General features: G+C 71.7%; 88 protein-coding genes and 1 pseudogene. 73 read left to right on the top strand and 16 right to left on the bottom strand.

Features of this window, described 5'->3' with window-relative positions:
• Positions 1–218: 218 nt before the first annotated feature.
• The gene (gene abc-f / locus ACPXB1_RS24920; RefSeq protein ID WP_355597620.1) at positions 219–1,856 is read right to left on the bottom strand and encodes a ribosomal protection-like ABC-F family protein; all 1,638 of its coding nucleotides are present in this window, start codon (positions 1,854–1,856) and stop codon (positions 219–221) included.
• 258 nt (positions 1,857–2,114) lie between these two features.
• Between abc-f and ACPXB1_RS24915 the strand changes: the two genes are divergently transcribed.
• A complete protein-coding gene (locus tag ACPXB1_RS24915; RefSeq protein WP_355597618.1) occupies positions 2,115–2,507 on the top strand; it encodes a type II toxin-antitoxin system RelE/ParE family toxin in 393 nt (130 codons plus the stop codon).
• The gene (locus ACPXB1_RS24910) at positions 2,507–2,821 is read left to right on the top strand and encodes a transcriptional regulator (RefSeq protein WP_355597616.1); all 315 of its coding nucleotides are present in this window, start codon (positions 2,507–2,509) and stop codon (positions 2,819–2,821) included. The genes ACPXB1_RS24915 and ACPXB1_RS24910 overlap by 1 nt, the downstream gene beginning before the upstream one ends.
• 8 nt (positions 2,822–2,829) lie before the next feature.
• Here ACPXB1_RS24910 and ACPXB1_RS24905 read toward each other — a convergent pair whose 3' ends face one another.
• Together ACPXB1_RS24905 and ACPXB1_RS24900 are read right to left on the bottom strand one after the other, a co-directional pair.
• Positions 2,830–3,522 carry a response regulator gene (locus ACPXB1_RS24905; protein WP_355597614.1) on the bottom strand — a complete coding sequence of 231 codons (693 nt, stop codon included), beginning with the start codon at positions 3,520–3,522 and terminating at the stop codon, positions 2,830–2,832.
• Complete coding sequence (locus tag ACPXB1_RS24900; RefSeq protein ID WP_355632144.1) at positions 3,519–5,105, bottom strand: sensor histidine kinase; 1,587 nt, start codon at positions 5,103–5,105, stop codon at positions 3,519–3,521. The genes ACPXB1_RS24905 and ACPXB1_RS24900 overlap by 4 nt, the downstream gene beginning before the upstream one ends.
• Positions 5,106–5,186: 81 nt before the next feature.
• Between ACPXB1_RS24900 and ACPXB1_RS24895 the strand changes: the two genes are divergently transcribed.
• The 7 genes and pseudogenes from ACPXB1_RS24895 (at position 5,187) to ACPXB1_RS24865 (ending at position 15,740) form a co-directional block, all read left to right on the top strand.
• Positions 5,187–6,578: a cation:dicarboxylate symporter family transporter gene (locus ACPXB1_RS24895; protein ID WP_425735852.1), complete on the top strand. Its 1,392-nt coding sequence runs from the start codon at positions 5,187–5,189 to the stop codon at positions 6,576–6,578.
• A gap of 361 nt (positions 6,579–6,939) precedes the next feature.
• The gene (locus ACPXB1_RS24890) at positions 6,940–7,164 is read left to right on the top strand and encodes a hypothetical protein (RefSeq protein WP_425735851.1); all 225 of its coding nucleotides are present in this window, start codon (positions 6,940–6,942) and stop codon (positions 7,162–7,164) included.
• 302 nt (positions 7,165–7,466) lie between these two features.
• A complete protein-coding gene (locus ACPXB1_RS24885) occupies positions 7,467–9,692 on the top strand; it encodes a protein kinase domain-containing protein (protein ID WP_425735850.1) in 2,226 nt (741 codons plus the stop codon).
• Between the two features lie 402 nt (positions 9,693–10,094).
• Positions 10,095–11,129: pseudogene (locus ACPXB1_RS24880) on the top strand (serine/threonine-protein kinase); the annotation flags it as partial.
• Between the two features lie 15 nt (positions 11,130–11,144).
• A complete protein-coding gene (locus ACPXB1_RS24875; RefSeq protein ID WP_425735856.1) occupies positions 11,145–12,353 on the top strand; it encodes an RICIN domain-containing protein in 1,209 nt (402 codons plus the stop codon).
• Between the two features lie 118 nt (positions 12,354–12,471).
• On the top strand, positions 12,472–14,634 hold the full coding sequence (locus ACPXB1_RS24870) for an FUSC family protein (RefSeq protein ID WP_425735849.1): 2,163 nt from the start codon (positions 12,472–12,474) through the stop codon (positions 14,632–14,634).
• A gap of 68 nt (positions 14,635–14,702) precedes the next feature.
• Positions 14,703–15,740 (top strand): aminotransferase class V-fold PLP-dependent enzyme, encoded by a 1,038-nt coding sequence (locus tag ACPXB1_RS24865; RefSeq protein ID WP_425735848.1) that lies wholly within the window; start codon positions 14,703–14,705, stop codon positions 15,738–15,740.
• Positions 15,741–15,746: 6 nt separating this feature from the next.
• On the opposite strand, the gene ACPXB1_RS24860 is transcribed toward ACPXB1_RS24865, so the two are convergent.
• Entirely contained in the window at positions 15,747–16,919 is a 1,173-nt protein-coding gene (locus tag ACPXB1_RS24860) for an acyl-CoA dehydrogenase family protein (RefSeq protein WP_355597584.1), read from the bottom strand.
• Between the two features lie 99 nt (positions 16,920–17,018).
• Here ACPXB1_RS24860 and ACPXB1_RS24855 point away from each other — a divergent pair, with 99 nt between their 5' ends.
• The 3 genes from ACPXB1_RS24855 to ACPXB1_RS24845 are packed head-to-tail and all read left to right on the top strand — an operon-like array spanning position 17,019 to position 20,362.
• On the top strand, positions 17,019–17,684 hold the full coding sequence (locus tag ACPXB1_RS24855) for a TetR/AcrR family transcriptional regulator (RefSeq protein WP_355597582.1): 666 nt from the start codon (positions 17,019–17,021) through the stop codon (positions 17,682–17,684).
• A gap of 54 nt (positions 17,685–17,738) precedes the next feature.
• Positions 17,739–19,193: an aldehyde dehydrogenase family protein gene (locus ACPXB1_RS24850; RefSeq protein WP_425735847.1), complete on the top strand. Its 1,455-nt coding sequence runs from the start codon at positions 17,739–17,741 to the stop codon at positions 19,191–19,193.
• Positions 19,190–20,362 carry a zinc-binding dehydrogenase gene (locus tag ACPXB1_RS24845; RefSeq protein ID WP_355597578.1) on the top strand — a complete coding sequence of 391 codons (1,173 nt, stop codon included), beginning with the start codon at positions 19,190–19,192 and terminating at the stop codon, positions 20,360–20,362. The genes ACPXB1_RS24850 and ACPXB1_RS24845 overlap by 4 nt, the downstream gene beginning before the upstream one ends.
• Before the next feature lie 15 nt (positions 20,363–20,377).
• Here the strand turns inward: ACPXB1_RS24845 and ACPXB1_RS24840 are convergent, their stop codons facing one another.
• Positions 20,378–21,235 carry an SPFH domain-containing protein gene (locus ACPXB1_RS24840; RefSeq protein WP_425735846.1) on the bottom strand — a complete coding sequence of 286 codons (858 nt, stop codon included), beginning with the start codon at positions 21,233–21,235 and terminating at the stop codon, positions 20,378–20,380.
• Positions 21,236–21,385: 150 nt separating this feature from the next.
• Between ACPXB1_RS24840 and ACPXB1_RS24835 the strand changes: the two genes are divergently transcribed.
• The 3 genes from ACPXB1_RS24835 (at position 21,386) to ACPXB1_RS24825 (ending at position 24,579) form a co-directional block, all read left to right on the top strand.
• Positions 21,386–22,051 (top strand): transcriptional regulator, encoded by a 666-nt coding sequence (locus ACPXB1_RS24835; RefSeq protein ID WP_425735845.1) that lies wholly within the window; start codon positions 21,386–21,388, stop codon positions 22,049–22,051.
• Between the two features lie 339 nt (positions 22,052–22,390).
• Positions 22,391–23,959 carry an MFS transporter gene (locus ACPXB1_RS24830; RefSeq protein ID WP_355597572.1) on the top strand — a complete coding sequence of 523 codons (1,569 nt, stop codon included), beginning with the start codon at positions 22,391–22,393 and terminating at the stop codon, positions 23,957–23,959.
• An 11-nt stretch (positions 23,960–23,970) separates the two neighbouring features.
• Positions 23,971–24,579, top strand: a complete 609-nt coding sequence (locus ACPXB1_RS24825; RefSeq protein WP_425735844.1) for a TetR/AcrR family transcriptional regulator — start codon at positions 23,971–23,973, stop codon at positions 24,577–24,579.
• A gap of 3 nt (positions 24,580–24,582) precedes the next feature.
• On the opposite strand, the gene ACPXB1_RS24820 is transcribed toward ACPXB1_RS24825, so the two are convergent.
• Together ACPXB1_RS24820 and ACPXB1_RS24815 are read right to left on the bottom strand one after the other, a co-directional pair.
• Positions 24,583–26,499 carry a helix-turn-helix domain-containing protein gene (locus tag ACPXB1_RS24820; RefSeq protein WP_355597568.1) on the bottom strand — a complete coding sequence of 639 codons (1,917 nt, stop codon included), beginning with the start codon at positions 26,497–26,499 and terminating at the stop codon, positions 24,583–24,585.
• A 14-nt stretch (positions 26,500–26,513) separates the two neighbouring features.
• The gene (locus ACPXB1_RS24815) at positions 26,514–27,296 is read right to left on the bottom strand and encodes a 3-hydroxybutyrate dehydrogenase (protein WP_355597566.1); all 783 of its coding nucleotides are present in this window, start codon (positions 27,294–27,296) and stop codon (positions 26,514–26,516) included.
• Positions 27,297–27,576: 280 nt separating this feature from the next.
• Between ACPXB1_RS24815 and ruvC the strand changes: the two genes are divergently transcribed.
• From ruvC to ACPXB1_RS24775, 8 genes are all read left to right on the top strand, one after another.
• Positions 27,577–28,104, top strand: coding sequence for a crossover junction endodeoxyribonuclease RuvC (gene ruvC, locus ACPXB1_RS24810; RefSeq protein WP_355597564.1), 528 nt, complete (start codon positions 27,577–27,579; stop codon positions 28,102–28,104).
• Positions 28,101–28,703: a Holliday junction branch migration protein RuvA gene (gene ruvA / locus ACPXB1_RS24805; protein WP_355597562.1), complete on the top strand. Its 603-nt coding sequence runs from the start codon at positions 28,101–28,103 to the stop codon at positions 28,701–28,703. Before ruvC ends, ruvA begins: the two co-directional genes overlap by 4 nt.
• On the top strand, positions 28,700–29,767 hold the full coding sequence (gene ruvB, locus ACPXB1_RS24800; RefSeq protein ID WP_355597560.1) for a Holliday junction branch migration DNA helicase RuvB: 1,068 nt from the start codon (positions 28,700–28,702) through the stop codon (positions 29,765–29,767). The genes ruvA and ruvB overlap by 4 nt, the downstream gene beginning before the upstream one ends.
• A 139-nt stretch (positions 29,768–29,906) precedes the next feature.
• Positions 29,907–30,245 carry a preprotein translocase subunit YajC gene (gene yajC, locus ACPXB1_RS24795; protein ID WP_355597558.1) on the top strand — a complete coding sequence of 113 codons (339 nt, stop codon included), beginning with the start codon at positions 29,907–29,909 and terminating at the stop codon, positions 30,243–30,245.
• Between the two features lie 277 nt (positions 30,246–30,522).
• Positions 30,523–32,418 (top strand): protein translocase subunit SecD, encoded by a 1,896-nt coding sequence (gene secD / locus ACPXB1_RS24790; RefSeq protein WP_355597556.1) that lies wholly within the window; start codon positions 30,523–30,525, stop codon positions 32,416–32,418.
• A 1-nt stretch (position 32,419) separates the two neighbouring features.
• Positions 32,420–33,613 (top strand): protein translocase subunit SecF, encoded by a 1,194-nt coding sequence (gene secF, locus ACPXB1_RS24785; protein WP_355597554.1) that lies wholly within the window; start codon positions 32,420–32,422, stop codon positions 33,611–33,613.
• A gap of 170 nt (positions 33,614–33,783) precedes the next feature.
• Positions 33,784–34,350, top strand: a complete 567-nt coding sequence (locus tag ACPXB1_RS24780) for an adenine phosphoribosyltransferase (RefSeq protein WP_355597552.1) — start codon at positions 33,784–33,786, stop codon at positions 34,348–34,350.
• Between the two features lie 170 nt (positions 34,351–34,520).
• Positions 34,521–37,058, top strand: coding sequence for a RelA/SpoT family protein (locus ACPXB1_RS24775; protein ID WP_355597550.1), 2,538 nt, complete (start codon positions 34,521–34,523; stop codon positions 37,056–37,058).
• Positions 37,059–37,115: 57 nt separating this feature from the next.
• Here the strand turns inward: ACPXB1_RS24775 and ACPXB1_RS24770 are convergent, their stop codons facing one another.
• Positions 37,116–37,955 carry a peptidylprolyl isomerase gene (locus ACPXB1_RS24770; protein ID WP_355597548.1) on the bottom strand — a complete coding sequence of 280 codons (840 nt, stop codon included), beginning with the start codon at positions 37,953–37,955 and terminating at the stop codon, positions 37,116–37,118.
• A gap of 59 nt (positions 37,956–38,014) precedes the next feature.
• Positions 38,015–38,887: a peptidylprolyl isomerase gene (locus tag ACPXB1_RS24765; protein WP_425735843.1), complete on the bottom strand. Its 873-nt coding sequence runs from the start codon at positions 38,885–38,887 to the stop codon at positions 38,015–38,017.
• A 265-nt stretch (positions 38,888–39,152) separates the two neighbouring features.
• Here ACPXB1_RS24765 and ACPXB1_RS24760 point away from each other — a divergent pair, with 265 nt between their 5' ends.
• From ACPXB1_RS24760 to ACPXB1_RS24750, 3 genes are all read left to right on the top strand, one after another.
• Positions 39,153–39,863 carry an MBL fold metallo-hydrolase gene (locus ACPXB1_RS24760; RefSeq protein ID WP_355597544.1) on the top strand — a complete coding sequence of 237 codons (711 nt, stop codon included), beginning with the start codon at positions 39,153–39,155 and terminating at the stop codon, positions 39,861–39,863.
• Between the two features lie 72 nt (positions 39,864–39,935).
• Positions 39,936–41,264 (top strand): histidine--tRNA ligase, encoded by a 1,329-nt coding sequence (gene hisS, locus ACPXB1_RS24755; protein ID WP_355597542.1) that lies wholly within the window; start codon positions 39,936–39,938, stop codon positions 41,262–41,264.
• Positions 41,265–41,341: 77 nt separating this feature from the next.
• On the top strand, positions 41,342–42,280 hold the full coding sequence (locus tag ACPXB1_RS24750; protein ID WP_355597624.1) for an acyl-ACP desaturase: 939 nt from the start codon (positions 41,342–41,344) through the stop codon (positions 42,278–42,280).
• Between the two features lie 118 nt (positions 42,281–42,398).
• Here ACPXB1_RS24750 and ACPXB1_RS24745 read toward each other — a convergent pair whose 3' ends face one another.
• The gene (locus ACPXB1_RS24745) at positions 42,399–42,905 is read right to left on the bottom strand and encodes a PaaI family thioesterase (RefSeq protein ID WP_355597540.1); all 507 of its coding nucleotides are present in this window, start codon (positions 42,903–42,905) and stop codon (positions 42,399–42,401) included.
• Positions 42,906–42,960: 55 nt separating this feature from the next.
• On the opposite strand from ACPXB1_RS24745, the gene ACPXB1_RS24740 reads away from it, so the two are divergent.
• Together ACPXB1_RS24740 and ACPXB1_RS24735 are read left to right on the top strand one after the other, a co-directional pair.
• Complete coding sequence (locus ACPXB1_RS24740) at positions 42,961–43,437, top strand: winged helix-turn-helix transcriptional regulator (RefSeq protein ID WP_355597538.1); 477 nt, start codon at positions 42,961–42,963, stop codon at positions 43,435–43,437.
• A 368-nt stretch (positions 43,438–43,805) separates the two neighbouring features.
• Positions 43,806–44,852 (top strand): S1 family peptidase, encoded by a 1,047-nt coding sequence (locus ACPXB1_RS24735; protein ID WP_355597536.1) that lies wholly within the window; start codon positions 43,806–43,808, stop codon positions 44,850–44,852.
• Between the two features lie 67 nt (positions 44,853–44,919).
• On the opposite strand, the gene ACPXB1_RS24730 is transcribed toward ACPXB1_RS24735, so the two are convergent.
• The gene (locus ACPXB1_RS24730; RefSeq protein ID WP_355597534.1) at positions 44,920–45,543 is read right to left on the bottom strand and encodes a DUF998 domain-containing protein; all 624 of its coding nucleotides are present in this window, start codon (positions 45,541–45,543) and stop codon (positions 44,920–44,922) included.
• Between the two features lie 153 nt (positions 45,544–45,696).
• Positions 45,697–46,431: a DUF998 domain-containing protein gene (locus tag ACPXB1_RS24725; RefSeq protein ID WP_355629261.1), complete on the bottom strand. Its 735-nt coding sequence runs from the start codon at positions 46,429–46,431 to the stop codon at positions 45,697–45,699.
• 154 nt (positions 46,432–46,585) lie between these two features.
• Between ACPXB1_RS24725 and aspS the strand changes: the two genes are divergently transcribed.
• The 26 genes from aspS to ACPXB1_RS24595 all read left to right on the top strand — a co-directional run bounded on the left by aspS (position 46,586) and on the right by ACPXB1_RS24595 (position 78,096).
• The gene (aspS, locus tag ACPXB1_RS24720) at positions 46,586–48,391 is read left to right on the top strand and encodes an aspartate--tRNA ligase (RefSeq protein ID WP_355629277.1); all 1,806 of its coding nucleotides are present in this window, start codon (positions 46,586–46,588) and stop codon (positions 48,389–48,391) included.
• A 124-nt stretch (positions 48,392–48,515) separates the two neighbouring features.
• Entirely contained in the window at positions 48,516–49,328 is an 813-nt protein-coding gene (locus ACPXB1_RS24715) for a sugar nucleotide-binding protein (RefSeq protein ID WP_355629274.1), read from the top strand.
• Positions 49,329–49,412: 84 nt separating this feature from the next.
• A complete protein-coding gene (locus ACPXB1_RS24710) occupies positions 49,413–50,012 on the top strand; it encodes a winged helix-turn-helix domain-containing protein (protein WP_355629258.1) in 600 nt (199 codons plus the stop codon).
• Positions 50,013–50,064: 52 nt separating this feature from the next.
• Positions 50,065–51,363, top strand: coding sequence for an MFS transporter (locus ACPXB1_RS24705; protein ID WP_355629255.1), 1,299 nt, complete (start codon positions 50,065–50,067; stop codon positions 51,361–51,363).
• Between the two features lie 107 nt (positions 51,364–51,470).
• Positions 51,471–51,683 (top strand): hypothetical protein, encoded by a 213-nt coding sequence (locus ACPXB1_RS24700; RefSeq protein ID WP_007458297.1) that lies wholly within the window; start codon positions 51,471–51,473, stop codon positions 51,681–51,683.
• A gap of 75 nt (positions 51,684–51,758) precedes the next feature.
• Positions 51,759–53,297, top strand: a complete 1,539-nt coding sequence (locus ACPXB1_RS24695) for a replication-associated recombination protein A (RefSeq protein WP_355629253.1) — start codon at positions 51,759–51,761, stop codon at positions 53,295–53,297.
• A gap of 2,489 nt (positions 53,298–55,786) precedes the next feature.
• Positions 55,787–56,485: a hypothetical protein gene (locus tag ACPXB1_RS24690; protein WP_355629272.1), complete on the top strand. Its 699-nt coding sequence runs from the start codon at positions 55,787–55,789 to the stop codon at positions 56,483–56,485.
• Between the two features lie 159 nt (positions 56,486–56,644).
• On the top strand, positions 56,645–57,100 hold the full coding sequence (locus tag ACPXB1_RS24685; RefSeq protein ID WP_355596779.1) for a DUF948 domain-containing protein: 456 nt from the start codon (positions 56,645–56,647) through the stop codon (positions 57,098–57,100).
• 28 nt (positions 57,101–57,128) lie between these two features.
• On the top strand, positions 57,129–57,434 hold the full coding sequence (locus tag ACPXB1_RS24680) for a hypothetical protein (protein WP_355629251.1): 306 nt from the start codon (positions 57,129–57,131) through the stop codon (positions 57,432–57,434).
• Positions 57,431–60,109, top strand: a complete 2,679-nt coding sequence (gene alaS, locus ACPXB1_RS24675; protein ID WP_355596652.1) for an alanine--tRNA ligase — start codon at positions 57,431–57,433, stop codon at positions 60,107–60,109. Before ACPXB1_RS24680 ends, alaS begins: the two co-directional genes overlap by 4 nt.
• Positions 60,110–60,181: 72 nt before the next feature.
• The gene (ruvX, locus tag ACPXB1_RS24670; protein WP_355596654.1) at positions 60,182–60,640 is read left to right on the top strand and encodes a Holliday junction resolvase RuvX; all 459 of its coding nucleotides are present in this window, start codon (positions 60,182–60,184) and stop codon (positions 60,638–60,640) included.
• The gene (gene mltG / locus ACPXB1_RS24665; RefSeq protein ID WP_355596656.1) at positions 60,640–61,833 is read left to right on the top strand and encodes an endolytic transglycosylase MltG; all 1,194 of its coding nucleotides are present in this window, start codon (positions 60,640–60,642) and stop codon (positions 61,831–61,833) included. Before ruvX ends, mltG begins: the two co-directional genes overlap by 1 nt.
• Positions 61,833–62,663: a shikimate dehydrogenase gene (locus ACPXB1_RS24660; RefSeq protein WP_355596658.1), complete on the top strand. Its 831-nt coding sequence runs from the start codon at positions 61,833–61,835 to the stop codon at positions 62,661–62,663. The genes mltG and ACPXB1_RS24660 overlap by 1 nt, the downstream gene beginning before the upstream one ends.
• A 102-nt stretch (positions 62,664–62,765) precedes the next feature.
• Complete coding sequence (locus ACPXB1_RS24655; RefSeq protein ID WP_425735842.1) at positions 62,766–64,472, top strand: glycosyl hydrolase; 1,707 nt, start codon at positions 62,766–62,768, stop codon at positions 64,470–64,472.
• Between the two features lie 190 nt (positions 64,473–64,662).
• The gene (locus ACPXB1_RS24650) at positions 64,663–66,630 is read left to right on the top strand and encodes a hypothetical protein (protein WP_425735855.1); all 1,968 of its coding nucleotides are present in this window, start codon (positions 64,663–64,665) and stop codon (positions 66,628–66,630) included.
• Between the two features lie 93 nt (positions 66,631–66,723).
• Positions 66,724–67,275: an acyltransferase gene (locus ACPXB1_RS24645; RefSeq protein ID WP_425735841.1), complete on the top strand. Its 552-nt coding sequence runs from the start codon at positions 66,724–66,726 to the stop codon at positions 67,273–67,275.
• Positions 67,268–68,866, top strand: a complete 1,599-nt coding sequence (locus ACPXB1_RS24640) for a lipopolysaccharide biosynthesis protein (protein WP_355596666.1) — start codon at positions 67,268–67,270, stop codon at positions 68,864–68,866. The genes ACPXB1_RS24645 and ACPXB1_RS24640 overlap by 8 nt, the downstream gene beginning before the upstream one ends.
• Positions 68,867–68,983: 117 nt before the next feature.
• Positions 68,984–70,228, top strand: coding sequence for an O-antigen ligase family protein (locus ACPXB1_RS24635; protein ID WP_425735854.1), 1,245 nt, complete (start codon positions 68,984–68,986; stop codon positions 70,226–70,228).
• On the top strand, positions 70,225–71,820 hold the full coding sequence (locus tag ACPXB1_RS24630; RefSeq protein WP_355596670.1) for a lipopolysaccharide biosynthesis protein: 1,596 nt from the start codon (positions 70,225–70,227) through the stop codon (positions 71,818–71,820). The genes ACPXB1_RS24635 and ACPXB1_RS24630 overlap by 4 nt, the downstream gene beginning before the upstream one ends.
• Before the next feature lie 8 nt (positions 71,821–71,828).
• A complete protein-coding gene (locus ACPXB1_RS24625; protein ID WP_355596672.1) occupies positions 71,829–72,731 on the top strand; it encodes a sulfotransferase domain-containing protein in 903 nt (300 codons plus the stop codon).
• Positions 72,728–73,990, top strand: coding sequence for a hypothetical protein (locus ACPXB1_RS24620; protein WP_355596674.1), 1,263 nt, complete (start codon positions 72,728–72,730; stop codon positions 73,988–73,990). The genes ACPXB1_RS24625 and ACPXB1_RS24620 overlap by 4 nt, the downstream gene beginning before the upstream one ends.
• A 214-nt stretch (positions 73,991–74,204) precedes the next feature.
• Positions 74,205–74,684 (top strand): UDP-N-acetylglucosamine--LPS N-acetylglucosamine transferase, encoded by a 480-nt coding sequence (locus ACPXB1_RS24615; RefSeq protein ID WP_355596676.1) that lies wholly within the window; start codon positions 74,205–74,207, stop codon positions 74,682–74,684.
• Positions 74,681–75,355 carry a glycosyltransferase gene (locus ACPXB1_RS24610; protein WP_425735840.1) on the top strand — a complete coding sequence of 225 codons (675 nt, stop codon included), beginning with the start codon at positions 74,681–74,683 and terminating at the stop codon, positions 75,353–75,355. Before ACPXB1_RS24615 ends, ACPXB1_RS24610 begins: the two co-directional genes overlap by 4 nt.
• The gene (locus ACPXB1_RS24605) at positions 75,352–76,281 is read left to right on the top strand and encodes a glycosyltransferase family 2 protein (protein ID WP_355596678.1); all 930 of its coding nucleotides are present in this window, start codon (positions 75,352–75,354) and stop codon (positions 76,279–76,281) included. Before ACPXB1_RS24610 ends, ACPXB1_RS24605 begins: the two co-directional genes overlap by 4 nt.
• Before the next feature lie 133 nt (positions 76,282–76,414).
• The gene (aroC, locus tag ACPXB1_RS24600) at positions 76,415–77,593 is read left to right on the top strand and encodes a chorismate synthase (RefSeq protein ID WP_425735839.1); all 1,179 of its coding nucleotides are present in this window, start codon (positions 76,415–76,417) and stop codon (positions 77,591–77,593) included.
• Positions 77,593–78,096, top strand: coding sequence for a shikimate kinase (locus ACPXB1_RS24595; RefSeq protein ID WP_355596682.1), 504 nt, complete (start codon positions 77,593–77,595; stop codon positions 78,094–78,096). Before aroC ends, ACPXB1_RS24595 begins: the two co-directional genes overlap by 1 nt.
• 5 nt (positions 78,097–78,101) lie before the next feature.
• Here ACPXB1_RS24595 and ACPXB1_RS24590 read toward each other — a convergent pair whose 3' ends face one another.
• Both ACPXB1_RS24590 and ACPXB1_RS24585 read right to left on the bottom strand, forming a co-directional pair.
• The gene (locus ACPXB1_RS24590) at positions 78,102–78,836 is read right to left on the bottom strand and encodes an RICIN domain-containing protein (protein ID WP_425735838.1); all 735 of its coding nucleotides are present in this window, start codon (positions 78,834–78,836) and stop codon (positions 78,102–78,104) included.
• A gap of 178 nt (positions 78,837–79,014) precedes the next feature.
• A complete protein-coding gene (locus ACPXB1_RS24585) occupies positions 79,015–79,743 on the bottom strand; it encodes an alpha/beta fold hydrolase (RefSeq protein ID WP_355629228.1) in 729 nt (242 codons plus the stop codon).
• A gap of 129 nt (positions 79,744–79,872) precedes the next feature.
• Here ACPXB1_RS24585 and aroB point away from each other — a divergent pair, with 129 nt between their 5' ends.
• From aroB to nusB, 4 genes are all read left to right on the top strand, one after another.
• Complete coding sequence (aroB, locus tag ACPXB1_RS24580; protein WP_355596688.1) at positions 79,873–80,952, top strand: 3-dehydroquinate synthase; 1,080 nt, start codon at positions 79,873–79,875, stop codon at positions 80,950–80,952.
• Entirely contained in the window at positions 80,949–81,380 is a 432-nt protein-coding gene (gene aroQ, locus ACPXB1_RS24575) for a type II 3-dehydroquinate dehydratase (RefSeq protein ID WP_355596690.1), read from the top strand. Before aroB ends, aroQ begins: the two co-directional genes overlap by 4 nt.
• 425 nt (positions 81,381–81,805) lie before the next feature.
• The gene (gene efp, locus ACPXB1_RS24570; protein WP_053655444.1) at positions 81,806–82,363 is read left to right on the top strand and encodes an elongation factor P; all 558 of its coding nucleotides are present in this window, start codon (positions 81,806–81,808) and stop codon (positions 82,361–82,363) included.
• Positions 82,364–82,386: 23 nt separating this feature from the next.
• Complete coding sequence (nusB, locus tag ACPXB1_RS24565; protein WP_197281519.1) at positions 82,387–82,797, top strand: transcription antitermination factor NusB; 411 nt, start codon at positions 82,387–82,389, stop codon at positions 82,795–82,797.
• Between the two features lie 63 nt (positions 82,798–82,860).
• On the opposite strand, the gene ACPXB1_RS24560 is transcribed toward nusB, so the two are convergent.
• Positions 82,861–83,349 (bottom strand): transcriptional regulator BldD, encoded by a 489-nt coding sequence (locus ACPXB1_RS24560; protein ID WP_007458348.1) that lies wholly within the window; start codon positions 83,347–83,349, stop codon positions 82,861–82,863.
• Positions 83,350–83,636: 287 nt separating this feature from the next.
• Here ACPXB1_RS24560 and pyrR point away from each other — a divergent pair, with 287 nt between their 5' ends.
• The 15 genes from pyrR (at position 83,637) to ACPXB1_RS24485 (ending at position 101,598) form a co-directional block, all read left to right on the top strand.
• A complete protein-coding gene (gene pyrR, locus ACPXB1_RS24555) occupies positions 83,637–84,221 on the top strand; it encodes a bifunctional pyr operon transcriptional regulator/uracil phosphoribosyltransferase PyrR (RefSeq protein WP_355596692.1) in 585 nt (194 codons plus the stop codon).
• Positions 84,218–85,144: an aspartate carbamoyltransferase catalytic subunit gene (locus ACPXB1_RS24550; protein ID WP_355629222.1), complete on the top strand. Its 927-nt coding sequence runs from the start codon at positions 84,218–84,220 to the stop codon at positions 85,142–85,144. The genes pyrR and ACPXB1_RS24550 overlap by 4 nt, the downstream gene beginning before the upstream one ends.
• Positions 85,141–86,418 carry a dihydroorotase gene (locus ACPXB1_RS24545; protein ID WP_355596696.1) on the top strand — a complete coding sequence of 426 codons (1,278 nt, stop codon included), beginning with the start codon at positions 85,141–85,143 and terminating at the stop codon, positions 86,416–86,418. Before ACPXB1_RS24550 ends, ACPXB1_RS24545 begins: the two co-directional genes overlap by 4 nt.
• Complete coding sequence (carA, locus tag ACPXB1_RS24540) at positions 86,415–87,644, top strand: glutamine-hydrolyzing carbamoyl-phosphate synthase small subunit (RefSeq protein ID WP_355596698.1); 1,230 nt, start codon at positions 86,415–86,417, stop codon at positions 87,642–87,644. Before ACPXB1_RS24545 ends, carA begins: the two co-directional genes overlap by 4 nt.
• A complete protein-coding gene (gene carB / locus ACPXB1_RS24535) occupies positions 87,637–90,984 on the top strand; it encodes a carbamoyl-phosphate synthase large subunit (protein WP_355596700.1) in 3,348 nt (1,115 codons plus the stop codon). Before carA ends, carB begins: the two co-directional genes overlap by 8 nt.
• Positions 90,981–92,027, top strand: a complete 1,047-nt coding sequence (locus ACPXB1_RS24530) for a quinone-dependent dihydroorotate dehydrogenase (RefSeq protein WP_425735837.1) — start codon at positions 90,981–90,983, stop codon at positions 92,025–92,027. Before carB ends, ACPXB1_RS24530 begins: the two co-directional genes overlap by 4 nt.
• A gap of 295 nt (positions 92,028–92,322) precedes the next feature.
• On the top strand, positions 92,323–93,597 hold the full coding sequence (locus tag ACPXB1_RS24525; RefSeq protein WP_355596704.1) for an adenosylmethionine--8-amino-7-oxononanoate transaminase: 1,275 nt from the start codon (positions 92,323–92,325) through the stop codon (positions 93,595–93,597).
• Positions 93,598–93,670: 73 nt separating this feature from the next.
• A complete protein-coding gene (gene pyrF, locus ACPXB1_RS24520) occupies positions 93,671–94,507 on the top strand; it encodes an orotidine-5'-phosphate decarboxylase (protein ID WP_355596706.1) in 837 nt (278 codons plus the stop codon).
• Between the two features lie 178 nt (positions 94,508–94,685).
• Entirely contained in the window at positions 94,686–95,003 is a 318-nt protein-coding gene (gene mihF, locus ACPXB1_RS24515; protein WP_007458370.1) for an integration host factor, actinobacterial type, read from the top strand.
• A 25-nt stretch (positions 95,004–95,028) separates the two neighbouring features.
• Positions 95,029–95,562, top strand: a complete 534-nt coding sequence (locus tag ACPXB1_RS24510; RefSeq protein ID WP_355596708.1) for a guanylate kinase — start codon at positions 95,029–95,031, stop codon at positions 95,560–95,562.
• 64 nt (positions 95,563–95,626) lie between these two features.
• Positions 95,627–95,890: a DNA-directed RNA polymerase subunit omega gene (gene rpoZ, locus ACPXB1_RS24505; protein WP_007075826.1), complete on the top strand. Its 264-nt coding sequence runs from the start codon at positions 95,627–95,629 to the stop codon at positions 95,888–95,890.
• Between the two features lie 14 nt (positions 95,891–95,904).
• Positions 95,905–97,113 carry a bifunctional phosphopantothenoylcysteine decarboxylase/phosphopantothenate--cysteine ligase CoaBC gene (gene coaBC, locus ACPXB1_RS24500; RefSeq protein WP_425735836.1) on the top strand — a complete coding sequence of 403 codons (1,209 nt, stop codon included), beginning with the start codon at positions 95,905–95,907 and terminating at the stop codon, positions 97,111–97,113.
• A gap of 87 nt (positions 97,114–97,200) precedes the next feature.
• On the top strand, positions 97,201–98,394 hold the full coding sequence (gene metK / locus ACPXB1_RS24495; protein ID WP_355596711.1) for a methionine adenosyltransferase: 1,194 nt from the start codon (positions 97,201–97,203) through the stop codon (positions 98,392–98,394).
• A gap of 59 nt (positions 98,395–98,453) precedes the next feature.
• Complete coding sequence (locus ACPXB1_RS24490; protein WP_425735835.1) at positions 98,454–100,373, top strand: primosomal protein N'; 1,920 nt, start codon at positions 98,454–98,456, stop codon at positions 100,371–100,373.
• A 241-nt stretch (positions 100,374–100,614) separates the two neighbouring features.
• Entirely contained in the window at positions 100,615–101,598 is a 984-nt protein-coding gene (locus ACPXB1_RS24485; RefSeq protein WP_355596715.1) for an AAA family ATPase, read from the top strand.
• Positions 101,599–101,667: 69 nt separating this feature from the next.
• Here the strand turns inward: ACPXB1_RS24485 and ACPXB1_RS24480 are convergent, their stop codons facing one another.
• Positions 101,668–102,948: a hypothetical protein gene (locus ACPXB1_RS24480; RefSeq protein WP_425735834.1), complete on the bottom strand. Its 1,281-nt coding sequence runs from the start codon at positions 102,946–102,948 to the stop codon at positions 101,668–101,670.
• Between the last annotated feature and the right edge of the window lie 218 nt (positions 102,949–103,166).

Raw genomic sequence — 103,166 nt, 5'->3', positions numbered from 1 at the left:
ACCCATGGGGAGTGGTACACCTCGGGTCAGTACTCACTCGGACCGGTCGACAGCCGCCTGGTCCTCGGCCGCTGGTAACAACTACAGCGGCACCGGATGAATCGGCCCGGACGGGCCGGACGCCACTGGCGTCCGGCCCGTCCGGTGCTCCATACCGTCGCCGGTGCTACGAGAGGAGTCCGGTAGATCCTCCCCGGGCCGACGACCCGGGAGCCGGCTCAATCCCGGTCGGGGGCCGCGATCTCCCGTAGCTGGCCGTCGGCCAGCCGCAACCAGCGCTGCACGCCGATCTCGGCGAGGAACCGTTCGTCGTGGCTGACCACCACGAACGCCCCCTGGTACGCCGACAGCGCGCTCTCCACCTGCGCCACGCTCACGAGGTCCAGGTTGTTTGTCGGCTCGTCGAGCAGCAGCAGTTGCGGTGCCGGCTCGGCGCAGAGCACGCAGGCGAGCGTGGCGCGCAGCCGCTCGCCGCCGGAGAGCACCCCGACGGGCAGGTTCACCCGCGAGCCCCGGAACAGGAACCGGGCGAGCAGGTTCAAGCGCTTGGCGTCGGGCAGGCTCGGCGCGTACGCGGCGAAGTTCTCTGCCACCGTACGGTCGAGGTCCAGCAGGTCCAGCCGCTGTGACAGGTACGCGATCCGCCCGTCGGCCCGACGGATGTCACCTCCGGCGGGTTCGAGGTCGCCGTTGACGAGGCGCAGCAGTGTCGACTTGCCGACGCCGTTCGCCCCGGTGAGCGCGATCCGCTCCGGCCCCCGGATCACCAGATCGGCGCCGTCGCCGCCGAACAGTTCCCGGTCGTCGAAGCGGGCCCGCATGCCCCGGCCGGAGAAGACAGTGCGTCCACCCGGGACTGTGGTGTCCGGCAGGTCCACGACGATCCGGTCGTCCTCGCGTACCGCCCGGCCGGCCTCATCCAGGCGGGCCTTGGCCTGGCCGAGCCTGGCCGAGTGCGTCTCCTGCGCCCTGCCTGCCGACTCCTGCGCACTGCGCTTGAGCCCGCCGGCCACGATCCGGGCCAGCCCGGCGCTCTTCAGGTTCTTGGATGCGTTGCTGGCCCGCCGGTCGGCGCGTTCGCGGGCCTGCTGCATCTCGCGCTTCTCCCGCTTGACCTCCTGCTCGGCGTTGCGCAGGTTGCTCTCGGCCACCTCCCGCGCCGCCTGCACCGCCTCGGTGTACGCGGTGAAGTTGCCCCCGTACCAATTGATCTCGCCATGGTCCAGTTCGGCGATGCGGTCCATCCGGTCAAGCAGCTCCCGGTCGTGGCTTACCAGCAGCAGGCACCCGGTCCAGTCGGTGAGCACGTCGTACAGCTTGTGCCGGGCGTCCAGGTCGAGGTTGTTCGTGGGTTCGTCGAGCAGCAGCACGTCCGGGCGGCGCAGCAGTTGCGCCGCCAGGCCGAGGGAGACGACCTGACCGCCGCTGAGCGTGTGCAGCGGCCGGTCGAGCGACAGCTCGCCCAGGCCGAGGCGGTTCAGTTCGGCGCGGGTGCGCTCCTCGATGTCCCAGTCGTCGCCGATGGTGGCGAAGTGTTCCTCGCTGGCGTCGCCGGCCTCGATGGCGTGCAGGGCGGCGATCCGCTCGGCCACACCGAGCACCTGCGCCACTGTCAGATCGCCGGCCAGGGGCAACGTCTGCGGGAGGTAGCCGAGCAGGCCGTCGACGGCGACGCTGCCGCCCGACGGCGTCAACTCCCCGGCGATCAGCCGCAAGAGGGTGCTCTTGCCGGCGCCGTTGGGCGCGACAAGCCCGGTGCGACCGCCCGGGACGGTGAAGGACAACTCCGAGAAGACCGGGGTGTCGTCCGGCCAGGAGAAGGACAGGTTCGAGCAGACGATGAACGCATCAGACATGCGAGTGACCTCGGAAGGTGGGGCGTGCCAGAGCCGCCCGACAACGACAGGGGACCGGTGAAGCGATATGGCCACGGCGGCTGCGCGGACGCGCGCCGAGCCGGTGGCCGAACATGTCCGGTATCACCCGGAGATGTCGTCGTCACCTGCCATGTCTGGTCTCCCTGGTCGTACCGCTAACCCAACGCGGCCGAGTCTAACAACGGATCGGACCTGCTGCCTGAGACCAAGTTGTATAGGCTGAGCTATAGTTTGCTCATGTCCCATGAGCCGCCACGCCGTTGGGCGATCAGGACGACCACGGACGTCCGCGACTGGTTGCGATCCCTGCGCCTGACGGACCCGGCGACCTATCGGTCGGTCAACGTGGCGATCGACATGCTTGCTGAAACCGGCCCAGGCCTAGGGCGGCCCCTGGTCGACACGCTCAGAGGGTCGAGCATCAGCAACCTCAAGGAACTCCGACCAAGGTCTGGAAGGGACGTCGCCGTTCGAGTGCTGTTCGTCTTCGATCCCTGGTCCCAGGCAGTGCTGTTGGTGGCCGGTAACAAGGCAGGGGATTGGAATCGATGGTACGAGAAAGCGATTCCGGTCGCTGAGATTGCGTACGAGGGCTGGCTTGCCTTCGAGAGGAAGCGGAGGGAGAGCTGATGAGCCAATTCCATGACTGGGACGACATCCGAGCTGACCTGCACGACGGAGACGATGAGGCGCTCGACGCAGAACGCGCCCGCACCGAGGCGTGGATCAACGCGTTCCATCTCGCCGAGGAGCGCAAGCGGCTGGGTCTGACCCAACGGCAGGTGGCCGAGCTGATGGGCGTCACGCCTGGCCGCGTGAGCCAGATCGAGAACGGCGACTTGGAGGCCAACGAGGTCGCGACGCTGAGCCGATACGCGCGTGCACTGGGAGCGCGGATGCGGATCATCTTCGACTACGGTGACGACCTCCGTCAGATCGCCTGACCTGTCGGTCACCGGGGGCGGTATTCGACCTCGGGGCGGCCGGGGGTGCCGTAGCGAGGGCTGCGGACCACCCGGTCGATGGTCGCGAGGTATTCCAGGTAGCGGCGGGCGGTCACCCGGGAGATCCCGGTCAACGCGCTGACCTCCGTCGCCGACAGCCCCGCCCGCGTGCGGGTCCCGTCGAGCAGTGCGCCGCGTACCCGGTCGAGGGTCTGCGCGTCGAGCCCCTTGGGCAGGCTGTGCCCGGCGGTGCCGCGCAGGGTGGCGAACATCTGGTCCACCTCGTGCTGGGCGGCGACCTCGCCGTCGGCGAGGGCCTGCGCGCGGTAGTCGGCGTAGCGTTCCAGCTTGTCGCGGAACGCCGCGAACGTGAACGGCTTGAGCAGGTAGTGCGTCACCCCGAGGGACACCGCCGTGCGCACCACCGCGAGGTCCCGCGCGGACGTCACCGCCAGCACGTCCACGCTGCTGCCCGCGGCCCGCAGCGCCCGGCAGACGTCCAGGCCGTGCAGATCGGGCAGCCGAAAATCGAGGAGTACGAGGTCCACGTCGTCGCCGCCCGCGCGCAGGGCCGCCATCGCCGCCTGCGCGGTGTGCGCCACCCCGACGACCACAAAACCGGGAACCCGTTCGGTGTACGCGCTATGCGCCTCGGCCAGCAGCGGCTCGTCCTCGACGACAAGCACCCGGATGGCGGTCATCGGCGTGCCCCGACGACAGGCATCCGGACTGTGAAGAGGCTGCCGCCGTCGTCGGAGCGGCCCACCTCGTAGCGGCCACCGTGTCGGCGTACCACCTGACCGACAAGCGCCAGGCCGAGACCCCGGCCGGTGCTCTTTGTGGACCAGCCGCGGCGGAACGCGTCCGCGACCCGCTCGGGGGCCAGTCCGGGGCCGCTGTCGGCGACCCGTACCACCAACTCGTCGTCGACCTCGCCGACGAAGACCCGCACCCGGCGCGGCGCGGGTGTGCCGGCCACCGCCTCCAGGGCGTTGTCGACAAGGTTGCCGACAACTGTCAGCAGGTCACCGGTCGGCAGGGGACTGTCGTCGAGGCGGCACTCCGGCTCGATCACCAGGTCCACCCCGCGCTCACTCGCCTGCGCCGACTTGCCGAGCAGCAGCGCGGCCAACGCCGGCTCGGTCACCGCGCCGACCACCCGGTCGGTCAGTTGCTGGGCGAGGGCCAGGTCGCGGGTGCCGAGCCGCACTGCCTCCTCGGTGCGGCCCAGCTCCACAAGGGTCAGTACGGTGTGCAGCCGGTTCGCCGACTCGTGGGTCTGCGCCTGCAACGCCTCGGTCAGCGCCCGTACCGAATCCAGCTCACTGGCCAGCGTGCGCAGCTCGGTCTGGTCGCGCAGGGTCAGCACGGTGCCGAGCGTCGCGCCCTCGAAGCGGGTGGTCCGCTGGTTGGCCACGAGCACCCGGTCACCGGCGAGAATCGGCTCGTCGCGGGCATCGCGCCCGGAGGCGAGCAGCTCGGCCACCGCAGGCGGCAGGTCGATCCCGGCGACCGGCTGGTCGGTCACCTGCGCGTCGGCGTCGAGCCCCAGCAGCCGGCGCCCCTCGTCGTTGACCAGGGCCACCCGCCGGTCGGTGGTCAGCACCACGAGACCCTCGCGTACCGAGTGCAGGACGGCGTCGTAGTACTCGTACATCCGGGTCATCTGCGCCGGGCCGAGGCCGTGTGTCTGGCGGCGCAGCCGGCGACTGAGCAGCCAAGAACCGGTCGCGGCGAGCGCGAGAGCCGGGACCGCCACACCGAACAGCACCGGCAGTTGGGCGAGCAGCTTACGGTCGATCGCTCGGGTGGTGATGCCCACCGATACGAGGCCGACGATGCGCCGCTGGTCGTCGTACACCGGAACGACAGCGCGCACCGACTCGCCGAGCGTGCCGACGTTGGTGACGGTGAAGGGACGGCCCGCCAGGGCGGGCTCGATCTCCCCAACGAACGGCTGGCCGATCAACTCCCGGGTCGGGTGTGAGAAGCGGGTCCGGTCGGGGGCCATCACGACCACGAAGTCGGTGCCCGTCGCCAGTCGCGTCGATTCGGCGTACGGCTGGAGGATGCTTGCCGGGTCGGCGGTCGTGAGGGCCGCGCGGACGTCGGGGGAGCGCGCCACGGTCTGCGCCACCGACAGCACCTCCTCCTGCGCGGCCTGGCGGGAGTCGCTGCGGGCCAGCCAGACGGCGCCCGCCGCGCCGGCCAGCACGAGCAGCGTCACCACCACCGCCTGGAGGGCGAACAGTTGCCCCGCGATGCTCCACTGTCGTCGGGCCACCTCGCCACCTCCTCGGTGTCTCGCGGTGAACAGAATGACCGCAAGGCTGTCAACGGGTGAGACGCGCTTCACATTGTCGACATGGACACCACCGACTCCGCCACCGCACCGGCACCGCCGGCCCGTCGGGACCGTACCCGCTACCTCTACCTGGCCGTCATCGTGGCCGTGCTGGCCGGCATCGTGGTCGGCCTCGTCGCCCCCGAGTTCGGCAAGGAACTCAAGCCGATCGGCACCGGCTTCGTCAACCTGATCAAGATGATGATCAGCCCGGTCATCTTCTGCACCATCGTGCTCGGCGTCGGCTCCGTCCGGCAGGCCGCGAAGGTCGGCAAGGTCGGCGGCCTCGCCCTCGGCTACTTCCTCACCATGTCGACAGTCGCGCTCGCCATCGGCCTGGTGGTCGGCAACCTCATCCACCCAGGCTCCGGCCTGGACCTGGGACCGGACCTCGCCGACGCGGGCAAGGCCGCCGCCGGTGACGAAGCCGGGAGTACGGCGGACTTCCTGCTCGGGATCATCCCGACCACGCTGCTGTCTGCGCTCACCGAGGGCGAGGTGCTCCAGACGCTGCTGGTTGCCCTGCTTGTCGGCTTCGCCGTGCAGGCCATGGGCCGGCGAGGTGAGCCCGTGCTCGGCGCGATCACCGTCATCCAGCGGGTGGTCTTCAAGGTTCTCGCCATGATCATGTGGTTGGCCCCGGTCGGCGCGTTCGGCGCCATGGCGGCAGTGGTCGGCGCTACCGGCGTGGACGCCCTCAAGAGCCTCGCGCAGATCATGCTGGGCTTCTACGCGACCTGCCTGATCTTCGTGCTGGTGGTCCTCGGCGCGCTGCTCTGGTTCATCGCCCGGATCTCGATCTTCTCGCTGCTGCGCTACCTGGGCCGGGAGTTCCTGCTGATCCTGTCGACCTCCTCATCGGAGTCGGCGCTGCCCCGGCTCATCGCGAAGATGGAGCATTTCGGTGTGAGCAAGCCGGTCGTCGGCATCACGGTCCCCACCGGGTACTCGTTCAACCTGGACGGCACGGCCATCTACCTGACAATGGCGTCACTGTTCATCGCCGACGCGCTGGGCAAGCCGCTGTCGGTCGGCGAGCAGATCTCGCTGCTGCTCTTCATGATCATCGCTTCGAAGGGTGCCGCAGGAGTCACCGGCGCCGGGCTGGCGACGCTCGCCGGCGGGTTGCAGTCGCACCGCCCGGACCTCGTCGACGGCGTCGGGCTGATCGTCGGCATCGACCGGTTCATGTCCGAGGCGCGGGCGCTCACCAACTTCGCCGGCAACGCCGTGGCGACGGTGCTGGTGGGGACCTGGACCGGGGAGTTCGACCGGGAGCGGGCGGCCGGGGTGCTACGCGGCGACGACCCCTTCGACGAGGCGACAATGCTCGACGAGCATGACGACGAGGACGAGTCGGCGGCGCGGCGACCGGACGAGAAGTCGACCGTGCCAGCCGGCTCGCCAGCCTGAGACGCGGCTCGGGCGACCCCGGGGCGCGCGGGCCGACGCGCCAGCGCCCCGGGGCCACGAGCGGTACCGGGCACCCGCTGACAGCCTTGTCCAAACGATTCTCAGGCGACGGTACAGCGGAGTGCTTGACTGCTCAAATTCTTGGAGGTAATGTCGTCCATCAATCAAACAAACCTCCGAGAGGTGTCCCGTGCGATTGAAATCCATTGCCGTCTCGGCAATCATGGCAGGCCTCGTGGCCACTGCCCCCGCTGCTTCGGTGGCAGCTCAAGAGGCCTCCGACGAGGCGTGGCCGCCCGGAAACTGCCAGCCTGGCACATTCTGCGTCTGGCCCAACTGGGCATTTCCCGAGCCCGCTCCCGTGGAAACGCCGTCCCTTGTGACCAACAACGAATGGTCAGGCAGCGTCCCGGCACTGACGTACTACAACTACACGTCCCGAAACGTCGACATGGAATTCGTCTACACGTGGCCCGACGGCTCGACCACCACCCGTACGACCTGCGTCCCCCGTGGTGGCAACATCTTCTATGTGCCGATGGCAGTCACAAAGTTGACGTGGCACGCGGGCGCCTGCTCGGCCTGAGGTGCGCGCCCGGCGCTTGATCTGTTGACGACATCAGCGCGACAGTGCTGGGTGTCGGAGGTTCTTCCGTCGGCAGCGAGCGGATCAGATGCGGACGGCATTGCGAGCCTGGGAACGCTTATCGTGCGGGCGGGATGTACGTGTCGGTAACATTGCGGTGGGCGATTGCGGCAGGTTGATAGGGAAGTTCGGGCGGAATCCCGGAAGTTCATTCCTGAGAGCACTTTGTGACAAACGCAACTGTCGCTAATCTACCGGCTCAAGGAATTGGGTGCGTAAACAACGCCCGGTACCTTCCTGACGTGCCTGATGCTCCTCGACAGTTGATCGCCGATCGTTACCGACTGGTACGCCCGCTCGGCCAGGGCGGGATGGGCCGCGTGTGGCAGGCCCGTGACGAGATGCTCGAGCGGGACGTGGCCATCAAGGAGCTGGTGGCCCCGCCCGGCCTGCCGGACGACGAGCGTCGGGAGATGCGCGAACGGTCGATGCGCGAGGCGCGGGCCGTCGCCCGGTTGGGCCATGTCAACGTGGTACGCGTCTTCGACGTGCTGTACTCCGGCGACGACCCGTGGATCGTGATGGAGCTTGTGCCGTCCCGGTCCCTGCACCAGGTCCTCGAAGCCGAGGGGCCGATGCCGGTGGCCCGCGCCGCGCGGATCGGGCTGGGCGTGCTCGATGCGCTGCGGGCAGCGCACCAGGCCGGTGTGCTGCACCGGGACGTCAAGCCCGCAAATGTGCTGCTCGCCGACGACGGTCGGGTGGTGCTCACCGACTTCGGGCTGGCCACCCTTCCCGGCGATCCGCGGGTGACCCAGACCGGAATGGTGCTCGGCTCACCTGCGTACCTCGCACCGGAGCGGGCCACCGACGGAGACGTCGGCCCGGCGGCCGACCTGTGGTCGCTCGGCGCCACCCTCTACGCGGCGGTCGAGGGCCGTACCCCGTACCAACGCTCGTCTCCGATGGCGATGCTTGCCGCGCTCGCCACCGAGATGCCCGCGCCGGCCGAGCGCGCCGGCCAACTGGCCCCGCTTCTGGAAGGACTGCTGCGGCGGGAGCCGGATCAGCGGATCAGCGCCGAGGAGGCGGATCGTCTGCTGCGGCAGGCCGCCGACTCCGCCGACCCGACGAGCGAAGACGACCAGGTCGAGCAGCCTGGCCAGGTCGAGCAGGCTGACCCGGTCGAGCAGACCGGCCAGGTCGAGCAGGCTGGTCCGGTCGCCGGGGGCGATCCGAGTGGCCCGCCGGGGCCGGCCACGCCGGTGGCGATGATCAACGCCGGCGACGGTACGCCCACGATGATCGTGCCCGAGTTCGTCACCGTCGAGTCCGGTCGGCCGGTCCAGCCGGAGGCCGGTCCGACCGGGAGTCCGGCTCGTCGGCGTCGCGGCTGGCTTGTCGGCTCGATCGCCGCTGCCGTGCTGGCCGTGCTGCTGGCGAGCGCGTCGCTGCTGAACCTCGGGTTGCCCGGGGGACAGGACCCGGCGGCGGCCCCGCCCGCCGACGCCTCACCTGTTGCCGAGGCGCCGGTCGCCAGGGTGCTGCCGCCGCCGCCCGCCGGGTGGCACTACCACCGCGACGATCCCCGGTTCCTCGTACCGGTGCCGGACGGCTGGCAGCCACTGCGCGACGGTCAACGGGTCGAGTTCCGCGAGCCGGGCGGCAGTCGCCGGCTCGTCCTTGACGAACTCCGGCCGGTCCCCGCCGACCTGGTCGCGGAGCTGCGGGCCGGGGAGAAGTCGGAACGTCAACGGTACGCCGACTACCAGCGGGTCACGCTCACCGCGCTCGACTATCGGGTGCGGGCCGCCGAGTGGGAGTGGACGTACACCGACGCCGACGGAACGCCGCTGCGCGCGACGAGCCGGGCGTTCGTCGACCGCAACGGGCACGCGTACACCATCGGGTGGACCACCTCGGACGCCGAATGGGCGGCTAGCCGGGGGATTGTCGCGCTGGTCACTGATGGTTTCCAGGGTCTGCCGGCGACGTCTGGGCCGCCGTCCGGGTCCGCCGCAGCCCCGCCGGCCGCGGGTACGGCGCAGCCGTCGGCAAAGCCGGGCGGCGGGTCGACGGCTGCCTCTGGCAAGCCGGGGCAGCAACCCTCGGCGCCGGCGTCGCCGACGCAGGCCAGCGCGCCCGCCGGGAAGCAGATCGTCAGTTTCGCCAGCGGCCGGTGCATCGACATCCCGGAGGGCAAGGCCACCGCCGGTGCCCGCCTCCACATCTGGGACTGCCACCGGACCGCCAAGCAACTGTGGACGTTTCCCGCCGACGGCACGGTCCGGTCGATGGGTAAGTGCCTGGACGTCGCCGGCCAGTCCACCGCCGACGGCGCTGCCGTCCTGCTGGCCGACTGCACCGGCGCCGCGTCCCAGAAGTTCACCCTCAACAAGGCCCACGACCTGGTGAACGTCCGGGCGGACAGATGTGTCGACGTGCTCGACGGGAACCAGTACAACGGCGCGCGGTTGCAGATCTGGCAGTGCACGGGCAACGCCAACCAGAAGTGGCGGGCCAGCTGAGCGCTGACTCGGGGCGCTTTCGATGGTTACGGTCGTGGATGCCGAGGTGTCGCCCGGGAACCCTGCTCCGGGCGCTGCGGCTCAGCCTGGTCGCTCGGAGCAGGCCTTATCGCGCGTCGCGATGAACGAATCGCCATTTCTTCCCCGTCTGATGCGGGTTCTACCGTCCACACGCGACACAACGCGGCGATGTGAATCGGTCGGGACGCTGTGGATCCGATTGTTTCCGTATTCAGGTCCGGGTAGTTGATCTACGTGTCGGTAGCATTGCGCTGGGCGACAATGCGGGTGTCCATCGTGGATCCGATCGGCCGTCGATTCATCGTGTGACATACGTAACTGTCGGGTTTTGACGTACCGCAGAAATTGGGCGTGCAATCACGGCCGGGTACGTTCCCTGTCGTGCCCGACGCCTCCCGACAGTTGATTGCCGATCGTTACCGGTTGGTCCGTCCGCTCGGTCAGGGCGGGATGGGTCGCGTGTGGCAGGCCCGGGACGAGATGCTTCGACGGGACGTGGCCATCAAGGAGTTGGTGGCGCCGCCCGGCCTGCGCGACGACGAACGCCGGGAGATGCGGGAACGGTCCATGCGCGAGGCGCGGGCCGTCGCCCAACTGGGCCATGTGAACGTGGTGCGCGTCTTCGACGTGCTGCACTCGGGCGACGACCCGTGGATCGTGATGGAACTCGTTCCGTCCCGCTCTCTGCACGAGGTGCTCGAAGCCGAGGGGCCAATGCCGGTGGCCCACGCCGCGCGGATCGGGCTGGGTGTGCTGGGTGCGCTGCGGGCGGCACATCGGGCCGGCGTGTTGCACCGGGACGTGAAACCGGCCAACGTGCTGCTCGCCCATGACGGCCGGGTGGTGCTTACCGATTTCGGGCTGGCCACGCTCCCCGGCGACCCACGGATGACCCAGACCGGCATGGTGCTCGGCTCACCGGCGTACCTCGCTCCCGAGCGGGCCACCGACGGCGAGGTCGGCCCGGCTGCCGACCTGTGGTCGCTCGGCGCCACCCTCTACGCGGCGGTCGAGGGGCGCACCCCCTACCAACGCTCGTCTCCGCTTGCGACGCTGGCGGCGCTCGCCACCGAGGCGCCACCGCCTCCGCAGCGGGCCGGTCACCTGACCCCGCTCCTGGAAGGGCTGCTGCGTCGGGACCCGGATCGGCGGATCAGCGCCGAGGAGGCCGATCGCCTCCTGCGGTACGCCGCAGACCAGGCCGACCGGTCCGCCCCGGTCGCGGCCGCGGGCCCGCAGGCCGCCGCGTCGGGACCGGCTGCGCCGTTCACACGGATCGACACCGGCGACGGTACGCCCCGAGCGATCGTGCCCGAGTTCGTCACCTCCGGGTCCGGCAGGCCGGTCGACCCGTCGACCAGCCAGCCGGCGAGCGCCACGTCACCGCGTCCCGGCGCCACAACGGACTCGTCGCCGGTGGTTTCCGCGACGATGTCCGGGGCCATCCCGACCTCCCCGGCTGTCGAGGCCGTCGCGCCGCCGGAGAGTGCGGCCGGTCCGACCAGCGGCCCGGCACGTCGGCGTCGCGGTTGGCTGGTCGGCTCGATCGCTGCTGTCGTGCTGGTCGTGCTGGTCGTGAGTGTGTCGCTGCTGAGTGGCCGGCCATTCGGTGAGACGGCGGCGCCCGCCGCCGATTCCTCACCCGTCGCCGAGGAACCGGTGTCCCAGGTGCTGCCGCCGCCATCGGCCGGCTGGCGCTACCACCGGGACGACCCTCGGTTCATGGTGCCGGTGCCGGACGGGTGGCGGTCACAGCGCGTCGGCGGGGCTGTCGAATTCCGCGAGCCGGGCGGTAGCCGGCGGTTCGTCCTCGACGAACTCCGGCCGATCCCCGCCGACCTGGTCGCCGAGTTGCGCACCCGGGAGAAGTCGGAACGTCAGCGGTACGCCAGTTACCAGCGGGTTCGGCTCGCCGCGCTGAAGTACCAGGTGCGGGCCGCCGAGTGGGAGTGGACGTACACCGATGCCGACGGCACGGCGATGCGCGCGTCGAGCCGCGTCTTCGTCGACCGCAACGGGCACGCGTACACGATCGGCTGGAGCACCTCGGACGCCGAGTGGTCGATCAGCCAAGGGGTCTTCGCGCTGATCACGGACGGCTTCCAGGGGCTGCCGCCACCCGGCGCCACGCCGTCCGGGTCGGCGAGTGCCCCGGCCGGAGGTGCGGGACGCCCGTCGCCCCGGCCGGGCAGCGGATCCACTGACGGTGCGGGGAAGCCCTCCGCGACGGCGGCGTCATCCAGTGCCCCGGTCCGGCCGGCCGGCACCAAGCAGATCGTCGGCCAGGAGAGCGGCCTCTGCCTCACCGGCGGCGAACGCGACGGCGTTCGGGCCACGATGCGCAAGTGCCAGGAGGTACGCAACCAGTGGTGGTCCTTCGCGTCCGACGGCACCGTCCGGGCGAACGGCCTCTGTCTGGACGTCGCCTGGGGTGAGAAGCGCGACGGCGCTCCCGTGCAGTCGGCCCACTGCACCGCAGTGCCCGCCCAGAAGTGGGAGTGGATCGAGAAGAATGGACGCGCTGCCCTCTTCAACCGGTACAGCGACAAGTGCCTGGACATCGACGGTCAGACGGCTGGCGCGCCGATGGTGACCTGGATCTGCGTGTCCAACCCGAAGCAGACGTTCAGCCAGCGCTAGTCCGGTCGGCAGCCGGAATTGCCGTACCAACCGGGCGAATCACAGCGAAAGCCGACGCGGCCGGGCAAGATGGTCAACCGGGAGACAGGAGCGTGGCGACGAACCCGGGGGAGCAGGCGTGGTCGGAACCAGCCTCCTGGACCGACTGCGCCACCGACCGGACAGCAGAGCCGTCCTGGGGCGCGCGGCACGGCTGACCCTCGTGGCGTCCGTCGTCTTCTACGCCTGCCGGTACGGTGCGGGAAGTCCCGTGCTCGCCACGTACGGCCTGTTCGGGGTGATCGCCGCCGGATCATTCGCCCGGTTGCCCGGCCCGGCGTCGCAGCGGGCGCGGATCCTGCTTCTGTCACTGCCGGTGGTGTGGGCCCTGATCGTGGCGGGCTCGCTGCTGGCGTGGAGCACCTGGGCGGCTGCCGGCGGGATGCTCGTCGTCGGATTCGTGGTGGCGTTCGCCGGCGTCGGCAACCCGCGCCTCGTGGGGCTGGCCAGCGCCTTCCAACTCTTCTACATCCTGGCGTCCTTTCCGCCGTACCAGCCGGACACCCTCCCGCAGCGCCTCGGCGGGGTCACCTTCGCCGTCGTGCTGCTCGCCGTGGCCGAGGTGCTGCTCTGGCCCGATCCGGTGCCCGTGTCGTACCGGCAGCGGCTCACCAGCGCGGCGGACGGCGTCGCGGCCTTCCTCGACGACACCGCCGACACGCTCACCGGCCTGGCCGGTGGTCAGGGCGGCTTGCGCGAGCGGGCGTACGACGCGGTGGCCGCGCTCGACCTGGCCCGTAACCCACCGGAGTGGGCGCCGACGGCGGCGGGGGCGCAGGACCGGGGGTTGCGGACCTGCGCTGCGGCGTTGCGGGAGGTGCTTGCCGAGGCGGAGCGGCTGGCGGCGGACGCGCCGGCGGAGCCGATCCCGGACCTGGACGCCGCGCGGCTGCTGCACGCCTGCGCCGCGACGACCCGGGCCGCCGGCCGCGACCTCGCGCCGGGTGCCCCGCCGGTCGACCTCGGTGACCTGGACGCCGCGATCGGGCGGGCCGAGACGGCGTACCCCGGTGGTGCCGGTCGCGTCGCGGCGGACGTGGCCCGTCTGTGTCGGGACGCGACAGCGCTGGCCCTCGCGGACAGCGCGCGGGTCTTCGCCGTCGGCACGCGGGTGGCGGTCGGTGCGCGGCCCGACGGTGGGGACGCCTATGCGGGGCTGTTCGAGTACGCGCACCGCCGACCGTGGACGCTGTACCGGCGGCAGTTCCTCGCCCACCTGGCACCGCGGTCCGCTCACCTGCACAGCTCGCTGCGGCTCGCCGTGGCGCTTGCCGTCGCCCGGGTGGCCGCCGGCGTCCTGAACCTCACCCACGGGTTCTGGGTCCTGCTGGCAACCCTCACCGTCCTGCGGACGTCGGCGGTGGACACCCGCGTCGCGTTGCGGCCCGCAGTGCTGGGCACCGTCGTCGGCGCGGTGGTCAGCGGCCTGGTGATGTTCGCCGTCAACGACCCGGTCGTGTACGCCGTCGTCCTGCCGATCACCCTCATCCTGGCGTTCGGCGCCGGTGGCCTGCTGGGTCCGCTCTGGCAGCAGGCACTGTTCACGGTGCTGCTGACGGTCGTCTTCGCCCAGCTCAGCTCCGAGGGGTGGCGGCTGGCCGAGACCCGCCTTGTCGACGTCCTGCTCGGTGCCGTGATCGGCGTGCTCGCCGGCGTCGCGCTGTGGCCGCGCGGGGCGAGCCGCGATCTTCGGCGCAACGCCGCCGGCTACCTGCGGGCCAGCGGGAACGCTGTCGAGCGGACCGTCGAGGCGGTGCTCGGCTCAGCAGCCCATCCCGGCCCGGCCATCGATGAGGTGCGCCGACGGATGATCCTCGTCGACTCGTCGTACTGCCAGTTCCGCTCCGAGCGCCACGACCCGGGCAGGCAGCCGGTGAGCTGGGACATCGTCCTCAGCGCCGGGCACCACGTGGTGCCTGGCGCCGAGTCGCTGCTGCGCCGAAACCCGCCCGGCTGTCTGGCCGGCTGGCCCGAGGCCGCGGCACTGCTGCGGGACACGGCACGGCACCTGCATTCGGCGTACGGGGACCTGGCCGGCGCTGTGGCACACGACCGGGTTGCGGCCCCGATGCCCACCCCGGGTGACTGTGTGGACGAGCTGAATCGGGTCCGTCCACTGCTCGGGGCAGCCGACCCTGCCTCGGTGCGGCACCTGGTGGAGGTCGACAGGTGGCTCGCCGGCCTCGCCGCCAGTCTGGCCCGGACGCGCCCGAGCACCTCCGTCGGATCGCACGCGCGGTGAGCGCGCCGCAGGCCGCCTCTCGCCGATTGGCCATGCCCGACCGGCGGCTGCGCGCCTAGCGTCAGGACATGGAGATCGAGCAGGCGCAGCAGTTGTGGAAGCCGGAGCCCGGCTGGTTGAACACCGCCTCCTACGGGCTGCCGCCCGAACCGGCGTGGACGGACCTTCAGGAGGCCCTCGCCGCGTGGCGCGTCGGCGGCACGTCCTGGGAGGGCTGGGGCGACTCCGTGCAGCGCTCCCGCACCGTGTTCGCCGGTCTCATCGGCGTGCCGGACAGCGACGTGGCCGTCGGCGTCACCGTCTCCCAGCTACTCGCCCCGGTCGCGGCGGCACTGCGCCCGGGGGCGACGGTGGTGGTGCCCGAGGTGGAGTTCACCTCGAACCTCTTCCCGTGGCTGGTGCAGGAGGAGCGCGGCGTCACGGTCCGCACCGTGCCCCTGGACAGGGTTGTCGACGCGATCGACGCCGACACCGACCTGGTCGCGTTCAGCCTCGTGCAGTCCGCCGACGGGTCCATCGCGGCGTACGACGAGATCGTGGCGGCGGCCCGCGCACACGACGCGCTTGTGGTGGTGGACGCAACCCAGGCGTGCGGGTGGCTGCCGTTCGACGGGAGCCGCGCCGACGTGGTGGTGGTGGGTGGCTACAAGTGGCTGATGAACCCGCGCGGCACCGCGTACGCCTATCTGGCCCCCGCCCTGCGCGACCGGCTGCGCCCCGACGCCGCGGGCTGGTACGCGGGCCGTGACCCACACGCCTCCTACTACGGCCCGCCCCTGCGGCTTGCCGACGACGCCCGCCGGTTCGACATCTCGCCGGCCTGGTTCAGCTGGGTCGGCGCGGCACCCGCCCTGGAGGTGGTCGCCGACATCGGCGTGCCGGCGATCCAGGCGCACAACGTGGCGCTGGCCAACCGGTTCCTGACCGGGCTGGGCCGGCCAGCGGGTGCCAGCGCCATCGTCAGCGTCGACGTGCCCGGCGCGGAGGAACGCCTGGCCGCGGCCGGCATCCGGGCGGCGGTCCGCGCCGGACGGGTGCGCGCCTCGTTCCACATCTACTCCACCGAGGCCGACGTGGACGCGGCACTCACCGCGTTGACGGGCTGATCCAGGTCAGGCGAGATGACCGCCGATCTTCGTGTAGCCCCGCAGCAGGTCCCGCGAGATGATCAGGCGCTGCATCTCGTCGGTGCCCTCGAAGATCCGGTACAGGCGGACCTGCCGGTACCAGCGCTCGATGGGAAGTTCCCGGGTGTAGCCCATGCCGCCGTGGATCTGGAGCACCCGGTCGACCACCCGGTTGACCATGCCCGCGCCGTACAGCTTGCCCATCGACGAGGCGTGCCGGGGGTCCAGGCCCTGGTCGACGGTCCAGGCCGAGCGCAGCACCAGCCAGCGGGCCGCCTCCAACTCGGTCTCCGAGTCGGCGATCATCCACTGGATGGCCTGGTTGGTGCCGATCTTCGCGCCGAAGGTCTCCCGGGTGTTGGCGTAGTCGATGGCCATCTGCAGGGCCCGCTCGGCGATGCCGATGGCGTGCGACGGAATGGTGTAGCGGCCCTTGCCGATCCATTCCATGCCCAGCGTGAAGCCCTGCCCGATCTCACCGAGGATGTTGCGGTGCGGCACGCGTACGCCGTCGAAGATCAGCGACGCCGGGCCGCCCTCGCCCATGGTCTGGATGAACTCCGACCGCCAGCCCATCGTCCGGTCGACCAGGAACGCGGTGGCACCTCCGTTGCGGGCGCCCTTCTCCCGGTCGGTCACCGCGACGACGATCGCGAAGTCGGCGTCGTGGCCGCCGGTGATGAATGTCTTCTCGCCGTCGAGGATCCAGTCGTCGCCGTCGCGGCGGGCGGAGAACCTGATGTTCGCCGCGTCCGAGCCGGCCCCCGGCTCGGTGATCGCGAAGCAGGACCGTCGCTCGCCCTCGATCGTCGGGACGAGGAACTCCTGCTTCTGCTCCTCGGTGGCGTGGAACAGAATGTTGTCGGCCTCGCCGCCGAAGCGGAACGGCACGAACGTGCGACCCAGTTCCGTCCAGATCAACGACTGGAGCACCGCAGGAAGGTTCATGCCGCCGTACTCCTCGGGGGTGGCCAGGCCCCAGAAGCCGAACTTGCGCGCCTTGAGTTGCAGCTCGCGCACCTCGGAGTGGTCCAGGCCCGGCTGGTGTGCCCGCTCCCGGCGGAGCACCTCCGCCTCCAGCGGCATCACCTCGCGCTGGATGAACGACCGGACGGTGTCCCGTACCGCCCGCTCCTCGTCGGTGAGCGAAAAGTCCACGGTGATCCTCCTGGCGTGAGCGCTGGCGGTTTCCTCTAAACTAGCGCTGCAAGTTTTACCGCGTCCAGACCCCCGCGGCCGAGACACCCGAGGAGCGCAGTGCCCCGACCCCGCCAGCCCCGGCTCACCCGGCAGCTGATCGTCGAGACCGCCACCGCGCTCATCGACGCCGACGGGCTGCCGGCGTTCTCCACCCGCCGGCTCGCCGCCGAGCTGGGCGTGCGCGGCCCGTCGCTCTACAACCACTTCGCCACAAAGGACGAGATCCTCGACGCGGTCGCCGACACGGTCATCGGCGTGGTCGACACCAGCGGCTTCGCCAGCCGGGACTGGGTCGCCGCGCTGCGCGAGTGGGCCTGGTCGTACCGGCGGGCGCTCACCGCGCACCCGAACATCGTGCCGTACCTCGCGCAGGGTCCGGGCCGGCGACCGGCCGCCCTGGCCATGGCCGACGCGGTCTACGGCGGACTGGTACGCGCCGGGTGGCCGCCGGCGCGGGCCACCCACATCGGGGCGGCGGTGCGGTACTTCGTGGCCGGGTCGGCGCTCGGTTCCTTCGCCCGGGGCTTCGTCGAGGACCCCGAGCTGTACGCCGCCCACTACCCCCACCTGAACCAGGCGCACCGGCTCGCCGAGCACCAGCAGAGCGTGGACGAGGGCGCCTTCGCCCTCGGCCTGGACGCGCTGCTGCACGGCCTCGCCGCCGAGTACGCCCGCAGCATCGCTCCCCTCGACCCGGTGGAGTCCGCCCGGCCCAGCGGGTAGCGTCCAAACTCCCAGCGCTAGTTTCAGCACCACCGCCCACCCCGAAGGGACGACATGGACCTCGCCGCCCCGCCCACGCAGCTGCCCGATGCCCTGCGCCTGCGGCGCCACATGCACATCGGCGGCGAGTGGACGTCCCCCGCCGGCACCGACGCGATCGACGTGGAGAACCCGAGCACCGGCGACCTCGTCGGGCAGGTGCCCGCCGGTACGGCCGCCGATGTGGACGCCGCCGTCGCCGCTGCCCGCGCCGCCTTCCCGGGCTGGGCAGCCACCGCACCCGCCGAACGATCCGCGCACCTCGACCGGCTGCACACGGCGCTCGCCGCGCGCGCCGACGACCTCGCCCGCACCATCGCCGTCGAGCTGGGCGCACCGCTCAAGCTCGCGACCCGGGTGCAGGTCGCGCTGCCGCTGACAGTCCTGCGCGACCATGTCGCCCTCGCCGCCCGCCCTCCGGTCGAGGAGAGCATCGGCAACTCCCTCGTCGTCCGCGAACCAGTAGGCGTCGTCGGCGCGATCACCCCGTGGAACTATCCGCTGCAGCAGGTGATGGCCAAGCTGGCGCCCGCGCTGGCCGCCGGCTGCACCGTGGTGCTCAAGCCCAGCGAGCTGACCCCGCTGACGGCGTACCTGCTCTTCGACGCCGTCACCGAGGCAGGGCTCCCACCGGGTGTGCTCAACCTGGTGCCGGGCACCGGCGCGGTCGTCGGCGAGGCGCTCGCCGGGCACCCAGACGTCGACCTGGTGTCGTTCACCGGTTCGACAGTGACCGGAAAGAGGGTCATGCAACTCGCCGCCGACCGGATCGCCCAGGTCGCGCTGGAGCTGGGCGGCAAGTCCGCCAACGTGATCCTTCCCGACGCCGACCTGGCCACCGCCGTCAAGGTCGGGGTCGGCAACGCCCTGCTCAACTCCGGCCAGACCTGCACGGCGTGGACCCGGATGCTCGTGCACCGCGACCGCTACGACGAGGCGTTGGAACTGATCGCCACGGCGGTGGCCGGCTACCGGCTCGGTGACCCGTTCGACCCGTCCACCCGGCTCGGTCCACTGGTCTCCGCCGCCCAGGTCGAGCGGGTCCGCGGTCACGTCGAGCGGGCACTGGCCGACGGCGCTCGGCTGGTCGCCGGAGGCCTCGACGCGCCGGTCCCCGCGCAGGGCCACTTCGTCGCACCGACAGTCTTCGCCGACGTCCACCCGGACAGCGCGCTCGCCCAGGAGGAGGTCTTCGGACCGGTGCTCGCCGTGATCCCGTTCGACGACACCGACGAGGCAGTGGCGATCGCCAACAACTCGAAGTACGGGCTGGCCGGCGCGGTGTGGTCCGCCGACCCCGACGCGGCGCTCGCGGTGGCCCGACGACTGCGCACCGGCGCTGTCGACATCAACGGGGCGTCGTTCAACCCGCTCGCCCCGTTCGGCGGCTACAAGCAGTCCGGCCTGGGCCGGGAGTTGGGCGTGCACGGCCTCACCGAGTTCTGCGAGCTGAAGGCGATCCAGCGATGACCGGCCCCGAGCTGACCCCGGCCGCGCCAGCGGGAGGCCCCGAGTCGACCGCCGCGCCAGCAGGCGGCCCTGAGCCGGCGGCCGCGCCGGTCACCGTTCGCGCGCTTGTCGCGCGGGGAGCCGGCGCCGAGCTGCGGGTCGAGCGCGTACGCCTGCCCGCGCCCGGCCCCGGTGAGGTGCGGGTGACGATCGCCGCGGCCGGTGTCTGTCACTCCGATCTGTCCATGGTGAACGGCACGCTGGCCGCGAGGTTCCCGCTGGTGCTCGGCCACGAGGCGACAGGTGTGGTGGCCGAGGCGGGGCCGGGCAGCCAGCTGGAGGTCGGCACGCCAGTGGTGCTCAACTGGGCGCCCGCCTGCCGGACGTGCTGGTGGTGCCGGCACGACCAGCCGTGGCTGTGCGCCGCCAACACCGCTCCGACGGTGCAGCGCGGCACGACCGACGACGGCGAACCGGTACACCTCACCCTCGGCCTCGGCGCGCTCGCCGAGGCGGTGGTGGTGCCCGAGAGCGCCGTCATCGCCATCCCCGCCGGGTTGCCTGCGGAGCGGGCCGCCCTGCTCGGCTGTGCGGTGCTGACCGGCGTCGGCGCTGTCCGCAACACCGCCCGGGTGGCGCCGGGCGAGTCGGTGGCGGTCGTCGGGCTCGGCGGGGTCGGACTCGCGGTGCTCACCGCGGCCCGGCGGGCCGGTGCCACGACGATCCTCGCGGTCGACGTCGCCGAGTCGAAGCGGGAGTTGGCGCTCGCCGCCGGGGCCACCGACTTCCTGCTCTCCGACGACCGCCTCTCCAAGGAGGTACGGGCGCGCACCGAGGGGCGGGGCGTGGACCACTCCTTCGAGTGCGTCGGCCGTGCCGCCACCATCCGGGCTGCCTGGCGGCTCACCCGGCGCGGGGGAGCGGTGACGGTGGTCGGCATGGGCGCCAAGGACGACATGGTGAGCCTCGGCGCGCTGGACATCTTCCACTCCGCGCGGACGCTGCGCTCCTCCGTGTACGGCTCGTCCGACCCGGACCGCGAGGTGCCCGAGTTGGCCGGCGCGGCACTCGACGGGACGCTGGACCTGTCCCCGCTGGTCAGCGGGGTGGTCAGCCTCGACGAGGCGCCGGCGGCGTTCGACCGGTTGGCGCGGGGCGAAGGTGCCCGCTGGGTGGTCAGCCTCGACTGACCACCCGGCCGGCTGTCACTTGCCGGTGACGATGCCCGGGTTGATGCAGAGACCCGGATTGGCGCCGTTCTTCTCGGCGATCTCCAGGCAGCGGGTCACCTTGTCGACCTTCGCGTTGGTCTCGGTGATCTGCTTGGAGATGTCGGCGTTCTTGCGGTCCTGCTCCAGGTTGCGGGTCTGCGCCAGCTTGTCCTGGAACGCCTTGATGTTGCCCTCGGTCTTGTCGTCGTGGTTGACCCGGGTGATGGTCACCGAGAGGATGTCGACGTCCTCGGCGAGCCGACCCTCCGCGCTGCTCTTGATGTTCGCGGCGAACGGCTTCAGGTCGACGTTGAGGTTGCCGGTCTGCGCGTCGATCCGCTCCAGCGGGTTGTACGTGGCGAAGGCGTCGTTCACCGCGCTGTCGAGCTGCACTCCCACCCGCTGGCCCTGGAAGCTCACGAAGTCTCCCTTGTAGTCCATGAACTGCTTCGGCGCGTTCTCCGGCTTGACCTGCCACTCCACGAGCACCTCGACGCACGCGTCGGCGAGCGTGCCGGTGCGCACGCGTACGCAGTTGTTGCCGCCGATGTGGTCGTACTTCTGCCGGCCCGCGTCCCACTCGCCGACCTTCTGCCACGGTGCCACCCACTTCAGGCCCGAACCTGTCACCTCGCCGGTGGGCTTGCCGAAGCTGGTGACGATGCCGACCGAGCGGATGGGCACCGAGTGGGCACTGGAGGCGACGCTGATCAGCACTGTGACGGCGAGCAGGCCGAGCGCCGCCAGGGCGGCCGTCTGCTTCATCGCGTTCTTGGGTGCGACGAGTGCCAGGATGGCGCTGACCGCCATTGCGATGGCGAAGATGATCGCCATGGTGAAGCCGACAGGCATGGGGTGGGGACCTTTCGTTGGGCCGTGTTGATCATCAACATAAGGGGCCCGGTCAAGCCGGCCGTGCCCCGCTGGCCTGCGTGCTCGCTGCGCGCCGCCGGTAAATTCCGCGACGGCGCATCCACCGCGCGTCGTTTCAGCGAACCCCGGATGGAGAACACCGCCTACCCGGGGGTACGTCTGGTGCTGACCGATCCGATGCCGGCGGATGCCGTGGAGACCGCGCACAAGCGCGTCCGGCTGGCCACCGAGGACCTGGACGACAACCGTGTCGCCACGGTGCTGCTGGAGATGGCCGAAGCCTGGGGCGTACCGGCGCTCTGGGAGCAGGTCTGCCGCCCGCTGCTCGCTCAACTGCCGGGGCGTACGCCCGCCGAGATCGCCACCGAGCACGCCCTGTGCGAGGGTGTGCGGGTCGGGTTGGACGTGTACCGCAGGCAGCCCGGCCGGTCATTTCCCACCGGCGGGGTGCTGCTTGCCGGTGCCGAACAGGAGGCGCACTGTCTCGGCCTGCACGCGCTCGCCGCCGCGCTGCGCGAGCACCGCCGCGGCTGCCTGCATCTCGGCCCCGCGCTGCCCTGGCCCGCGCTGACCAGCGCGGTCCACCGGGCCAACCCGCACACCGTCGTGCTCTGGTCGCAGACGCCTGTCACCGGCCGCGCGTACCGTCTGGTGCGCTTCGCCCGCGACTTCCCGCGCCTGCGGGTGTACGGCGCCGGGCCGGGCTGGATCGAGCCGCTCGCCGCGCCGGCGGCCCACCTGGGTACGTTGCCGGCGGCGGTCGCCGCCTGCCTGGAGAAGCCGCGGGCGCGCTGATGTCGTGCCGGCGCGACGGCGATGGCGTCGCGCCGGTGAACTTTCTGCCCGCCTCGGACGGTCAGCGCGGAGGTCGGGCCCGGTCGGTCCACGTCCTTTGCTCTGCTTCAACCCGCGCAACGTTTTTGGGGCGTAACTGTTGCGTGGGTTGAAGCAGTGCAAAGGATGCGAAGGGCTACCTCCAGGGACGGCACTGGGTGGGGGCGATCCGGGCTGGTGACGCCGGTCACATACGATACGGAGCCGTTCCGTATCGAAAATTCGGCGCCTACGCTGTCCCAGTTACGAGTCTGGCCCGTATCGTATTGCGCGACGGGTGAACCGGGGGGAGAACCGGGCATGGAGCTACACAACAACACGGGACATCCGAGGAGGTGGGCGATCCTGGGGGTGCTGGTGATCAGCCTCCTCGTCGTCGTCCTCGACAACACGATCCTCAACGTCGCACTGCGCACCCTGGCCGACCCGGTGCACGGCCTCGGCGCCACCCAGGGCGAGCTGGAGTGGTCCATCAACTCCTACACGCTCGTCTTCGCCGGGCTGCTGTTCACCTTCGGGGTGCTCGGCGACCGATCCGGCCGCAAGCGCTTCCTGATGATCGGTCTGGTGCTGTTCGGGCTGGCGTCGCTGCTCTCGGCGTACGCCCAGAGCCCCGGTCAGCTGATCGCGGCCCGCGCCCTGATGGGGATCGGCGGCGCGGCCATCATGCCTGTCACGCTGTCGATCATCTCCAACGTCTTCGACCCGCGCGAGCGTGGCCGGGCCATCGGCGTGTGGGCCGGCGCGGTCGGGCTCGCGGTGGCGATCGGCCCGATCCTCGGCGGCGCGCTGCTGGAGCACTTCTGGTGGGGCTCGGTCTTCCTGATCAACGTCCCGGTGGTGGCCGCCGGCGTGGTCCTGGTCGCGTTGCTGGTCCCCGAGTCGCGTGACCCGCGTCCCGGCCGGGTCGACCTGCTCGGCGTCGTGCTCTCAGTGGTCGGCCTGGTCGCTCTCTCCTACGGCATCATCGACGGCGGCGAACACGGCTTCGGTCGGCCGGTGGCCTGGGGATCCATCCTGGTGGGCCTCGCCGTGCTGGTTTGGTTCGTGCAGCACGAGCGGCGCAGCGACCACCCGTCGCTTGACGTCCGGCTGTTCAAGGTGCCCCGGTTCGCCGCGCCGGTGGCCATCGTCGGCCTGGTGTTCTTCGCCGCCATGGGCGTGATGTTCTTCAGCTCGTTCTACCTGCAACTGGTGCGCGGCTACAGCCCGCTGCAGACCGGCCTGCTCTTCCTGCCCTTCGCAGGAGCTCAGCTGATCTTCGCGCCGCGCAGCGCCGCCATGGTCCGCCGCTACGGCGGGCGGGCCGTCGCCACCGTCGGGCTGGGGCTGACAGTGGTGTCCCTCGCCGCGTTCGCCTTCATCGGCGCGTCAACCCCGATCTGGATCGTCCTTGTCGTCTTCTTCGTCCAGGGCGTCGGAATGGCCAACATCATGCCTCCGGCCACCGAGTCGATCATGTCGGCGCTGCCCCGGGAGAAGGCAGGTGTCGGCTCCGCGGTGAGCAACACCGTCCGCCAGGTGGCCGGTGCGCTCGGCGTGGCAGTCCTCGGCTCGGTGCTCTCGGCGGTCTACCGCAGCGATGTGGGCGACGCGCTGACCGGCCTGCCGCCACAGGCCCGCGACGCGGCCAACGAGTCGATCTCCGGTGCGTACGCCGCAGCCGGGCAGCTCGGCCCGGCGGCGCCGACGCTGATCTCGGCGGCCAACGACGCCTTCGTGACCGCCATGCACTGGGCGGCCGGCCTCTCCGCTGTGGTCGCGGCGCTCGGCATGCTCGTGGTGCTGCGCTGGATGCCGGGCCGCAACGCCATGACCGACGCCACGACGGCACCCGTCGCCGAACCCGAGTTGGCCGGAACGGCGTAGGTCCGGGAACAATGTCCGACATGAGATCCACTGCCGATGCTCCGCGGTCGCCCGGGCGACCGCGGAGCATCCGCGCCGACGAGGCGATCATCGAGGCCACCCTCGACCTGCTCGCCGAGGGCAGCACCGTCGAGGCACTCTCGATCGAGGCGATCGCCAGCCGCGCCGGGGTCGGCAAGGCCACCATCTACCGCCGCTGGGCCGGCAAGGACGCCCTGCTGCTCGACGCGCTGCGTCGGCTCAAGGGCATCCTGCCGCAGCCGACCGGCCACTCCATCCGGGACGACCTGATCCTGCTCGTCGGCGCGATCGGTAAGAACATCGACCCGCGGGCGGAGAAGATCATGCCGTGTCTGGTGCCGGCGGTGAACCGCAGCACCGACCAGTACCAGCTCTACCAGAACATCATCGCGCCCCGGCGGCAGTTGATGCGCGAGGTGCTCAGGCGCGGCGTCGACGAGGGGGTGCTCCGGGCCGACGTCGACATCGAGGTGACGATGGCGCTGCTCACCGGGCCGATGCTGATCCAGCGGGTGCTGCAGTGGAGCCCGGATCTCAACGAGGTCGACCTGCCGGAGCGGGTCGTCGACGCCGTCCTCGAAGGGATCCGCGCCCGCTGACCGTCAGGCCGGCGCGCGCAGGCGGTGCAGGCGTAGCGCCAACTGCACCTCCAGCGCCCGCTCGGGCCGCTGCCAGTCCGCGCCGAGCAGCTGCCCCACCCGCTCCAGGCGTTGCGTCACGGTGTTGACGTGCACGTGCAGCTGCTCGGCGGCGCGGGCCAGGCTGCCACCGACGCCGAAGTACGCCTCCAACGTCTTCACCAGCGCCGTCCCCCGCCGGGCGTCGTAGTCGACCACCGGCCCGACGGTGGCGGTGAGGAACTGGGCCACGTCCTTCTCGCCCCGGTCACCGACAGTGCCCAACAGCAGCCCCACGAAGCCCAGCTCGGCGGTGCTCGCGCCCTGACCGGTACGACCCAGCGCGCCGAGCGCTGTCAGGCAGCGGTCCGCCTCGTGGAACGTCCCCGCCAGCGTCGTCGGTCCGGTCGCCGGACCGCTCGCCCCGGCGGTCACCGGTCGACTCGTCACGCGGGACAGATCCCGGGCCACCGCCCGGGCGCTGCCACCGGCGTCCTGACCGGGCAGCATCAGGACCACCCGTCCGTCGCGCGCCGCCGCCAGGCCACCGCGCGCCGAGGCGTACGTGGTGGCCCAGGAGAGCACCCGCTGCCGGGCCGAGCCGGTGGCCGCGATCGCGTCGTCGTCCACCGCCACCAGCACGTACGGGGCGTCCAGGTCCACCCCGAGCCGGCGAGCCCGGCTGCGCAACGCGTCGGTGTCCCGCAACGGCCGGGCGATCAGATCGTCAAGCAGCTCGCCGCGTACCCGACCTTCTGCCTCGGCCACCGTCCGGCGGAACAACAACAGCAGCGCTGTCACCAGCGCGGCCCGCTCCAGGATCCGCTGGTCGGCGTCGACAAGCTCGTCGTCGGGGCGCAGCACCAGAGCACCCAGGTTCTCGGTGCCCGCCACCACCGCCGCGTACCAGAGGGGGCCCCGGCGCACGCTGCGTCCCTCGGTGCGGGACGCGGCCACCGCCTCGACGATGTCCTCCCGGTCCGGCTCGTCGATCTCACCGACCCGGGCCAGCAACCGGCCCTCGGCGTCCAACGCCAGCAGCGCCCCGCCCAGCACCTCGGTCACCGCTGCCGCCACGTCCTCCACGCCGCCGCCGCGCAGCACCAGCGCGGTCATCCTGTCGTGCGCGGCAGCGGCCCGCTCCACCGAACTGCTGTGCGCCCGGATGGTGGTGTTGGCGGCCGACAGTTCGGCAAGCGCCGAGCGGGTCTCGGCCAGCAGCCGGGCCGTGTCGATCGCCACCGCGGCGTGCGCGGCGAGCGATACCAGCAGCGCGACCTCCTCCCGCACGAACGGTCGCGCCGAACGGTTGGCCGCGTAGAGCACGCCGATCGATGTGGATCCGAGCCGCAGCGGCACCCCGAGGATCGCCACCAGGCCCTCCTCGCCCACCCCGGCGTCGATCTCCCCGGTGTGGTGGAAGCGCTCGTCCTCGCCGTAGTTGGCTGTCACGTACGGGGCGCCGGACTGGGCCACCAGCCCACCGAGGCCGGCGCCCATCGGCAGCCGCAGCCGCTGGAAGCGGGCCGACACGGACCCGTCGGTCACCCGCATGTAGGTGTCGCCGCGCTCGTCGTCGTTGAGCGTCATGTACGCCACGTCGGCGCCCAGCAGGTTGCGCGCCCGGTGCACGATCGCCCGCAGCACGTCGTCCAGGTCGCGCAGGCCGGCCAGGTCGCTCACCGTGTCGTACAGACCGGACAGCTCGGTCTCCCGGCGGCGGCGCCGCTCCAGCAGCGCGCGGACCCGCAACGCCACGGTCCTTGCCTGCTCCAGCTCGGCCAGCCGCTCGGCCGGCGCCCCGGCGGCCCGTGCGGCCACCAACGGCCCCTCGAACTCCACCGCCGCGGCCTCACGGGCGAGCAGTTCCAGAAACTCCACCGGCGACGACATGGTCGACATTGTGCGGGGACCCACTAGTTGGCCGTCCAGCCCCCGTCGAGCGCGATCGACGCGCCGGTGATGAACGCCGCCGGCGGCGAGCAGAGGTACGCGAGCAACTCGGCCACCTCCTCAGGCTCGATCAGCCGCTTGATCGCCGCCCGGGCCAGCATGATCTTCTCGACCACCTCGGGCTCCGGGATGTCGTGACTGACCGCCTGGTCGGCGATCTGGCTCTCCACGAGCGCCGTGCGGACGTACGCCGGATTGATGCAGTTGGCGGTGACCCCGTGCACGGCGCCCTCCAACGCCACCACCTTCGACAGCCCTTCCAGGGCGTGCTTCGCCGTGACGTACGCCGCCTTGTACGGCGAGGCCCGCAGCCCGTGCACCGACGAGATGTTGACGATCCGGCCCCAACCCCGCGCGTACATGTGCGGCAGCGCGCGGCGGACCAGCAGGAACGGCGCCTCCACCATCACCCGCTGGATGTACTCGAACCGCTCGACGGGGAAGTCCTGCATCGGCGCCACGTGCTGGAGCCCGGCGTTGTTCACGACGATGTCCACGTCCACGTCGAGGCGGTCCACTGCCGCCGCGTCGGCCAGGTCCACCCCCTCGGCGCGCCCGCCCGCCTCGGCGGCGACCGTCCGGGCCGCGTCCAGGTTCCGGTCCACCACGAGCACCTTGGCGCCGGCAGCGCCCAGCCGCAGGGCGCACGCCCGCCCGATGCCGCTGCCGCCGCCGGTGACCAGGGCGGTGCGACCGGTGAGATCGAGCTGTACGACGTGGGGGACCGCCACGGGTTCTGCCGTCATGGCGCAAGAAGTTACGAGCTGTCAGCGCCCCGGCACATGGGCCGGCAACACATACTCCGGGCCAAAGCTGTGTGGCCCACCCTGTCCCGCCGCCCGCCCTGTCCCGCTGCGCGATTGCGCTCGATCCTGGATGCAGTGGTGTCGGTGCGTCGGTGGGGCCGCTACTTCCAGGTTCGAGCACGATCTTGGCGCGCGGCAGGGTGTGTCCCGTGGGGCTGGTGGGAGGCCGGGCGTTAGGGTGTCGAACACACGTACTGCTGACGGCTGGGGAGGGGGCGGCGTGCGCGTGCTCGGTGTGGACCCGGGGTTGACCCGGTGCGGGGTGGGCGTGGTCGAGGGTGTGCCGGGCCGCCCGTGCACGCTCGTCGCCTACTACGTGGTCTACACCGATCCGGCCGACGACCTGGCTCTGCGCCTGCTGCACCTGGACCGGTCGCTCACCGAGCTGGTCGCCAAGCATCAGCCCGAAAGCGTCGCCGTCGAGCGGGTCTTCAGCCAGCACAATGTGCGTACGGTGATGGGCACCGCGCAGGCGAGCGGCATCGCAGTGCTGGCGGGGGCGCGTGCCGGGCTGCCGGTGCAGACGTACACCCCCAGCGAGGTGAAGGCGGCGGTGACCGGCTCTGGGCAGGCCGACAAGGCGCAGATGACAGCCATGGTGACCCGGCTGCTGCGACTGGCCGAGCCGCCGAAGCCGGCCGACGCCGCCGACGCGCTCGCCCTGGCCATCTGCCACGTCTGGCGCGGCGGCACCCGCTCGAAGCTGGCCGCCGCGGCCGACCGGGCACGACGAGGAGGAGCACGATGATCGCCAGCGTGCGCGGCACGGTGACCGCGACGGGTCCGGACCTGGCAGTGATCGAGGTCGGCGGGGTCGGCCTTGCCGTGCACTGCGCCCCAGGGACGATCGCGGAGCTGCGGGTCGGCCAGGTCGCCCGGCTCGCCACGAGCCTTGTGGTGCGGGAAGACTCGCTGACCCTCTACGGCTTCGCCGACGACGACGCGAAGTCGTTGTTCGAGCTGCTCCAGACGGCAAGTGGGGTCGGCCCTCGGCTGGCCCAGGCGGTGCTTGCCGTGCACACCCCGGACGCGGTGCGCAAGGCCATCGCCAACGCCGACACCGCGGCCCTGACCCGGGTGCCGGGGATCGGCAAGAAGGGCGCCGAGCGTCTGGTGCTGGAACTGCGCGACCGGATCGGCCCGGTGTCCATCGGTGCCGACGGCGTGGGCGGTGTGACCGCCGGCGCCTGGCCCGATCAGGTCCGCCAGGCGCTTGTGGGCCTGGGTTGGACGGCCGGGCAGGCCGACCAGGCGGTGGCCGCTGTCGCGGAGACCATCGACGGGGCCACTCCGCCCGTGCCGTTGCTGCTCAAGCAGGCCATCCGCCTGCTCGGTCGCACCCGATGAGTGAGACCGAGGGGCTCGTCTCGGCGTACGTCAGCGACGCCGAGCGGGACGCGGAGGCCACCGTACGGCCGCGGCGGCTGGCCGAGTTCATTGCCCAGGACCGGGTCCGCGACCAACTTGACCTGCTGTTACAGGGGGCCATGCGGCGTGGTTCGCCGCCGGATCACATCCTGCTCTCCGGGCCGCCCGGGTTGGGTAAGACCAGCCTGGCAAACATCGTCGCCGCCGAGCTGGGCGCGGGCATCCGGGTGACGAGCGGGCCGGCGATCGAGCGTTCCGGTGACCTGGCGGCGATCCTGACCAGCCTGGCCGAGGGCGATGTGCTCTTCATCGACGAGATCCACCGGATCGCCCGGCCCGCCGAGGAGCTGCTCTACAGCGCGATGGAGGACTTCCGGGTCGACGTGGTGGTCGGCAAGGGGCCGGGGGCCACAGCGATCCCGCTTGATGTCGAGCCATTCACGCTTGTCGGTGCGACAACGCGGTCCGGGTTGTTGACCGGCCCGATGCGGGACCGGTTCGGTTTCGTCGCGCACCTTGATTTCTACGCCCCGGCGGATCTGGAGACGCTGCTGCACCGGTCGGCGCGGATCCTCGGTGTGCCGATCACGGACGAGGGCGCCACGGAGATCGCCGGCCGGTCGCGGGGCACTCCCCGGATCGCCAACCGGCTGCTGCGCCGGGTCCGCGACTACGCGGAGGTGCGGGCCGACGGCGTGGTCGATCTTGACACCGCCCGTGCGGCACTGATCGTGTACGACGTCGACGCGCTGGGTCTGGACCGGCTGGACCGGGCGGTGCTGAGCGCGCTCGTGGACTCGTTCCGGGGCGGCCCGGTGGGCCTGTCCACCCTCGCCGTGGCGGTGGGGGAGCAGCCGGACACCGTCGAGGAGGTGTGCGAGCCGTTCCTTGTGCGCGCCGGCCTGCTGGCGCGTACGCCGCGCGGCCGGGTGGCCACCGAGGCTGCCTGGCGGCACCTGGGTCGTACGCCACCAAATGGTACATTGGGGGTAGATGTCCCGTCGACACCCGATCTGTTCTCGGTGGATACCGATCAGCCGTGATGTGAACGTGATCTGTGCCGCATTCGGTGTTCTCAGGTGCAGGGATTAGACTTCGCCGCGGTCTGTACAGGACGTGAGAGTCCGCCTCCGCTCCGGCGCATCCCGCGCCGCGACGGAGGCCAATGGGAAGGTTTTTAACGTGCATTACGCACAATCGGCAGGCGGGGCCGGCAGCTTCACGCCGATCCTGATGATCGCGCTGCTCTTCGGTGTCATGTACTTCATGATGATCCGGCCCCAGCAGAAGCGCCGCCGCGAGGCAGAGGCGATGCAGTCGAACCTCGGCCCCGGCGACGAGGTCGTGACCATCGGCGGGCTCTACGGCACCGTCACCGGCATCGAGGACGACAGCGTCCTGCTCGAGGTCGCTCCGGGCGTGCAGACCCGCTACGCCCGCCCGGCCATCGCCCGGGTGGTCACCCGCGCGGAACTGCCGAGCGAGCCGGTCACCGAGGACGCGGACACCACCAAGGACTGACGCCCCCATCGGCGGCGGTGCTTCCGGCGTACGGCCGGACGACCGCCTCCCGGGGGTGCCGTGCCCGACGGGGCAGCGGACGTGACGTGAAAACTGGATAGTTGGGTCGACGCCGGACGTCGGCACGTCCCGTGACCGCCAGCGTCCGCGCCGGTGGGTCCGGCTCCGTGTCGGCGTCATGCCGACCCAGGTCAGACCCCGTCGGCCGGACCCCCGGCCCGACACTCGCCGCCGCCGCCGCGTGCAGCGGCGCGACCGTACAGGGAGACAGACAACCGTGGCACCACCTCAGGGACAGATGCGCCCCGGACGGCAGCTCGCCGTGCTCGGGGCCATCTTCGTGGTCCTCTACCTTCTGGTGTTCTTCGCGGGCGGTGCCAGCGGCAGCTTCAAGGATCGGCTTGAGCCTCGGCTCGGCCTGGACCTGATCGGCGGCACCCGGGTGACGCTGGAGGCGACAAACAGCGTCGACGGCAAGCCCCCGACGGCGGACAACCTCGAAGAGGCCCGGCAGATCATCGAGAGCCGGGTCAACGCGTTCGGCGTGGCCGAGGCCGAGGTGGTCACCGAGGGCAACCGGAACATCGTCATCTCCCTGCCCGGTGAGAACCGCGACCTCACCGACGTGGGCAGCGCGGCCGAGCTGCGCTTCCGCAAGGTGTTGAAGGCCGCCGACGGCAGCGGCGCGGTCGCCGCGCCGCCGGCCGCCGAGCCGAGCCCGTCCGGCAGCCCGGCTCCGTCCGGCAGCGCGAACCCGACCCCGTCGGGCAGTGGCGCGCCGCAGGCGACCGCGTCGCCGAGCGGCGGTCAGGGCGGAATGGCACCGGCGTCGCCGAGCGCCACGCCGGCCCCGTCCGCCTCGGCGAGCGCCGCGCCGTCGGCGAGCGCCAGCACCGAGCCGGTGCCGGCGAGCATCGAGGAGCAGCGCAAGGCCGTAGAGCAGAAGGTCGGCGCCGCCGCGTGGCAGGCCGCCAGCGGCCTGCAGGGCCCGGCCGACCTGACCGCCGACCCGTCGCTCGCCGAGAAGCTCAAGCCGTTCGGCACCCTGTCGCCGCAGGAGGTGGCGGTGCTGCCGGCACAGCTGCAGTTCAACGTGCCGACGATCGGCTGCGCGCAGCTCGACAAGCGTCCGCCGGCGTCGATCTCCGACCCGAAGCAGCAGGTCGTCTCCTGCGAGGACGGCGTCTCCAAGTATCTGCTCGACCAGGCCAAGGTGCTCGGCACCGACGTGTCGGACGCCGACGCGGTGCTCGACCAGACCAACTCCTGGGTGGTCAGCCTCGACTTCACCGGCAAGGGCCAGGGCAACTGGACGGCCCTCACCCGTGAGGCGTTCAACAACGAGGGCGGGGCGTGCGACGCGACCGCCCTTGGCCAGGACGGCAAGTGCCGGGTGGCAGTCGTGCTGGACAACGAGATCGTCTCCTCGCCGGAGATCCAGGGCGTGCTGACCGGCAACTCCCAGATCACCGGCAACTTCACCCAGAAGGACGCCAGCACCCTCGCGGGCCAGCTCCGCTACGGCGCGCTGCCGGTGACCTTCGAGCAGCAGGAGGCGCAGAACGTCACCGCCACGCTGGGTGCCAGCCACCTGCGTGCCGGTCTGCTCGCCGCCGGCATCGGCATGCTGCTGGTCATCATCTACGCGTTCTTCTACTACCGGCTGCTCGGCTCGGTGATCTTCCTGAGCCTGATCCTCTCCGCGCTGCTGGTCTTCGGCGCGCTGGTGGTGCTCGGCCGGCAGATCGGCTTCACGCTCACCCTCGCCGGCATCGCCGGCATGATCGTCTCACTCGGTGTGGCGGCGGACTCGTTCGTCATCTACTTCGAACGATTGAAGGACGAGATCCGGGAGGGGCGCAGCCCACGCAGCGCCGTACCCCGGGCCTGGATCCGAGCCCGCCGGACGATCATCTCGGCAAACGCGATCACCCTGCTCTCGGCTGTGGTGCTCTACGTGGTCTCGGTCGGCACGGTGAAGGGCTTCGCGTTCGCGCTCGGCCTCGCCACAGTGCTCGACCTGGTGGTGGTCTTCCTCTTCCGCCACCCGATCATGACGATGTTCGCCCGGACCCGGGCGTTCCTGTCCCCGCGGGTCAGCGGGCTCGGCCGGGCGCTTCCGGCCCGGACCCAGCAGACTCAGCCCCGCAACCCGCGCGCCAAGGAGGCCTGAGATGGCTGACAACAGTTTGGCGAGTCGCCTCTACAACGGTGAGGCCGGTCTCAACGTCGTCGGCCGACGCAAGCTCTGGTTCGGCGTCGCCGGGATCCTCGTCCTGATCGCGATCCTCAGCATCTCGATCCGGGGGTTCAGCCTCGGTATCGAGTTCGCCGGCGGCAACTCGTTCTCGGTGCCGGCCAGCGTCGGCACGCTGGAGCAGGCCGAGGAGGAGGTCAACGCTGCCCTCGCCGCCGAGAACACCGGCGTCGAGGTGGCCACCGCGCAGCAGGTCGGCGGCACCGGCGGCGACTCCTACGAGCTTCGTACGCCGCAGCTCAGCGTCGAGCAGACGAACGCGGTGAAGGCGCAGATCGCCGAGGACTTCGGTCTGGAGCCCGGTCAGATCAGCAGCAACCAGGTCAGTGAGGCGTGGGGCAGCCAGGTCACCGAGCGGGCCGTGCTCGGTCTGGTGGTCTTCATCGCGCTGGTGATGCTCTACCTGATCCTGCGCTTCGAGTGGCGGATGGCCGTCGCGGCCGTCACCTCGCTGCTGCTGAACCTGATCCTCACCGCCGGCATCTACTCGCTTGTCGGCTTCGAGGTCACCCCGTCGACGATCATCGGTTTCCTCACGATCCTGGGCTTCGCGCTCTACGACGTGGTGGTGGTCTTCGACAAGGTGCAGGAGAACACACGGGGCATCACTGCCAACAACAACCAGACGTACGGCGAGGCGGCCAACCTGGCCGTCAACCAGAGCCTCATGCGGTCGCTGAACACGTCGGTAGTGGCGCTGCTGCCCGTCGGTGGTCTGCTCTTCATCGGCGCCGGCCTGCTCGGCGCCGGCACGCTGAAGGACCTCGGCCTGGTGCTGTTCGTCGGTATGGCGATGGCCTTCCTGACCTCCATCGTGGTGGCCACCCCGATGCTGGCGCTGCTGAAGAACTACGAGCCGCGCATCCAGGCGCACAACAAGCGGGTGCAGGCCCGCCGCGGTGCGCTGGCGCGTGGCGAGGTCCCCACGAAGGGTGCCGCCGTGAGCCCGGCCCGGACCGAGGCGGACGACGCGCCCGTGGACGACACGGCCGCGATGGCCGGCGCCGCTCCCAAGGTGGGCGCCCGGCCGGCGGGCAAGCGGTCCACCGGTGCCCGGGGCGGTCGCCCGGGTGGCGGCGGCAACCGGCCGGGTGGCGCCAAGCGGCGCTGACCGGCGGCAGCGCCCAGGCGGCGCTGACCAGCAGTGGCGCTGACCGGCGGTGACGCCGGGCGGCGCGGAACGGCCCGGGTAGGCCCGGGAGGACATGACCGAACGGCGTCCGGCATGCTGTGCGAGCAGCACTGCCGGACGCCGTCGTCGTCGAAGGGAACGGAACTGCCGTGACGGAGACCCACAGCACCGCACCGCGCGGGGACCTCGGCCCGGACACCGCCCGGCTGGTGGCCAGTCGGGTGCTGGACGTGCCGGACTTCCCCCAGCCCGGTGTCCTGTTCAAGGACCTGATGCCGCTGTTCGCCGATGCGAAGGTGTTCCGCGACGTTGTCGACGGGATCGTGGCGTACCACGGGCGGGACGGCTTCGACGTGGTGGTCGGCATCGAGGCGCGCGGGTTCGTGGTGGCGGCGGCCGTCGCGTACGCGGCCGGGGTGGGCGTGGTGCCCGTCCGCAAGGCCGGCAAACTGCCCCGCCCGGCGCACTCGGTCTCCTACGCCCTCGAATACGGCGAGGCCACCCTGGAAGTGCACGAGGACGCCTTCACCGCAGGTCATCGGGTGCTTGTGGTCGACGACGTGCTGGCCACCGGCGGCACCGCCGAGGCGACTCTGGACCTGGTCGAGCGGGCCGGTGGGACCGTCAGCGGCTTCACCGTACTGCTGGAGTTGGGTTTCCTGGGTGGCCGTGAGCGGCTGGCGCCGCGTCCGGTCCATGCCCTGCTGACCGTTTGATTCGCGGCCCGTCAAGCGGACCCCGCGCCGACCGTCCGGCGGAGCGGCAGGGGACCGTCCGTGCGGGTAGCATTGCCCTTTGCTGACGCCGGCGGTACCCCGCCCGGCGGCGCGAGACCAGGCCGGCCGATGTACGGCCGGTGTTTTCCCGGCGAGCGGTGAGGAGGCCGGTGTCCCACGATGTCGTCCCTCCGGCGGAGGGCACGGTGCACCCGACAGGCGACGCTGACGGCTCGGTGACCGACCGGAACGCTGACGCTCCGGCCCGGGTGACGGGCTCCGGCAAGGGCTCGGGCAACGGCTCCGGCAGGGCTGCGATCGACGGCACGACTGTGACACCCGCCGCCACGGCGGGCGGCGTCGAGTCGTCCCTCGGCGCTGACGGGGTAGTGGTCCCGTTCCCCACCGACGCCGGTGTCGACCCGTCGCCCAGCGGCGGGTTCGGGCTGTCCAACGCGCCCACCGGTCGGCGGGTCCGGGCCCGGTTGGCCCGGTTCAACGCGCCCTGGCAGACCTCGCAGGTGAGCGAGGTGCTGGAGCCGCTCATCGCCAGCCACCGGGAGAACCACCCCAAGGCCGACGCGCGGTTGTTGCAGCGGGCCTTCGACACCGCCGCGCGGTGGCACTCCGGGCAGTACCGCAAGTCCGGCGACCCGTACATCACCCACCCTCTTGCCGTGGCGACGATCCTCGGCAATCTGGGGATGGACACCACCACGCTTGTCGCCGCGCTGCTGCACGACACCATCGAGGACACCGAGTACACGCTCGACCAGATGCGCGTCGACTTCGGCGGTGAGGTCGCCCTGCTTGTCGACGGTGTCACCAAGCTGGACAAGGTAAAGCTTGGTGACGCGGCGAAGGCCGAGACGATCCGCAAGATGGTCGTGGCGATGGCCAAGGACCCGCGGGTGCTGGTGATCAAGCTGGCTGACCGGTTGCACAACATGCGTACCCTGACCTTCCTGCCCCGCCCCAAGCAGGAGCAGAAGGCCAAGGAGACCCTGGAGATCCTGGCGCCCCTGGCCCACCGGCTCGGTATGAACACGATCAAGTGGGAGCTGGAGGATCTGGCGTTCGGCACGCTGTTCCCGAAGCGCTTCGAGGAGATCAACCGGCTGATCGGGGAGCACCAGCCGCAGCGTGAGGCGCTGCTGCGCCAGGTGACGCAGAAGGTGTCGACCGACCTCAAGGCCGCCAAGATCAAGGCGGACACCACCGGGCGGCCGAAGCACCTCTACTCGATCTACCAGAAGATGATCGTGCGGGGTCGCGACTTCAACGACATCTACGACCTGGTGGGCGTACGGATCCTTGTCGACACGGTTCGTGACTGCTACGCGGCGCTGGGCGTGATCCACGCCAACTGGCAGCCGGTGCCGGGCCGGTTCAAGGACTACATCGCGATGCCCAAGTTCAACATGTACCAGTCGTTGCACACGACTGTCATCGGGCCCACCGGCAAGCCGGTGGAGATGCAGATCCGCACGTACGCGATGCACCGCACCGCCGAGTTCGGCATCGCCGCGCACTGGAAGTACAAGGAGCACAAGGGCACGCAGATCGTCGGCCCGCCGGCGCACATCGACGAGATGACCTGGCTGCGGCAGTTGCTGGACTGGCAACGCGAGGCCGCCGACCCGAGCGAGTTCCTCGACGCGCTGCGCTTCGACCTGTCCAGCCAGGAGGTGTACGTCTTCACCCCCAAGGGTGACGTCATCCCGCTGCCGACCGGTTCGACGCCTGTGGACTTCGCGTACGCGGTGCACACCGAGGTCGGGCACAAGTGCATCGGCGCGCGGGTCAACGGCAAGCTCGTGCCGCTGGAGTCGACGCTGTCCAACGGCGACGTGATCGAGATCTTCACGTCGAAGTCCGAGACGGCCGGCCCGACACAGGACTGGCTGGGCTTCGTCAAGAGCCCACGCGCCCGCACGAAGATCCGCCAGTACTTCAACAAGGAGCGGCGCGAGGAGGCGATCGAGGCCGGCAAGGACGCGATCGTCAAGGCCATGCGCAAGCAGGGCATGCCGTTGCAGCGGATGCTCACCTCCGACGCGCTCATGTCGATCGCACGGGACCTGCACCTGGCCGACGTGGCGTCGCTGTACGCGGCGGTCGGCGACAGCCAGGTCTCGGCGCAGTCGGTGGTGCAGAAGCTGATGGCCGCGTACGGCGGCGAGGAGGGCGCGGCGGAGGACATCGCCGAGACCGCCGTCGCCACCCGGCCGCCGCGCAGCCGGCAGAGCAGCAGCGACCCCGGCGTTGTGGTCCGCGGCGTCAGCGACGTCTGGATCAAGCTGGCCCGCTGCTGCACACCGGTCCCACCGGACTCGGTCTTCGGGTTCGTCACCCGCTCCGGCGGCGTGAGCGTGCACCGTGACGACTGCGCCAACGCCGAGGACCTGCGGGCGCAGAGCGAGCGGGTCGTGGAGGTCAGTTGGAAGCTCACCTCCGCCTCGACCTTCCTTGTGGCCATACAGGTCGAGGCGCTGGACAGGCACAAGCTGCTCGCCGACGTCACGAGGGTGCTCTCCGACGAGCGGGTCAACATCCTCTCCGCCACCGTCACCACCACCCGTGACCGGGTGGCGGTGAGTCGGTTCAGCTTCGAGATGGCCGACCCGAAGCACCTCGGCCACCTCCTGGCCACCGTCCGCAAGGTCGACGGCGTCTTCGACGCGTACCGGGTCACCTCCGGGGCCTGACCCCGACAGCAAAGCGCCCGCCGGCTCAGCCGGCGGGCGCTTTCACGTGCGAGGGTGTCAGCCCTGCGGGTTGCTCATCGTGAGGTCCTTGATGACGATCTCCTTCTTCGGGTGACCGCCACCGGCCTGCTGGGCGAACGCACCGTCGTCGCCGGCCTTCGCCACGTCCTTGACGATGTCCATGCCGCCGGTGATGGTGCCCAGCACGGTGTACGCCGGGTCCAGGGGCGAGTCGCCGTACACGATGAAGAACTGGCTGCCGGTGCTGCCCGGCTGGCCGGAGTTGGCCATCGCGATGACACCCTCCGGGTACGGCGGGCGCTTGTCGGTGGGCAGGTTCTCCTCGGCCTGGCGGTAGCTCGGGCCGCCGGTGCCGTCGGTGTCCCGCCAGCCCTTGCCGGTGGCGCTCGGGTCACCGCACTGGAGCACCTTGATGCCCTCGGTCACCAGGCGGTGGCACTTGCTGTTGTCGAAGAAGTTCTTCTCCGCCAGGTAGGTGAAGCTGCCCGCCGTGCACGGCGACAGCGACCGGTCGACCTTGGCGGTGATCGGACCCAGGTTGGTGTCGATCGTCATGGTCTGCACGCCGGTGGCGGACTGCTGGTTGCTGGGCAACCCGACGTCCTTGATCTGCGGGGTCCGCTGGTCGGCGGGCACCTCGGTGAATGCGCACTCGGCCGAGCCGGGCGCCGAGGCGGCCGTGTCGGTCTTGTCGTCGTCGCCGCCGAGGGTCATGGCCAGCCAGGCGGTGCCGGCGACCACGAGAACCAGGGCAGCCCCCGCACCGATGATCGCCTGGGTCTGCCGGCGCTTACGGGCCCTGCCCGCGCGCTCGGCCATCTCCTTCTCGAGCCGGGCGCGTGCCGCCGCGCGCTGCCGCTCTCTGGTGGACGTCACGCCTGGATCCTCCTGGCTGTCTGCTGCTTGGTGCCGCTCGGGTGGGTGGGGACGACCGGTCAGCCCGCGCTCGGGCTGCTGGCCGGGGCGCTGGCGGACGACGGCGACGGTGCCGCACCGGTGACCGGCTCACCGACGGTGAGACTCTGGATCACCACGTCGGACTTGGGCTTGACCTGCGCCCCGGTCCCATTGTCCACGGTCGGCAGGGCACCTATCTTCTCCACCACGTCCAGCCCGCCGGTGACCTTGCCGATCACCGGGTACTTCGGCTCCGCGGTGGTGAAGTCCTTGAAGAAGATCAGGAACTGGCTGCCGTTGTTGCCCGGCGGGTTGGAGATCATCGCGACGGTCCCCTTGGGGTACGTCGACGGCTGACCGGGCGCCGGGCTGGCCGAGGGCGCCGTCGGCACGTCCTCGTCGTAGAACGAGTAGGTGGGCCCGCCGAGACCGGTGCCGCTGGGGTCGCCGCAGCGCAGCGCGCCCTCGGCGGTGATCTCGTGGCAGGCGGTGTTGTCGTAGAACGACCGGCTCGCCAGGTGGGCGATGCTCGCCGCGGCACAGGGGGAGTTGGCCAGGTTGAGCTCGGCGGTGATCGGCGCGCCCTGGTTGGTGGTGACCGTCATCGCGCGGGTGCCCTCGGTGGGCAGGTCCTTGGTCGCCGGCATGCCGACGTCCTTGAGGTTGGTGTTGGCGGTCGCGTCCTGCGGCGTCCAGACGCAGGTGTCCTGCGCTGCGGTCTTCTGCTCCGGCTCCGAGTCGAACGCCCCGAGTGCCCAGGCCGAACCGGCCACGACCAACGCGAGGACCAGGAAGACACCGACACCGGCCTGGATCTGTCGACGGCGCCGCGTGGCGGCGGCCCGCCGGGCCAACTGCCGGTCGAGCTTGGCCCGCGCCAGTTTGCGCTGCCGGTCCCTGCTGGAAGCCACCAGTGCTCCCCTTTCCTCTGCCTGGTCGTCGCCGACGGCCGGGTGTCCCGGCCCATCCGGCGTTTCGTGTGCCGCGCCACACGCCCGCCAGAGTGTACGGCTAGCGACTGGGAATGTGGTGTACGAGGTCCACCCCGTCCCGAGCAGCGTTTATCGGAGGCTGTCACTGTGCCCGTCAGGGCGCCAGGGACGGACGCGGCGAACCCGCTCGCCGGGCCGGTTAGGCTGCTGGGCAGGACGACAGCTCGACGGAAGGACAGCGCCCGTGCTCGTGGCCGGCTTTCCCGCGGACGCTTTCGGCACCAACTGCTACGTGGTGGCGACCGCGCCGGGGGAGCAGTGTGTCGTGGTCGACCCCGGCATCGGGGTGCTCGACCAGCTCGACGCGCTGCTCGCCGAGCACCGACTGCACCCGGCAGCCGTCCTGTTGACCCACGGGCACCTGGACCACACTTTCTCGGTCGCCCCGGTGTGCGGCGCCCGTGGCATCACCGCGTACGTGCACCCCGGCGACCGGGAGATGCTCGCCGACCCGGCCAAGGGCCTGTCGGCCGACCTGACCTCGCTCTTCGGCGGCCGGCTGAGCTACAGCGAGCCCGACGACGTGGCGGAGCTGACCGACGGCGCCACCCTCACCCTCGCCGGCCTGGAGATCGCCGTCGACCACGCACCGGGCCATACCGGCGGGTCGGTGCTGTTCCGGCTGCCCGGCGCGGGCTCGGGCTGGGAGGCTGACGAGATCTGCCTCTCCGGCGACGTGCTCTTCGCCGGGTCGATCGGCCGCACCGACCTCCCGGGCGGCAGCATGCCAGCCATGCTCGACAGCCTGCGCGACAAGATCCTCCCCTTGGCCGACGACACAGTCGTCCTGCCCGGGCACGGTCCCAGCACCACGATCGGCCGCGAGCGCGCCAGCAACCCGTACCTCATCGAGGTGGCGGGGTCGGCGCCCGCCGCGCCCACCCGGGGTCTCTAAAGAAACGTCCGCGCCGCTCGCGGACCCACGACACCACCGCGCCGCGGGCGCGGGACCGCAAGGAGTACGCCAATGAGCAAGCCCACGCCCATCTCAGGCTTCCCGGAGTGGACCCCCGGCCAGCGGATGATCGAGCAGTTCGTGCTCGACAAGATCCGGGGGACGTTCGAGTTGTACGGGTTCGCGCCGCTGGAGACCCGCGCGGTGGAGCCCCTCGACCAGCTGCTGCGCAAGGGCGAGACCTCCAAAGAGGTGTACGTGATCCGGCGGCTGCACGCCGACGCCGAGGGCGGCGGCGGTGACGACCAGCTCGGCCTGCACTTCGACCTGACCGTGCCGTTCGCCAGGTACGTGCTGGAGAACGCCGGCAAGCTCGCCTTCCCGTTCCGCCGCTACCAGATCCAGAAGGTGTGGCGGGGGGAGCGCCCGCAGGAGGGGCGCTACCGGGAGTTCGTGCAGGCCGACATCGACATCGTCGACCGGGACACACTGGCCCCGCACCACGAGGCGGAGATCCCGCTGGTGATCGGGGACGCGCTGCGCTCGCTGCCGATCCCGCCGGTGACCATCCAGGTGAACAACCGCAAGGTCTGCGAGGGCTTCTACCGGGGGATCGGGCTGACCGACCCGGAGGCGGCGCTCCGTGCCGTCGACAAGCTCGACAAGATCGGCCCGGCGAAGGTGGCCGAGCTGCTGGCCCAGACCGCCGGTGCGAGCGAGGCGCAGGCCAAGGCGTGCCTGGCGCTTGCCGAGATCTCCGCGCCGGACGCGTCGTTCGCCGACGCCGTACGCGCCCTCGGTGTCACCGACCCGCTGCTCGACGAGGGCATCGAGGAGCTGGTCCGGGTCGTCGAGACCGCCGCCGAGCACTCGCCCGGCCTGTGCGTCGCCGACCTGCGCATCGCCCGGGGGCTCGACTATTACACCGGCACCGTCTACGAGACCCAACTGCACGGCTACGAGCGCTTCGGTTCGATCTGCTCCGGCGGTCGGTACGACAGCCTGGCCACTCTCGGCGCCACCTCGTTCCCCGGCGTGGGGATCTCGATCGGGGTGACCCGGCTGCTCGGGCTGCTCTTCGGCGCGGGCGAGCTGTCGATCTCCCGTTCGGTGCCCACCTGTGTCCTGGTGGCGGTGACCGGCGAGGAGCAGCGTGCGGCAAGCAACCGGGTGGCCGAGGCGCTGCGGCGACGCGGGGTGCCGACCGAGGTGTCGCCCAGCGCGGCGAAGTTCGGCAAGCAGATCCGCTACGCCGAGCGGCGCGGCATCCCGTACGTCTGGTTCCCGGGCGTCGACGACGCGCCCGACGAGGTCAAGGACATTCGCTCAGGTGAGCAGGTAGCGGCCGACGCGGGGGAGTGGATGCCGCCCGTCGAGGACCGTACGCCGAGAGTCAACTGAGTCTCACCACTGGCGCGCAGAGCCGCGGGGACCTACGGTAGCGTAAGTTACGCCACCGTAGGGAGTTTCTCGTGACCATGAGCACCACACTGAGCCAGACCGCACTCCTCGTCGAGCTGGAGCCGGTTGTCGCACGCAACCTGGACCGCCACCTCTCGCTGGCCAAGGAGTGGTTCCCGCACGAGTACGTGCCGTGGAGCGAGGGGCGCACCTTCGACGGGCCGCTCAATGGTGAGGCGTGGTCGCCGACCGACTCGACGATCCCGGACGTCGCCCGCACGGCGCTCATCGTCAACCTGCTGACCGAGGACAACCTGCCCTCGTACCACCACGAGATCGCCACCCTGTTCGGTCGCGACGGCGCGTGGGGCACCTGGGTGCACAGGTGGACCGCGGAGGAGGGCCGCCACGGCACCGCCATCCGCGACTACCTGACCGTCACCCGGGCTGTCGACCCGGTGGCGCTGGAGCGGGCCCGGATGACCCACATGTCCGCCGGCTACGTCAACGTGCACGACGACGAGGTGCTGCACTCCCTGGCGTACGTCTCGTTCCAGGAGCTTGCCACCCGCATCTCGCACCGCAACACCGGCAAGGCCACCGGCGACCCGGCCTGCGAGGCGTTGCTGGCCCGGGTGGCAGCCGACGAGAACCTGCACATGGTCTTCTACCGCAACCTGCTCGCCGCCGCGTTCGAGCTGGCGCCGAGCCAGGCCATGCGGGCCGTCGCCGACGTGGTGGCCGACTTCCAGATGCCCGGCAACGGCATCGACGGCTTCGCCCGCAAGTCGGTGGCGATCGCCCTGGCCGGCATCTACGACCTGCGCCAGCACCGCGACGAGGTGCTCCAGCCGGTGCTGCGTCAGTGGGACGTGTTCAACGTGACCGGCCTGAACGCCGACGGCGAAGCCGCCCGGGAGCAGCTCGCCACCCAGCTCGACGACCTGGACCGCGCAGCGAGCCGCTTCGAGGAGAAGCGCGACGCCCGAGCCGCCCGTCTCGCGTCCCGCGCCTAGGCTCCCCGCTCCGCCCCGCGGCTCCGCGATCTTGCACTTTGTGCCTCCGCGAATCGGTGCAATGCGCCTGTTTCGGCGACCGAAAGTGCAAGATCGCGGGGGTGGGGGGTGGGGAGGGTTAGGGCAGGGGGAAAACCAGGCAGGTGCTTGTGGCGTGGGCTATCAGGCGGGCGTCGGTGTCGGTGAGGCGTGCTTCGGCCAGGGCGGTGCGGCGGCCACGCTGGAGCACGGTGCCCTCGCAGCGCAGCGTGCCGCTGTCGACGGTGACCGGGCGGAGGAACTTGACGTTCAGGTCCAGCGAGGTGTAGCCGACGCCGGCCGGCAGCGTGGTGTGCACGGCGCAGGCGGCAGCGGTGTCCAGCAGTGTCGAGATGACTCCACCGTGGACGGTGCCCAGCGGGTTGTAGTGGAACTCCTGCGGGATCAACTCGATGGCGACGCGGCCCTCGTCGGCCTCCATCCGCCCCATGTCGATCAGGTCCATCACGGGCGGCCCGGCCAGCTCTCCGGCGATCATCGCGCGGAGCAGTTCGATGCCACTGCGCCGCCCCACCTGCGCGGCGTTGGCCGCCGGGTCCGACCAGGTGAAGGTACGGCTGCGCGCCGGCTCCTGGGTCTGTGTCATGGACGCAGCCTCGCAGCCGATTGCTGAGTCTGTCAACAAGACCTAGCCTGGGCGGATGACGCCTGCGGCACTGGACTGGTCGGTGGAGAACTGCACCATCGCCCGCGCGATGGAGATCCTCGGCGAGCGGTGGACGCTCGTGGTGCTCCGCGAGGTGTTCAACGGCATCCGACGCTTCGACGACATGCGGGTACGCACCGGGATCCCGCGTCAGGTGCTTACCAACCGGCTGGCCGTGCTTGTGGAGCGGGGCGTCCTGCGCCGCGAGCCGTACCGGGAGCCGGGTAGCCGGGTACGCCACGAGTATCGGCTGACCGAGATGGGTCTGGCTCTGTGGCCGGTGCTGGTCGCCGTGCTCGGGTGGGGCGACCGGTACCTCGCCGACCCGGAGGGCTCGCCCCTGCGGGTGGCACACCGCGACTGCGGTGCCGAGGTACGCGTCGAGCTGCGCTGCGCCGAGGGGCACGAGGTGACCGAACCTCGCGACGTGCTGCCCCGCCCTGGCCCGGGAGCGCGCCGCCGTACCCCCTGATGCCGGATCGCCGCCGGGGCCGCGCCGTCGCGCCGGGCCGGGGGCGGCGGGCGGCCGAGGCTGCTTCGCAGACGGCGTTGCCCTTGGGTGATCGGTTGTGGCGGCAAACGCGCCCGGCGGCCGAGGGTGTCCGAAACGGATCCGAGGGCTCTTTCGGTGTGACGGTGCCTGTCCGTCAGCGTGTCAGTGGTGTTGCGGCGATGTGACCGGTGAAGGTCGACGAATTCGGGCGAAACCAAGTCTTGTCAATGATCTTAAGTATGTGAATACTTCAGTTCACTCAGCCGGTTTCCCCAGATCGGCTGGGTTGCCCTCGGGTCAGCCGCCCTCGGCGAGACCCGTACTCCCCCGCCCAGGAGGTTTGTTACATGCGACCCACGAGGTCCTCATTCCGCGTTGCGGCGACCGTCGCCGTGAGCGGAACCCTGGTCGTCGGCTCGCTCATCGGCGCCCCCGCCCAAGCCGCCCCCGCCGCCTCTGCCGACACCGCCGCCGCGCTCTCCGCCGAGCTTGGTGACCGCTCCGCCGGCTCGTACATCGACGCCAGCGGCAAGACCGTCGTCACCGTCACCGACGCCGCCGCGGCGCGGAAGGTGAGCAACGCCGGGGCGACCGTCAAGTACGTGACCCGCGGGGCCGCCGAACTCAACCGCGCCACCGCCGACCTGGAGCGTTCGGCGAAGATCCCGGGCACCGCCTGGTGGAGCGACCCGGTCACCAACCAGGTCGTCGTCTCCGTGGACAGCACGGTCACCGGGGCCAAGCTGGAGCGGGTCAAGGCCGCCGCGGCGCGCGCCAACGGCGCCGTGCGGGTCGAGGCCGAGGCCGGCGTGCTGAGCACCCGGATCTCCGGTGGCCAGGCCATCTACGCCGGTGGCGGCGGGCGCTGCTCGCTCGGCTTCAACGTGCGCAGCGGCAGCACCTACTACTTCCTGACCGCTGGGCACTGCACCAACATCTCGGCGAGCTGGTACTCGAACTCCGCCCAGACCTCGCTGCTCGGCACCCGCACCGGCACCAGCTTCCCGGGCAACGACTACGGCATCGTGCGGCACAACAACTCCGCCAACGCCGCCGGCAACGTCTCGCTCTACAACGGCAGCTTCCGGGACATCACCGGCTCGGGCAACGCCTCTGTCGGCCAGTCGGTGCAGCGCTCCGGCAGCACCACCGGGCTTCGCAGTGGCTCGGTGACCGCGACCAACGCCACTGTGAACTACGCCGAGGGTTCGGTCTCCGGCCTGATCCGCACCAACGTCTGCGCCCAGCCGGGCGACAGCGGCGGCTCGCTGTTCGCCGGTGGCACCGCCCTGGGCCTGACCTCCGGCGGCAGCGGCAACTGCAGCACCGGCGGCACGACCTTCTTCCAGCCCGTCACCGAGGCCCTGAGCCGCTACGGCGTCAGCGTCTTCTGATCCTCGTACCGCAAGCGGGCCGCCGGAGCACTCCGGCGGCCCGTTCGCTGTCCCGGTCCGTGACGGGTCAGGGCAGCGGCCGGCGGCGGGTCAGCGCGGCGAGCACGGCGGCCAGCGGTACGACCGCCTCGGCGGCCGCCACGAGCCGCTCCGTCAGTCCGATCCATGCGCCGTCGGTGAAGAACACGACGGCGAACCAGCCGAGCAGCCCCAGCAGGAGCGCCGTCACCGCGAACGCTGGCCAGCGGGCCGGTCCGCTCGGAGCCGTCCCGTCCGGTTGCTCCAGGGCTTTGGGCCGCGCCGTCCGCCAGGGCACGGCCAGGGCGGGCCACACGGCCAACGCCCCGAACGCCACACCTGCGGCGACGACGTGGGTGATCGACCCGTCCGGGCGCTGCGGAAAGACGACGAGCACCACTGTGGCAAGCCCGCCGAGTGCGAGCAGCCCACGGCCCGCCGGTGCGGCGGTGACCAGACCGAGCGCCGTCACCAGGTGGCAGAGCCCCAGGCCGGCCAGCCCGACCGTCATGATCCAACGGTGGTCCGCGTCGGTGGCGGCGAGCGCGCTGATGGTCTGCCGGATCGGATCGAACCCGTCCGGTTGGGCGGCCTGCGCCACAGTCCAGCCTCCGACGAGGAACAGTGGCGCGCTGCCGGCTGACAGCAGGGCCCAGCGGGGAACGACCGACATCGCGTGATCGTAGCGGTGCGGCCGGCGGCGATACCGTGTGCGCGGACGGCCGGACGCGCCAGCCCGAGCAGCACCCCGACACCGCCATCGCGACGCCGCCGGCGGTCGGAGTTGGCCGGCGGCTGGCCCGGCCCGACAGAGGTCAGGCGCGGCTCACGGCAGCGGATCGGACCGCCGCGCGGTGGAGCCGGGCGGTGGGCGAAGCGGATCCGGGGTCACGACGCCGGTCAGCGGCAGGGCCGGACCGACGGTGGTGGTGCCACCGGCGGCCCAGGTGAGGTGCGCCCGCCGGGCCGACAGGACCGCAAGCAGTGGCCAGAGCGCCACCGCCACCGCCGTGACCCGCTCGGCAAGCCCGGTCCGGGACCCGCTCGTCACCTCGAACGCCGACCAGCCGAAGAGCGCCAGCAGCACGATTGTCGCGCCGAGCCCCACAGCTCGACGGAACGCCCACGGCGGCTGCGGCGCCGCCGGATGCGACTTGTCCCGACCCCGTGGCAGCCGCAGCGCCGACCCGGCCGGCCAGAGCGCCAGGGCCAGGACGGCAACCGTCGCCGCGATGCCATGGCTCAGCGAGCCGCCGACCGTCGGCCGGGGAAAGGCGACGAGCGCGATAGTGGCCACACCTCCGACGGCGAGCAGGAAACGGCTGGGCAGCCCTGCCGCGTGCAGGACGGCGGCCACCGCCAGATAGCAGCAGCCCAGCAGCATCAGGGCGGTGACCATGATCCAGGCGTCGGTGGCGTCCTGCCCCGCCAACTCGCTGATGGTGTCGCGGACCGGGTCGTACCCGGCGGGCTGCCTGCTCTCCGCGACCGTCCAACCGGCCACCAGCAGCACGGGCGCGGCAGCCGCCGTGGCGACGGCCCAGTTCGGTACGGCGCGCATTTCGCCACGTTAACCAATACGCCGGGCCGCCGAGCACGGTTCGCCCGTCCGCCCACCAGCGAATCCCCACGGGCTGCCGGGTGCCCCCGAAGGAGACCGGCCGCCCCTGACAGAATGCCGGTGAGGACTGTTCCACGATGAGGAGTTGCCAGCCGTGATCCGTACCCACAATGCCGGAAGCCTGCGCGCGACGGACGCCGGCTCGACGGTGACGCTGGCCGGGTGGGTGGCCCGCCGGCGCGACCACGGCGGCGTCATCTTCGTCGACCTGCGCGACGGCTCCGGCGTGGTCCAGGTGGTGTTCCGGGAAGAGGACGCGCACGCGCTGCGCAACGAGTTCTGCGTGAAGGTCACCGGCGAGGTGACCCGCCGCCCCGAGGGCAACGAGAACCCGGATCTGCCCACCGGTGAGATCGAGGTGACCGCCACCGAGCTGGAGGTGCTCTCCGAGGCCGCGCCGCTGCCGCTGCCGGTGGACGACCAGGTCGAGGCCGGCGACGACATCCGCCTCAAGTACCGCTACCTGGACCTGCGGCGCAGTGGCCCGGCGAACGCGCTGCGGCTGCGCTCGCGCGCCAGCCACCTCGCCCGGGGCGTGCTGCACGAGCGGGACTTCCTGGAGATCGAGACCCCGACGCTGACCCGCTCGACGCCCGAGGGCGCGCGTGACTTCCTGGTGCCGGTGCGGCTCCAGCCCGGCAGCTGGTACGCGCTGCCGCAGTCGCCGCAGCTGTTCAAGCAGCTGCTGATGGTCGGCGGCATGGAGCGGTACTACCAGATCGCCCGCTGCTACCGCGACGAGGACTTCCGCGCCGACCGGCAGCCGGAGTTCACCCAGCTCGACATCGAGATGTCCTTCGTGACCGAGGACGACGTCATCGACCTCGGCGAGGCGATCGTCTCGGCGCTCTGGAAGGACCTGGCCGGGCACGAGATCACCCGGCCGATCCCGCGGATCACCTGGCACGACGCGATGGCCCGGTACGGCTCCGACAAGCCGGACCTGCGCTACGGCGTCGAGCTGACCGAGCTGACCGACTACCTGCGCGGCACGCAGTTCCGGGTCTTCGCCGGGGCGATCGACGCGGGCGGCTACGTCGGCGCGGTGGTCATGCCCGGCGGCGCGTCGCAGACCCGCAAGGAACTGGACGGCTGGCAGGACTGGGCCAAGGCGCGTGGCGCCCGTGGCCTGGCGTACGTGGTGCTGGACGCCGAGACCGGCGAGGCGCGTGGGCCGGTGGCCAAGAACCTCTCCGCTGAGCACCTGGGTGGACTCGCCGACGCGGTCGGCGCCAAGCCGGGCGATGCGGTGTTCTTCGCCGCCAGCACGAACACCCGTGAGGCGCAGGAGCTGCTGGGCGCGGCCCGCGTCGAGATCGCCAAGCGGGCCGGCCTGATCGACGAGAGCGCCTGGGCGTTCTGCTGGGTGGTCGACGCGCCGATGTTCGAGCGCACCGACGAGGGCGGTTGGACGGCAGTGCACCACCCGTTCACCTCGCCGAACGCCGAGTGGGTGGACCGGTTCGAGGAGGCACCGGACCGCGCTCTCGCCTACGCGTACGACATCGTCTGCAACGGCAACGAGATCGGCGGCGGCTCGATCCGTATCCACAGGGGTGACGTGCAGAAGCGGGTCTTCGACCTGCTCGGCATCACGCCGGAGGAGGCGCAGGACAAGTTCGGCTTCCTGCTGGAGGCGTTCAAGTACGGTGCCCCGCCGCACGGCGGCATCGCGTTCGGCTGGGACCGGGTCTGCATGCTGCTGGCCGGCGTGGACTCCATCCGCGAGGTCATCGCGTTCCCGAAGACCCGGGGCGGCTTCGACCCGCTGACCGGCGCGCCCACGCCCATCACCGCCCAGCAGCGCACCGAAGCCGGCATCGACGCCAAGCCCAAGCCGGCCGCCACCCCCCACACCGGCACCGCCGGCCCCGCAGCCCCAGTAGCCGACCCGGTCTAGCAGTCCCGCTGCCCCGTCCCGCCCCCGCCGCTCCGCGCGGTGATCATGAGGTTGACGGGGGCGTGCTTCGGCGCGTCGCCCCGCTAACCTCATGATCGCCGTGGGTGGGGGAGGGGCGGGGATCATGCGGGTGCTTGTGGTGGGCGGTAGTGGGTTTCTGGGGCGGGAGGTTTGTCGGCGGGCTGTTGACGCCGGGTGTTCGGTGGTGGGGACCTTCCACTCCGGTGGAATCGAGGTGCCGGGTGTGGCCGCACGGCGTCTGGACGTGACCGACCGGGCCGCCGTGCGCGCGCTTGTCGCGCAGGTGCGCCCCGACGCCGTGGTGAGCACCCCCTACCGGTACGACGACTGGACGGTCACCGCCGACGGGACCGCGCACGTGGCCGTCGCCGCCGCCGAGGCCGGTGCCCGGCTGGTGCACATGTCCAGCGACGCGCTGCACGCCGGCCGGCCGTCGCCGTACCTCGACGACGACGTGCCCACCCCGATCCACGCGTACGGGGCCGCGAAGGCGGCGGCGGAGACCGCCGTGCGGGCCATCGACCCGGGCGCGGCGCTGGTGCGTACCTCGCTGATCGTGGGGGAGGGCAGTAAGCAGATCCAGCTCTGCCGGGACGCGCTCGCCGGCCGGGCAGTGCTGTTCACCGACGAGACCCGCTGCCCGGTCGACGTCACCGACCTGGCCGACGCCGTGCTGGAACTGGCCCACTCGTCGTACGCCGGTCTGTTGAACGTGGCTGGCCCCGACGCCGTCAGCCGGGCCGAGCTGGGCCTGCTGGTGGCCGGGCGGGTCGGCCTGGACACCGCCGCGCTGAAGACCGCCACCGGCGGCGCCGCCGGGGTGGTCCGCCCCACCGAGGTACGCCTGGACTGCTCCCGCGCCACGGGTCTGCTGCGCACCCGACTGCGGGGAGTGCGCGAACTCCTGGCCCGCTGATCCGCTGAGCTCCTGACCCGGTTGTTGCACACTTCCTATGCATAACTCTTGTGCATAGGAAGTGTGCAGAGTTAGTGTGCAGGCATGCAGGCCCCTTCACCCGACCGTCAGGCTGAGCCTCGCCGCGTCCATCTAGACAGCAGGCAGGTGCGCACCCTGGCTCACCCGCTACGGATGCGGCTCCTCGGCTCGCTCCGCGTGGACGGTCCGGCCACCGCCACCGTCCTGGCCGAGAGGCTGAGCACCAACACCGGTGCGACGAGCTACCACCTGCGGCAGCTCGCCGAGGTGGGGTTGGTGACCGAGGACCCGGACCGGGGCACCAGCAGGCAGCGCTGGTGGCAGGCCGCGCACGACATCAGCAACTTCGAGCCCACCGACTTCGACGACGACCCGGACGCCCGCGCCGCTGTGCAGTGGATCCAGGCTGACCAGGTACGGGTCATGGCCGAGCTGTACGAGAGGTGGATGGCCGTCGAGCACCACCAGTCCCGGCCCTGGCGTGACGCCGCCGGCATGAGTGACCTGGTGCTGCCGCTCGACCCGGCCCGGCTGCGGGCCCTCAACGACGAGCTGTGGGAGGTGCTGATGCGCCACCGCGACGAGCCCGTGGCCGACGGCGGCGACGTCAAACCGGTGCACGTGTTCCTGGCCGGCATCCCACGGCTGGACGAGCGGTGGTGAGCGCGAGGAGCGCGGTCCTGCGGGCCTCGCAAGCGTCAACAGAGGACGCGCAGTGAGCGCGCTGACCGTACGTCAGGTCCGGCAGCGGTTCCTGCTCCTGCACGGGCTGCGGTGGCTGCCCAGCGGCCTGATCATTCCGGTGATGGTCCTGTTGATGCAGGAGCGTGGCCTGTCGCTGTCCCAGATCGGGCTTGTCACCGTGGCCCAGGGGCTGGTCGTGCTGGCGCTGGAGCTGCCCACCGGCGGCCTCGCCGACGCCCTCGGCCGCCGGCCGGTCCTGCTGGTGGCCTGGACACTCGGGCTGGCTTCCCTGCTGATCTTCGCGGTCGCCGACTCGTTCGTCGTCTTCGTGCTGGTCTGGGCCCTGCAGGGGGTCTTCCGGGCCCTCGACAGCGGTCCACTGGAGTCCTGGTACGTCGACGCCACCCTCGCCGCCGACCCGGAGGCGAAGTACGAGCCGGGTCTCGGCTACGCCGGGACCGTGATCGGCGTGGCCATCGCCGCCGGCGCGCTGCTGGCAGGCGGCCTGATCGCGCTCGGCCCGATCGGGCCGGTCAGCGCGCTCACCGTCCCGGTGCTCGTCGCCGCGGCTTTCCAGGTGGTGGCCCTGGCCGCCCTTGTGACACTGCTGCGGGAGGTCCGCCCGGCCAAGGGGGCTGGGGCGTTGCGGGCCTCGATCGTCGAGGCGCCCCGGATGATCGGCCAGTCGTTCGGGCTGCTGCGCCGTTCCCGGGTGTTGCTGGCCCTCGTCGCGGTGGAACTGTTCTGGGGCTTCGGCATGGTCACCTTCGAGTCGCTGCTGCCGGTCCGGCTCGCCGAGGTGGTAGGGGATCCGGACCGGGCGGCGGCGCTGCTCGGACCGGCGAACTCGGCGGCCTGGCTGGCCAGCGCGGCCGGTGCCGCCCTCACCCCGCTGCTGCTGCGCTGGCTGGGCGCCGCGCCCAGCGCCGCCCTGCTGCGCATCCTGCAGGGCGCAACTGTGGTCGGGATGGGTCTGTTCGCAGGCCCGGTCGGGGTGCTCGTGGCCTACCTCGCCTGCTACAGCATCCACGGGGCGTCCAACCCGGTGCACATGGGTCTGCTGCACCGCCAGGTCGACGGCCCGTACCGGACCAGCGTGATCTCGCTGAACTCGATGATGGGCCAGCCCGGCTTCGCGGTCGGCGCGGTCGTGCTCACCGCGCTCGCCGACCGGGTCAGCGTCACCGCCGCGATGCTCGTCGGTGCGGTCGTGCTCGCCGTGGCCGCCCCGCTCTACCTGCCGGCCTGGCGGGCCAGCCGCCGGCCTGCGGACCCGTCGGCCGACACGGCTCCGGTTGCCGTGCCCGCCGAGCAACCGACCAGCCCATAGGGGCCAGGCTGGGCGACGGCATGGCTGATCCACGGTGGAGATTGACGAGTCGACCGATTGGGTACATCACGCGCCGACCTACTGGGAACCCCCACCGGAGGACCGACATGCTCGCCATTCTCGCGGCCATCGTCTTTGGCTTCGCCCTGCTGCTCGACCTGCTCAACACCGACTTCGGCGCGCCGGACCTGTTCAACTGGAACACCCTCGTGCTCATCGGTCTGCTCCTGCTCTCGCTCTACCTGGCCGGCGTGGGCAGCGGCCCGCGTGGCGGTGGCGGGGGCCGTTGGTACCGGGGTCGTCGCCCCGGCCGTGGCTGACCGGAACCGATCATCGATGGCCCGGCCCGCAGCGCGATTCCGGCGTCGTGGGCCGGGCCCGGTACTGTCTTCGTGATGGAGTCCGACGCCCTCTTCTCCCTCGGTGCGCCCACCGGGCCGCGCAGCGCGCCCGAGGGTCCCGCCGGTGTCGACGGCTTCACTCCGGTAGCAGACGATTCGCCCCTGCCCGTCCGGATGCGCCCGGCGACCCTCGACGAGCTGGTCGGCCAGGACCACCTGCTCGCCCCCGGCGCGCCACTGCGGCAACTGGTCTCCGGCGGCGCTCCGCTGTCGGTCATCCTCTGGGGACCGCCCGGCAGCGGTAAGACCACAATCGCGCACCTGGTCGCGGCGGCCACCGACCGCCGGTTCGTGGCCATGTCGGCGCTCTCCGCCGGGGTCAAGGACGTCCGCGCTGTCATCGAGACGGCCCGCCGCCAGCGCCGCTCCGGCGGCCCGCAGACCGTCCTCTTCATCGACGAGGTGCACCGCTTCAGCAAGACCCAACAGGATTCGCTGCTCGCCGCCGTCGAGGACCGCACTGTCACGCTGCTCGCCGCCACCACCGAGAACCCGTACTTCTCGGTCATCTCCCCGCTGCTGTCCCGGTGTGTGCTGCTCACCCTGCAACCGCTCGACGACGACGCGGTACGCGGCCTGCTACGCCGGGCGGTCACCGACGAGCGCGGCCTCGGTGGCACGCTCACCCTTGAGCCCGAGGCCGAGGACCACCTGGTCCGGCTCGCCTCCGGTGACGTCCGCAAGGCGCTGACCGCGCTGGAGGCGGCGGCTGCCTCCGCCACGGCGCTCGGCGTCGGGCGCATCGACCTCGCCACCGCCGAGCAGGCCGTCGACGTGGCGGCGGTGCGCTACGACCGCGACGGCGACGCCCACTACGACGTGGTCAGCGCGTTCATCAAGAGCATGCGCGGCTCGGACGTGGACGCCGCCGTGCACTGGCTGGCCCGCATGCTCGTCGCCGGTGAGGACGCCCGGTTCATCGCCCGCCGGCTTGTCATCTTCGCCAGCGAGGACGTCGGCATGGCCGATCCCACCGCGTTGAGCGTGGCCACCGCCGCCGCGCACGCCGTCGAGTACGTCGGGCTGCCCGAAGTGCAACTCAACCTGGCCCAGGCGGTGATCCACCTGGCCACCGCGCCCAAGTCGAACTCGGCCACCACGGCGATCGGTGCCGCCATCGCCGACGTACGGGCCGGTAAGGGTGGCCCGGTGCCGCGCGGGCTGCGCGACGCCCACTACGCCGGCGCCCGAGGGCTCGGCCACGGCACTGGCTACCGCTATCCGCACGACGACCAGCGCGGCGTGGTCACCCAGCAGTACGTCCCCGACGACCTGGTGGGCACCGACTACTACCAGCCCAGCCAGCACGGGGCGGAGCGGTCGGTGGCGACCCGGTTGCCGCTGCTGCGCCGGATCGTGCGCGGCCTGCCGACGCCACCCGCCCGACCGGAGGCACCGAAAGCCGGGGCATCCGTAACGGCGCACGCCCCATCGGCGCTTGCCGGTGAGAACGGTCGCCCGACCATGGGTACGGGCGGTCCCAGCACGACGCAGGACAGCGGCACTGACGCCGCAGGAGAGGGTCAACAGTGAGATCGCGTGGTGCGGATCGCCCGGACGAGGGCCCGGACGAGCGGCGTGATCCCCGCGCCAAGGGCCGCCGCTGGGGTCGGGGCCGAGCCGAGGCCGAGCCGGAGGAGCCGGTGGCCGGCGAGGAGTTCGGCTGGATCGACGACCTGCGCTCGGCCAAGCAGCAACGCACCGAGTTGGGCCCGGACGGCGCACCGGCCGAACCTGTGCCGCCACGCGCGGGTGTGCCTGCGCCGCCGGACGCGCCGCCCGCTCCACGCCGTGGTGACCCGGACGGCCCCGGCGCGCGGCGCCCGACTGACGGCCCCTGGCCGGGTGAGCCGCCGCAGGCTCGTCGCCCTGACGAGCGGCCACCCGCCGACCGTCCCCGCGCCGCAGGTCCAGGTGCCCCGGCCGAGCGTCCCCGCGTCGTAGGTCCCGGCACCCCGGCGCAGGGCCAGCCGGCGCCGCGTGGCGCACAGCCGGTGCCCGGCGCCGGTCCCCGGGCCGCCGGACCGCCGCCTCCCGCAGCCCGCCCGACCGCCGGCGACCCGGCTGGCCCACCCGGGCCGCTCCCGCCGGCAGGGGCTCCCACCGGCACGGCCCGGCCTCGTCCGGCGTCGGCGCCGCCCGGCCCACCTGTCGGCCCACCGAGCGCTGGTGCCCCGACCGGTCGCCGACCGGACGCCGCGGTACTGGCCGGCCGGGCGGAGACGATGCCGCCACCGCGCCGACCGGACGCCGTACCACCGAACCGTCGGCCCGGCCCCGAACCCGCCGCGCCCGGCCGTCCACCGACCAACGACGGTCCGCCGCCCGGTGTGGTGCCACAGGCCGCCGACGGCCCACGACCCGACCCCGCGATCGACCGTGACCCGCGCGCGGCCCGGCGTCGTCCCGGCCCGGCGGACCCGGGGGCACCGCAGCCCTCCGGTCCTCCCCGCCCGGCCACCGGCCGCCGCCGTGCCGCCGACGAGCAGGAAGCAGCGGTGCCTCGCTCGGGCAACGCGCCGCCGGTGCCGCCCGCGTCCGCCGTTCAGCCTGGCGGCGCGCAGCCCGGCGTTCGGCAGCAAGGTGGTGTGCCGCGCGGCGGCGCGCAACCCGGCGGCGCTGCGCAGCCGGGCGCCCGGCAGCCAGGTGTGCGCCAGCCCGGTGCGGCCCAGTCCGGCCCCGGCACTGTGCAGCAACCCGGACCGGCGCAGCCCGGCCCGGGCCAGCGCGGTCCGGCGCAGTCCGGTTCTAGGCAAGCTGGTCCGGCGCAGCCGGGCCCTAGGCAGCCTGGTCCGGCGCAGCCCGGCCCCGGGCAGCCCGTTCCAACGCAGTCCGGCCCAGTGCAGCCCGGTCCGGCGCAGCCTGGTGCCAGGCCGACCGGTCCGGCGTCGACCGGTGCCACGCCGGCTGGCCCCGCTCGCGGAGGGACCGCACCCACCGAGGGTGCCGGCCGCCGGCGGGCGACCACCGACGAGCAGGGCCGACGCCCTCCGGTTAGCGGTGAGCCCCGGGCGGACCGCCCGGAACGGCCTGCGGACTGGCTGCGTCAGGCCGGCCGGCTGCCACACACCGATCCCGGCCTGCCGGTGGTCAACCGGCGTGGCGGGGGTGCGCCTGCCCCGGCCGGCAGCAGGCCCGCCGAGCGCCGTCCGGCGCCGTCCGCAGGCGATCTGACCGGCCGTTCCACAGGTCCGCTCGCCGTGCCGGACCCGGCTGCGGAACGCACTGCCGGTCAGCGGCCCGTCGGGCCACCACCTGACCCGGGTGCGCCCGCTCCCACTGGTCGCGTCGCCCGGCCCGGCCCGGCGGAGTCCACCGGGGAGCAATCGCCCGGCCCGGATCCGGCCGGTCGACGCCGGCCTCACGCCCAGCCCGGCGTCGACGGACCCCCCGGTGCCCGTCCCGGCGACGACCCGTACGCCAATCCCGGTGGCGCGCCCGCACGGGGTGGCGCCCGCGCCGCCGTGCCCGGCGGTCGGGCGCGGGTCGGCCCCGGCGACGCTCCGGCCGCCGGTCGCCGTGGCCCGGACGGACCGCCTCGCCCCGGAATCGACGCGCTCGACCGAGGTGCCGCGCACCCGGATGGTCCAGGCCGTGGCGCTGTGCCGCCCGGTGCTGGTCCGGACGGCCCGCCGCGTTCCCGGCCGGAAGGGCCGGGCCGTGGCGCTGTGCCGCCGGGCGGCGGTACCGACGGCCCGCCGCGCTCCCGTCCCGACGGTCCGGCCCGAGGTGCTGCCCGCCCGCCAGTCGGCGACGCCCGCACAGGTGGCGAGCCCGTCGCCGGTCCCGGGTCGCCCGTGGCGGCGCGCGGTGGTGCTCCGGTCCGCCCGGCGGACCGCGCCGCCGGGCGTGCCCTGCCGCCGCACCGCGACGCCGGCCGTCCCGAACCCAGCGGCGTCGCCCCCGTGCCGCCGCCCGGCCGCCCCGGCGAGCCCGTCGGCGTGGCCCGAGCCGCCGCCGCGGTGCCCGCCGTGACCGGGCCGGCGGACCGCCCAGGCTCCGAACCGGCAGGCGGCCAGCCGCTGCGTACGGCCGGTCCGGACACGCCCGACGACGACGAGGCCGCCCCGGGCGCCCGGTCGGAGTTGCGCCGGCAGTTGCGCGAGCGACGTCGGCTGCGCGCGGCGGTGCTGGTGCTGGTCAGCGTCGTGCTGCTCGGCGCGGTGCCGCTCTTCTTCGGCGTCCGTACGCTGAGCCGGGACCCGGTCTTCGACAACCTGGACCAGCTCAACGTGCCGGCGTGGGCCGCCACGAAGACGGTCGACGACGTCAGCGGCAGCCGCTGGTGCCTGCTCGACTGCCGGCTCCGTGAGCGCACCGTCACCTCGGAGAAGTCGCCCGAGGAGACGGCGAAGGTGTACGAGGACGCCCTGCGTCAGGACGGCTGGCAGCCGTGGAAGGTGAGTCGCTGCCCCGAGCAGGAGACGAAGGGCACCTACACGTGCTGGCGGCAGGACGAGTTGACCCTCGACCTGTGGGTGCGTCAACCGACGTGTGTGCCACCACCTGTCGACGGCGAGCCGGCGGTCGTGCCGTCGCCGGAGGAATCGGCCGCTGCGGGGGAGTGTGCCGGCTCGTTGGTGTCGGTGAAGGTACGCAACGCCATCGACGACGAACGGACCAGACCGCAGCCCGCCACCGACCCGTCACTGACCGGCGAGGATCCGTTCCCGACGGTCAGCGGGGATCCGCTCAGCGACCTGACACCCTCACCGTCCTGAGCCGGTCTCCATCACGGACGGTAGGGTCTGGGGCTGACGGGCCCGCCCGCGACCGCTGACCGGCGACGGCTCGGTGGTTCGGCGTGGGCACCGTGGTGGTGCGTTCCGGGGACGTCGGATCCTGCGGAATTCTGTATGAGGAGGACAGGCGTGAGCGACATGGGAGAGGTCGCGGCGCTGATCGCGGCGTGCGCGTTCGCGGTGCTGGTGCTCATCCTGACGCTGCCGATCCTGCGGCTGCGGCACACGGTGGACGCCACCACCCGAATGATCAACGACCTCAACGATCGGACCGCACCTTTGCTCGGCGACGTGAACACCACGGTGAAGAACGTCAACACCGCGCTGGAGCAGGTGCAGACGTCGCTCGACGGTGTGAACCTGCAACTGGCCAAGGTCGACACCATGACCAGCCACGCGCAGAACGTCACCGCCAACGTCGCCAACCTGGCCACGGTGGTCTCCGCCGCGGCCGCGAACCCGCTGGTCAAGGTGGCCGCGTTCGGTTACAGCGTGCGCAAGGCCGCCGCTGGCCGCCGGCATGCCGAGACCGAGCGCGAGGTACGCGACACCATCAAGCAGCAGCGGCGGGCCGCTCGGCGCGGTAACCGCTGAGCAGCCGGCCAGCAGGAGGTAGCGAGACATGAGGCGGTTGTTCTGGCTCGGCATCGGTGTGGCCGTCGGCGTGATCGTGGTCCGCAAGGCGACCCGGACGGCGCAGGCGTACACCCCGGCGGGCATCGCCAGCACGTTGTCGGAATCCGCTGGCGGCCTGGTCGAGTCGCTGCGTAGCTTCGTGGAGGACGTCCGGATCGGGATGGCCGAGCGTGAGCAGGAGATCCATGCCGCGTTCGCTCGGGGCGAGGCGTTCGAGGACCAGTACGCCGAGCTGCGGGAGGACCCGCGGATCGGCGATCGAGAAATCTTTCCGGAGGAACACCAGCGATGAAGACGGCGGAGATCAAGCGGCGGTACCTCGCGCATTTCGAGGCGAACGGCCACGCCGTGGTGCCGTCGGCTCCGCTGCCCGCCATCAGTGATCCGAACCTGTTGTTCGTCAACGCCGGTATGGTGCAGTTCGTCCCGTACTTCCTGGGTCAGCAGACCCCGCCGTACCGGCGGGCGGTGAGTGTGCAGAAGTGCATCCGTACGCCGGACATCGACGAGGTCGGCAAGACCAGCCGGCACGGCACGTTCTTCCAGATGAACGGCAACTTCTCCTTCGGTGACTACTTCAAGGACGGCGCGATCCCGCTGGCGTGGGATCTGGTCACGAAGTCGCAGGCCGATGGCGGGTTCGGGTTGGACCCGGAGCGGGTCTGGCCGACGGTGTACCTGGACGACGACGAGGCGTACGAGATCTGGCGGTCGGTGGGTGTGCCGGCGGCGCGGATCGTGCGTCGGGGTAAGGCGGACAACTTCTGGTCGATGGGGATTCCCGGGCCGTGCGGTCCGTGCTCCGAGCTGTTCTACGACCGGGGCCCGGAGTACGGCCGCGAGGGTGGTCCGGCGGTCGACGAGGACCGCTACATGGAGTTCTGGAACCTCGTGTTCATGCAGTTCGAGCGGGGTCCGGGCACGACGAAGGACGACTATCCGATCCTGGGCGACCTGCCGGCGAAGAACATCGACACCGGCATGGGCCTGGAGCGGATGGCCTCGATCCTGCAGGGTGTGGACAACCTGTACGAGATCGACGAGGTCCGGCCGATCCTGGACCGGGCGGCCGAGCTGACCGGCAAGCGGTACGGCGCGCACTCGGGGCATGTGGCGAGTGAGTCGCACCCGGACGACGTGCGGCTGCGGGTGGTCGCCGACCACGTGCGGACCGCGTTGATGCTGATCGGCGACGGCGTGACCCCGTCCAACGAGGGTCGCGGGTACGTGTTGCGGCGGATCATGCGTCGGGCGATCCGGTCGATCCGGCTGCTGGGCTGGCAGGATCGGGCGCTGCCGGAGTTGCTGCCGGTGGCGCGGGACTGCATGGCGCCGTCGTACCCGGAACTGGCGACCGACTTCGACCGCATCGCGCAGTACGCGTACGCGGAGGAGGACGCCTTCCTGTCGACGCTGCGTGCCGGCACGACGATCCTGGACACGGCGATCGCCGAGACCCGCACGGCGGGCGGCACGGCGCTGTCGGGTGCGAAGGCGTTCCAGTTGCACGACACGTATGGCTTCCCGATCGACCTGACCCTGGAGATCGCGGCGGAGCAGGGCCTGAAGGTCGACGACGAGGGCTTCCGCCGGTTGATGGCCGACCAGCGGACCCGGGCGAAGGCGGACGCGCAGGCCCGTAAGACCGGCCACACCGATGTGTCGGCGTACCGGTCGGTGCTCGACTCGGGTGGCCCGGTGACGTTCACCGGCTACAGCGAGGTGGCGCGCGAGTCGCGGGTGCGGGCGCTGCTGGGCGGGGCCGGCCCGGTGCAGGCGGCGGCCGAGGGCGAGACCATCGAGTTGGTCCTCGACACGACCCCGTTCTACGCCGAGGGCGGCGGCCAGCAGCCCGACCACGGCATGATCACCGTCGGCGACGGTCAGGTCGAGGTGCTCGACGTGCAGCAGCCGGTGCCCGGCCTGATCGTGCACCGCGCCCGGGTGATCCGGGGGGAGGTGCGCGCCGGCGACACCGGTTATGCCGAGATCGACACCACCCGGCGGCGGGCGATCTCCCGGTCGCACACCGCCACCCACCTGGTGCACCAGACCATGCGGAACTTCCTCGGCGAGTCGGCGACGCAGGCGGGTTCGCTGAACGCGCCCGGCCGGTTGCGGTTCGACTTCAACACCCCGACGGGTGTGTCGCCGACAGTGCTGCGGGACGTGGAGCAGCAGGTGAACGAGGTGCTCCTGGCCGACCTGGAGGTGCACGCCTTCATCACGTCGCTGGACGAGGCGCGGCGGATCGGGGCGATGGCGCTCTTCGGCGAGAAGTACGGCGAGGAGGTGCGGGTCGTCGAGGTCGGCGACTACGCCCGGGAGCTGTGCGGCGGCACGCACGTGGCGCGCTCGGCCCAGCTCGGCCTCGTGAAGATCCTCTCCGAGTCGTCGATCGGTTCCGGTGTGCGCCGCGTCGAGGCGCTTGTCGGCATGGACGCGTTCGGCTTCCTGGCCCGCGAGCACCTGCTGGTGTCCCGGCTGGCCGAGCTGTACCGGGTGCCCAACGACCAGGTCGCCGACCGGGTGGAGCAGACGGTCACCCAGCTCCGGGACGCGGAGAAGGAGTTGGAGAAGCTGCGCGCCCAGCTGGTGCTGGGTGGGGCGGGAGCGCTCGCCGCGCAGGCGAAGGATGTGCGCGGGGTGGCGTACGTGGGCACCGAGGCGCCCGAGGGCGCGGCCGGTAACGACGTGCGGACCCTGGCGCAGGAGATCCGCGGCAAGATCGACCCGGCGCGGCCGGCGGTGGTCGCGGTGGCGGCACGGGCGAACGGCAAGGCGTCGCTGGTGGTGGCGGTCAACGCGGCGGCCCGCAGCCGTGGCCTGGCGGCGTCGGCCCTGGTGAAGGCGGCGCTCTCGGGGCGCGGCGGAGGCAGCCCCGACCTGGCTCAGGGTGGCGGTCTGCCCGCGGCGGAGGCGCCGAACCTGCTACTCACCGTCGAGAAGGCGATCACCGAGGCGTGATGTCACGATCAGCGTCGGCCAGGGCGGACCGTTTGGTCCGCCCTGGCTCGTCTGCCCCTCAGGTGACCGTCGGTGAGTGAGCGCATGCGTGGTGTGCGGATCGGCGTGGATGTCGGCCAGGTGCGGGTGGGGATCTCCCGCTCGGATCCGGATGGCATCCTCGCCACGCCGCTTGTCACACTGGCTCGTGACCTCACTGCGGCGCCGGACGCGGTGCCGAGTGACATTGCCCAGGTGGCGGCGCTGGTGGCCGAACATGAGGCTGTCGAGGTTGTCGTCGGCCTTCCGGTCAATCTCGCCGGCAAGCATGGCCCGGCGGCGGTCCATGTGAAGGCGTACGCTGACCGACTAGTCGATGTGATAACGCCCGTCCCGGTAACGCTCACTGACGAGAGGATGTCGACCGTGGTCGCTTCTCGTAGGCTTGCCGAGCGTGGCGTTCGGGGCAAGCGTCAACGTGCGGTTGTCGACCAGGCGGCCGCGGTGGAGATCCTGCAGAGCTGGCTGGACGCGCAGCGGAGGCGGACGTAATGATCGACGATCTGGATCTTGGGTTCGACGAGCCGGAGCGGGGGGAGAAGGGCCGGCACCGGCGCGGCTTCCGCAAGCGCAAGGGCGGCTCCGGTGGTGGCCGGGGCAAGACGTTCCTGGCTCTGCTGATGGCCCTTGTCCTGCTGGGCACCATCGGCGGCGGGGCGTTCTACGGTTTCGACCGGATCCAGAACTACTTCGTCACGCCCGACTACGACGGCGCCGGGGCGGGCGAGGTCACCGTCGAGATCAAGAACGGCGCGCTGCTCGCCGACATGGCCGACGCGTTGGTCTCCGCCGACGTGGTGAAGAGCCAGAAGGCGTTCGTCGAGGCCGCCGAGGCCAACTCGCGCAGCAAGAACATCCAGCCGGGCACGTACAAGCTGCGCAAGCAGATGAGCGGCGAGAGCGCCGTTGCCGCGATGCTCGACCTGAAAAACAAGATCGTCAACGGGTTGACCATCCCCGAGGGGCGCACCGCCAAGAACATCTACAAGCTGCTCTCCGACAAGACCAAGATCCCGGTAAAGGACTTCGAGGCCGCTGCGAAGGACCCGGAGGCGCTCGGCGTGCCGGACTGGTGGTTCACGCGCGACGACGGAAAGAAGGTCGTCAAGTCCATCGAGGGCTTCCTCTTCCCGGACACGTATGAGATTCCGCCGAAGGCCACCGCGGAGAGCATCCTCAAAATGATGGTGGACAGCTTCCTCTCGGTGACCGGCGAGATGAAGTTCGCCGACCGGGTGCAGAAGGAACGCAAGGTCAGCCCGTACGAGGCTCTGATCGTGGCGTCGCTGGCCCAGGCCGAGGCGGGCAACAAGGACGACCTCGGCAAGGTCGCCCGGGTGGCCTACAACCGGGTGTACGGGGAGTTCCCCTGCAACTGCCTGGAGATGGACGTCACTGTCAACTACTACCTGGAGTCGATCGGCAAGCCGACCAAGTCGTCAAAGCAGATGACGGCGGCGGAGTTGGACGACCAGAAGAACCCGTACAACCGCAAGCTGCGGGGCATGATCCCCACCCCGATCAACAACCCGGGCAAGCAGGCACTGGAAGGGGCGATGGACACGCCGGTCGGCAAGTGGCTCTACTTCGTGGCCATCGACAAGGAGGGCCACTCCGCCTTCGCCGAGACCTACCCTGAGCACAAGCGCAACGAGGCCAAGGCCCGCGAGGCCGGCATCATCTGATGGCACCGGTTCGGCGTGCGGCGGTGTTGGGGAAGCCGATCGCGCACTCGCTCTCCCCGGTGATCCACAACGCCGGCTACGCCGCCGCCGGGCTGACAGGCTGGTCGTACACCCGGATCGAATGCGCGGCGGCGGAGCTGCCGGCCCTGGTCGCCGGCCTGGGCCCGGAGTGGGCCGGGCTGTCGGTGACCATGCCGGGCAAGGAGGCGGCGCTCGCCGTGGCCGACGCCGCGTCGCCTGTCGCCGCCGCCGTCGGCGCGGCGAACACGTTGGTACGCCGTCCGGACGGCTCCTGGTACGCGGACAACACCGACGTGGGCGGCATGGTGCATGTGCTCACCGACGCCGGGGTACGCGCCGGTGCGGCGATGACAGTGCTGGGCGCGGGTGGAACGGCCCGCGCAGCGCTCGCCGCCGCCGCGCGGCTGGCCTGTTCCTCGGTGACGGTGGTGGCTCGCCGCCCCGAGGCGGTCGACGAGCTGCGACAGGTGGCGGACGCGCTGGGGGTGGCGCTGAGCGCCGGGGCCTGGGTGGACGCGCCCCGCCACCTCACCGCCGACGTCGTGGTGTCCACAGTGCCGGCGGGCGTCGCCGATCCGTTGGCCGAAACGGTGACCTGGTCGCCGGGCGCGGTGTTCTTCGACGCGGTGTACGACCCGTGGCCGACACCGCTGGCCGCCTCCGCGCTCTCGGCGGGCCTGCGGGTGGTGTCCGGTTTGGACCTGCTGCTGGCCCAGGCGCTCGGGCAGTTCGAGCAGTTCACAGGTGTCGCGGCCCCGGTCGAGGCGATGCGGGAGGCCCTGCGGCAGGCAACCGGGCGACTTCCTTAGCTGACTCTTAAGACGCGCTTACGGGAAACTGTCCTGCGCGCGACATTCCCTGGTCGTGGATACGCTGCACCCGGTTACCACAGCAGACACAGGGAGTTCTCCTTGACCAGGCACGGACTGCACCGCATCACCCGGTTCCGCTCCGGGCCCCGGCGCAAGGCGATCGCCCTCGGCGTGGTCGGGGGTGCCGTGGTGGCGGGCCTCGTGGCGACAATGATGCCGCTGCTGGCCAGCGACGACCTGTCGATCCGCGCGGTAGCGGACACGACGGCGACAGCTGTCACGCAGGACGGCGACAACGCCGTCAAGTCGACCCTCGCCACCTGCCCGGCGCGTTGCGACGGCAACCCGCGAGGCGGCCGGGAGGCTGTCGTCGAGTTCGCCGTGACCAACGTGCCGGCCGCCGCCGTCAACGTGCGGGCGACGCTGCGGATGCACACCTGGCAGCAGTTCGCCGCCACCGTGACGGCGCACGCCTCGACGTTGAGCGCCCGCGAGGCGCGGCCGGCTCCGACGTCTGCCGGCACCGCGCTGTCCACGGTGACCGGGGTCGCCAAGGGCGTCAACGAGTGGGACGTGTCCAAACTGGTCACCGGCAACGGCACCTGGACGGTGTCGCTCGCCCAGACCGGTCTGGACACCCGCATCTACTGGGCGTCGGTGGAGAACCGCAACGCGGACCTGCGGCCCAGCCTGACGATCACCTATGACATCGGTACCGCACCGTCGTCCGCGCCGACCACCCGCCCCGCTCCGGCGCCGTCGCCGAGCGCGCCGCCGACCACCGCCGCGCCCAAGCCGTCGGCGACGGTCGCGCCGACCCGTACGCCGACCGCGACGGCGAGCGCGGAACTCCCGTCTGGCAAGTGCGGGTCCGTGTCGGACAAGCTCGTCCCCTCCTGCGGCGCCTGGTGGGGCATGTACTCACCCGCCGGTGCCGCCGGCGGCTGGGACCACGGCAAGGCGATCACCGACGTGGAGGCGCAGGTCGGCCGCAAGTTCGACATCGTGCACCGCTACCACGACTTCTCCAACGCCGGCAGCAACGGCGCCTTCCCCGACGCGTACGAGCAGCAGCAGATGCGCGAGGGTCGGCTGATGTTCTTCGCCTGGGAGTCCCGCAACTTCTCCGCCGGTACGACGCTGAAGTGGGCCGACGTCTACAGCGGTCGGCAGGACGCGACGATCGACGCGGTCGCCGGCCGCATCCGGGCCGCCAAGGTGCCGGTGTTCATGGGCTTCGACCACGAGCCGGAGGACGAGCCGGAGAAGGGCAGCGACGCTGAGTTCGTCAGGGCGTGGCGGTACGTGCACGAGCGCTTCGCCAAGGCGGGCGCCGACAACGCGGTGTGGGTCTGGACGATGATGGGCTGGTCCGGGCACTACTCCCGGTACGCGGGTCTCTACCCCGGTGACCGCTACGTCGACTGGGTGGCCTACGACCCGTACAACTTCCACGTCTGCAACAACAGCACTGTGTGGAAGAGCCCGAGCACCACCGTGAGTGGCTTCTACCGCTGGCTGGACGATAACGGGATCGGTGCTGGCAAGCCGCGGATGCTCGCCGAGTTCGGCACGAATTTCAACTCCGCCGATGCGGGTGCCAAGCAGCGCTGGTTCCAGGACTTCCCGGCCGCGCTCAAGGCGCACCCGAAGATCAAGGCAGCCGTCTACTTCAATTCGCCGGGCATGACCACCCGCACGGCGACCTGCGACATGACGATGAACCACAACTCCTCGGCGCTGGCCGGGTTCTCACAGGCCGGCAAGGACCCGTACCTGCGCCAGCCCACCGGAGGGAGCCGCTGAGGATCATAAAAGAGGCTGACAGCACGCCGTTTACCGAGGTCGGGCATCCGATCCTCCGGTATCTGTCGGTTTGCGGATTCAGGCACCGCCCAATCGGCGGATGCGCCTGACAGGGTGGACGAGGCACGCTACCTCGGGTTCTCATCCATCTTGGAGGCGCAGCGTGCCCAAAATTCCGCCCTTGTGGCGATTGTCAAGAAGGCGTCGTGTCCGGGCGGGGGTCGTCGTGTTCGCGGTCGCCGCCGCGACACTGGGCGTGCCCACGGCGTCCTCGGCGGCGGTGGTGCCGGTCCCGACGACGCAGACCCTGGTCTCGGCGAACCCCGCCGACCAGACTCCACACGCCCGCGACGGTGAGACTCGCGCGTTCGCGCAGGTCGGCAACACCGTGTTCGTGGGCGGCAGCTTCACCCAGATCCGGCAGACCGCCACGTCTGCCTGGGTCACCCAGCGTTACCTGTTCGCGTACGACCGCACGAGCGGCACCATCTCGACCACGTTCCTGCCGGTGCTCGACGGCGCGGTCAACTCGCTGATCGCCGGCCCGGGCGGCACGGTGATCGTCGGTGGCGCTTTCAAGAACGTCAACGGGGTGTCGCGGAAGAACCTGGTGGCGCTCGACCCCAGCACCGGCGAGATCATCGACAGCTGGGTCGGGCGTTCCGACGGCGGCAACGTCCGCGACATGGTGTTGAACGGCAACTGGCTGTACGTGGCCGGGGCGTTCAACTGGCTCAACGGCACCGCCCACGCCGGGCTCGCCCGGATCAACGCGACCACCGGCGCCATCGACCCGACCTTCAACATCAACGCCACGGTCGGGCGGCGGGGCACCAACTCGTACGTGTGGGCGATCGACGTCGCCCCCGACGGCAACACGCTTGTCGTCGGCGGTAACTTCACGCTCGTCAACGACCTGCCGCGTAACCAGATCGCGCTTGTCGACGTCTCCGGCACCCCGTCGGTGCTGGATTGGAGCACCGAGAAGTTCGTCGCACCGTGCGCGGACCCGGCGACCTTCGTGCACTACGTGCAGGACGTGCGGTTCGGCGCGGACGGCAGTTGGTTCGTGGTCGGCACCAACGGCGGGTCCGGCTGGCCGGCCGCGTACTGCGACGCGCTGGTCCGGTTCGAGACCGCCGACCGGGGCAGCGGTCTTGTCGCCACCTGGGCTAACTTCACGGGCAACGACACCATCACCTCGGTGGAGGTCGCCGACAACGTGATCTACCTGGGCGGGCACTTCCGCTGGTTGAACAACCCGAACGCCAGTGACCGGGCCGGCAACGGCGCTGTCGACCGGCTCGGCATCGGCGCGGTCACCCCGGCCACCGGCATGCCGGTGAACTGGAACCCGCGTCGCAGCGGCAGCGCCTCGATGCCGTCGGGCACCAGCAACTGGGGTTCGGCGGTGCCGGTGCTGTGGCGTGGGACGGACGGCCTCTACTTCGGCCACAACTCCGACGGCATGGGCAACGAGTACCACGGCCGGCTCGGCATGTTCCCGCTGGCCGGCGGGCGTACCGTCACGCCGAAGAACCCGCCGGCGGCCACCAGCGGCAACCTCTACCTGGGCACCGGCCCCGGCACGTTGGCGAAGGTGCCGTTCGACGGCAGCACGTTGGGCACGGCGACCACTGTCAGCCAGCCCAACTACACGGCGGCGGGCGCGACCTGGCGGGTGGACGACCGGATCTACTGGTCGCGCACCGTGGCGGGCACTCCCACCGGCAGCCGGATCGACATCTCGATGTTCAACGGCAACACGATCGGTGCGCCGTGGGAGGCGTCCGGCTACAACGACTGGTTCAACCCGGCGGCGTTGACGGGCGCGTTCTTCCTGGACGGGCGGCTGTACTACACCCGTACCGGTGCGAACAACCTCTACTACCGCTACTTCGAGATCGACGGCAACTACCTGGGCGCTACCGAGTTCGCCCTGCCGACCACGGGCGTTACGTGGTCGACGGTGCGGGGCATGGCGTGGGTCGATGGCAAGATCGTCTATGGTGCCACCGACGGCGCGCTGCGCAGTGTTCCGTTCGACCCGACGGCCGCGCCGGCCGCTGTGGTCGACGGTACGACGGCGACGGTGATCGCTCCCGCGACCACCGAATTGTCCTGGTCTACCCCGTCGACGTTCTTCTCTGTGCAGTAGCGGTTAACGGTTCGTAACGGAACATCGGTAGATTGTTCACGTTGGGCCGGCGGCGGTACCCCCGCCGTCGGCCCCGCGACATGGGGAGGGTCGTTGGTCGGCGCCGCTGGCATCCGCGCGAAGAGCGCGGTGCGCCTGGTCTTCGCGGTCAAACGCGGGTGGTATCGGCTCCGCTACCGTCGGCTGACGCTCGGCCGCGACGTGGAGATCCGAGGCCGGATCCGGCTGCGTCGCGGCGTCCGCGTGACAATCGGCGACCGGACCCGCATCAACAAGCTGGTCCGCTTCGCAGGTCCTGGCGAGGTACGCGTCGGCACCGACTGTCTGCTCAACGCCACCTGGATCGGCACCTGGACGTCGGTGACAGTGGGGGACCGCTGCCTGCTCTCCGATTGTGAACTTCTCGACAACGACTTCCACAATTTGTCGCCCGAGCTGCGCCACGCGCCGCCCGGCGCGGCCACGCGCGCACCGATCGTTATCGAGGAGAATGTCTGGATCGGCGCGCACGCCCTGGTGATGAAGGGTGTCCGCGTCGGGCGGGACAGCGTCGTGGGCGCGGCGACGGTGGTCCGCACGGATGTGCCACCCCGCGTCGTCGTCATCGGCAACCCCCAACAGACGGTGAAGAAGTTCCATGACTGACGCCGCACCCGCCTCCTGGTCGACGGACGGCCCGCCCTCCAACACCGCCCGTTCCGTCACACTGACCGACCTGCTGCGGGTGCCGATGCACCGAATCCGCCTGGTGCTCGCTGTCGCCCTGGTCGGCCTGCTCGCCGCGCTCGGCTTCGTGCTGCTGGTGCCGGCGGCCGTGACCGCGAACGCGGTGGTGGCGGTCCGGCCCGTGGTCACCGACGCGTTCACCCCCAGCGGTGCGAACGCCGACCGGGCGGTCAACATGAACGTCGAGAGCCGCATCGCCACCGGCACCGAGGTGGTCCAGCGCCTCGCCGGCGCCGTCGGCGGCGATCCGCGCGAGATCCGCGACGCACTCGAGGTCGAGGTCCCCACCGGCGGGCAGATCCTGCGCTTCAGCTACTCCTCGCCCGACGCGCAGCAGGCGGTGCGGGGCGCCAACCTCGCCGCACAGGCGTACCTCGACGTGCGACGCGCCATGTACGAGCAGCAGCGCGCCGAGATGCTGCGCTCCTACGACGCCAGCATCACGAAGGTCGCCGCCCAGCAGACCGCCGTCCAGAAGCGCGTGAGCGCCGCCAAGGACACCGCAGCCAGCGACGCCGCACTCGCCGAGCTGGCCGGGATCAACAACCAGCTCACCCAGCTCAACTCCTCGCGGACCGAGATCGCTGCCGTCGACGTCAACCCCGGCTGGGTCACACAGACCGCCGAGCGGGCGCTCGCCACCTCCGCCGGAAACCGGCTGCTCTTCCTGGTCGCCGGCCTGCTCGGCGGCGCGCTGCTCGGCATCGTGCTGTCCTACGCCTGGGAGGCGACCGACCGGCGGGTCCGCTCGGTCGCCGACGGCCGGGACGCCACGGGCCTGCCGCTGCTCGGCACGGTCCGCCGGCCGGGCTTCCGGGGCAGTCCCCGAGCCGCCGACGCGGACATCCGGTACGTGGCGATGGCGGTCGCCGAGCGGGTCCGCCAACCTGCCCGGGTGGCGCTTGTCACCGCCCGCGAGGACGCCACATCGCTCACCGCCGGGCTCGCCGTCGCGCTCGCCGTCGACGGCCGGGAGGTCTTCGTCGCCGACGACAGCGGGCGGACCGACCGCCTGCGTGCCGCAGTGCTCGCCGACCGCGGGCGGCTGCCCATCGACCCGTCCCGGCCGCACGTGCCCAAGCCCCGCCCGGCCGGCAGCACACCCGCAGCTGCCGCCACCCCGGCGACCCCCGCCCCCCGACGGCCCTCCCCGCACCCGCCCGGCGCACGCCCCTCCACCGACCCGGACGCCACCCTGACGCTGCCCCGCGTCGCATCGGCCCGTACCGACAGCAACCGGCCGGCCACACCGGACGAGGTTTCCGTGGGCGTGGGCACCGTCCGGTTCGGCACCTGGCGGCAGGGCGCCGACCACGGGCTCGTGCTGTACAACGCCCCACCGGGGGAGTCCGACGAACGCGGCGTCGCTGTCGCCCGGCAGGGCAACGCCGTGGTGGTCGTCGAGCGGGACCGCACCCGGCAGAGCGACCTGCGGCGGCTTGTGGAGCGGCTGCGCGCCGCCGGCGTCACCCCGCTGGGCTTCGTGCTCACGCGCAACGGCCGGGCCTGACGGATGTCGGTCACCCGCGCCCCGGCGACCGTGCCGCCCGGAGGCGCCCCCTCCGCAGGCGCGCCCACCCCGCCGACCCCGCCCCCCGCCCAGCTGCCCCTGTGGCCGCTTGCCGTGATGTTCGGCCTGGTGCCGCTCTGGTGGCTGCTCGGGGCGTTCTACCTCGGCTGGCCGTTGCTTGGCGCGCTGCTGCTCGCGCTGCTGTTCACCCGGGGGCGGGTGCCGCTGCCGCCGGCCGCCGGAATCTGGCTGCTGTTCCTCGCCATCGTGGTGGTCAGCGCCACCCAACTGACGTCACCGGCCTCGCTGTTGACGTTCACCCTGCGGCTCGCCTTCTATCTGACCGCGCTCGTGGTCGGTGTCTACGTCTACGCCGCCGCACGGGAACGCGCCGACCTGGTGCCGGTGCTCATCCCGCTCTGCGCGTTCTGGTTCGCGCTCGTGGTGCTGGGCTGGCTCGGGGTGCTGGTGCCCCGACTGGAGATGACCACCCCGCTGGAGGTGCTGCTGCCCGGCGGGGTCGCCGGCACCCCGTTCATCCAGGACATGGTGCACCTCACCACAGCCGAATACAGCGTCCGCTCGCTCAACCCGATCTACCGCCCGGCCGCGCCGTTCGCGTACACGAACAACTACGGCAGCGCGTACGCCATGACCCTGCCCTGCGTGGTGGCGTTCACGATGCTGTGCCGGCGTGGGGTGCTGCGGTGGGCGCTGCTGGTGTCGCTGCCGCTGTCGCTGGCGCCGGCGTTCCTCACCCTCAACCGGGCGATGTTCCTCAGCCTCGGCGCCGGGCTGGCGGTGCTCGGAGTACGGGCCAGCCTGCGCGGCAACGTCCGGGTCGCCGCGTCCATCGTCGGCGTGGTGCTGATCGGGGCGCTGACCACGCTTGTCATCCCGATCACCGAACTCATCAGCCAGCGGGTCGACTCCAGCGACACCAACACCGACCGGTTCTCGCTCTACAGCGAGGTGATCCGCCGCGTGCAGGAGTCACCGTGGCTGGGCTACGGCGCTCCGGTGAACGTCGACACCGTCTCCGCCGCCGCGCCGATCGGCACCCAGGGTCAGCTGTGGATGGTGCTGTTCAGTCACGGCATTCCCGCGCTGATCTGTTTCCTGGCCTGGTTCGTGGCCGCCGCGGTGATCTGCGCGCGGGCGGCCTCACCGGCCGGGCAGTGGCTGGCCGCGGTGCCGGTGGTCTGCCTGGTGCAGATTCCGTTCTACGGCATGGCCAACCAGAACCTGGCGGTCGCGTTCTTCGCCGTCGCCTTCGCGATGGCGCTCGCCGAACGGGAACGGCTCACCGCGTCCGGCGGGTCGCAAACGCCGGCCGTCCGGCGTACGGCGGTGCCGGCATGACCGCCGCCACCCGGGGAGCGGTCGGCACCGACACGAGCGGCCCGTCCGACGCCGGTGCGGCGGAGACCCGGCGCAGCGCGCGCAGCGGCGTGGCCGGGCTGCTCGGCGCCGCGACCAGCGGACTGTTCGGCTTCGTGCTGGCAGTGGTCATCACCCGGGCGTACGGCACGGCCGGCTCGGGCGCTTTCTTCGCGGCGATCGGTGTCGTCACCGTTGCCACGGCGGTGTGCACGCTCGGTGCCGAGACCGGCCTCATGTGGGCCCTGCCGCGGCGTCGGATCGGCCGCCAGGGGGACGCCGCCCGGATGCTCCCGGTGGCGCTGCTCCCGCCGCTGCTCGTCGGGCTCCTGGTCGCCGTCGTCGGTGTGCTGGCCGCCGACGCGCTCGCACCCCGGCTGCTCCAGGGCTCCGGCGACGACGGCCGGGCGCTGCTCACTGTCACCTTCGCGGCGGTGCCGGTGGTGGTGGCCATGACGCTGCTGCTTGCCGCCCTGCGGTGCGTGCGACCCATCCGCGCGTACGTCGGTGTGCAGTTCCTGCTGCTGCCGGTGGCCCGCCCGGCGCTTGTCGGCGCCGCCGCGCTGGCCGGCGGCGGTCTGCTCGCTGGCATGACCGGCTGGCTGGTGCCGGCGGCGCTGGCGCTGCTGGCCTGCCTCACCCTGGTGGCCGGCCCGCTCGGGCTGGGCCGGGGCGCGGCGTTGCGGTCCAACCGCGCCGACTGGTCGACGTTCTGGCGCTTCGCGCTGCCTCGGGCCGCCTCGGCGGCCATCGACGCGGGCAGCATGTGGGTGGGCGTGCTGCTCACCTCGGTGCTGGCCGGGCCGGCGGACGCCGGCGTGTTCGGCGCTGTCGGCAGGTACGTGCTGGCTGGCCAACTGGCCATGCAGGGGCTCCGGGTGGCCGTGTCGCCGCAGTTGTCCCGGCTGCTCGGGCAGGGCGAGCGGGCCGCCGCGGCGGCAGTGCACAGGCAGTTGACCATCTGGGGTCTGGTGCTGTCCTGGCCGGTGTACCTGCTGCTGGCGGTGTTCGCGCTGGCCTTCCTGCAACTGTTCGGCCCGGAGTTCACCGCCGGGGTGCCGGCGATGACGGTGCTCGCGCTGGCGATGCTCGTGAACACCGGCGTGGGCAACGTGCAGAGCCTGCTGCTGATGGGTGGGCGCAGCGGGCTGCACCTGGTGTCCACCCTGGCCGGGCTGACGATGACCGTCACGTTGGGGTTCCTGCTGATCCCGGAGCACGGTGCGACAGGCGCGGCTCTGGCCTGGGCCGCCGGCATCACCACCGAGAACCTCAGCGCGGCAGGCTTCGCCCGGTCGGTGGTCCGGGAGCCGCTGTTCGACGGTGCGACGCTGCGCGCGGCGGCGGCCACTGTCGCCGGCGTGGGCCTGGCGTCCGGCGTCGGCGTGCTGGTCGGCGGGCGCGGCCTGCCCGGCGTCGCGGTGGCGTTGGGAGTTCTGCTCGCCGGCTGCGTCGGCTTGTTGACGTTGCCCCGGGTGCGCGCCGGCATTCGAGTGACCATGAGGCAGATCCGTGGGCGGGACGACGCGGCCACTGCCGCCGGGGCGACCCCGGCATCGACGAAAGGTAGGTGAGGTCCGTCGTGGCGTCCATCCGTGACCGGGTCAAGCAGTTGGTGCCGACCCAAGTGACCACCCGGGTGAAGGAATCCCTCGTCGACTACGGGGTCCGCACCAGTGATCGGCGGCCCCTGCCGGACTTCCTCATCATCGGCACCAAGCGGGGCGGCACCACCTCCCTGTGGAACTACCTCATCCAGCACCCCCTGGTTCCCCGGCTCTTTCCCGCGTGGAACACGAAGTCGGCGCACTACTTCGAGGAGCACTGGGGTCGCGGCGAGGCGTGGTACAGGTCGCACTTCCCCACCGAGCGGCACCGCGAGGCGCTCCAGCGGCGGCACGGCGGGCCGGTCCGCGTCGGTGAGGCGGCACCGCTGTACATGTTCCACCCGCTCGCCGCGCAGCGGGTGTCCGCGCTCATGCCGACGGTGAAGCTGATCGTGCTCCTGCGGGACCCGGTGGAGCGGGCATACTCGCACTGGAAGGAGCGCCGCACCCACGGCATCGAGCCGCTGGACTTCGCCGCCGCGCTGGCCGCCGAGCCGGAGCGGACGGCGGGGGAGCGGGAGCGGCTGATCGCCGAGCCGGAGTCGTTCAGCGAGGCGTACGACTGGTACACGTACCGGGCCCGGGGGCGCTACCTGGAGCACCTGGAGCCGTGGCTGGAGCGCTTCGACAGGTCGCAGATCCTCTTCCTGCCCAGCGAGGACCTGTACCGCGACGCCCGCGCCACCTACGGGCGCACACTCGACTTCCTCGGCCTGCCGCCGCACGACCTGCCGGACTTCAAGGTCTACAACGACAGGCGTTCCGCGCCGTTGGACCCCGCGGTGCGCGCCGAGCTGACCGAGTACTACCGGCCGTACAACGACGCGCTGCGCGAGCGGCTCGGGTTGGACCTCGACTGGGCGGACCGGGCGGCGTGACGACGGAGGTCGCCTCGGACACGGATCCCCGATCCCGGTCAGACGGACTGGGCTGGGTCAGTCGCGCGGTGTTCCCGGACGACAGGGTCGGCCTGACCGTGGGCGGAGACCTGCCGGCCGGTCACCGGGCCGTGGCCCGCTACGCGGTGGTGCCGTCGGTGGCCCGGGCACGGTTCCTGGTGCCGCTTGGCGCTCCCCGGGCCGGTGCGGCGTCGCTGCTGGCGTACAACGCGTTGCGTCCGCCGAAGGTGCGTGCGTTGCGGGCGGCGATCGGCGGGCTGGCCCGGTTCGGCGGCGCGGGCCTGGCGCCCTTTCCGACGCTCACCGTCTCGGTGCCGGCGGGCGTGCCTGCGGTCGACCTGCTGCTTACCGAGCGGCTCGCCGCCGATCTCGGCGGTACGCCGTTGCTGGCAGCCTTCGGTGTTCGTCCACCGGACCCGAACGGCAAGCCCACCCTGCAACTGTTCGACGCCGACGGTCGCCCGCGTGGCTACGCGAAGATCGGCTGGAACGACGCCACCCGGGCGCTTGTCACCGCCGAGGCGGCGGCGCTGCGGGACCTGCGCGCGGTGACCGGCGTGACCGACCACCCGACGCCGCCAGGGCTGCTCACCGAGACGGTGTGGGGCGACCACGTGGTCGCGGTGGTGGAGCCGTTGCCGCCCGACGTGCGCGGCGTACCTGTCGACGACCCGCCGCGGATCGCGGCCCTGCTCGCGGTGGCCCGCCGGGGCGCTCCGGCGGGGGCACCCCGACCGTTCGCCTCCTCGACGTTCCTCGACCGGCTGACCGCGCTTGCCGACAGGGCCGCCGTGGCCGAGCCGGCCGGCGCGCGGGCGGTCGCCGCAGTCGCCGCGCTGGCTCGCCGGCACCGTGACACCGCAGTGGAGTTCGGGCACTGGCACGGCGACTGGGTGCCGTGGAACCTGGGCCTGCACGCCGGCCGGCTGGTCGCGTGGGACTGGGAGCACAGCGCCCCGGACGTGCCGCTCGGTTTCGACCTGGCGCACGACGCGTTCCAGCGGTCACTGGTGCTGCGGGGGGAACCGGCCGCCGTGGCCGCTACCGCCGTTGACGAGCATCTGGACCGGCACGGTGAGCGGCTCGGCCTGAATCCGGGGCAGCGCCGGCTGGTGGCCGACGCGTACCTGGTGGAGATGTGGCTGCGGACGTGGCGGTTGGCCGACGCTGGCGCGGGTTGGAACGGCGCGCTGCATCCCGCACTGTTGGACGTCATCGAGAAACGACATACCTCCTGAACTGGGAAAACCGCTACGACGGGAATGTGTCATAGAGTGACGACGAACTAGCAGGTCGTGATGGATGTCGATGGGTCCAGGACGGACGGTGCACCCGGACGCCCCGGGTGGAGATCGTCACCTCGGCCGGTCGCGCTATTCAACGGCCGGCGAACCTGTGATCTGCTTCTGGCTGGTCCAAACCTGAATTCCAAGCGAACTTGTGGGGAGTCGCGTGGACGCGAACAACGACGGCGGCGAGCCGCCGGTGCTGCTGCTTGTGGGATCCAGCGGCGGACACCTGGCGCAACTGCTCGCCCTTGCGCCCTGGTACGAACAGTGGCGACGCTGCTGGGTCACCTTCGACACCCCGGAGGCGGTGTCGCTGCTGGCCGGGGAGGACCTGGTGCCCGCGCACCATCCGACCACCCGCAACGTGCCGAACCTGCTGCGCAACGCGCTGCTGGCCTGGCGGGTGCTACGCCGTAGGCGGGTCGCCGCCGTGGTCACCACAGGCGCCGGGGTCGCGGTGCCGTTCGTGGTGCTGGCCCGCCTGCGGCGCATCCCGACGGTCTACATCGAGGTGTACGACCGGATCGACACGCCGACGCTGACGGCCCGGCTCTGCCGCCCGTTCCTGTCCGCGATGCTCGTGCAGTGGGACGAGCAGCGCCGGCAGTACCCGGAGGCCACAGTCGTCGGGACGCTGCTGTGAACGGGGAGACCGGCACCGCACCGCGCCCGTACGCGGCCGGCACCTCGGAGCCGGCCCGGCTGCCCCGCCAGCGCGACACCAGGCAGAGCGCGCAGATCCGACTGCTTGTCGCGGTCGGCACCGACAAGCACCGCTTCGACCGGCTCGTCGACTGGCTGGCCCAGTGGCACGCGAAGGTCGACCGCCCGGTCGCACTGACCGTGCAGCACGGGCACACCGAGGCGCCGCAGCTGCCCGGAGCGGTGCCGTTCCTCGGCCACGACGACCTGCAACAGGCGATGGCCGACGCCGACCTGGTGGTCTGCCACGGCGGCCCGGCGACGATCCTGGAAGCCCGCCGGCACGGCCACCTGCCCATCGTGGTGCCCCGCGACCCTTTGCATGGTGAGCACGTCGACGACCACCAGCAGCTCTTCGCCCGCAGGCTCGGCGCGGCCGGCCTGGTGGCGCTCTGCGAGACCCGGGAGGCGCTGCACGACGCGCTCGACGCCGGGTACGCCGACCCGTCCCGCTACGCGGTGGCCGCCGACCCGGACGCGCACGAGGCGCGCCGGGCGGCGGTGTTCCGGGTGGGACAGATCGTGGAGGACCTGGTGGCCCGGTCGAACCGGCGCCGCCCCCGCTGGCGGACCTGGCCGCGTTCCGGCCGGGGTACGGAGGAGATTCGATGACCCGGCAGCCGACAGTGAGCGTCGTGGTGCCCACCCGGGACCGGCCCGAGCTGCTGCGCGCCGCGCTGGCGGCGATCCTCGCCCAGGAGTACGCGGGCGGTATCGAAGCGGTGGTCGTGTTCGACCAGTCCACGCCCGACGAGTCGCTGACCGAGCTGGCCGGGCTGACCGGTCCGGACCGTGCGGTGCGGGTGATCCGCAACGAGCGCACGCCGGGCCTCGCCGGCGCCCGCAACAGCGGCACCCTCGCCGCCGAAGGTGAGCTCGTCGCGTTCTGCGACGACGACGACGAGTGGCTGCCGGGCAAGTTGGCCGCCCAGGTCGACGCGTTGACCGCCGACCCGGCCGCCGAGTTCGTGTGCTGCGGCATCCGGGTCACCTACGACGGGCACACCGTCGACCGGGTGCTCGACAAGGACCGGATCACCCTTGACGACCTGCTACGGGACCGGATGACGGAGCTGCACCCGTCGACCTTCCTGATCCGCGCGGCAGCGCTGCGCGACGGGTTCGGCCTTGTCGACGAGGAGATCCCGGGCAGCTACGCCGAGGACTACGAGTTCCTGTTGCGGGCCGCCCGCAGCGCGCCGCTGCTCAACCTGCGTACCCCGTCGGTGCTCGTGCGCTGGCACAAGCGCTCGTACTTCGCCCAGCGCTGGGACACGATCTCCGAGGCGTTGCAGTGGCTGCTGCAGCGCTACCCGGAGTTCGCCACCCAGCCGGCCGGGGAGGCCCGCGTCGCCGGGCAGATCGCGTTCGCCCGGGCCGCCTCCGGCGACCGCCGGGGCGCGCTGCGCTGGGCGCGGCGCACCCTGCGTCGCAACCCCCGCGAGCCGCGCGCCTACCTGGCGCTCGCGGTCGCCGGTCGGGTGGTACGGGCCGACGCGGTGCTGCGCACCCTGCACAAGCGCGGCCGGGGCATCTGACCCACAGTCAGCGGTGGCCCGGGCTCCCACCGGGTCACCGCCGACGGCTGTCCCGACGTGTGCCGCCGTCCGTAGGGCGGGACGCGGCGGGCAGCGCACCGGGCCGGTGGCCGGGCGTGACAGACTGACCGCTGTGTTGCGCTGGTTGACTGCAGGTGAATCGCACGGTCCCGCCCTCGTCGCGTTGATGGAGGGGGTGCCGGCCGGCATCGAGGTGAGCACCACCGAGATCGCCGGTGAGCTGGCCCGTCGGCGGCTCGGCTACGGCCGGGGCGCCCGGATGTCGTTCGAGCAGGACGAGGTCGAGGTGCTCGGCGGGCTGCGGCACGGCGTCACACTGGGCAGCCCGGTGGCGATCCGGGTGGGCAACTCCGAGTGGCCGAAGTGGCGCACCGTGATGGCCGCCGACCCGGTCGACCCCGACGAGCTGGCCCGGCAGGCCCGCAACGCCCCGCTGACCCGTCCCCGGCCCGGTCACGCCGACCTGGCCGGCATGCAGAAGTACGGCCACACCGACGCCCGACCCATCCTGGAGCGGGCCAGCGCCCGGGAGACCGCCGCCCGGGTGGCCGTCGGCACTGTCGCCAAGGCGCTGATCCGGCAGGCACTCGGCGTCGAGATCGTCTCGCACGTCATCGAGCTGGGTCCGGTCGCCGCGAAGCCCGGGCTGCGCCCGAGCCCGCAGGACGCCGCCCGCATCGACGCCGACCCGCTGCGCTGCCTCGACCCGGAGGCCAGCGCCCTGATGGTCGCCGAGGTCGACGCCGCGAAGAAGGCCGCCGACACTCTCGGCGGTGTGGTCGAGGTGCTGGCGTACGGCGTGCCGCCGGGGCTGGGCAGTCACGTGCAGTGGGACCGCAAGCTCGACGCCCGGCTGGCCACCGCGCTCATGTCGATCCAGGCGATCAAGGGCGTGGAGATCGGCGACGGGTGGCAGCAGGCCCGCTCGCGCGGCTCCGAGGCACACGACGAGATCATCCCGTCGGCCACCGGTGTTCGCCGGGTCACCGACCGGGCCGGCGGTCTGGAGGGCGGCATCACCACCGGTGAACCGCTGCGGGTCCGCGCCGCCATGAAGCCGATCTCTTCGCTGAACCGCGCGCTGGCCACCGTGGACGTCACCACCGGTGAGCCGGCGACCGCCATCAACCAGCGTTCGGATGTCTGCGCGGTCCCGGCCGCGGCGGTCGTCGCCGAGGCGATGGTGGCCCTGGTGCTGGCCGAGGCCGCCACCGAGAAGTTCGGCGGTGACTCGGTCGCCGAGATCCGCCGCAACCTCGACAGCTACCTCGACGCGCTGGTCATCCGCTGATGGCGCCGGTCGTCGTGCTGGTCGGGGCGCCCGGCTGCGGCAAGACCACTGTCGGGCAGGCGCTCGCCGCCGTACTCGGTGTGGAGTTCCGGGACACCGACACCGACATCGAGCAGATGGCCGGCAAGCCCATCCCGGAGATCTTCATCGACGAGGGCGAGGAACACTTCCGTGCCCTGGAACGGGCCGCCGTCGCCGCCGCGTTGGCCGCGAGCCCGGGTGTGCTCGCCCTAGGTGGCGGCGCGGTGCTGGCCGAGGAGACCCGCGCCGCCCTGATCGGGCATCGGGTCGTGCACCTCTCGGTCGAGTTGCCCGACGCCGTGAAACGGGTCGGGCTCGGCGCGGGCCGACCACTGTTGGCGATCAACCCGCGCGCCACCCTCAAGCACCTGATGGACCAGCGCCGCCCGCTCTACGCCGAGGTGGCCACCGAGACGGTCGTCACCGACGGCCGTACCCCGGCGGAGATCGCTGCCGAGATCGCCGCGCTGCTGCCGCGCTGACCCGGTCAGCCGCCGGCGGGGCGCCGGGCGGGGCCGTTGTCGACGAGTCGGAAGGTGCTGCGCAGGGGTGCGTCGCCGACTTCTTCGAGGATGATGCCCCTGCTGGGGGAGTGTTGGAGGTACGCCGACCTGTTGCTGATGGCGTATGCGCCCTTGCCGCTGGCGGTGATCGTGAAGCGTTGCGCCGGGTTGTCGGGGTCGCAGACGGCTCCCTCGATTGTCAGCGGGCGCGCGTTGCCGGGGTTGTCGACCTGCCAGCAGGCTGGTTCGTCGTTGGCGGGGTGGCCGTCGGCCCGGCCGTATGCCTTGATGAGGTAGGTGTCGCCGCCGAGCGGGGTGGGGACGAACAGTTGGCGACCGCTGTCGTCGTCGACTTCCATGAGTTGTCCGTCGAGGGCGATGCCACCCTCGGGTGACTGCACCCGCACGATGGTGACCTCCCGCGTGCCGGACAGCACGCGGTCGGTCGAACCGGCCGGAGTACGCGGACTCGGCGTGACCGACGGCGGGCTGGCCGACGGCGGGCTGGCCGACGGCGGGCTGGACGACGGCGGGCTGGACGACGGCGGGCTGGCCGACGCAGGGCTGGACGACGCCGGAACCGTCGCGGACGCGGTCGCGGTCGCCGAGGCCGGCCCGCTGGAGGCGACAGGAGTCGCGGTCGGATCGGACTGGCACGCCACCAGCGCACCGCCGCACACCATGAGCACCGCGCCGGTGGCCCACTTCACCTTGGACATGCCAACTCCTCACCTGCCGCCCCGCGGCTGGCCGCCGGGCAGTCCCCATGGACGCCACGTCGGCACTTCTCGCCGACGCGCCCCCAACACGCCTGCCCTCGCCCGCCGGTTTCACCGGGTTGGCAGGAATCTCGGACGGAAGCTGGGCCTGTTCAGGTCATGGCGGCAGCCGGGCCCGTCAGTCGCGGGCGGCGGCGTCGAGCGCGTCGGCCAGGGCCTTCGGTTCGCTGAGCATCGGCCAGTGCCCGGTGGGCACCTCGAACAGCCGACCCCCGGCCAGCCCGGTGAAGAACGGGTGCCCCTGGTCGATCATGTCGCGGACCACTGTGAGCGGGAAGGTGCTGGCGACCAGGGCGGTCGGCACCGGACGGCCGCCGGTGCGACGGACCGGGTCGGTGGCGGTGCGCAGCGGCTGCGGGGTGGCGCGGGCGCGTAGCAGGGCCAACGTCGGGTCATCAAGCCCGGCCAGGTTGGTCGGGTCGGCCGCCGGATCCCAGGCCGGCGGAGGCAGCAGGTGCCCGGTGCCGATGAGAGCCCGCAGGCGCTGCTGCTCCTCCGGCGGCACCGTGTCGAACTGCGCCGTGCCGTCGGGCAGCGGCCCACTCTCCACGTAGACCACCCGGGCGATGCGGTCCGGGATGCGGTCCGCCGCCTGGGCGACCGGCATCCCGCCGCCGGAGTGGCCGACAAGCACCACGTCGCGCAGCGCCTCGACCTCGATCAGCCGGACGATGTCGGTGGTGTGCGTGTCCAGGGTGACGTCCGGCCCGGCGAGGTGGTCACGCTCGGCCAGCCCGGTCAGCGTCATCGGGTAGACCTCGTGCCCCTGCGCGCGCAGCGCCCCGGTCACGTCCCGCCACGCCCAGGCGCCCAGCCAGAACCCCGGCACCAGCACGAACGTCGCCATCTGTCGCTCCTTCACTCGGTCGTCGAGCCGACCCTACGGCCGAGCACCGACAGTCCTGTCCGGTTTCACGCAGTGGGCGCCGCCGTCTCCCGACGCCGCCGCGCCACGCGCTCGACTAGGCTGCCGGCGATGGACGACGTGACCCGGATCCCGGTCGGCGGCGAGCGGCCGTACGACGTGCTGGTCGGCCGCGACCTGCTGGACGCCCTGCCCGGCCTGCTGCCCGGCGCGACCCGGGCGGCGGTGCTGCACACGCCCCCGCTCAAGACCCTCGCCGACGCGCTCGGCGAACGGTTGCGCGCGGCCGGGATCGAGCCGCTGCCGATCGAGGTGCCCGACGCCGAGTCGGGCAAGCAGATCGACGTGGCCGCTGCCTGCTGGGACCGGCTGGGCGCGGCTGGCTTCACGCGTACCGACGCGGTGGTCGGGGTGGGTGGCGGCGCGGTGACCGACCTGGCCGGCTTCGTCGCGGCCTGCTGGCTGCGCGGTGTGCGCTGGGTGCCGGTGGCGACCTCGCTGCTGGGCATGGTGGACGCCGCAGTGGGCGGCAAGACCGGAATCAACACCGCCGCCGGCAAGAACCTGGTGGGCGCGTTCCACCCGCCGGTCGGGGTGTTGGCCGACCTGGCCACCCTGGACAGCCTTCCCGCCGTCGACCTGGCGGCCGGGCTGGCCGAGGTGGTCAAGTGCGGCTTCATCGCCGATCCGGTGATCCTCGACCTGGTCGAGCGCGACCCGGCCGCGGCCACCGACCCGCGCGGGCCGGTGGCCCGGGAGCTGATCGAGCGGGCCATCCGGGTCAAGGCCGACGTGGTCGCCGGCGACCTGCGCGAGTCCGGCCTGCGGGAGGTCCTCAACTACGGCCACACCCTCGCGCACGCGATTGAGCAGAACGAGGGCTACCGCTGGCGGCACGGCCATGCCGTCTCCGTCGGCCTGGTGTACGCCGCCGCGCTGGCCCGCCTCGCCGGCCGCCTGGACGCGCCGACCGCAGACCGACACCGCCGCACCCTTGTCGCGATCGGCCTGCCGGTGAGCTACCCGGCCGACGCCTGGCCACGACTGCTGGCCACGATGCGGGTGGACAAGAAGGCCCGGGGCAGCAAGCTGCGTTTCGTGGTGCTGGACGGGCTGGCCCGCCCCGCGATGCTTGAGGGGCCGGACGACGCGCTGCTCGAAGCGGCCTACCGCGAGGTATGCGCGTCGTGAAGGTCTACGTGTTGAACGGGCCGAACCTGGGCCGGCTGGGCACCCGGGAACCGGCGGTCTACGGCTCGACCAGCTACGCCGACCTGGTGGCGCTCTGCGAGGCGACCGGTCGGGAGTTGGGGCTGGACGTGACGGTCCGCCAGACCGACGCGGAGCACGAACTGTTGGGCTGGCTGCACGCCGCCGCCGACGAGAGCGCGGCGGTGGTGCTCAACCCGGCCGCCTGGTCGCACTACTCGTACGCGGTACGCGACGCCTGCGCGATGCTGCGCGGGCCGCTTGTCGAGGTGCACCTGTCAAACATCCACGCCCGCGAGGAGTTCCGGCACCACTCGGTGGTCTCCGCAGTGGCGACCGGGGTGATCTGCGGTCTCGGCATCGACGGCTACCGCCTCGCCCTGCACCACCTCGCCACCCGCACCTCCTGACGGCGGCAAGGGCGGGCCGCCGCAGCTTTCGCCTTCTCGGCTCACCCACTGTGACACCGCTCCCAGGCGCGGGCCGTCACCCTCGGTTGCCGCATCCCTGCCGCACGTCGGCGGCACCTTCCATGCTCGCGTCCTTTGCTCTGCTTCAACCACCGCAACACAAGCATTGAGCTGCGCATACCCGGTGCCGCTGTCGTCCGGCCCTGCCCTGCCGCTTTTACGGAGGGTGACTGTTGCGTGGGTTGAAGCAGAGCAAAGGGCCCGGGGAGGGTGGGGACGGCCACGACCCGCAAATGACGTTCCGTCACTGTCGTCGGAATGCCGGCCGCGCGGCGGGACGGGCGGCCGACCACGGCGGGTAACGCGTCACAGCGCAGCTTGTAGACTTGCCAGGTCTGTCCGCCAATTGATGATCAAGGCAGGAAATGGCCTCTACCAACGACCTCAAGAACGGCCTGGTACTCAACCTTGACGGCGAGCTCTGGTCCGTCGTCGAGTTCCAGCACGTCAAGCCCGGTAAGGGTGGTGCCTTCGTGCGCACCACGCTGAAGAACGTGCTGTCCGGGAAGGTGGTCGACAAGACCTTCAACGCGGGCACCAAGGTCGAGACCGCGACCGTGGACAAGCGCACGATGCAGTATCTGTACGCCGACGGCGAGGACTACGTCTTCATGGATCTGGAGACCTTCGACCAGATCACCGTTCCCGGCGGCACCGTCGGGGAGGCAGCCAACTACCTGCTGCCCGAGGCGGAGGCGACAGTCGCCACCCACGAGGGTGTGCCGCTCTACATCGAGCTGCCCACCAGCGTCGTGCTCGAGGTCACGTACACCGAGCCGGGTCTGCAGGGCGACCGGTCGACCGGCGGTAACAAGCCGGCGACCGTCGAGACCGGCGCCACAGTGCCGGTCCCGCTGTTCATCACCACCGGTGAGAAGATCAAGGTCGACACCCGCGACGGCCGTTACCTCGGCCGCGCCTGATGGCTGAGGGTCCCAAGCAGCAGATGCCGGCGCGCCGCAAGGCGCGCAAGCGGGCGCTGGATGTCCTCTACGAGGCCGACCTGCGGGACCGGCCGCCCGTGGAGGTGCTGGCCGGCTATCTCCAGCGCATCGAACAGCCCCGCCCGGAGCACCTGGGTTACGCGGTGGGCCTGATCGAGGGGGTCGCCGAACACCTCAACCGGATCGACGAGCTGATTGCCAGCTACGCCGAGGGCTGGACCCTGGACCGGATGCCGGTGGTAGACCGCAACCTGGCCCGGGTCGCCGTCTACGAGCTGCTCTACGTCGACGAGATCGACGACGCGGTGGCGATCAGCGAGGCTGTGGAGCTGGCCCGGCAGATGTCCACCGACGATTCGCCGCGCTTCCTCAACGGTCTGCTCGGCCGCATCGCCGAGTACGCCACCCGCTGAGGTCAGGCACCACCGAAAAGGCCCGTGCCGGATGGCACGGGCCTTTTCGGGTGGAGCGACAGCTCAGGAGGCGAAGAACGCCCGCGGGTCGGCGACCAGCACACCGTGCTCGGTGAGCCGCTCGATCAGCCCGGACGGCGAGGCGTCGTAGACGATCGCGAGCGCGCGCAGGTCGTCGGCGCGGATGGAGAGCACCCGACCGTTGTAGTCACCACGCTGCTGCTGGATGGCGCGGGCGTAGCGGGCGACGTAGGCCAGGTCCTCGGAGGCTTCGTCGTAGAGCCGCTCCAGGTCCAGGACGATCTTGCTGGTGGGCTCGTGACGGACACCACTGCCGTCGGGCAGCAGCTCCGAGACGGGGACACGGTAGAACTCGGCCAGCTCGGCCAGACGGGAAACCGTCACGGCGCGGTCGCCACGCTCGTACGAGCCGACCACCACGGCCTTCCACCGCCCGTTCGACTTCTCCTCCACACCCTGCAGGGACAGACCCTGCTGTTGGCGGATGGAGCGCAGGCGGGCGCCCAGAGATTTGGCGTATTCAGAGGGCATTCGGACACTCCCAGTGCTGCTCGGGGTTCTCCCGTCGATCGCTACGGAGCGTGACGGTACGGGGAATGGGACACGTGGTCAAGTGGTCGTGACCCTACCGTTGAGGGCCACCGGGGGAGTTATCCCCATTCGTCGGCCTGATCCGGTGGTCAGCAGCCGCCGTCCATCGGCCGGGTGACCACTGGTAACGTGGCGTGAAGCCCCGGTCCGGGTCTGTACGCGGTCCGACCGGAGTTGCCCGACATCCTTTAACGACCCGTCCCGTGAGGCGGGGAAGGAGGTCTGCCGTGGCGTACCCACCGGCTGCCCGCTCGTCACCACCACGACAACCCTCGGTGAAGGTCATCCTCGACAGCGCCGACGTGCAGCGCGTGGTCGACCGCATCGCGCACCAGATCCTGGAGAAGACCCAGGGCGCCGCCGACACCGTGCTGCTGGGGATTCCCACGCGCGGCACGCCACTCGCGCGACGGCTCGCGGCCCGCATCAGCACCTTCGAGGCCGTCGACATCCCGGTCGGTGTGCTCGACATCACGCTCTACCGCGACGACCTGCGCCGCCATGCCACCCGCGCGGTCGGCCCCACCCAGGTGCCCACCGGCGGCATCGACGGCAAGCGGGTCATCCTCGTCGACGACGTGCTGTTCTCCGGCCGCACGGTCCGGGCCGCGCTCGACGCGCTCAACGACGTCGGCCGGCCGGCGTCGGTGCAGCTCGCGGTCCTTGTCGACCGGGGCCACCGGGAGCTGCCGATCCGCGCCGACTACGTCGGCAAGAACATCCCGACCTCGCTCGCCGAGAGCGTGAAGGTCACGCTCGCCGAGACCGACGGTGTCGACGAGGTCAAGTTGTACGGAGGGGCAACCGCATGATCAAGCATCTGCTCTCCGGCGCGGACCTGGACGCCGACACCGCCACCGAGATCCTGGACACCGCCGCCGAGATGGCAACTGTCGCCGGCCGCGAGATCAAGAAGCTGCCCGCGCTGCGCGGCCGTACTGTCGTGAACCTCTTCTACGAGGACTCCACACGTACCCGGATCTCGTTCGAGGCGGCGGCGAAGCGGCTCAGCGCCGACGTGATCAACTTTTCCGCGAAGGGTTCCAGCGTCGCCAAGGGCGAGAGCCTGAAGGACACCGCGCTGACCCTTCAGGCGATGGGCGCCGACGCGGTGGTCGTGCGGCACCCCGCCTCGGGCGCCCCGCACCGCCTTGCGAACTGGGTGGACGGCTCGGTGGTGAACGCTGGCGACGGCACCCACGAGCACCCCACACAGGCGCTGCTCGACGCGTACACGATGCGGGCCCGGCTGGGTCGGCTCGCCGGCCTGTCGGTCGCCGTGGTCGGGGACGTGCTGCACTCCCGGGTCGCCCGCTCGAACGTCCTGCTGCTGTCCACCCTCGGTGCGAAGGTGACCCTCGTCGGCCCGCCGACGCTCATCCCGGTCGACATCGCCGGGGCCCTCGCACCCGGCACCGACGTCTCCTACGACCTCGACTCGGTGCTGCCCGACATCGACGTGGTGATGATGCTGCGGGTGCAGCGGGAGCGGATGAAGGACTCCTACTTCCCGTCCGCCCGCGAGTACGCCCGCCGCTACGGGCTGGACGGGCCCCGCATGCGCCGGCTGCCGGAGCACGCCATCGTCATGCACCCCGGCCCGATGAACCGGGGGATGGAGATCACCCCCGAGGTGGCCGACTCACCCCGCTCCACGATCGTCGAACAGGTCACCAACGGGGTCTCCGTGCGGATGGCCGTCCTGTACCTGCTGCTCGGAGGGAACAACCGGTGACCGCGTACCTCATCACCAGCGTGAGCGTCGTCGGCGCCGCGCCGACGGACCTGCTGATCCGCGACGGCGTCGTCGCCGAGGTCGGAGCGGGATTGTCCGCGCCGGACGCGACGGTCATCGACGGCACCGGGCTTGTCGCCCTGCCCGGCCTTGTCGACCTGCACACCCACCTGCGCGAGCCGGGTCGGGAGGACGCCGAGACCGTCGAGTCCGGCTCCCGGGCTGCGGCGCTGGGCGGCTACACGGCGGTCTGCGCGATGGCCAACACCTCTCCGGTGGCCGACACCGCGGGCGTGGTCGAGCAGGTGTGGCGGCTCGGCCGCGAGGCCGGGCTGGTCGACGTGCAGCCCGTCGGCGCGGTGACCGTCGGCCTGGCCGGCGAACGCCTCGCCGAGTTGGGCGCGATGGCCGACTCGGCGGCGCAGGTGCGGATCTTCTCCGACGACGGGCACTGCGTGGCCGACCCGCTGCTGATGCGCCGGGCACTGGAGTACGTCAAGGCGTTCGACGGGGTCATCGCCCAGCACGCCGAGGAGCCCCGGCTCACCGAGGGCGCCCAGATGCACGAGGGTGAGGTCTCCACCCGGCTCGGGCTGATCGGCTGGCCGGCGGTCGCCGAGGAGGCGATCATCGCCCGGGACGTGCTGCTCGCCGAGCACGTGGGCAGCCGCCTGCACGTCTGCCACGTCTCCACCGCCGGCAGCGTCGAGGTGCTGCGTCAGGCGAAGGCCCGTGGGGTACGCGTCACCGCCGAGGTCACCCCGCACCACCTGCTGCTCACCGACGAGCGCGCGGAGAGCTACGACCCGGTCTTCAAGGTCAACCCGCCGCTGCGGACCGCTTCGGACATCGCCGCGCTGCGCGCCGCGCTCGCCGAAGGCGTCATCGACATCATCGCCACCGACCACGCCCCGCACGCCGTGGAGGACAAGGAGTGCGAGTGGGCGTACGCCCGGCCGGGAATGCTCGGTCTGGAGACGGCCCTGTCCATCGCGCTCGACGTGCTCGGCCCCGAGTGGGACCTGATCGCCGAGCGGATGTCCCGCACGCCGGCCCGGATCGCCGGGCTGACCGGGCACGGCGTCGACCCGGCACCCGGTGTACCGGCCAACCTGACCCTCGTCGACCCGGCCGTCCGCCGCACCATCGAGCCGGCGGAGCTGGCCAGTCGCAGTCGCAACACCCCGTACGCCCGCATGACGCTGCCTGGTCGCATCGTGGCGACCTTCCTGCGTGGCGAGCCGACGGTTCTGGACGGAAAGGCTGTCAAGTGAGCAAGCGCAGGCCCGCGATTCTCGTACTCGAGGACGGGCGCATCTTCCACGGCGAGGCGTACGGCAGTGTCGGGGAGACCTTCGGCGAGGCCGTCTTCAACACCGGCATGACCGGCTACCAGGAGACCCTCACCGACCCGTCCTATCACCGGCAGGTCGTCGTGCAGACCGCGCCGCACATCGGCAACACCGGCGTCAACGGCGAGGACGACGAGTCCGACCGGATCTGGGTGGCCGGGTACGTGGTGCGCGACCCGGCCCGCATCGGTTCGAGCTGGCGGGCCACCGGCAGTCTGGAGGACCGGCTCGCCACCGAGGGTGTGGTGGGCATCAGCGGGGTGGACACCCGGGCGCTGACCCGGCACCTGCGTGAGCGGGGCGCCATGCGGGTGGGCATCTCCAGCATCGACACGGACCCGCAGAGCCTGCTGGCCCGGGTCCTCGCGTCACCGCAGATGGTCGGCGCGGACCTCTCCGCCGAGGTGACCACCGCCAAGCCGTACGTCGTCGAGGCGATCGGCGAGCGGCGGTTCACCGTCGCGGCGCTGGACCTGGGCATCAAGCGCAACGTGCCGCGGCGGCTGGCCGAGCGTGGGGTGACCACCCACGTGCTGCCGGCCTCGTCGAGCATCGAGGACCTGCTCGCCACCGGCGCGGACGCGGTGTTCTTCTCGCCCGGCCCGGGTGACCCGGCGACCGCCGACGGGCCGGTGGCGCTGGCCCGGGAGGTGTTGACCCGCCGCATCCCGCTGTTCGGCATCTGCTTCGGCAGCCAGATCCTCGGCCGGGCGTTGGGCTTCGGGACCTACAAGCTGGGCTACGGCCACCGTGGCATCAACCAGCCGGTGCTCGACCGGGTCACCGGCAAGGTGGAGGTGACAAGCCACAACCACGGTTTCGCGGTGCAGGTGCCGGGCGCCGGGCAGGGGGCGGTGGTCCCCGACCAGGTGATCCAGACCGAGTTCGGTGGTGTTCAGGTGTCGCACGTCTGCCTCAATGACAACGTGGTCGAGGGGCTGCGGGCCGTGGACGTACCCGCGTTCACCGTGCAGTACCACCCGGAGGCGGCGGCCGGTCCACACGACGCGGACTATCTCTTCGACCGTTTCGCCGAGTTGATCGAGGGCGCTGGCGTCCTCGACCGGCAGACCGGCGAGGGCGCTGACGCGCTCGACCGGCAGCACAGTGAAGGCCCGAACCACAGCGAGGGGCGCAGCAATGCCTAAGCGGAGCGATCTCAAGCACATCCTGGTGATCGGCTCCGGGCCGATCGTCATCGGGCAGGCCTGCGAGTTCGACTACTCCGGCACCCAGGCGTGTCGGGTGCTGCGCAGTGAGGGGATCCGGGTCAGCCTGGTCAACTCCAACCCGGCGACGATCATGACCGACCCGGAGTTCGCCGACGCCACGTACGTCGAGCCGATCACCCCGGAGTTCGTGGAACTGGTCATCGCCAAGGAGCGCCCGGACGCGATCCTGGCGACCCTCGGTGGGCAGACCGCGCTGAACACGGCTGTCGCCCTGCACTCCAACGGCGTCCTGGAGAAGTACGGCGTCGAGTTGATCGGCGCGAACATCGACGCCATCAACCGGGGCGAGGACCGCCAGTTGTTCAAGGAGATCGTCGCGAAGGCCGGTGTCCGGCTCGGCGTCGACGACCCGGCCGCGCTGGTGCCCCGCTCCCGGGTCTGCCACTCGATGGAAGAGGTCGAGGAGACCGTCGCCGAGCTTGGGCTGCCGGTGGTGATCCGGCCGTCGTTCACAATGGGCGGTCTGGGCTCGGGCATGGCGCACACCCCGGAGGACCTGGCCCGCATCGCCGGTGACGGCTTGGCCGCCAGCCCGGTGCACGAGGTGCTCATCGAGGAGAGCGTGCTCGGCTGGAAGGAGTACGAGCTCGAACTGATGCGCGACCGGCACGACAACGTGGTGGTGGTCTGCTCGATCGAGAACATCGACCCGATGGGCGTGCACACCGGCGACAGCGTCACAGTGGCACCGGCCATGACGCTCACCGACCGGGAGTACCAGCGGCTGCGTGACCTGGGCATCGCGGTGCTGCGCGAGGTCGGTGTGGACACCGGTGGCTGCAACATCCAGTTCGCGGTCAACCCTGTCGACGGCCGCATCGTCGTGATCGAGATGAACCCGCGGGTGTCCCGGTCGTCGGCGCTGGCGTCCAAGGCGACGGGCTTCCCGATCGCCAAGATCGCCGCGAAGCTGGCCATCGGCTACACCCTCGACGAGATCCCCAACGACATCACGTTGAAGACTCCGGCGGCGTTCGAGCCGACCCTGGACTACGTGGTGGTGAAGATCCCCCGGTTCGCGTTCGAGAAGTTCCCCGGCGCGGACCCGGAGCTGACCACCACGATGAAGTCGGTGGGCGAGGCGATGAGCCTGGGCCGCAACTTCTCCGAGGCGCTCAACAAGGCGATGCGGTCGATGGAAACCAAGTCATCTGGTTTCTGGACCACTCCGGACCCGGAGGGCGTCACCCTGGCCGACACCCTGGCCGCGTTGCGCATCCCGCACGACGGCCGGCTGTACACCGTCGAGCGCGCGCTGCGCCTCGGCGCGTCGATCGCCGAGGTCAGCGCCGCGTCCGGTGGCATCGACCCGTGGTTCCTGGACCAGATCGTCGCCCTTATCGAGCTGCGGGCGGAGATCGTGGACGCCCCGGTGCTCGACGCCGACCTGCTGCGCCGCGCCAAGCGGGCCGGCCTGTCCGACCGGCAGTTGGCCGCGCTGCGCCCGGAACTGGCCGCCGAGGACGGCGTCCGCACCCTGCGGCACCGCCTCGACGTACGCCCGGTCTACAAGACCGTGGACACCTGCGCTGCCGAGTTCGAGGCGACCACGCCGTATCACTACTCGACGTACGACTCGGAGACCGAGGTCGTGCCGTCGGACCGGCCGAAGGTGCTGATCCTGGGCTCCGGCCCGAACCGGATCGGGCAGGGCATCGAGTTCGACTACTCGTGCGTGCACGCCGTGCAGGCGCTGCGGTCGGCCGGCTACGAGACCGTCATGGTCAACTGCAACCCGGAGACCGTCTCCACCGACTACGACACCGCCGACCGGCTCTACTTCGAGCCGCTGACCTTCGAGGACGTCCTGGAGGTCTGGCACGCCGAGGACTCCTCGGGCCGGGCGGCCGGCGGGCCGGGCGTGGTCGGGGTGGTCGTGCAGCTCGGCGGGCAGACCCCGCTGGGGTTGGCGCAGCGACTCAAGAACGCCGGTGTGCCGGTGGTCGGCACTTCCCCGGAGTCGATCCACCTTGCCGAGGAGCGGGGCGCCTTCGGCCTCGTACTGGCCCGCGCGGGGCTGCGTGCGCCGGCGCACGGCATGGCCACGTCCTACGACGAGGCCAAGGGGATCGCCGACGAGATCGGCTACCCGGTGCTGGTCCGGCCGTCGTACGTGCTGGGCGGGCGTGGCATGGAGATCGTCTACGACGACCCGACGCTGCGCGACTACATCGGTCGGGCCACCGACATCTCCCCGGACCACCCGGTGCTCGTCGACAGGTTCCTCGACGACGCCATCGAGATCGACGTGGACGCGCTGTGCGACGCCGACGGTGAGGTCTACATCGGCGGCGTGATGGAGCACATCGAGGAGGCCGGCATCCATTCCGGTGACTCGTCGTGCGCGCTGCCGCCGATCACCCTCGCCGGGTCGCACCTGGCCGAGGTCCGCCGCTACACCGAGGCCATCGCCCGTGGCGTTGGCGTCCGGGGCCTGCTCAACGTGCAGTACGCGCTCAAGGACGACGTGCTCTACGTCCTGGAGGCCAACCCGCGCGCCTCGCGGACGGTTCCGTTCGTCTCGAAGGCGACGGCCGTGCCGCTGGCCAAGGCGGCGGCCCGCATCGCGCTCGGCGCGAGCATCGCCGAGCTGCGCGCCGAGGGAATGCTCCCGGCGACCGGTGACGGCGGCACGATGCCCGCCGACGCGCCGATCGCGGTCAAGGAGGCGGTGCTGCCGTTCAAGCGTTTCCGGACCCGCGCCGGCAAGGGGATCGACTCGCTGCTCGGGCCGGAGATGAAGTCCACCGGCGAGGTGATGGGCATCGACACCAACTTCGGGCACGCGTTCGCCAAGAGCCAGTCAGCCGCGTACGGCTCGCTGCCGACCGCCGGGAAGATCTTCGTCTCGGTCGCCAACCGGGACAAGCGCGGCATGATCTTCCCGATCAAGCGGCTCGCCGATCTGGGCTTCGAGATCGTGGCGACCGCCGGCACTGCCGAGGTGTTGCGCCGGCACGGCATCGCCTGCGAGCAGGTCCGTAAGCACTACCAGGCCGGTGAGGGCGACGACGCGGTGTCGCTGATCCTCGGTGGCCACGTGGCCCTGGTGATCAACACGCCCCAGGGCTCAGGTGCCAGCGCCCGTTCCGACGGCTACGAGATCCGCAGCGCCGCCGTCACCGGTGACATCCCCTGCATCACCACGGTCCCCGGCGCTGCCGCCGCGGTGATGGGCATCGAGGCGCGGATCCGCGGCGACATGCAGGTACGCCCCCTGCAGGACCTGCACGCCACCCTGCGGGCCGCCCAGTGACGCTGTTCGAGCGGGCGGTACGGCCCTGGCTGTTCCGGCTCGGCGGTGGCGACGCGGAGGCCGCGCACGAGTGGACGCTGCGGCGGCTGGCCGCGCTGTCCCGGCGGCCCGCCGCGCTCGCTGCCCTGCGCACCCGGTACGCGGTGAACGCGCCGCGCACGGTCTTCGGAGTCCGGTTCCCGAACCCGGTCGGGCTGGCCGCCGGCATGGACAAGGACGGCGCGGCGCTGGCGGCCTGGCCGGCGCTCGGCTTCGGCTTCGTCGAGGTGGGCACTGTCACCGCACATGCGCAGCCGGGTAATCCCCGGCCCCGCCTGTTCCGGTTGCCGGCCAGCGAGGCGGTGGTCAACCGGATGGGCTTCAACAACGCCGGTGCCGCCGCGTTGGCCGCCCGGCTGGCCGCGCTGCCGCGCCCGATCGGTGTGCCGTTGGGCATCTCGCTCGGCAAGTCCAAGGTGACGCCGCTCGACGAGGCTGTCGAGGACTACCTCACCTCGTACCGTGCGCTGCGCGGGCACGGCGACTACTTCGCCGTGAACGTCTCCTCGCCGAACACGCCGGGCCTGCGCTCGTTGCAGGACCGTACGCACCTGGACGCGCTGCTCGCCGCCCTGGTGGGGGAGAAGCCGGTGCTGGTCAAGATCGCCCCTGATCTGACCGAGGCGGCCATCGCCGAACTGCTGGAGGTCTGCCTGGCCCGGGGTGCGGCAGGGGTGATCGCCACCAACACCACGCTCGGCCGTGACGGGCTTGCCTCGACGGACGCGCAGCGCGGCGCGGAGACCGGCGGGCTCTCCGGCCGTCCACTGACCGGTCGGGCCCGGGAGGTGGTCGCCTTCGTCCACCGGGAGACCGGTGGCCGGCTGCCGATCATCGGGGTCGGCGGAGTGCTGGACCCGGACGACGCCGCTCGCATGTTCGACGCCGGAGCCGCCCTGGTGCAGCTCTACACAGGCTTCATCTACCGGGGTCCCGCCCTGGTCCGGGCCGTCGCCCGCGCGAAGGCCACCACGGGAGCACCTGACCCGGTCGCCGGCCGGTGACCGCAGGGGCGGTCGAGCCGACTGCGGCCTCCGTTTCCGGTGGCCTGGTCGTGCGTCGTGCCGCCCCGGCTCTGGTGTCGGTTGGCGTGGTCGTGCGCCCTGCCGCGCCGGCCGCTGACCTGTCCCCGCGTCCTTTGCTCTGCTTCAACCCACGCAACGGCCAACGTCCGGTATCCGGACACCGGGTGTTGCGTCGGGTGAAGCAGAGCAAAGGACGCGCACAAGTGGTCCGGCACCGCGCAGCGGCGCGTGCCGTCGGCGGCGATCGAGCCGTCCCGGCCTGGAAGGAACGCGCGTGACACCCGAGGAGATCCTGGCCGCCGACCGGGCGCACGTCTGGCACCCGTACACGGCGCTGCCATCGGCGCACCAGCCGTACGTGGTGAGCAGCGCCGAGGGAGTGCGGCTGCGGCTTGCCGACGGCCGGGAACTGGTGGACGGGATGTCGTCCTGGTGGGCGGCGATCCACGGCTATCGGCACCCGGTGCTGGACGCGGCGGTTACCGACCAGCTCGGCCGGATGAGCCACGTGATGTTCGGCGGCCTCACCCACGAGCCGGCGGTCCAGCTCGCCCGGACCCTTGTCGAGCTGGCCCCGGAGGGTCTGGAGCACGTGTTCCTGGCCGACTCCGGCTCGGTGAGCGTCGAGGTGGCGATGAAGATGTGCCTGCAGTACCAGCGGGCGGTCGGCAGGCCGCAGCGGCGCCGGCTCGCGACGTGGCGGGGCGGCTACCACGGTGACACCTTCCACCCGATGAGCGTCTGCGACCCGGAAGGTGGGATGCATCACCTCTGGGGCGACATGCTGCCCCGGCAGGTATTCGCCCCGGTCCCGCCGGGCGGGTTCGCCGATCCGCCGGACGAGGCGTACGTGGCCGCGTTGGTCGACGCCGTCGAACGGCACGCCGACGAGCTGGCCGCCGTGATCGTGGAGCCGGTGGTGCAGGGCGCCGGCGGGATGCGCTTCCACCATCCCGGGTACCTGCGGGTGCTGCGCGAGGTGACACGCGCGCACGGGGTGCTGCTGATCTTCGACGAGATCGCCACCGGCTTCGGCCGTACGGGCACGATGTTCGCCGCCGAGCACGCCGGGGTGTCCCCGGACGTGATGTGTGTGGGCAAGGCGCTCACCGGCGGATACCTGACGCTTGCCGCGGCCCTGTGCACCCCGGAGATCGCCCGGGGTATCTCCGCCGCGGGTGTCCTGGCGCACGGGCCCACCTTCATGGGCAACCCGCTGGCCTGTGCCGTCGCCAACGCCTCCCTCGGGCTGCTGCGGGAGGGGGACTGGGCGGGACAGGTCGCCAGGGTCGGCGCGGGCCTGCGCGCAGGTCTGGAGCCGCTGCGGGGCATGCCGGGCGTGGCCGACGTACGGGTGCTCGGCGCGATCGGTGTGGTCCAGCTCGATCACGAGGTGGACCTCGGTGCGGCCACCGCGGCGGCCGTCGACCGGGGCGTGTGGCTGCGACCGTTCCGCGACCTGATCTACACGATGCCGCCGTACGTCACCGACGACGCCGACCTGGCCCGAATCGCGGCCGGGGTGGCGGCGGCGGTGGCGGCCGGCTGAGAGGGCCCGTCACCGGGCCGACGGTGTGATCCGGGCGGGGCCGCCGCCCGGACGAGGAGAGGAGAACACTCCGATGGAGACCTTCGGCACCCGGCTGCACCGGGCGATCACCGAGCGGGGGCCGCTCTGTGTGGGCATCGATCCGCATCCCGGTCTGCTGGCCCGTTGGGGCCTCGCCGACGACGTCGACGGTCTTGACCGGTTCACCCGGACAGTCGTTGACGCCCTCGGTGACCGGGTTGCGGTGGTGAAGCCTCAGTCGGCCTTTTTCGAGCGGTTCGGGTCCCGCGGTGTGGCGATCCTTGAGTCAACTATCCGACAGTTACGGGAAGCCGGTTCGCTCGTTTTGTTGGACGTCAAGCGTGGCGACATCGGCTCAACGGTCAGCGCGTACGCCTCCGCGTACCTCGATCCATCCAGCCCCTTGTATGTCGACGCCGTCACCGCGAGCCCCTACCTGGGAGTAGGTTCGCTGGCCCCGATGTTCGACCTCGCTTCCCAGCACGGTGGCGGTGTCTTTGTGCTCGCCCTCACCTCGAACCCCGAGGGCGCCGCCGTCCAGCGCGCCCGTACGGCCGACGGGCGCACCGTCGCGCAGACCGTGATTGACGAGATTTCCCAGCTCAACAGGGGTGCAGACCCCCTCGGAAGCTTCGGTCTGGTGGTCGGCGCGACCATCGGCGACACCGGTCACGACCTCTCCGGCGTGGGGGGTCCGCTGCTCGCGCCGGGGCTCGGAGCACAGGGTGCCGGGGCTGCGGACCTACGGACCGTGTTCGGTTCGAGCCTCTCTGCGGTGCTCCCGTCGTACTCCCGGGAGGTGCTTTCGGCAGGCCCCGACGGCACTGCCCTGCGGGCCGCCGCGGACCGGGTGCTGGCCGAGTGCCGGGCCGTTCTGGCTGCCCGGTGACTGACTGACGGCTCGGTCACTCTCCGATGATCATCGCGTGCCCACGTTGCCGAAAGTTCCGTTGACCGCTAGTTTTCCCCGCGCTGGGAACCACGGACCCCTTGGTTCACAGCGACACCACGTTTCACAGATGCGGCGGTGCGCCCCGCCCGCCGCGATAGGGACCTGAGGAGAACTGGTGCCGCTCCCGTCACTGACCCCCGAACAGCGCGCTGCCGCGCTCGAGAAGGCTGCGGAGATCCGCAAGGCCCGTGCCGAGCTGAAGGAACAGCTCAAGCAGGGCAAGACCACCCTCGGTGCCGTCCTCGAACGGGCCGAGAGCGACGACGTCGTCGGCAAGCTCAAGGTTTCGGCCGTCCTCCAGGCGATGCCGGGCATTGGCAAGATCCGGGCTACCCAGATCATGGAGAAGCTCAAGATCGCCGACAGCCGTCGCCTGCGCGGCCTCGGCGAGCAGCAGCGCAAGGCACTGCTTGGAGAGTTCGCCGCCAACTGAACCTGGCAGCGTGTAGAAACAAGCAGTGAGCACGGATGACGAGGCGCGCCCGGCGGCTCGGCTCACTGTCCTGGCTGGACCTTCGGGTTCCGGCAGGGAGAGTGTCGTCGAGCTCGTCCGGGCGCGTTCTCCGTCCGTGTGGATCCCGGTGCCGGCAACTAGCAGGCCGCGCCGGGAGCCCGAGATCGACGGGGAGGACCGGGTCTTCCTCGCCGCCGCGGAGTTCGAGCGCCGGGCGGCCGCAGGCGACCTGCTCGAGTGGTCCCGGATCGGCCCGTACCACCGGGGCACCCCGTACCCCCCGCTGCGCGCCCGGCTCGACGCCGGGCAACCGGTCCTGCTTCCGCTGGACGTGGCAGGCGCCCAGCTGGTCCGGGCGAGACTGCCCGACGCCCGGCTGGTGCTGCTGAGCCCGCCGGGGCACCGGCCCGACGCCGCCGTGGCGGCGGCCTTCGGCCACGCCCTGACGCACGACCACACCGGGCGGGTGGCTGACGAGCTGGTAGGCTTGCTCGGTTCTTCTTATCCGGATCCGGCCTGGTCGCGCGTGCGTGGCTGACGGCCGGCCGCCGTTGAGACTCAGCACCGCGTCCGCGCGGCTCGAAAGACGCAGAGGTTAATTCGTGGGATCCATCGCCAACCCCGAAGGCATCACCAACCCGCCGATCGACGAGCTCCTCGAGAAGACGACGTCGAAGTACGCGCTTGTGATCTTCGCCGCCAAGCGGGCGCGTCAGGTAAACGCCTACTACAGCCAGCTCGGTGAGGGCCTCCTGGAGTACGTCGGCCCGCTCGTCGAGACCACCCCGCAGGAGAAGCCCCTCTCCATCGCCATGCGTGAGATCAACGCGGGCCTGCTCACCGCCGAGCCGACCGACCAGCCGTAAGCGTCGGCACGTCGATGTCCGCCGGGATCGTCCTCGGGGTCGGCGGTGGCATCGCCGCCTACAAGGCGTGTGAGCTCCTGCGGCTCTTCACCGAATCAGGTCATCGGGTCCGCGTCGTACCGACCGCGTCGGCGCTCCGGTTCGTCGGAGCGCCGACCTGGGCGGCGCTGTCCGGCCAGCCGGTAGCCGACGACGTCTGGTCCGACGTCCACGAGGTGCCGCACGTCCGGCTCGGCCAGCAGGCCGACCTGGTGGTGGTCGCACCGACAACCGCGGACCTGCTCGCCAAGGCCGCCCACGGGCTCGCCGACGACCTGTTGACCAACACGCTGCTGACCGCGCGCTGCCCTGTGCTGCTGGCCCCGGCCATGCACACGGAGATGTGGGAGCACCCGGCCACCGTCGCCAACGTCGCCACGCTGCGGTCCCGGGGCGTCCGGGTCATCGAGCCGGCCGTCGGGCGGCTCACCGGCGTCGACACCGGCAAGGGCCGGCTGCCCGATCCGGCCGAGATCTTCGCCGTCGCCCGCCGGATCCTGGCCCGTGGCGGCACCACCCCTGCCGACCTGGCCGGTCGCCGGGTGGTGGTCACCGCGGGCGGCACCCGGGAACCTCTGGACCCGGTCCGTTTCCTCGGCAACCGCTCGTCGGGCAAGCAGGGCTACGCGTTCGCCCGCGCGGCGGTCGCCCGTGGCGCCCGGGTCACGCTGATCGCGGCGAACGTCTCCCTCGCCGACCCGGCCGGGGTCGACCTGGTCCGGGTGGGCTCCACCGCCGAGCTGCGGGAGGCCACACTGAAGGCCTCCGTCGAGGCCGACGCTGTCGTGATGGCGGCGGCTCCTGCCGATTTCCGGCCGGCGACGTACGCGACTGGCAAAATCAAGAAGTCGGACGACGGTGTCGCGCCCACCATCGAGCTCGTCACGAACCCGGACATCGCGGCGGAGCTCGGCCAGCGCAAGCGACCGGACCAGGTGCTTGTGGTGTTCGCCGCCGAGACCGGCGACGCGGAGGCCAACGCGCGGGCGAAACTCGCCCGCAAGCGGGCCGACCTCATCGTGGTCAACGAGGTCGGGCCCGACAAGGTCTTCGGCGCCGACACCAACACGGTGACGGTCATCGGAGCGGACGGTTCGGTGAGCCGCCTGCCGGAGCAGGTCAAGGAGGCTGTGGCCGACACCGTGTGGGATCTCGTCGTGGCGCGGCTGGCCGACCGCTCCTGACGGGTGGAACAGGACGCGACCGATCCCGACACAGGCCGCAGTGGTGACTAGACTGCCGCGGAATGACTTCACACGCTTAGGAGTGCCGTGACACGCCGCCTCTTCACGTCCGAATCGGTCACGGAAGGCCACCCGGACAAGATCGCCGACCAGATCAGCGACGGCATCCTCGACGCGCTGCTCACCGAGGATCCGCACAGCCGGGTTGCGGTGGAGACCATGATCACCACCGGCCAGGTGCACATCGCCGGTGAGGTCACCACCAAGGCGTACGCCGACATCCCGACGATCGTGCGCCGGACGATCCTCGACATCGGCTACGACTCGTCGAAGAAGGGCTTCGACGGGGCGTCCTGCGGCGTCAGCGTCTCCATCGGGGCGCAGTCCGAGGACATCGCGCAGGGCGTGGACAACGCCTTCGAGCTGCGTACCGGGGCGTCGGAGAGCGCGCTGGACGCGCAGGGCGCCGGCGACCAGGGCATGATGTTCGGCTTCGCCTGCTCGGAGACCCCCGAGCTGATGCCGCTGCCCATCGCCCTCGCCCACCGGCTGGCCCGTCGCCTCGCCGCGGTGCGCAAGGACGGCACGATCCCGTACCTGCGCCCGGACGGCAAGACCCAGGTGACAATCGAGTACGAGGGGCTGCGCCCGGTCCGGCTGAACACCGTCGTCGTGTCCAGCCAGCACGCCGCGGACATCTCGCTGGAGTCGCTGCTCACCCCCGACGTGCGCGACCACGTCATCGCCCCGGAACTGGAGAGCCTCGGTCTGGACACCGACGGCTACCGGCTGCTGGTCAACCCGACCGGCCGGTTCGAGATCGGCGGCCCGATGGGTGACGCCGGCCTGACCGGTCGCAAGATCATCGTCGACACCTACGGCGGGTACGCCCGGCACGGCGGCGGTGCCTTCTCCGGCAAGGACCCGTCCAAGGTGGACCGCTCCGCGGCGTACGCGATGCGGTGGGTGGCCAAGAACGTGGTAGCCGCCGGCCTGGCCGAGCGGTGCGAGGCGCAGGTCGCCTACGCCATCGGCAAGGCCCACCCGGTGAGCCTGTTCATCGAGACGTTCGGCACCGAGACCGTGCCGGTGGCCTCGATCGAGAAGGCCGTCGGCGAGGTGTTCGACCTGCGTCCGGCCGCGATCATCCGCGACCTCAACCTGCTCCGCCCGATCTACCAGCAGACCGCCGCGTACGGCCACTTCGGCCGGGAGCTGCCGGATCTGACCTGGGAGAGCACCGACCGGGCCGCCGACCTCAAGTCGGCCGCGGGAGCCTGACCGCCACCAGGCGTAGCGACCGGCGACCCGCAGAGGGGTCGCCGGTCGCGCGCGTCTGCGTGGACGTCGGCCTGGCGCACCTGGACCGGCCGTTCGACTATCTGGTGCCGGCCGACCTGGACGAGGTGGCGGTGCCCGGCACCCGGGTGAAGGTGCGCTTCGCGGGGCAGCTCGTCGACGGGTGGCTGCTGGCCCGCGCCGACGACTCCGGGCACACCGGCCGGCTCGCCTACCTGGAGAAGGTGGTCTCGCCGGAGCCGGTGCTGTCGCCCGAGGTCGCCCGGTTGGCGCGGGCGGTCGCCGACCGGTACGCGGGCAACCTCGCCGACGTGCTCCGGCTCGCCGTCCCGCCCCGGCACGCCCGCGTGGAGAAGGAAGCCCGCGCCGACCAACCTCCGCCCCCCGCCGATCCTGCGACCCCAACGACTGTGGATCCGCGCGGGTGGCGTGACTACCCGACCGGGCCGGCGCTGCTGGTGGCGCTCACCGACGGTCGGGCGCCCCGTGCGGTCTGGTCGGCGTTGCCCGGCGAGGACTGGGCCGCCCGCTACGCCGACGCGGTGGCCGCCACCGTCGCCGGGGGGCGCGGCGCGGTGGTCGTGGTGGCCGACGCCCGTGACCTCGACCGGCTGGACGCCGCGCTGACAAGCGTGCTCGGCCCGGGCCGGCACGTCAGCCTCTCCGCCGCGCTCGGGCCGGCCCGGCGCTACCGGGCGTTCCTCGCCGCCCGGCGGGGGGAGGTGCCGGTGGTGATCGGCACCCGCGCGGCAATGTTCGCCCCGGTGGACCGCCTCGGCCTGGTCGCTGTCTGGGACGACGGCGACGACCTGCACTCCGAGCCCCGGGCACCCTATCCGCACACCCGCGACGTGCTGCTCACCCGGGCTCAGCTGGCCGAGGCCGGCGCGCTTGTCGGCGGGTACGCCCGCACCGCCGAGGCGCAGCTGCTGCTGGAGACCGGGTGGGCGCGGGAGGTGGTCGCCGACCGGGCGACCGTACGAGCACGGGTGCCGGCGATCGCGCCGACAGGTGACGACCCCCAGTTGGCCCGTGACCCGGGTGCGGCCACCGCGCGGCTGCCCAGCCTGGCGTGGACGGCTGCCCGCGACGCCGTCCGGGCGGATCTGCCGGTGCTGGTGCAGGTGCCCCGACGCGGCTATCTGCCATCGATCTCCTGCGCGGACTGCCGGACCCCGGCCCGCTGTGCGCACTGTGCCGGCCCGCTGGCGCTACCGTCGGCCGGTGGCACCCCGGCGTGCCGCTGGTGCGCCCGGGTGGCCGCCGCGTACGCCTGCCCGGAGTGCGGTGGGCGGCGGCTGCGCGCGGCGGTGACCGGCGCCCGGCGTACGGCCGAGGAGTTGGGGCGGGCGTTTCCCGGCGTGCCGGTGCGCACCTCGGGCCGGGAGGAGGTGCTGACCGACGTGCCGGGTGGCGCGTCCCTGGTGGTGGCCACGCCCGGGGCCGAGCCGGTCGCCGAGGGCGGCTACGGCGCGGTGCTGCTGCTCGACTCGTGGGCCCTGTTGACCCGGGCGGACCTGCGCGCCGGTGAGGAGGCGCTGCGTCGCTGGATGGCGGCGGCGGCTCTGGCCCGCCCGGCCCCGGCGGGACGGGTGGTGGTGGTCGCCGACGGCGCGCTCGCTCCGGTCCAGGCGCTGCTGCGGTGGGATGCGGCCTGGTTCGCCGGCCGGGAGTTGGCCGAGCGCCGGGAGCTGGGCTTTCCGCCTGCGGTGCGGATGGCGAGCGTCACCGGCCCGGCCGAGGCGGTGGCCGACCTGCTCGCCGCGGCCCGGCTGCCGGGCGACGCCGAGGTGCTCGGTCCGGTGCCGGCCGACGAGGGCCGGGAGCGGATGCTGGTCCGGGTGCCCCGTGCCCGGGCCGCAGCGCTCGCCGAGGCGCTGCACTCGGCCGCCGGTACGCGCGCCGCGCGTAAGGCCGCCGACCCGGTCCGTCTCCAGGTCGACCCGCTGAGCCTCTTCTGACCTTTCCGGTGCGCGCCGAGGGCGCCGGGCCTGGCCCGGGAGCGTGTCTTCGCACACTGCGTCCGGCAAAGTGGTGGCGTCACAGTGGTAGCATCGCCCGTCATGCCATGGCGTACGACGGCTCCAGGTCGCGACGGGGCGTCAGACGCGCCGAGCTGGATCCTCGCCCGATGGTGGGAACGCGTCGGTCGGACGCGATGTCGATGATGTCTTTGAGCCGGTGATCAGGGGTGGACCAGTCGTGACCGTTCGACAATCGATCGTCTTCAACGGCGACCTCGGCAGCGGCAAGAGCACGGTTTCGGTGGAGATCGCCAAGCGGCTCGGGATGCGCCGGGTCAGTGTGGGCGACCTCTATCGGGAGATGGCCCAGCAGCGGCAGATGACCGCCCTGCAACTCAACCTGCACGCCGAGCTCGACCAGGCCGTCGACGGCTACGTCGACCAGCTCCAGCGGGACATCGCCGCCTCCGGCGAACACCTGATCATGGATTCCCGGCTGGCGTGGCACTTCTTCACCGACGCGCTCAAGGTGCACATGATCACCGAGCCGGGGGAGGCCGCCCGTCGGGTGCTGGCCCGGCCGTCCGGCCCGGCGGAGAGCTACGCCTCGCTGGAGGAGGCCAAGGCCAAGCTCCGGGAGCGCAGCGAGAGTGAGCGCAGCCGGTTCATCGTCCGCTACGGGGTGGACAAGGCCCGCCTGCGCAACTACGACCTGATCTGTGACACGACCCGGGCGTCCGCCGCCGACGTGGTCGAGCACATCATCGCCGCGTACGAGGGCACGCTCGGTGCGGACGTGCTGCGGGATGCCCCGCCGCTGCTGCTGCTGGACCCGGCCCGGGTCTACCCGACCGAGGACATCGCCACCCTGCGAGACCTGTGGGACAGCGAGTTCGTCGGTGACGTGGCCGAGGCCGGTGACGAGGCGCTGGAGCCTTTGAAGATCGGCTTCACCGGTGAGTACTTCTTCGTCGTCGACGGGCACCGCCGCCTCAGCGCCGCCCTCCAGAACGGCTTCTCCCTCGTTCCGGCCCAGCTCGTCGCGGAGGTCGACGAGCCGGTCGTGGGTGGGATGAGCGCCGTGGACTACTTCGCCGCGCAGGTGCGTCCCGGCCTGGTCTACGACTGGGAGTCCGCCCACAAGATCCAGTTGCCGCTGCCGGAGCCCGCGCTGCTTCGCGGCACCGCTGTCCTCGCCGGGGAGCCGGGCGTCAGCGCCTGACGTCAGCGGGCGGCCGGGCCGGCGCACGGACTGTGCACCGACCCGGCCACCAGAGGTGAGAGGGTCGCCTCAGCCGAGGATCACGCCCGAGGCGCCGACGCCGGCCATGCCGGAGAAGATGTCCTCGTAGTACATCCGCCAGGCGCAGACCCGACCCGTTGTCACGTAGCCGGTGCACGTCGTCGCGGTGTTGGTGTCGTCGATGGCGGTGTTGGTGCCTGTCGCCCAGACCTGGAGTGTGTTCGCCGCGTTGACGATCTCCACGGGGCCGCCGCTGTCACCCTGACCGACGGCGTTGGTGCGGGTGGTGCTCTCGGCCTGCACCTGGCCGCAGACAGTGCCGAAGTTGCGTACGTTGATGCACAGGTTCCGGGCCTTCACCTGGATCGAGCACCGGGTGCCGGAGTACGCGCCGGAGGTGCACACGAAGTTGCCGACCTGGCTGGCCTGCGCGCCGATGACCTGGTTGCTGAACTCGCTTACCACCCCGCCGGCGGCGTTCGTGCTGTTGTTGAAGACCCGGCCGCCCGAGCTGCCCGCGATGAGCAGGGTGTCGGTGCCGGTGTTGCGGGTTCCGACGACGCCGATCGTCTGCCCGGTCGGGTCGGCCGCCACGACGTTGAGGTTGGCGCAGTGCGCGGCGGAGAGCATCCGCGCCACCCCGCCCTGGAAGACCCCGAAGCCGGTCGAGCAGCCGCCTCCGGTGGCGGTGTTGCGCCAGGCGGCGCCACCCCACCACGGCGCCGTGTCGTCCCACCGGGTTGCGGGTGCGGCGGCGACCCCGGTCTGCACTGTCACCGGAACGCCGGCGAGGCTCGTGGCGCCGAGCAGCCCGTCCTGCGTACCGACGAGCAGGCCGGCGCCGTCGGCACGCGGCCCGACTGTGGTGATCCGGTCGCCGGCCGCGGCGCGCAGCCGGGCGGCGGCGGCGACGAGTTCCCGCTGGGAGTACGGGGCGGGCAGCACCCGGGTCGCGACGGTGGCCCGGGCGGTGGCCACCAGGTTTGCCGGCGGCTCACCCTTCCAGTAGACCTGGAGTTGCCGGGTGGTGGGGTCGGCCACGACACCGGCGAAGCCGGAGCTGGCGCTGCGCTGGGCCGCGTTGGTGATCCGCGCGGCGGCGGTGTTCATGCGCTGCTGCAGCCGGAGCAGCTCCGTCCAGGAGGCGAAGCCGCCGGGCACCGGCGTGCTGTCGACGAACGATCCGGTGGTGGTTGCCTTTCCACCGGGTGCTGCGGCGGCCGGTGCGGCGTTCATGCCCGTGACGAGCAGCGCGAGGCCGCACGCGGTGACGGCGATGCGACGCAGCGTCGCCGAGGACCGTCGGGCGGTCTGTTGTGGACGGATCATCAGGTACCCCTTCCCCAGGGTTGGTGGTGCGGGCCGAACCCGCACCGGGACGGTGGCACGTGACGCCGGATCAACGCGGTGGATCCTGGACGCGACTGGACACCGCCGGACACCGCTGGACGGGCAATGGTCTGATGTGGATCTGTCAGACATCGGCGCGTACCTATCTGACAGCCCGAGGTCGGAACTAGCCTGCCCGTGTCGGCATCCGGGGCGGC

Origin of the sequence: Micromonospora sp. DT68 (assembly GCF_049847245.1) — a bacterium.
Classification (GTDB): Bacteria; Actinomycetota; Actinomycetes; order Mycobacteriales; family Micromonosporaceae; genus Micromonospora; species Micromonospora profundi.
The sequence above is the reverse complement of the archived record's forward strand: the minus strand, read 5'-3'. Positions and strand labels throughout refer to the sequence as shown.

What these genes read in the sequence shown, in the direction of transcription:
- ACPXB1_RS24700 (WP_007458297.1), top strand. Translation starts at nt 51,471, where the DNA reads ATGCTCGCCATTCTCGCGGCCATCGTCTTTGGCTTCGCCCTGCTGCTC.
- alaS (WP_355596652.1), top strand. Translation starts at nt 57,431, where the DNA reads ATGAAGACGGCGGAGATCAAGCGGCGGTACCTCGCGCATTTCGAGGCG.
- ACPXB1_RS24680 (WP_355629251.1), top strand. Translation starts at nt 57,129, where the DNA reads ATGAGGCGGTTGTTCTGGCTCGGCATCGGTGTGGCCGTCGGCGTGATC.
- ACPXB1_RS24560 (WP_007458348.1), bottom strand. Translation starts at nt 83,349, where the DNA reads ATGCCCTCTGAATACGCCAAATCTCTGGGCGCCCGCCTGCGCTCCATC.
- pyrF (WP_355596706.1), top strand. Translation starts at nt 93,671, where the DNA reads ATGGAGACCTTCGGCACCCGGCTGCACCGGGCGATCACCGAGCGGGGG.
- ACPXB1_RS24550 (WP_355629222.1), top strand. Translation starts at nt 84,218, where the DNA reads ATGATCAAGCATCTGCTCTCCGGCGCGGACCTGGACGCCGACACCGCC.
- ACPXB1_RS24735 (WP_355597536.1), top strand. Translation starts at nt 43,806, where the DNA reads ATGCGACCCACGAGGTCCTCATTCCGCGTTGCGGCGACCGTCGCCGTG.
- ACPXB1_RS24905 (WP_355597614.1), bottom strand. Translation starts at nt 3,522, where the DNA reads ATGACCGCCATCCGGGTGCTTGTCGTCGAGGACGAGCCGCTGCTGGCC.
- ACPXB1_RS24725 (WP_355629261.1), bottom strand. Translation starts at nt 46,431, where the DNA reads ATGCGCGCCGTACCGAACTGGGCCGTCGCCACGGCGGCTGCCGCGCCC.
- nusB (WP_197281519.1), top strand. Translation starts at nt 82,387, where the DNA reads ATGCCGGCGCGCCGCAAGGCGCGCAAGCGGGCGCTGGATGTCCTCTAC.
- ACPXB1_RS24640 (WP_355596666.1), top strand. Translation starts at nt 67,268, where the DNA reads ATGACTGACGCCGCACCCGCCTCCTGGTCGACGGACGGCCCGCCCTCC.
- ACPXB1_RS24730 (WP_355597534.1), bottom strand. Translation starts at nt 45,543, where the DNA reads ATGTCGGTCGTTCCCCGCTGGGCCCTGCTGTCAGCCGGCAGCGCGCCA.
- ACPXB1_RS24660 (WP_355596658.1), top strand. Translation starts at nt 61,833, where the DNA reads ATGGCACCGGTTCGGCGTGCGGCGGTGTTGGGGAAGCCGATCGCGCAC.
- ACPXB1_RS24835 (WP_425735845.1), top strand. Translation starts at nt 21,386, where the DNA reads ATGGAGAACACCGCCTACCCGGGGGTACGTCTGGTGCTGACCGATCCG.
- ACPXB1_RS24830 (WP_355597572.1), top strand. Translation starts at nt 22,391, where the DNA reads ATGGAGCTACACAACAACACGGGACATCCGAGGAGGTGGGCGATCCTG.
- ACPXB1_RS24605 (WP_355596678.1), top strand. Translation starts at nt 75,352, where the DNA reads ATGACCCGGCAGCCGACAGTGAGCGTCGTGGTGCCCACCCGGGACCGG.
- ACPXB1_RS24915 (WP_355597618.1), top strand. Translation starts at nt 2,115, where the DNA reads ATGTCCCATGAGCCGCCACGCCGTTGGGCGATCAGGACGACCACGGAC.
- ACPXB1_RS24595 (WP_355596682.1), top strand. Translation starts at nt 77,593, where the DNA reads ATGGCGCCGGTCGTCGTGCTGGTCGGGGCGCCCGGCTGCGGCAAGACC.
- ACPXB1_RS24865 (WP_425735848.1), top strand. Translation starts at nt 14,703, where the DNA reads ATGGAGATCGAGCAGGCGCAGCAGTTGTGGAAGCCGGAGCCCGGCTGG.
- ACPXB1_RS24820 (WP_355597568.1), bottom strand. Translation starts at nt 26,499, where the DNA reads ATGTCGACCATGTCGTCGCCGGTGGAGTTTCTGGAACTGCTCGCCCGT.
- ACPXB1_RS24750 (WP_355597624.1), top strand. Translation starts at nt 41,342, where the DNA reads ATGAGCACCACACTGAGCCAGACCGCACTCCTCGTCGAGCTGGAGCCG.
- carB (WP_355596700.1), top strand. Translation starts at nt 87,637, where the DNA reads ATGCCTAAGCGGAGCGATCTCAAGCACATCCTGGTGATCGGCTCCGGG.
- ACPXB1_RS24480 (WP_425735834.1), bottom strand. Translation starts at nt 102,948, where the DNA reads ATGATCCGTCCACAACAGACCGCCCGACGGTCCTCGGCGACGCTGCGT.
- abc-f (WP_355597620.1), bottom strand. Translation starts at nt 1,856, where the DNA reads ATGTCTGATGCGTTCATCGTCTGCTCGAACCTGTCCTTCTCCTGGCCG.
- ACPXB1_RS24845 (WP_355597578.1), top strand. Translation starts at nt 19,190, where the DNA reads ATGACCGGCCCCGAGCTGACCCCGGCCGCGCCAGCGGGAGGCCCCGAG.
- ACPXB1_RS24740 (WP_355597538.1), top strand. Translation starts at nt 42,961, where the DNA reads ATGACGCCTGCGGCACTGGACTGGTCGGTGGAGAACTGCACCATCGCC.
- coaBC (WP_425735836.1), top strand. Translation starts at nt 95,905, where the DNA reads ATGTCCGCCGGGATCGTCCTCGGGGTCGGCGGTGGCATCGCCGCCTAC.
- ACPXB1_RS24715 (WP_355629274.1), top strand. Translation starts at nt 48,516, where the DNA reads ATGCGGGTGCTTGTGGTGGGCGGTAGTGGGTTTCTGGGGCGGGAGGTT.
- ACPXB1_RS24850 (WP_425735847.1), top strand. Translation starts at nt 17,739, where the DNA reads ATGGACCTCGCCGCCCCGCCCACGCAGCTGCCCGATGCCCTGCGCCTG.
- ACPXB1_RS24910 (WP_355597616.1), top strand. Translation starts at nt 2,507, where the DNA reads ATGAGCCAATTCCATGACTGGGACGACATCCGAGCTGACCTGCACGAC.
- ACPXB1_RS24895 (WP_425735852.1), top strand. Translation starts at nt 5,187, where the DNA reads ATGGACACCACCGACTCCGCCACCGCACCGGCACCGCCGGCCCGTCGG.
- ruvB (WP_355597560.1), top strand. Translation starts at nt 28,700, where the DNA reads ATGAGTGAGACCGAGGGGCTCGTCTCGGCGTACGTCAGCGACGCCGAG.
- hisS (WP_355597542.1), top strand. Translation starts at nt 39,936, where the DNA reads ATGAGCAAGCCCACGCCCATCTCAGGCTTCCCGGAGTGGACCCCCGGC.
- ACPXB1_RS24815 (WP_355597566.1), bottom strand. Translation starts at nt 27,296, where the DNA reads ATGACGGCAGAACCCGTGGCGGTCCCCCACGTCGTACAGCTCGATCTC.
- ACPXB1_RS24710 (WP_355629258.1), top strand. Translation starts at nt 49,413, where the DNA reads ATGCAGGCCCCTTCACCCGACCGTCAGGCTGAGCCTCGCCGCGTCCAT.
- ACPXB1_RS24585 (WP_355629228.1), bottom strand. Translation starts at nt 79,743, where the DNA reads ATGGCGACGTTCGTGCTGGTGCCGGGGTTCTGGCTGGGCGCCTGGGCG.
- efp (WP_053655444.1), top strand. Translation starts at nt 81,806, where the DNA reads ATGGCCTCTACCAACGACCTCAAGAACGGCCTGGTACTCAACCTTGAC.
- ACPXB1_RS24840 (WP_425735846.1), bottom strand. Translation starts at nt 21,235, where the DNA reads ATGCCTGTCGGCTTCACCATGGCGATCATCTTCGCCATCGCAATGGCG.
- ACPXB1_RS24590 (WP_425735838.1), bottom strand. Translation starts at nt 78,836, where the DNA reads ATGTCCAAGGTGAAGTGGGCCACCGGCGCGGTGCTCATGGTGTGCGGC.
- ACPXB1_RS24630 (WP_355596670.1), top strand. Translation starts at nt 70,225, where the DNA reads ATGACCGCCGCCACCCGGGGAGCGGTCGGCACCGACACGAGCGGCCCG.
- ruvA (WP_355597562.1), top strand. Translation starts at nt 28,101, where the DNA reads ATGATCGCCAGCGTGCGCGGCACGGTGACCGCGACGGGTCCGGACCTG.
- mltG (WP_355596656.1), top strand. Translation starts at nt 60,640, where the DNA reads ATGATCGACGATCTGGATCTTGGGTTCGACGAGCCGGAGCGGGGGGAG.
- ACPXB1_RS24695 (WP_355629253.1), top strand. Translation starts at nt 51,759, where the DNA reads ATGGAGTCCGACGCCCTCTTCTCCCTCGGTGCGCCCACCGGGCCGCGC.
- ACPXB1_RS24875 (WP_425735856.1), top strand. Translation starts at nt 11,145, where the DNA reads ATGTCCGGGGCCATCCCGACCTCCCCGGCTGTCGAGGCCGTCGCGCCG.
- aroB (WP_355596688.1), top strand. Translation starts at nt 79,873, where the DNA reads ATGGACGACGTGACCCGGATCCCGGTCGGCGGCGAGCGGCCGTACGAC.
- secF (WP_355597554.1), top strand. Translation starts at nt 32,420, where the DNA reads ATGGCTGACAACAGTTTGGCGAGTCGCCTCTACAACGGTGAGGCCGGT.
- ACPXB1_RS24745 (WP_355597540.1), bottom strand. Translation starts at nt 42,905, where the DNA reads ATGACACAGACCCAGGAGCCGGCGCGCAGCCGTACCTTCACCTGGTCG.
- ACPXB1_RS24825 (WP_425735844.1), top strand. Translation starts at nt 23,971, where the DNA reads ATGTCCGACATGAGATCCACTGCCGATGCTCCGCGGTCGCCCGGGCGA.
- ACPXB1_RS24685 (WP_355596779.1), top strand. Translation starts at nt 56,645, where the DNA reads ATGGGAGAGGTCGCGGCGCTGATCGCGGCGTGCGCGTTCGCGGTGCTG.
- ACPXB1_RS24635 (WP_425735854.1), top strand. Translation starts at nt 68,984, where the DNA reads ATGTTCGGCCTGGTGCCGCTCTGGTGGCTGCTCGGGGCGTTCTACCTC.